The 115,343-nt window shown below is 40.9% G+C and carries 123 protein-coding genes, 1 other RNA gene and 1 riboswitch (2 of these 125 running past the window's edge); of the genes, 99 read left to right on the top strand and 25 right to left on the bottom strand.

Annotated elements, in window-relative coordinates:
* On the top strand, positions 1–773 hold the 3' portion of the coding sequence (locus tag A361_RS19590; protein ID WP_009332775.1) for a YpdA family putative bacillithiol disulfide reductase. 202 nt of this gene lie to the left of the window's left edge; the window shows 773 of its 975 coding nt (coding positions 203–975); the start codon falls outside the window, past its left edge; its stop codon occupies positions 771–773.
* A gap of 31 nt (positions 774–804) precedes the next feature.
* On the opposite strand, the gene A361_RS19585 is transcribed toward A361_RS19590, so the two are convergent.
* Complete coding sequence (locus A361_RS19585; RefSeq protein WP_019380375.1) at positions 805–1,773, bottom strand: asparaginase; 969 nt, start codon at positions 1,771–1,773, stop codon at positions 805–807.
* A 132-nt stretch (positions 1,774–1,905) separates the two neighbouring features.
* Here A361_RS19585 and prsW point away from each other — a divergent pair, with 132 nt between their 5' ends.
* The 9 genes from prsW to fni all read left to right on the top strand — a co-directional run bounded on the left by prsW (position 1,906) and on the right by fni (position 10,024).
* A complete protein-coding gene (prsW, locus tag A361_RS19580) occupies positions 1,906–2,595 on the top strand; it encodes a glutamic-type intramembrane protease PrsW (protein WP_009332773.1) in 690 nt (229 codons plus the stop codon).
* A 125-nt stretch (positions 2,596–2,720) separates the two neighbouring features.
* Entirely contained in the window at positions 2,721–3,560 is an 840-nt protein-coding gene (sleB, locus tag A361_RS19575; protein WP_009332772.1) for a spore cortex-lytic enzyme, read from the top strand.
* 14 nt (positions 3,561–3,574) lie between these two features.
* Entirely contained in the window at positions 3,575–4,924 is a 1,350-nt protein-coding gene (gene ypeB / locus A361_RS19570; protein ID WP_009332771.1) for a germination protein YpeB, read from the top strand.
* Between the two features lie 147 nt (positions 4,925–5,071).
* Positions 5,072–5,731, top strand: coding sequence for a flagellar brake protein (locus A361_RS19565; RefSeq protein ID WP_009332770.1), 660 nt, complete (start codon positions 5,072–5,074; stop codon positions 5,729–5,731).
* Positions 5,732–5,821: 90 nt separating this feature from the next.
* Complete coding sequence (locus tag A361_RS19560) at positions 5,822–6,004, top strand: YpfB family protein (RefSeq protein ID WP_009332769.1); 183 nt, start codon at positions 5,822–5,824, stop codon at positions 6,002–6,004.
* Positions 6,005–6,194: 190 nt separating this feature from the next.
* Positions 6,195–6,875, top strand: a complete 681-nt coding sequence (gene cmk / locus A361_RS19555; RefSeq protein WP_026041598.1) for a (d)CMP kinase — start codon at positions 6,195–6,197, stop codon at positions 6,873–6,875.
* The gene (locus tag A361_RS19550; RefSeq protein WP_009332767.1) at positions 6,872–7,453 is read left to right on the top strand and encodes a lysophospholipid acyltransferase family protein; all 582 of its coding nucleotides are present in this window, start codon (positions 6,872–6,874) and stop codon (positions 7,451–7,453) included. The genes cmk and A361_RS19550 overlap by 4 nt, the downstream gene beginning before the upstream one ends.
* Before the next feature lie 357 nt (positions 7,454–7,810).
* Complete coding sequence (rpsA, locus tag A361_RS19545) at positions 7,811–8,950, top strand: 30S ribosomal protein S1 (protein WP_009332766.1); 1,140 nt, start codon at positions 7,811–7,813, stop codon at positions 8,948–8,950.
* A gap of 12 nt (positions 8,951–8,962) precedes the next feature.
* Entirely contained in the window at positions 8,963–10,024 is a 1,062-nt protein-coding gene (gene fni, locus A361_RS19540; RefSeq protein ID WP_009332765.1) for a type 2 isopentenyl-diphosphate Delta-isomerase, read from the top strand.
* A 380-nt stretch (positions 10,025–10,404) separates the two neighbouring features.
* Here the strand turns inward: fni and A361_RS29150 are convergent, their stop codons facing one another.
* On the bottom strand, positions 10,405–10,548 hold the full coding sequence (locus A361_RS29150; protein WP_009332764.1) for a YpzI family protein: 144 nt from the start codon (positions 10,546–10,548) through the stop codon (positions 10,405–10,407).
* Positions 10,549–10,695: 147 nt separating this feature from the next.
* Between A361_RS29150 and A361_RS19530 the strand changes: the two genes are divergently transcribed.
* The 35 genes from A361_RS19530 (at position 10,696) to A361_RS31535 (ending at position 40,843) form a co-directional block, all read left to right on the top strand.
* Complete coding sequence (locus tag A361_RS19530; RefSeq protein ID WP_009332763.1) at positions 10,696–11,304, top strand: hypothetical protein; 609 nt, start codon at positions 10,696–10,698, stop codon at positions 11,302–11,304.
* Entirely contained in the window at positions 11,301–12,188 is an 888-nt protein-coding gene (locus A361_RS19525; RefSeq protein WP_009332762.1) for a YIEGIA family protein, read from the top strand. The genes A361_RS19530 and A361_RS19525 overlap by 4 nt, the downstream gene beginning before the upstream one ends.
* A 3-nt stretch (positions 12,189–12,191) precedes the next feature.
* Complete coding sequence (locus A361_RS19520) at positions 12,192–12,377, top strand: capping complex subunit for YIEGIA (protein WP_009332761.1); 186 nt, start codon at positions 12,192–12,194, stop codon at positions 12,375–12,377.
* 237 nt (positions 12,378–12,614) lie between these two features.
* The gene (der, locus tag A361_RS19515) at positions 12,615–13,925 is read left to right on the top strand and encodes a ribosome biogenesis GTPase Der (RefSeq protein ID WP_009332760.1); all 1,311 of its coding nucleotides are present in this window, start codon (positions 12,615–12,617) and stop codon (positions 13,923–13,925) included.
* A gap of 95 nt (positions 13,926–14,020) precedes the next feature.
* Positions 14,021–15,082, top strand: a complete 1,062-nt coding sequence (locus A361_RS19510) for an NAD(P)H-dependent glycerol-3-phosphate dehydrogenase (protein WP_026041599.1) — start codon at positions 14,021–14,023, stop codon at positions 15,080–15,082.
* A 243-nt stretch (positions 15,083–15,325) separates the two neighbouring features.
* The gene (locus tag A361_RS19505; RefSeq protein ID WP_019380380.1) at positions 15,326–15,529 is read left to right on the top strand and encodes a DUF2768 domain-containing protein; all 204 of its coding nucleotides are present in this window, start codon (positions 15,326–15,328) and stop codon (positions 15,527–15,529) included.
* A gap of 25 nt (positions 15,530–15,554) precedes the next feature.
* The gene (locus A361_RS19500) at positions 15,555–16,268 is read left to right on the top strand and encodes a hypothetical protein (RefSeq protein WP_019380381.1); all 714 of its coding nucleotides are present in this window, start codon (positions 15,555–15,557) and stop codon (positions 16,266–16,268) included.
* A gap of 349 nt (positions 16,269–16,617) precedes the next feature.
* Positions 16,618–18,096, top strand: coding sequence for a stage IV sporulation protein A (gene spoIVA / locus A361_RS19495; protein WP_019380383.1), 1,479 nt, complete (start codon positions 16,618–16,620; stop codon positions 18,094–18,096).
* Positions 18,097–18,533: 437 nt separating this feature from the next.
* The gene (hbs, locus tag A361_RS19490) at positions 18,534–18,806 is read left to right on the top strand and encodes a non-specific DNA-binding protein Hbs (RefSeq protein ID WP_009332755.1); all 273 of its coding nucleotides are present in this window, start codon (positions 18,534–18,536) and stop codon (positions 18,804–18,806) included.
* Positions 18,807–19,024: 218 nt separating this feature from the next.
* Complete coding sequence (folE, locus tag A361_RS19485; RefSeq protein ID WP_009332754.1) at positions 19,025–19,591, top strand: GTP cyclohydrolase I FolE; 567 nt, start codon at positions 19,025–19,027, stop codon at positions 19,589–19,591.
* A gap of 120 nt (positions 19,592–19,711) precedes the next feature.
* A complete protein-coding gene (mtrB, locus tag A361_RS19480; RefSeq protein WP_019380384.1) occupies positions 19,712–19,948 on the top strand; it encodes a trp RNA-binding attenuation protein MtrB in 237 nt (78 codons plus the stop codon).
* 280 nt (positions 19,949–20,228) lie between these two features.
* On the top strand, positions 20,229–21,038 hold the full coding sequence (locus tag A361_RS19475; RefSeq protein WP_019380385.1) for a heptaprenyl diphosphate synthase component 1: 810 nt from the start codon (positions 20,229–20,231) through the stop codon (positions 21,036–21,038).
* A gap of 3 nt (positions 21,039–21,041) precedes the next feature.
* Positions 21,042–21,743, top strand: coding sequence for a demethylmenaquinone methyltransferase (gene menG, locus A361_RS19470; protein WP_009332751.1), 702 nt, complete (start codon positions 21,042–21,044; stop codon positions 21,741–21,743).
* A gap of 83 nt (positions 21,744–21,826) precedes the next feature.
* Positions 21,827–22,789 (top strand): heptaprenyl diphosphate synthase component II, encoded by a 963-nt coding sequence (gene hepT, locus A361_RS19465; RefSeq protein ID WP_019380386.1) that lies wholly within the window; start codon positions 21,827–21,829, stop codon positions 22,787–22,789.
* A 167-nt stretch (positions 22,790–22,956) separates the two neighbouring features.
* Positions 22,957–23,403, top strand: coding sequence for a nucleoside-diphosphate kinase (gene ndk, locus A361_RS19460; RefSeq protein WP_019380387.1), 447 nt, complete (start codon positions 22,957–22,959; stop codon positions 23,401–23,403).
* Positions 23,404–23,524: 121 nt separating this feature from the next.
* Complete coding sequence (locus A361_RS19455; RefSeq protein ID WP_019380388.1) at positions 23,525–24,298, top strand: CheR family methyltransferase; 774 nt, start codon at positions 23,525–23,527, stop codon at positions 24,296–24,298.
* 208 nt (positions 24,299–24,506) lie between these two features.
* Positions 24,507–25,679 carry a chorismate synthase gene (gene aroC / locus A361_RS19450; RefSeq protein WP_009332747.1) on the top strand — a complete coding sequence of 391 codons (1,173 nt, stop codon included), beginning with the start codon at positions 24,507–24,509 and terminating at the stop codon, positions 25,677–25,679.
* Positions 25,679–26,755 carry a 3-dehydroquinate synthase gene (gene aroB, locus A361_RS19445; RefSeq protein WP_019380389.1) on the top strand — a complete coding sequence of 359 codons (1,077 nt, stop codon included), beginning with the start codon at positions 25,679–25,681 and terminating at the stop codon, positions 26,753–26,755. Before aroC ends, aroB begins: the two co-directional genes overlap by 1 nt.
* A gap of 64 nt (positions 26,756–26,819) precedes the next feature.
* On the top strand, positions 26,820–27,194 hold the full coding sequence (gene aroH / locus A361_RS19440) for a chorismate mutase (RefSeq protein ID WP_009332745.1): 375 nt from the start codon (positions 26,820–26,822) through the stop codon (positions 27,192–27,194).
* An 86-nt stretch (positions 27,195–27,280) separates the two neighbouring features.
* The gene (hisC, locus tag A361_RS19435) at positions 27,281–28,381 is read left to right on the top strand and encodes a histidinol-phosphate transaminase (protein ID WP_019380390.1); all 1,101 of its coding nucleotides are present in this window, start codon (positions 27,281–27,283) and stop codon (positions 28,379–28,381) included.
* A gap of 90 nt (positions 28,382–28,471) precedes the next feature.
* Positions 28,472–29,578, top strand: coding sequence for a prephenate dehydrogenase (locus A361_RS19430; protein ID WP_009332743.1), 1,107 nt, complete (start codon positions 28,472–28,474; stop codon positions 29,576–29,578).
* A 43-nt stretch (positions 29,579–29,621) separates the two neighbouring features.
* Positions 29,622–30,917, top strand: coding sequence for a 3-phosphoshikimate 1-carboxyvinyltransferase (gene aroA / locus A361_RS19425; protein ID WP_009332742.1), 1,296 nt, complete (start codon positions 29,622–29,624; stop codon positions 30,915–30,917).
* Positions 30,918–31,117: 200 nt separating this feature from the next.
* Positions 31,118–32,023 (top strand): hypothetical protein, encoded by a 906-nt coding sequence (locus A361_RS19420; protein ID WP_019380391.1) that lies wholly within the window; start codon positions 31,118–31,120, stop codon positions 32,021–32,023.
* Positions 32,024–32,042: 19 nt separating this feature from the next.
* Positions 32,043–33,305 carry a tetratricopeptide repeat protein gene (locus A361_RS19415; RefSeq protein WP_019380392.1) on the top strand — a complete coding sequence of 421 codons (1,263 nt, stop codon included), beginning with the start codon at positions 32,043–32,045 and terminating at the stop codon, positions 33,303–33,305.
* Between the two features lie 88 nt (positions 33,306–33,393).
* Entirely contained in the window at positions 33,394–33,939 is a 546-nt protein-coding gene (locus A361_RS19410; protein ID WP_009332739.1) for a ReoY family proteolytic degradation factor, read from the top strand.
* A 124-nt stretch (positions 33,940–34,063) separates the two neighbouring features.
* On the top strand, positions 34,064–34,528 hold the full coding sequence (locus A361_RS19405) for a YpiF family protein (RefSeq protein WP_019380393.1): 465 nt from the start codon (positions 34,064–34,066) through the stop codon (positions 34,526–34,528).
* Between the two features lie 149 nt (positions 34,529–34,677).
* Positions 34,678–35,184 (top strand): ubiquinol-cytochrome c reductase iron-sulfur subunit, encoded by a 507-nt coding sequence (locus A361_RS19400; protein ID WP_009332737.1) that lies wholly within the window; start codon positions 34,678–34,680, stop codon positions 35,182–35,184.
* 3 nt (positions 35,185–35,187) lie between these two features.
* Positions 35,188–35,862, top strand: coding sequence for a menaquinol-cytochrome c reductase cytochrome b subunit (gene qcrB / locus A361_RS19395; protein ID WP_009332736.1), 675 nt, complete (start codon positions 35,188–35,190; stop codon positions 35,860–35,862).
* Between the two features lie 43 nt (positions 35,863–35,905).
* Entirely contained in the window at positions 35,906–36,673 is a 768-nt protein-coding gene (locus A361_RS19390) for a menaquinol-cytochrome c reductase cytochrome b/c subunit (protein ID WP_009332735.1), read from the top strand.
* A gap of 123 nt (positions 36,674–36,796) precedes the next feature.
* Positions 36,797–37,393 (top strand): DUF1405 domain-containing protein, encoded by a 597-nt coding sequence (locus A361_RS19385; RefSeq protein WP_009332734.1) that lies wholly within the window; start codon positions 36,797–36,799, stop codon positions 37,391–37,393.
* Positions 37,394–37,541: 148 nt separating this feature from the next.
* Positions 37,542–38,318 (top strand): sporulation protein YpjB, encoded by a 777-nt coding sequence (ypjB, locus tag A361_RS19380; protein ID WP_009332733.1) that lies wholly within the window; start codon positions 37,542–37,544, stop codon positions 38,316–38,318.
* Positions 38,319–38,871: 553 nt separating this feature from the next.
* The gene (locus tag A361_RS19365) at positions 38,872–39,552 is read left to right on the top strand and encodes a zinc metallopeptidase (RefSeq protein ID WP_019380396.1); all 681 of its coding nucleotides are present in this window, start codon (positions 38,872–38,874) and stop codon (positions 39,550–39,552) included.
* Positions 39,553–39,676: 124 nt separating this feature from the next.
* Positions 39,677–39,880: a transposase gene (locus A361_RS31545; protein WP_369010369.1), complete on the top strand. Its 204-nt coding sequence runs from the start codon at positions 39,677–39,679 to the stop codon at positions 39,878–39,880.
* 67 nt (positions 39,881–39,947) lie between these two features.
* Positions 39,948–40,547, top strand: a complete 600-nt coding sequence (locus tag A361_RS31540) for an IS3 family transposase (protein WP_420480837.1) — start codon at positions 39,948–39,950, stop codon at positions 40,545–40,547.
* Complete coding sequence (locus A361_RS31535) at positions 40,526–40,843, top strand: IS3 family transposase (protein WP_167543169.1); 318 nt, start codon at positions 40,526–40,528, stop codon at positions 40,841–40,843. Before A361_RS31540 ends, A361_RS31535 begins: the two co-directional genes overlap by 22 nt.
* A gap of 99 nt (positions 40,844–40,942) precedes the next feature.
* Here the strand turns inward: A361_RS31535 and A361_RS19350 are convergent, their stop codons facing one another.
* A complete protein-coding gene (locus tag A361_RS19350; protein WP_019380451.1) occupies positions 40,943–41,815 on the bottom strand; it encodes a YitT family protein in 873 nt (290 codons plus the stop codon).
* 218 nt (positions 41,816–42,033) lie between these two features.
* Between A361_RS19350 and A361_RS19345 the strand changes: the two genes are divergently transcribed.
* From A361_RS19345 to A361_RS19250, 20 genes are all read left to right on the top strand, one after another.
* The gene (locus A361_RS19345) at positions 42,034–42,366 is read left to right on the top strand and encodes a nucleotide pyrophosphohydrolase (RefSeq protein ID WP_019380450.1); all 333 of its coding nucleotides are present in this window, start codon (positions 42,034–42,036) and stop codon (positions 42,364–42,366) included.
* Positions 42,367–42,380: 14 nt separating this feature from the next.
* A complete protein-coding gene (gene dapB, locus A361_RS19340; protein ID WP_009332726.1) occupies positions 42,381–43,184 on the top strand; it encodes a 4-hydroxy-tetrahydrodipicolinate reductase in 804 nt (267 codons plus the stop codon).
* Positions 43,185–43,198: 14 nt separating this feature from the next.
* Entirely contained in the window at positions 43,199–43,621 is a 423-nt protein-coding gene (mgsA, locus tag A361_RS19335) for a methylglyoxal synthase (protein WP_009332725.1), read from the top strand.
* Positions 43,608–44,324: a bacillithiol biosynthesis deacetylase BshB1 gene (bshB1, locus tag A361_RS19330; RefSeq protein WP_009332724.1), complete on the top strand. Its 717-nt coding sequence runs from the start codon at positions 43,608–43,610 to the stop codon at positions 44,322–44,324. Before mgsA ends, bshB1 begins: the two co-directional genes overlap by 14 nt.
* Positions 44,321–45,466 carry an N-acetyl-alpha-D-glucosaminyl L-malate synthase BshA gene (bshA, locus tag A361_RS19325; protein WP_019380449.1) on the top strand — a complete coding sequence of 382 codons (1,146 nt, stop codon included), beginning with the start codon at positions 44,321–44,323 and terminating at the stop codon, positions 45,464–45,466. Before bshB1 ends, bshA begins: the two co-directional genes overlap by 4 nt.
* Positions 45,463–46,671: a CCA tRNA nucleotidyltransferase gene (locus A361_RS19320; RefSeq protein ID WP_019380448.1), complete on the top strand. Its 1,209-nt coding sequence runs from the start codon at positions 45,463–45,465 to the stop codon at positions 46,669–46,671. The genes bshA and A361_RS19320 overlap by 4 nt, the downstream gene beginning before the upstream one ends.
* On the top strand, positions 46,644–47,627 hold the full coding sequence (locus tag A361_RS19315; RefSeq protein ID WP_019380447.1) for a biotin--[acetyl-CoA-carboxylase] ligase: 984 nt from the start codon (positions 46,644–46,646) through the stop codon (positions 47,625–47,627). The genes A361_RS19320 and A361_RS19315 overlap by 28 nt, the downstream gene beginning before the upstream one ends.
* 269 nt (positions 47,628–47,896) lie before the next feature.
* Entirely contained in the window at positions 47,897–48,733 is an 837-nt protein-coding gene (gene panB / locus A361_RS19310; RefSeq protein WP_019380446.1) for a 3-methyl-2-oxobutanoate hydroxymethyltransferase, read from the top strand.
* Positions 48,730–49,587 carry a pantoate--beta-alanine ligase gene (panC, locus tag A361_RS19305; protein WP_019380445.1) on the top strand — a complete coding sequence of 286 codons (858 nt, stop codon included), beginning with the start codon at positions 48,730–48,732 and terminating at the stop codon, positions 49,585–49,587. The genes panB and panC overlap by 4 nt, the downstream gene beginning before the upstream one ends.
* A 14-nt stretch (positions 49,588–49,601) precedes the next feature.
* Positions 49,602–49,985 carry an aspartate 1-decarboxylase gene (panD, locus tag A361_RS19300; RefSeq protein ID WP_009332718.1) on the top strand — a complete coding sequence of 128 codons (384 nt, stop codon included), beginning with the start codon at positions 49,602–49,604 and terminating at the stop codon, positions 49,983–49,985.
* Between the two features lie 173 nt (positions 49,986–50,158).
* On the top strand, positions 50,159–52,960 hold the full coding sequence (gene dinG, locus A361_RS19295) for an ATP-dependent DNA helicase DinG (protein WP_019380444.1): 2,802 nt from the start codon (positions 50,159–50,161) through the stop codon (positions 52,958–52,960).
* A gap of 154 nt (positions 52,961–53,114) precedes the next feature.
* Complete coding sequence (locus tag A361_RS19290; RefSeq protein ID WP_019380443.1) at positions 53,115–53,963, top strand: hypothetical protein; 849 nt, start codon at positions 53,115–53,117, stop codon at positions 53,961–53,963.
* Positions 53,964–54,270: 307 nt separating this feature from the next.
* Positions 54,271–54,441 carry a YpmA family protein gene (locus A361_RS29145; protein ID WP_009332715.1) on the top strand — a complete coding sequence of 57 codons (171 nt, stop codon included), beginning with the start codon at positions 54,271–54,273 and terminating at the stop codon, positions 54,439–54,441.
* 15 nt (positions 54,442–54,456) lie between these two features.
* Positions 54,457–54,930, top strand: coding sequence for a DUF5590 domain-containing protein (locus A361_RS19285; protein WP_019380442.1), 474 nt, complete (start codon positions 54,457–54,459; stop codon positions 54,928–54,930).
* 59 nt (positions 54,931–54,989) lie between these two features.
* Positions 54,990–56,174, top strand: a complete 1,185-nt coding sequence (locus A361_RS19280) for a pyridoxal phosphate-dependent aminotransferase (protein ID WP_026041604.1) — start codon at positions 54,990–54,992, stop codon at positions 56,172–56,174.
* Positions 56,175–56,420: 246 nt separating this feature from the next.
* Positions 56,421–57,713 (top strand): asparagine--tRNA ligase, encoded by a 1,293-nt coding sequence (gene asnS, locus A361_RS19275; protein WP_157888601.1) that lies wholly within the window; start codon positions 56,421–56,423, stop codon positions 57,711–57,713.
* A 180-nt stretch (positions 57,714–57,893) separates the two neighbouring features.
* Complete coding sequence (locus A361_RS19270; protein ID WP_019380439.1) at positions 57,894–58,604, top strand: DnaD domain-containing protein; 711 nt, start codon at positions 57,894–57,896, stop codon at positions 58,602–58,604.
* Positions 58,605–58,655: 51 nt separating this feature from the next.
* Positions 58,656–59,312 (top strand): endonuclease III, encoded by a 657-nt coding sequence (gene nth, locus A361_RS19265; protein ID WP_009332710.1) that lies wholly within the window; start codon positions 58,656–58,658, stop codon positions 59,310–59,312.
* On the top strand, positions 59,309–59,833 hold the full coding sequence (locus A361_RS19260) for a YpoC family protein (RefSeq protein WP_019380438.1): 525 nt from the start codon (positions 59,309–59,311) through the stop codon (positions 59,831–59,833). Before nth ends, A361_RS19260 begins: the two co-directional genes overlap by 4 nt.
* Positions 59,834–60,588: 755 nt before the next feature.
* A protein-coding gene (locus tag A361_RS19250; protein ID WP_099049166.1) for an IS3 family transposase occupies positions 60,589–61,751 on the top strand; the annotation gives its coding sequence in 2 pieces (ribosomal slippage) (positions 60,589–60,847 and positions 60,847–61,751; 1,164 coding nt in all).
* 65 nt (positions 61,752–61,816) lie between these two features.
* Here A361_RS19250 and A361_RS19245 read toward each other — a convergent pair.
* A complete protein-coding gene (locus A361_RS19245; RefSeq protein WP_019379771.1) occupies positions 61,817–64,528 on the bottom strand; it encodes a PBP1A family penicillin-binding protein in 2,712 nt (903 codons plus the stop codon).
* 42 nt (positions 64,529–64,570) lie between these two features.
* Positions 64,571–65,182 (bottom strand): Holliday junction resolvase RecU, encoded by a 612-nt coding sequence (recU, locus tag A361_RS19240; protein WP_009332707.1) that lies wholly within the window; start codon positions 65,180–65,182, stop codon positions 64,571–64,573.
* Between the two features lie 197 nt (positions 65,183–65,379).
* Here recU and A361_RS19235 point away from each other — a divergent pair, with 197 nt between their 5' ends.
* From A361_RS19235 to A361_RS19225, 3 genes are all read left to right on the top strand, one after another.
* A complete protein-coding gene (locus A361_RS19235; RefSeq protein WP_019379770.1) occupies positions 65,380–66,372 on the top strand; it encodes a DUF2515 domain-containing protein in 993 nt (330 codons plus the stop codon).
* A gap of 570 nt (positions 66,373–66,942) precedes the next feature.
* Positions 66,943–67,206 (top strand): hypothetical protein, encoded by a 264-nt coding sequence (locus A361_RS19230; protein ID WP_019379767.1) that lies wholly within the window; start codon positions 66,943–66,945, stop codon positions 67,204–67,206.
* A 333-nt stretch (positions 67,207–67,539) separates the two neighbouring features.
* Positions 67,540–67,917 (top strand): YppE family protein, encoded by a 378-nt coding sequence (locus A361_RS19225; RefSeq protein WP_019379766.1) that lies wholly within the window; start codon positions 67,540–67,542, stop codon positions 67,915–67,917.
* A 26-nt stretch (positions 67,918–67,943) separates the two neighbouring features.
* Here the strand turns inward: A361_RS19225 and A361_RS19220 are convergent, their stop codons facing one another.
* Together A361_RS19220 and A361_RS30300 are read right to left on the bottom strand one after the other, a co-directional pair.
* On the bottom strand, positions 67,944–68,159 hold the full coding sequence (locus A361_RS19220) for a YppF family protein (protein ID WP_009332703.1): 216 nt from the start codon (positions 68,157–68,159) through the stop codon (positions 67,944–67,946).
* 100 nt (positions 68,160–68,259) lie between these two features.
* Positions 68,260–68,481: a hypothetical protein gene (locus A361_RS30300; protein ID WP_019379765.1), complete on the bottom strand. Its 222-nt coding sequence runs from the start codon at positions 68,479–68,481 to the stop codon at positions 68,260–68,262.
* Positions 68,482–68,494: 13 nt separating this feature from the next.
* Between A361_RS30300 and A361_RS19210 the strand changes: the two genes are divergently transcribed.
* The 3 genes from A361_RS19210 to A361_RS19200 all read left to right on the top strand — a co-directional run bounded on the left by A361_RS19210 (position 68,495) and on the right by A361_RS19200 (position 72,556).
* Positions 68,495–69,052 (top strand): YppG family protein, encoded by a 558-nt coding sequence (locus A361_RS19210; protein WP_236887913.1) that lies wholly within the window; start codon positions 68,495–68,497, stop codon positions 69,050–69,052.
* Between the two features lie 239 nt (positions 69,053–69,291).
* Positions 69,292–70,155, top strand: a complete 864-nt coding sequence (locus A361_RS19205; RefSeq protein WP_009332701.1) for an ABC transporter permease subunit — start codon at positions 69,292–69,294, stop codon at positions 70,153–70,155.
* The gene (locus A361_RS19200; RefSeq protein WP_019379763.1) at positions 70,148–72,556 is read left to right on the top strand and encodes an ABC transporter permease subunit; all 2,409 of its coding nucleotides are present in this window, start codon (positions 70,148–70,150) and stop codon (positions 72,554–72,556) included. The genes A361_RS19205 and A361_RS19200 overlap by 8 nt, the downstream gene beginning before the upstream one ends.
* 99 nt (positions 72,557–72,655) lie before the next feature.
* Here A361_RS19200 and A361_RS19195 read toward each other — a convergent pair whose 3' ends face one another.
* The 4 genes from A361_RS19195 to A361_RS19180 form a co-directional block, all read right to left on the bottom strand.
* Positions 72,656–73,120 carry an Hsp20 family protein gene (locus A361_RS19195; protein WP_009332699.1) on the bottom strand — a complete coding sequence of 155 codons (465 nt, stop codon included), beginning with the start codon at positions 73,118–73,120 and terminating at the stop codon, positions 72,656–72,658.
* A 240-nt stretch (positions 73,121–73,360) separates the two neighbouring features.
* Positions 73,361–74,053 carry a Crp/Fnr family transcriptional regulator gene (locus A361_RS19190; RefSeq protein WP_009332698.1) on the bottom strand — a complete coding sequence of 231 codons (693 nt, stop codon included), beginning with the start codon at positions 74,051–74,053 and terminating at the stop codon, positions 73,361–73,363.
* A gap of 121 nt (positions 74,054–74,174) precedes the next feature.
* On the bottom strand, positions 74,175–75,032 hold the full coding sequence (locus A361_RS19185; RefSeq protein WP_226280631.1) for an ABC transporter permease subunit: 858 nt from the start codon (positions 75,030–75,032) through the stop codon (positions 74,175–74,177).
* 66 nt (positions 75,033–75,098) lie between these two features.
* Positions 75,099–75,992, bottom strand: a complete 894-nt coding sequence (locus A361_RS19180) for an ABC transporter permease (protein WP_019379762.1) — start codon at positions 75,990–75,992, stop codon at positions 75,099–75,101.
* A gap of 214 nt (positions 75,993–76,206) precedes the next feature.
* On the opposite strand from A361_RS19180, the gene A361_RS19175 reads away from it, so the two are divergent.
* The 9 genes from A361_RS19175 (at position 76,207) to A361_RS19140 (ending at position 86,114) form a co-directional block, all read left to right on the top strand.
* Positions 76,207–78,507 carry a DEAD/DEAH box helicase gene (locus tag A361_RS19175; RefSeq protein ID WP_019379761.1) on the top strand — a complete coding sequence of 767 codons (2,301 nt, stop codon included), beginning with the start codon at positions 76,207–76,209 and terminating at the stop codon, positions 78,505–78,507.
* Positions 78,497–79,756, top strand: coding sequence for a ribonuclease H-like domain-containing protein (locus A361_RS19170; RefSeq protein WP_019379760.1), 1,260 nt, complete (start codon positions 78,497–78,499; stop codon positions 79,754–79,756). The genes A361_RS19175 and A361_RS19170 overlap by 11 nt, the downstream gene beginning before the upstream one ends.
* A gap of 328 nt (positions 79,757–80,084) precedes the next feature.
* Positions 80,085–80,462: a CotD family spore coat protein gene (locus tag A361_RS19165; protein WP_009332693.1), complete on the top strand. Its 378-nt coding sequence runs from the start codon at positions 80,085–80,087 to the stop codon at positions 80,460–80,462.
* Between the two features lie 94 nt (positions 80,463–80,556).
* The gene (locus A361_RS19160) at positions 80,557–81,126 is read left to right on the top strand and encodes a DUF1273 domain-containing protein (RefSeq protein ID WP_009332692.1); all 570 of its coding nucleotides are present in this window, start codon (positions 80,557–80,559) and stop codon (positions 81,124–81,126) included.
* A gap of 80 nt (positions 81,127–81,206) precedes the next feature.
* Positions 81,207–81,506, top strand: a complete 300-nt coding sequence (gene gpsB / locus A361_RS19155) for a cell division regulator GpsB (RefSeq protein ID WP_009332691.1) — start codon at positions 81,207–81,209, stop codon at positions 81,504–81,506.
* A gap of 81 nt (positions 81,507–81,587) precedes the next feature.
* Positions 81,588–81,976: RNase P RNA component class B (rnpB, locus tag A361_RS19150), an RNA gene on the top strand.
* 448 nt (positions 81,977–82,424) lie between these two features.
* Positions 82,425–83,564 carry a THUMP domain-containing class I SAM-dependent RNA methyltransferase gene (locus A361_RS19145; protein ID WP_009332690.1) on the top strand — a complete coding sequence of 380 codons (1,140 nt, stop codon included), beginning with the start codon at positions 82,425–82,427 and terminating at the stop codon, positions 83,562–83,564.
* A gap of 233 nt (positions 83,565–83,797) precedes the next feature.
* Positions 83,798–83,965: a hypothetical protein gene (locus A361_RS30575; protein ID WP_009332689.1), complete on the top strand. Its 168-nt coding sequence runs from the start codon at positions 83,798–83,800 to the stop codon at positions 83,963–83,965.
* 220 nt (positions 83,966–84,185) lie between these two features.
* Positions 84,186–86,114 (top strand): ATP-dependent DNA helicase, encoded by a 1,929-nt coding sequence (locus A361_RS19140; protein WP_019379759.1) that lies wholly within the window; start codon positions 84,186–84,188, stop codon positions 86,112–86,114.
* A 36-nt stretch (positions 86,115–86,150) separates the two neighbouring features.
* On the opposite strand, the gene A361_RS19135 is transcribed toward A361_RS19140, so the two are convergent.
* From A361_RS19135 to A361_RS19115, 6 genes are read right to left on the bottom strand one after another with little or no spacing between them, the layout of a single operon-like run.
* A complete protein-coding gene (locus A361_RS19135) occupies positions 86,151–86,450 on the bottom strand; it encodes a metal-sulfur cluster assembly factor (protein WP_019379758.1) in 300 nt (99 codons plus the stop codon).
* 11 nt (positions 86,451–86,461) lie between these two features.
* Positions 86,462–87,703 carry a hypothetical protein gene (locus A361_RS19130; protein WP_019379757.1) on the bottom strand — a complete coding sequence of 414 codons (1,242 nt, stop codon included), beginning with the start codon at positions 87,701–87,703 and terminating at the stop codon, positions 86,462–86,464.
* A 13-nt stretch (positions 87,704–87,716) separates the two neighbouring features.
* Positions 87,717–87,923: a DUF2249 domain-containing protein gene (locus A361_RS19125; protein WP_009332685.1), complete on the bottom strand. Its 207-nt coding sequence runs from the start codon at positions 87,921–87,923 to the stop codon at positions 87,717–87,719.
* The gene (locus tag A361_RS31410; RefSeq protein WP_019379756.1) at positions 87,920–88,321 is read right to left on the bottom strand and encodes a DUF2249 domain-containing protein; all 402 of its coding nucleotides are present in this window, start codon (positions 88,319–88,321) and stop codon (positions 87,920–87,922) included. Before A361_RS31410 ends, A361_RS19125 begins: the two co-directional genes overlap by 4 nt.
* Before the next feature lie 46 nt (positions 88,322–88,367).
* A complete protein-coding gene (locus A361_RS30570) occupies positions 88,368–88,508 on the bottom strand; it encodes a hypothetical protein (RefSeq protein WP_019379755.1) in 141 nt (46 codons plus the stop codon).
* A 6-nt stretch (positions 88,509–88,514) separates the two neighbouring features.
* The gene (locus A361_RS19115; RefSeq protein WP_019379754.1) at positions 88,515–89,675 is read right to left on the bottom strand and encodes an MFS transporter; all 1,161 of its coding nucleotides are present in this window, start codon (positions 89,673–89,675) and stop codon (positions 88,515–88,517) included.
* Positions 89,676–89,981: 306 nt separating this feature from the next.
* Between A361_RS19115 and A361_RS19110 the strand changes: the two genes are divergently transcribed.
* Positions 89,982–91,493 carry a carboxypeptidase M32 gene (locus A361_RS19110; protein ID WP_009332682.1) on the top strand — a complete coding sequence of 504 codons (1,512 nt, stop codon included), beginning with the start codon at positions 89,982–89,984 and terminating at the stop codon, positions 91,491–91,493.
* A gap of 63 nt (positions 91,494–91,556) precedes the next feature.
* Positions 91,557–92,477, top strand: coding sequence for a DMT family transporter (locus A361_RS19105; RefSeq protein WP_009332681.1), 921 nt, complete (start codon positions 91,557–91,559; stop codon positions 92,475–92,477).
* 34 nt (positions 92,478–92,511) lie between these two features.
* Here A361_RS19105 and A361_RS19100 read toward each other — a convergent pair whose 3' ends face one another.
* From A361_RS19100 to A361_RS19090, 3 genes are read right to left on the bottom strand one after another with little or no spacing between them, the layout of a single operon-like run.
* Positions 92,512–94,167, bottom strand: a complete 1,656-nt coding sequence (locus A361_RS19100) for a b(o/a)3-type cytochrome-c oxidase subunit 1 (protein WP_019379753.1) — start codon at positions 94,165–94,167, stop codon at positions 92,512–92,514.
* On the bottom strand, positions 94,167–94,643 hold the full coding sequence (locus A361_RS19095; RefSeq protein ID WP_019379752.1) for a cytochrome c oxidase subunit II: 477 nt from the start codon (positions 94,641–94,643) through the stop codon (positions 94,167–94,169). The genes A361_RS19100 and A361_RS19095 overlap by 1 nt, the downstream gene beginning before the upstream one ends.
* A 21-nt stretch (positions 94,644–94,664) precedes the next feature.
* A complete protein-coding gene (locus tag A361_RS19090) occupies positions 94,665–94,814 on the bottom strand; it encodes a cytochrome c oxidase subunit 2A (protein ID WP_009332678.1) in 150 nt (49 codons plus the stop codon).
* A gap of 359 nt (positions 94,815–95,173) precedes the next feature.
* Positions 95,174–95,275, top strand: a riboswitch (purine riboswitch).
* A 154-nt stretch (positions 95,276–95,429) separates the two neighbouring features.
* On the opposite strand from A361_RS19090, the gene A361_RS19085 reads away from it, so the two are divergent.
* The 11 genes from A361_RS19085 to A361_RS19040 all read left to right on the top strand — a co-directional run bounded on the left by A361_RS19085 (position 95,430) and on the right by A361_RS19040 (position 107,034).
* Complete coding sequence (locus tag A361_RS19085) at positions 95,430–96,032, top strand: xanthine phosphoribosyltransferase (protein ID WP_019379751.1); 603 nt, start codon at positions 95,430–95,432, stop codon at positions 96,030–96,032.
* Positions 96,029–97,339, top strand: coding sequence for a nucleobase:cation symporter-2 family protein (locus A361_RS19080; RefSeq protein ID WP_009332676.1), 1,311 nt, complete (start codon positions 96,029–96,031; stop codon positions 97,337–97,339). Before A361_RS19085 ends, A361_RS19080 begins: the two co-directional genes overlap by 4 nt.
* A 106-nt stretch (positions 97,340–97,445) precedes the next feature.
* Positions 97,446–97,592: a hypothetical protein gene (locus tag A361_RS30565; RefSeq protein ID WP_019379750.1), complete on the top strand. Its 147-nt coding sequence runs from the start codon at positions 97,446–97,448 to the stop codon at positions 97,590–97,592.
* 237 nt (positions 97,593–97,829) lie between these two features.
* Positions 97,830–98,912, top strand: a complete 1,083-nt coding sequence (locus A361_RS19075) for a type III polyketide synthase (RefSeq protein ID WP_019379749.1) — start codon at positions 97,830–97,832, stop codon at positions 98,910–98,912.
* Positions 98,913–98,916: 4 nt separating this feature from the next.
* A complete protein-coding gene (locus A361_RS19070) occupies positions 98,917–99,480 on the top strand; it encodes an isoprenylcysteine carboxyl methyltransferase family protein (RefSeq protein ID WP_019379748.1) in 564 nt (187 codons plus the stop codon).
* Positions 99,481–99,876: 396 nt separating this feature from the next.
* On the top strand, positions 99,877–103,539 hold the full coding sequence (locus tag A361_RS19065) for a dynamin family protein (RefSeq protein WP_019379747.1): 3,663 nt from the start codon (positions 99,877–99,879) through the stop codon (positions 103,537–103,539).
* A gap of 28 nt (positions 103,540–103,567) precedes the next feature.
* Complete coding sequence (locus A361_RS19060) at positions 103,568–104,317, top strand: DNA polymerase beta superfamily protein (RefSeq protein WP_019379746.1); 750 nt, start codon at positions 103,568–103,570, stop codon at positions 104,315–104,317.
* A 28-nt stretch (positions 104,318–104,345) separates the two neighbouring features.
* Positions 104,346–104,537, top strand: a complete 192-nt coding sequence (locus A361_RS19055) for a hypothetical protein (protein WP_009332669.1) — start codon at positions 104,346–104,348, stop codon at positions 104,535–104,537.
* Positions 104,534–105,370 carry a sulfurtransferase gene (locus A361_RS19050; protein ID WP_019379745.1) on the top strand — a complete coding sequence of 279 codons (837 nt, stop codon included), beginning with the start codon at positions 104,534–104,536 and terminating at the stop codon, positions 105,368–105,370. The genes A361_RS19055 and A361_RS19050 overlap by 4 nt, the downstream gene beginning before the upstream one ends.
* A gap of 91 nt (positions 105,371–105,461) precedes the next feature.
* Entirely contained in the window at positions 105,462–106,064 is a 603-nt protein-coding gene (locus A361_RS19045; protein WP_019379744.1) for a hypothetical protein, read from the top strand.
* A 79-nt stretch (positions 106,065–106,143) separates the two neighbouring features.
* The gene (locus A361_RS19040; RefSeq protein ID WP_009332663.1) at positions 106,144–107,034 is read left to right on the top strand and encodes a 5'-3' exonuclease; all 891 of its coding nucleotides are present in this window, start codon (positions 106,144–106,146) and stop codon (positions 107,032–107,034) included.
* A gap of 766 nt (positions 107,035–107,800) precedes the next feature.
* Here the strand turns inward: A361_RS19040 and sspL are convergent.
* Positions 107,801–107,938 (bottom strand): small, acid-soluble spore protein L, encoded by a 138-nt coding sequence (gene sspL, locus A361_RS19030; RefSeq protein ID WP_009332662.1) that lies wholly within the window; start codon positions 107,936–107,938, stop codon positions 107,801–107,803.
* A 217-nt stretch (positions 107,939–108,155) separates the two neighbouring features.
* Between sspL and A361_RS19025 the strand changes: the two genes are divergently transcribed.
* Positions 108,156–108,620, top strand: a complete 465-nt coding sequence (locus tag A361_RS19025) for a divergent PAP2 family protein (protein WP_019379742.1) — start codon at positions 108,156–108,158, stop codon at positions 108,618–108,620.
* A gap of 109 nt (positions 108,621–108,729) precedes the next feature.
* Positions 108,730–108,993, top strand: coding sequence for a DUF6123 family protein (locus A361_RS19020; RefSeq protein ID WP_009332660.1), 264 nt, complete (start codon positions 108,730–108,732; stop codon positions 108,991–108,993).
* 38 nt (positions 108,994–109,031) lie between these two features.
* Here the strand turns inward: A361_RS19020 and A361_RS19015 are convergent, their stop codons facing one another.
* The 3 genes from A361_RS19015 to A361_RS19005 all read right to left on the bottom strand — a co-directional run bounded on the left by A361_RS19015 (position 109,032) and on the right by A361_RS19005 (position 111,285).
* Positions 109,032–109,949: a DMT family transporter gene (locus tag A361_RS19015; RefSeq protein ID WP_026041555.1), complete on the bottom strand. Its 918-nt coding sequence runs from the start codon at positions 109,947–109,949 to the stop codon at positions 109,032–109,034.
* Positions 109,950–109,953: 4 nt separating this feature from the next.
* A complete protein-coding gene (locus tag A361_RS19010) occupies positions 109,954–110,355 on the bottom strand; it encodes a reverse transcriptase-like protein (RefSeq protein ID WP_019379740.1) in 402 nt (133 codons plus the stop codon).
* Positions 110,356–110,607: 252 nt separating this feature from the next.
* Positions 110,608–111,285 (bottom strand): queuosine precursor transporter, encoded by a 678-nt coding sequence (locus A361_RS19005; RefSeq protein WP_009332657.1) that lies wholly within the window; start codon positions 111,283–111,285, stop codon positions 110,608–110,610.
* A gap of 186 nt (positions 111,286–111,471) precedes the next feature.
* Between A361_RS19005 and A361_RS19000 the strand changes: the two genes are divergently transcribed.
* The gene (locus A361_RS19000; protein ID WP_019379739.1) at positions 111,472–112,128 is read left to right on the top strand and encodes a ribonuclease H family protein; all 657 of its coding nucleotides are present in this window, start codon (positions 111,472–111,474) and stop codon (positions 112,126–112,128) included.
* Between the two features lie 26 nt (positions 112,129–112,154).
* Positions 112,155–112,331 carry a zinc-finger domain-containing protein gene (locus A361_RS29505; protein ID WP_009332655.1) on the top strand — a complete coding sequence of 59 codons (177 nt, stop codon included), beginning with the start codon at positions 112,155–112,157 and terminating at the stop codon, positions 112,329–112,331.
* A gap of 56 nt (positions 112,332–112,387) precedes the next feature.
* On the opposite strand, the gene cspD is transcribed toward A361_RS29505, so the two are convergent.
* On the bottom strand, positions 112,388–112,588 hold the full coding sequence (gene cspD / locus A361_RS18995; protein ID WP_009332654.1) for a cold-shock protein CspD: 201 nt from the start codon (positions 112,586–112,588) through the stop codon (positions 112,388–112,390).
* A gap of 317 nt (positions 112,589–112,905) precedes the next feature.
* Between cspD and A361_RS18990 the strand changes: the two genes are divergently transcribed.
* Positions 112,906–113,196, top strand: a complete 291-nt coding sequence (locus A361_RS18990; protein WP_009332653.1) for a hypothetical protein — start codon at positions 112,906–112,908, stop codon at positions 113,194–113,196.
* Between the two features lie 542 nt (positions 113,197–113,738).
* A protein-coding gene (pulA, locus tag A361_RS18980; RefSeq protein ID WP_335582799.1) for a type I pullulanase crosses the window boundary here: on the top strand, positions 113,739–115,343 show its 5' portion. 1,320 nt of this gene lie beyond the right edge of the window; 1,605 of the gene's 2,925 nt are visible here — the first part of the coding sequence; the start codon lies at positions 113,739–113,741; its stop codon lies beyond the right edge, outside the window.

Below are 115,343 nucleotides of genomic sequence, written 5' to 3'. Positions count from 1 at the left end.
ATAAGCCTAAGAGAAACCAGGCACTAACTTATTACCGGGAAGTTGTAAAAAGAAAAGGGATCAAGGTAAATGCCTTTGAAAAAGTTCTCAAAGTAATTAAAAATCCATCTGATGTATTTGAAGTACAAACAGATAAGGGCATTTATACCGCCAATTACGTAGTAATTGCTACAGGCTATTACGACCATCCAAATTACATGGGAGTTCCAGGGGAGGATCTGCCAAAGGTGTTTCACTATTTCAAAGAAGCCCATCCTTATTTTGATAAAGACGTAACGGTAATTGGCGGGAAAAACTCAAGCGTCGATGCTGCGATCGAACTGGTTAAAGCAGGAGCCAGAGTTACGGTGATCTATCGCGGAACAGAATATTCACCCAGCATAAAGCCATGGATTCTCCCTGAGTTTGAGTCCTTAGTCAGAAACGGCGTCATCAAAATGGAATTTAATGCACATGTGAAAGAAATCAGTGAAAATAAGCTGACCTACATGGCAGGTGGCCAGCATTTTGACATTGAGAACGACTTTGTATTTGCCATGACCGGCTACCATCCTGACCATGAATTTTTAAGGGGTATGGGAATTCAAATAAATGAAGAAACGGGCCGCCCTCAATTTAATCCTGAAACGATGGAAACGAATGTCCCTGGAATATTTATTGCGGGTGTAATAGCTGCCGGGAATAATGCCAACGAAATTTTTATTGAAAATGGCAGATTCCATGGCGGACAAATAGCAAAAGCTATAATTGAAAAAGGCAATAACAAAGGCTGATCACAAGTGATTAGCCTTTGTTATTGCCAATTTATATTTGGAAAATCTCTTCGATATTTTGCTGGGTTTCCAGTCCGATAAGCAGTTTAATTCTTGCTTTTTGCCCGTTTAGTCCATTTGAGAAAATAACACCCATGTCCTTTAGATGCTTTCCGCCTCCGTCATAGCCATACACATCTTGTGCAATTCCATTGAAACATCGGGAAACCAATACAATCGGAATGTTCTTTTCTGTAAGAGCCTTAATGCCTTCAATTGTGGCTGGAGGCAAATTGCCTTGTCCAAGTGCTTCAATCACAACTCCGTCAAAATCTAAATCACCTATCGCATAAAGCAAAGAAGAATCCATTCCGGCAAATGCTTTAATAAGTGTGACTTTTTTAACAATAGCATTTAAAGGATAATATTCTCTATTTGTGGGCGTGTTGTGGAATAATACACCTCTCTTTGTGACTATTCCGATTGGTCCATACTGCGGGCTTTGGAAAGTAGATACATTGCTTGTGTGTGTCTTTGTCACATTTTCCGCAGTATGAATTTCATCATTTAGAACAACCAGAACCCCTTTGTTTTTTGCTTCTTCACATGAAGCCACGCGAATGGAGGAAATTAGGTTGTAAAGTCCGTCAGAGCCGATTTCATTACTTGATCTCATTGCACCAGTAACAACGATGGGAAGAGATGTTTTAACAGTCAGATCCAAGAAATAGGCTGTCTCTTCTAATGTATCTGTTCCATGGGTAATGACTACGCCGCTAATTTTTTCTTTTGCCAGGTTTTTTTCAATGATTTCCTTCAATTTAAGCATTTCTCTAGGTGTTATATGCGGTGAAGGGAGATGAAAAGGCTCTTCAACCAGTAATTCTGCAAGGGAAAGCAGTTCCTTTGTTTTTTCAGTTAATGGATTATTATCTGTTGGCTTTACAGCACCAGTTGCTGCATCCTCACTCATTGAAATGGTGCCTCCAGTGTGTATAACAAGTATCTTTTTTTTCTCCATGTTAATCCCCCAATTCTAGCTTTGACTCAAAATATGATGTGAAATATTTTGTTTTCCAATATTTGAATAATCATTTTAATTCTTTCTATATCATGATACGATTAAGAAAACAGATTGAAAAGAGGGCAGCTCATGCTGGGAATATTATCCGCTGGCATCGCGCCGGGGTTGGCATTATTAAGCTATTTTTATTTAAAAGATCAATATGAGTCTGAACCCATATCAATGGTTTTTAAAACTTTTTTGTTTGGTGCTTTGCTCGTATTCCCTATCATGTTCATCCAGTATGTTTTAGAGACTGAAGGGGTGCTGCAGTCTAGTTTGATGGATGCATTTCTGTCATCAAGTCTGCTGGAAGAATTCTTTAAATGGTTTATATTATTTTATACTATTTATCAGCATATAACATTTGATGAACCATATGATGGAATTGTGTATGGTGCTTCTGTATCACTTGGCTTTGCCACTGCAGAAAATATCTTCTATCTCGTCGCACTCGGTGTGGAACACGCTCTTGGAAGGGCCTTGCTTCCGGTTTCCAGTCATGCTCTCTTTGGTGTTATCATGGGCTATTATATAGGAAAAGGAAAATTCTCGGCAACCTCGACAAAAAAATGGATAGCCTTTTCGCTCTTTATACCTTTTCTCCTTCACGGTATTTACGACTATATCCTGATCTCCTTAAAACATTGGATTTTTATCATGTTCCCATTTATGATCTTCCTTTGGTGGCTGGGCTTAAGAAAAGTCAAAAAAGCAAGGGCACATAGTCTAAACCACATGAATAATCAATTTGATTTACAGAAAACTCTCCATTCTTGATGGAGGGTTTTTTATTTTGCCGAAAATAAACCAAAAGTAAAAAGACTCAAGTTATTGAATAAAAAGCCAAGGACTACAAAAAATAGGGTCAATGAAAAAAGATTGACTTTTGGAGGTTAAAATCCATGAAAAAGAATTTTTTGGCAGGAAAGGTTTTACTCATAATCTCCCTTTGTATTCTAGGAATTCCTTTTAGCGGGAATATGGACAAAGCTAATGCCTTTTCGAACCAGGTTATCCAGCACGGAGCAGTGGGAAATGATGTAATCGAGCTTCAGTCCCGCCTGCAGTATTTAGGATTCTACAATGGGAAAATCGATGGAGTTTTTGGGTGGGGAACCTATTGGGCACTCAGGAATTTTCAATATGAATTCGGCCTTCCGATAGATGGGCTTGCTGGCCAGGAAACAAAAAATAAGCTCGTAAAAGCATCCAAGTATAATGAACAGTATGTGAAAGAACAAATTAATAAGGGCAATAAATTTACCCATTACGGCGGGGTGGACACTGAAAAGCAGACTAAGCCTCAGCAAGGTGGATCTTCCGGGGGAACGGCACAGCAGCAGGAAGCTCCTAAACAGCCGACTGCTGCAAATGTGCCTAACGGATTCTCAGATAATGATATCCAGTTAATGGCCAATGCGGTTTATGGAGAATCAAGAGGAGAGCCGTATACAGGCCAGGTGGCAGTTGCCGCAGTTATCTTAAACCGTGTAGAAAGTGCATCATTTCCGAACACTGTATCTGGCGTTATTTTTGAGCCGCGTGCTTTTACCGCCGTGGCCGATGGACAGATATGGTTAACGCCGAATGAAACTGCAAAAAAGGCCGTCCTTGATGCCATTAATGGATGGGATCCAACAGGCGAGGCACTGTATTACTTTAACCCGGATACAGCAACAAGCGGATGGATTTGGACACGGCCGCAAATCAAGCAGATTGGAAAACATATATTCTGTAAATAGAGGGGTGAATGATCATGCTTAGAGGAATTCTCATAGGCGTACTTGCACTGGGTGTTGCCGGTACAGCGTTTTGGGGTTATCAGGAACACCGGGAGAAAAATGCAATCCTAATTAATGCCGAAAATAATTATCAAAGGGCATTTCATGATTTAACTTACCAAATTGACCTATTGCATGACAAAATCGGAACAACCTTAGCAATGAATTCGAGAGCTTCACTATCACCTGAATTGGCAGAAGTGTGGAGATTGACTTCAGAAGCCCACTCAGATGTTGGCCAGCTGCCTCTCTCACTTCTTCCTTTCAATAAAACAGAAGAGTTTCTATCCAATATTGGAGATTTCAGTTATCGGACAGCAGTAAGGGATTTGGAGAAGGAACCTTTATCGGATAAAGAATATCAAGCGCTAAAGCAGCTCTATAAACAGTCGGCTGATGTTCAGCAGGATTTGCGCAAAGTTCAGCATATGGTGCTTGAAAAGAACTTACGGTGGATGGATGTAGAAATGGCGCTCGCTTCCAATGGGGAAGCTGCAGATAATACAATCATAGATGGATTTAAGACAGTGGAAAAAACGGTTGAAGGCTATGGAGAGACAGACTTTGGACCGGCATTTGTAAATATGCAGAGGAAGGATGAAAATTACAAATATCTTAAAGGTAAAGAAATAACAGAAGAAGAAGCTGCACGAATAGGTCAGCAATATGCAAAGTTGGGGAAAAATGTAAATATAAGAGTGACTGAAAACGGCAAAGGATCTGATTACGGGTTCTATAGTGTCAGTATTCAAAATAAGAAAACAAAAGAAGAAGCAAACATGGATATCACTAAGAAAGGCGGGTATCCTATCTGGTTCATACTGGATCGGGAAGTGGCGAAACAAAAAGTAAGCCTTAATGAAGCAAGCAATAATGCGATTAAATTTCTGAAAGAAAATGGCTTCAAGGACCTTGATTTATTCGAGAGTGCTCAGTATGACAATTTAGGCGTATTTACCTTCGTATCCAATCAGGATGGCGTAAGAATTTATCCGGACTCCATTCGTGTGAAAGTTGCGCTTGATAATGGCAGTATGGCAGCCTTTTCTGCTGAGGATTATTTAAAAGCTCATCACCAGAGAGAAATTCCTGAGCCTGCAATTACTGCAGAAGAGGCGAGAGCCAAGGTGAATCCACAGCTTAAAGTCATGGAAGACAGACGGGCAATCATCATTAATGATTTAAAACAGGAAGTTTCCTGTTATGAAATTCTAGGCACATTGGGTGAAGATACCTACAGAATCTATATAAACGCAGAAACAGGACAAGAAGAAAAAGTAGAAAAGCTAAAAAATGCTGAGCCAGTATTTGAAGATGTACTGTAGAGAAAGCCGTATAGGCTTTCTTTTTTTGCTTTAGGAAGCACTTGGGTCTTTTTGCCTAAGTTTTTTAAAAATGCTATTGCGGGAATCTTTTATACCGGTCATAATTAAATGACAAGTTTATCCTTTTAATAAGGGAAGTGTGTCAGTGTGATAAATATTGGAGAGACAGTGCTGCTCGAATTAACATACTCGGAAAAATCCGAGAAATATAAATGCAAGCTTGTTGAAAGAGAAGGAAATAATCTATATATTGATTATCCGATAGTACAGGAAACAAATAAAACTGCTTTCCTGCTCGATGGGACTCAGCTGAAGGCAACCTTTTTGGCTGAAGATGGGACGGTATATCTTTTCGAAAGCGAGGTTATGGGAAGAGTTAAGTTGAAGATCCCGATGATTGTTTTATCATATCCGGGGGACGAACATTTGGTAAAAATTCAGCGGCGTCAGTTTGTCCGGGTTGAAACACCCGTTGATGTTGCTATCCACCCGGAAAGTAATGAGTTTAGTCCTTTTGTATCCGTTACGGATGATATTAGTGCTGGCGGGGCTGCAATCATCGCACAAACAGGCAGCTCTTTAATAGCGAATATGCAAATACTCACTTATTTCGTATTAACTATGCAAAACGGCGACAATTATTATTTACGGCTTAAAAGTAAGGTAATCAGAGTTTCTGAACCTCAAAATGGAAAATCGCTTATTTCTGTTCAGTTTTTGGAGGTAAGCCCCCAGGATAGACAATTGCTCCTGCGATTTTGTTTCGATAGGCAACTGGCAATGAAGAAAAAAGGCCTGGAAATATAAATAAAGGAATATTTTTTATATTCATCTCTCATAATAGATGGTGAAGTCTATTGGCTTATTCTTATTTTACCAGTTGGAGAGATGGCATTGATGAAAACGGTGGAGAGGATTATTCTAAAGTTAATTATTGTGCAATTTGTTTTCTTGCTGTTCACTCAATTTTTCTTTCATCATATGGATGCTTTTCCGGAATTAAAGCAGCTGACTCAGTATGAGGGTGTTACAGATCAGAATTTCACTGAGCTGCTTGAAACGTTCAGGGAAAATTATTAGCAGGCAGGCGCCTGCTTATTTTTTGTCCCGGCAGTCGGGAAAATCGATCATTTATAAGCCTTTCAGGGGCTATTTTTTAATATTTGCAAGACTTAAAAAACAGCTTAATTATGCACTGATGCAGACTTATTATGTTAAAATAAAGCTGAATGAACCTGGGAAAGAAGCGGCCAGGGGTACAGGAGGAACTATGAGCAAACGTATATCAATTGCAATTGACGGCCCAGCTGCTGCAGGGAAAAGTACAGTAGCAAAGATTGTGGCAGAAAAATTATCTTACATATATATTGATACTGGTGCCATGTATCGCGCCTTGACTTATAAAGCTATTCAGAAGAATGCAAGTCTTGAAGATGAAGCTTCTCTTATGGAGATTCTAAACAATACAGTTATTGAACTGCAGCCAGGCGAAAAAGGGCAATTAATTTATCTGGACGGGCTGGATGTGACAAATGAAATCAGGACTTCTGAAGTGACAAATTCTGTTTCTATAGTCTCCATGCATAAGCTAGTTAGAGAAGAAATGGTATTGCGCCAGCAAAGCTTTGCTTTAAATGGAGGAGTTGTAATGGATGGCCGGGATATCGGAACCCATGTCCTGCCCCATGCAGAAGTAAAGATTTTTCTTTTAGCCTCTGTCGATGAAAGAGCTGTAAGGCGACATAACGAAAATATCCAGAAGGGATATCCATCTGATCTTGAAAAACTGAAGGAAGAAATTTCCTTAAGGGACAAGCTGGACTCTGAGCGCGAAGTAGCTCCCTTAAAGAAAGCAGATGATGCAAAGGAGATTGATACAACTTCTTTGTCAATTGGTCAGGTAGTCGATAAGATAATGGATCTGGCTATTGAAAGGATTGGTTCAAAGTGAATCTCTATTCTTTTGCTAAAGCAGCAGTCTATGGAGTTCTAAAACCCATATACAGATTTGAAGTAATTGGGAAGGAGAACTTTCCTGCTGAAGGGGGCGTCCTTTTATGCTCCAATCATATAGATAATCTCGATCCTCCGGTGGTCGGCATTAATGCTCCAAGGCCAGTTTATTTTATGGCCAAGGAAGAGCTTTTTAATGTACCGGTTCTAGGGAAAATTCTTCCCGATCTCAACGCATTTCCTGTCAAGAGAGGAATGAGTGACAGAGAGGCATTGAGAAAAGGGCTTGGAATATTAAAAGAAGGAAAGGTTTTAGGGCTGTTTCCAGAGGGTACTAGAAGTAAAACGGGGCAGCTGGGGAAAGGACTGGCAGGTGCAGGTTTTTTTGCTCTCAGGTCAGAAGCGAATGTCGTTCCCTGCGCCATTATTGGCCCCTATAAAGCTTTTTCAAGATTAAAAGTTGTATATGGTAAACCAATTGATATGAAAGAGCTAAGGGAAAGAAAGGCCTCGGCAGAGGAAACCACTGAATTGATTATGTCAGAAATACGTAAATTAATAGAAGATTATTCATAGACCTTCTTGCTTGACAAAAAACTTCTTTTGTAAGAAGTTAGTAAAAAGGCATTTTTTAAAAAGGCGAAAATATTCGAAAAATAAGGCTGTCCTTTACTTTGAACTTCAAGAATTGTCTAGCGCAAGCAGCCTAACCCTTCGAGGTCACAAGTCTTGTTCTTGTCGGGGGTGGGCAAGGCGTTTACGCTTTTCTTATGAGGGCAGAAAGAGACATTCAACAACAGTTGAAAAATAGCCTGCAAAATAAATAGCCATTCGAGTATTTCTGCTGCTGACACAGGGTTCTTGCCTGGATGGCAGGCAGTTGAATACAGATTAAAAATTTGAAAGCAGCCATTGGATTAAGGAGGAATACATATGTCAGAGGAAATGAATCAAGTAGAAGTTAAAAATTTTGAGGTGGGTGACAAGGTAAAAGGCCAAGTTACCAAAGTGGAAGAAAAGCAAGTCATTGTTGACCTTGCTGACAGCAAATTGGATGGGATTATCCCAATCAGCGAGCTTTCAAGCCTTCATATTGAAAAAGCAAGCGATGCGGTTTCAGAAGGAGATGAGCTCGAGCTTGAAGTTTTAAAAGTGGAGGAAGAAGCCCTTATTCTTTCTAAACGAAAAGTGGATGCCGGGAAATCCTGGGAAACCCTTGAAAAGAAATTCAATGATGGTGAAGTTTTTGAAGCAGAAATAAAAGATGTTGTTAAAGGCGGCTTAGTAGTAGACTTGGGTGTGCGCGGATTTGTTCCTGCTTCCCTGGTTGAAGCTCACTTTGTTGAGGACTTTACTGATTATAAAGGCAAAACGATGACATTTAAAATTGTAGAGCTTGATAAAGATAAAAATCGCCTGATTCTTTCTCACCGCGCTGTAATAGAGGAAGAAAAAGGAAAACAGAAACACCAAGTGCTTGAATCCCTTCAGGCAGGTCAGGTTTTAGATGGAACAGTTCAAAGAATTACTGACTTTGGAGCATTTGTTGATATTGGCGGGATCGATGGTCTTGTTCATATTTCCCAGCTTTCTTATGAGCATGTAGAGAAGCCTTCAGATGTTGTGGAAGAAGGCCAAAAAGTGAAAGTGAAAGTATTAAGTGTAGACCGGGATAATGAACGCATTTCACTTTCCATTAAGGAGACTTTGCCAGGGCCATGGGATAATATCAGTGAAAAGGCTCCTAAAGGAAGCACTCTTGAAGGAACAGTAAAAAGACTGGTGTCATATGGAGCATTTGTTGAAGTTTTCCCAGGAGTGGAAGGCCTTGTCCATATTTCTCAAATTGCGCATAAGCATATTGGAACTCCTCACGAAGTATTGAGCGAAGGACAGGAAATAAAAGTAAAGGTTCTTGATGTGAACGAACAGGACCAGCGCCTGTCATTGAGCATCAAAGATCTTCTTGAAAAAGAACAGGAAGAAGTGACTGACTATGAACTTCCTGAAGAAAATAAAGGCTTCTCTCTTGGTGATATGATAGGCGACCAGCTAAAGAATTTAAAAAAGTAATGGTGATAAATTTTGTCTAGATCAAAACGTAAATGGGATCATATCCAGCATGCTTTGGCAACGGGCCAAAACAGCAATACCGGTTTAGAGGATATTGCATTTATTCATCAAAGTCTTCCTGATGCGTTTCTTGATCAGGCTGATTTAGGCACTTCAATTGGCGAACTTTCATTAAGTTCGCCAATTTTTATAAATGCCATGACAGGAGGCGGAGGAGAAAGAACGGTTCAAATTAACCGGGATCTCGCCCTGGCTGCCAGATCAACAGGCCTTGCTATGGCAGTAGGGTCTCAAATGTCTGCACTGAAGGATCCAAGTGAAGCAGAATCCTACAGGGTTGTCAGGAGAGAAAACCCCTATGGAATTATTATTGGCAACTTAGGCAGCGAAGCTACAATCGATCAGGCAAAAGCAGCGGTTGATATGATAGAAGCAGATGCTTTGCAAATTCACTTAAATGTAGTCCAGGAATTGACCATGCCTGAAGGTGACCGTGATTTTCGGGGGGCCCTAAAAAGAATTGAACATATCGTCTCCCATTCAGAAGTTCCAGTAGTTGTAAAAGAAGTGGGGTTTGGCATGAATAAAGAAACAGTATCAATGCTTGCATCAGCCGGTGTTACAGCAATCGATATCGGCGGATTTGGCGGAACGAATTTCTCCCGCATAGAAAATGCAAGAAGAGAAAGACTGTTAACGTTTTTTAATGAGTGGGGAATTCCGACAGCAGTTTCCATTGCAGAAGCTGTATCTTTGGAAAAAGATATTGCTGTCATAGCTTCTGGGGGGATCCAGTCAAGCCATGAAATAGCTAAGGCAATTGCTCTTGGTGCAGGAGCTGCAGGGATGGCGGGATACTTTTTGAAAGTGCTCATGAAAGAAGGACTTGAAGCACTCATTGAAGAGATTAACAATATGCATACCGAATTGAAAGTGCTCATGACGGCCTTGGGGGCAGCAAACATCGCCCAGCTTCAGCAGTCTCCAATTATCATAACTGGAGGGACCCATCATTGGCTGAATGAACGTGGCATTGATACAAAGGCATATTCCCAGCGGATCATCCCAAAGTAAAGCTCTCGTCAAATGACGAGAGCTATTTTTTGCTTTCAGAGGCGTGTATATTAGATTTTTGAACATCGATAACTGTCTGGGTCCACAAGGAACGCTTCGACAGCATGACCATAGCACGATTAAAAGCATTAGCTTTTATGAGGAGCGCCTCCACCCTCGAGGTCACAAGTTTGTCCGGTTTCGGCTCCGGACGAAAGCTAACCATTCCATTCCAGAAGGAAAGAACACCTTCCTGCAGGGCTAATCTTGTGCTTGGTGCCCCCAAGGAAAGGAGGGCTTTGTCAGCATAATCATCGCACGATCAAATGCGCCAGCTTTTGAGAGAATGTGGCGTTTTTAGTCTGTGTTCCTTTGTGAGCAAAGTGCTTGCACTTTTCTTTTTAACTGTATTTTGAATCATTCAAAGATCTGGCTTCTTCGGGGCTCTGCATCTTGGCAGCTCCAGCATAATGAAGTGCCTGGTCGCGATCGGATTCCACTTTTCCGCTATTTTTAAGTTTTTTTTCCTGTCTGTCTTTACCCATATTAAACACCTCCATGTTATTAAGATGAAATGAGTGCAAAAGAATTATGCAAAAAGATAGCTTTGATTCCAAAGGAATTATCCTTTTGAACTTGCAGGGTTATTTTACATATGAAAAAGCCATAATGGAAATGATAGGAGGTAGAGGATGGAAGGATTAATTTTCTATTGGATTTCCTGGATGGTTTGGATTATGGCGACTTTTTTTATGGATCGAAATAATAAATACAGGTTTCTATTATCTGCCTGGATTTTATTCTTCATTATGCTGTCACCCTGGACACTTAAAATCTTCAATGTTGAAACTGGTATTGGTGGCCTTTTTCTGCTTGTATCTTTATATATTTTTGCTGGGAGATTAAAAAAACTGAGTAAACTTTATTTCCTTTTTTGTGCTTTCATCCTGATGATGGCATATGTCACATTTCATCTGTTTGAACTGTTTGATCCGGTTTGGGTAATATTCTCACGAAATTGGATGCTGTCAGTCCTTCTTGTTTATTTGGCAGTTCTCCTGCAAAAAAACAGAATGCTCAGACTGCCGTTAATATTGCTCGGGAGCATCCAGGGAGAAGTTCTTTATGCGCTCATACTTAATCAATTTTCCTTTCCGTACACTATTGGATCATTGGCCTTTCTGGATATCATGGCAATCTCTGTTTCCATATCGGCCGTATGGATTGCAGTGCAATGGGCCGTCAAATATATTGAAGCCAACTTTAAACATTTCGAAAGGGAGAAACAAAAATTATCATGAGCGAATATACGTACCCGATACTTTTTGGTCTGGCAGCCGGAACTTTGACCCGTATTTATATGCTGAGGACGGATTACCGGCAATACCCTACATACTTACATGGAAAAATTATACACGTTGCATTGGGATTCATTGCTGCTGGCCTGGGAACGGTGGCCATCCCTTCAATTATGGAGGAAGAATTCACAGCCATTACCTTCCTGACCCTTGCTGCATCCCAGTTTAGGGAAGTCAGAAACATGGAGAGAAACACGCTTACTGAACTGGACAGCTACGAAATGGTTCCCAGAGGCAAAACGTATATAGAAGGCGTGGCGATCGCCTTCGAAAGCAGAAATTATCTTGTGATTTTTACATCTTTATTAAGTACGCTTGGCTATCTGCTATTTAATATATGGGGAGGGCTTGCGGCAGCCATTCTGGCCGTACTTATTTCAAAGAAATTAATGTCAGGGGGAAGGCTGAAGGAAATCGTTGAAGTTGAGTTTGTAGAGCCGCGATTTGATGGAGCGGGCTTGTATGTTGACAATATTTATATCATGAATATAGGTTTGCCTGAAAGACAAGAGGAAGTGCTGCGATATGGGATGGGATTTATTTTAAAACCTAAAAATTTCAATGCCCGCTCCACTATTGCGAATCTTGGGCAGAGACAGGCTATATTGCATGATGTTTCTACTGCTTTGGGTGTTTACCGGGATTCCGGAACTCCTGCGCTTGTTCCGCTTGCGAAAAGGGACCTTGATGATGGGCGTGTGGGGGTTTTTGTATTGCCGCAGGAAAAGAATATCAATAAAGCCATAAAAATCATCGAAGCGGTTCCGACACTCGAAAACGCGATTAGGATGCCTACTGAACGGCAAACGAATGGGAAAGGAAGTTAGCGTATGGTGCTTGAAAAATTCATACTGGCTGCAATTACAACAAATCCAGCCAAGATACCCTCAGGAACCGCCGTATTTCATTGTGAAGATAAAAAAGAAATGGAAATCATCGCAGCCAATCTCGAAGCTATTCTTGACGGTATTGCCCATGCTTTAACAGATGAACTATATGTAATTGTTAAGCATTAATCCAGCTTCCAAGTTTTTCATTGCTAGGAAGGTTTCTCTTTGTTAAAATATCTAAGTTAGACCCTTCTATCTTTGAGAAGGGTTTATTTTATAAATGTACAGCTGTTTGGATGGTTTTAACATCAATGTAGTGTTATTGTGGACAGCCATCTGTATGCTTACTCAAGGTAAAGGCATTTCTGGAACATAGATGGGATGTTTAAACAATTTAAATAAAGAATTGAAAGGGTGATGTTCATGGCAAAACCAGTGGTGGCTATTGTCGGGCGTCCTAACGTTGGGAAATCAACGATATTTAACAGAATTGTAGGAGAACGGATATCCATTGTCGAAGATATTCCGGGAGTGACAAGGGACAGGATTTATAGTTCGGCAGAATGGCTGACTCATGATTTTAATATTATTGACACAGGCGGAATTGATATTGGAGACGAGCCATTTTTAGAGCAAATTCGGCTTCAGGCAGAAATTGCGATTGATGAAGCGGATGTCATCATTTTTCTTGTAAACGGGCGAGAGGGTGTTACCTCTGCAGACGAGGAAGTTGCCAAAATTTTATATAAAGCCAAAAAGCCTGTAGTTCTTGGGGTAAATAAGATCGATAACCCTGAGATGCGGGATTTAGTCTATGACTTTTATGCACTTGGCTTTGGTGAACCATTTCCTATTTCAGGTTCTCATGGGCTTGGTCTTGGAGACTTGCTTGATGAAGCAGCCAAGCATTTCCCGAAACATGGCCAAACTGAATATGGAGAAGATGTCATTAAGTTTTCTTTAATTGGGCGCCCGAATGTCGGGAAATCCTCCCTTGTAAACGCAATGCTTGGTGAAGAACGGGTCATTGTCAGCAATATCGCAGGCACCACAAGAGATGCTATCGACTCGAAGGTGAAGGTTGACGGACAGGAATATGTCATCATCGATACTGCAGGAATGCGAAAAAAAGGGAAAGTCTATGAAACAACAGAAAAATACAGTGTACTGAGAGCTTTGCGGGCAATCGAACGTTCCGATGTTGTCCTAGTGGTCATCGATGGGGAAGAAGGAATCATCGAGCAGGACAAGCGCATTGCCGGTTATGCTCATGAAGCAGGCAGAGCTGTTGTTATTGTAGTCAATAAGTGGGATGCAGTTGAAAAAGATGAGAGAACAATGAAGGCATTTGAACAAAATATCCGTGAGCATTTTCAATTCCTTGATTATGCACCAATTGTTTTCCTTTCAGCTAAAACGAAAAAGCGTATTCATACTCTTATCCCGATGATTAATACAGCCAGTGAAAACCATGCTTTGCGTGTTGAAACAAGCGTCCTCAATGATGTCGTTATGGATGCTGTTGCGATGAATCCAACACCTACAGATAAAGGAAGACGCCTAAGAATTTATTATACAACACAGGTTGCTGTGAAGCCGCCGACATTTGTTGTGTTTGTTAATGATCCTGAACTTCTTCATTTTTCATATGAACGTTTCCTTGAAAACAGAATTAGAGACGCTTTTGGTTTTGAAGGCACACCTATTAAGATATTTGCAAGGGAAAGAAAATAATGCGATGATGCCAGCCGGAAAGCTTTAATGTTGTCTGGCAGGCAGAATCGGATGAATTTTTGATGCATCCAAATACATTGAAAGGCAGTGATCAAATGGAGCGGAAAAAAGAAAGTGTAGCTGTAGCAGGTGCTGGCAGCTGGGGTACTGCCCTGGCGATGGTGCTTGCGGATAATGGGCATGACGTCAGACTGTGGGGCCATAATCCTGATCAGATAGAAGAAATTAATAAGCACCATACTAATCAAAAATATTTATCAGGGATACATCTGCCTGCAGAAATAAGGGGATACACCTCGCTTGAAGAGGCTTTAACCGGAACAGACACTTTGATTTTGGCAGTACCGACAAAGGCAATTCGTGAAGTAGTCGGCAAGATCAAGGGAAGTAGAAAAGAGCCTCTAACCATTGTACACGTAAGTAAAGGCATTGAACCTGATTCACTTCTCCGGATTTCTGAAATGATTGAAGAAGAAATGCCTGGAAATCTTCTGGATAGTGTAGTGGTACTCTCTGGCCCAAGCCATGCAGAAGAAGTTAGTCTGCGGCATCCAACTACTGTTACGGTATCATCAAAAAATATGGTTGCTGCCGAAAAAATCCAGGATTTGTTTATCAATAACAATTTCAGAGTATATACAAACCCGGATATCATTGGAGTGGAAATTGGCGGGGCTTTGAAAAATATTATTGCGCTTGCAGCTGGAATTACAGATGGCTTAGGCTATGGAGACAATGCAAAGGCAGCCCTGATAACCAGAGGCCTTGCTGAAATTGCCCGTCTCGGTATGAAGATGGGGGCAAGCCCGCTTACTTTCTCCGGTTTAGCGGGAATCGGTGATTTGATCGTTACATGCACTTCTGTCCATTCACGCAATTGGCGAGCAGGCAACCTTCTTGGAAAGGGCCATAATCTGCAGGAAGTCCTTGATAATATGGGGATGGTCGTAGAGGGAGTCAGGACAACAAAGGCAGCACATCAGCTGGCTCAAAAATATGATGTAAAAATGCCGATTACTACTGTCCTGTATGATGTTCTTTTTAATAATGTAATTGCGAAGGATGCTGTTGATCTTCTGATGGCAAGAGGAAAAACACATGAGATGGAAGATCTTGCGAACGTTTTGGAAGATCAAAGCGGGAATAAAAAGGACTGAAATGTTTATTAATTGAAAAATATAGGCATTAGATGATGCGAGACAGCAGGTTCCTGCATACAATGCAACGAAGCAAACTAGTGTAATGAACAGGGTGCTGGGTTATTTAGTCAAATGGCTGAGGTAAAGAATTGCCCCTTCTTTGCCTCAGTTTTTTTGTGTTTAATTTTTTCGTAATGAAAAGTTTTTAGATTTATTCAATTAGTATGTTATAATACATTTCGGAAAAGGGAGTTGATTTGTATGTCGCCGGCTTTAATGAAAATGTGGATATCCCTTGCTTCTATGGGATTTATGTTTTTATCTATAATATTAATTTATCTTAGCCGCTACAAGCTGAAACCTGGAGTTTTTAAGATTATAACAGCCATTGTTGCCTACTTTTTAATGATAATAAGCGGGATTATTATAGTGATTGTCGTGTTCAGCGGTCCGACAAGCAGCTAGCACTTTTACATAAAGGGTTGATTAAATGAAAAAAGCTTTTAATATATTTTTGCTCTTGTTGAGCGGTGCTTTGATTCTGACGGGCTGTATGTATCCTGAAGAGAAATTATCACAAAATCAGATAGCCTATAAGGATCAGCTTCAGTCTGTCCAGTCGGCAGTGGACCAATATCGGGAAGCAAATGGAGGCCTTTTGCCGATCAAAACCAAGGATCAGACGACCCCTATATATCAAAAATATCCAATTGATTTTAAGAAAATTGCCCCCGAATATATGGCAGAGCCGCCTGGGAATGCCTTTGAATCCGGCGGAGTTTTTCAATATGTAATCGTTGATGCAGAAACAGATCCAAAAGTGAAGATTTTTGATTTAAGAATTGCTGAAACTATAAGGGATATTAACCTGAGGGTTAAGGCACATGGGTTCCCGCCATATAAAGAGCAGATAGCAGAAAATGTCTTTACGATGGATTTCAAAAAATTAGGGTTTAAGGAAGAACCTAAAGCCCTCAGTCCATACAGCGGCCAGAGCCTCCCGTATGTTGTTACCGGCAATGCAGAGGTATACGTGGATTATCGGGCTGATTTATATCAGGCATTGGAGAATAAGGAAAACAAGCCTAAACCTGGAGAAGATATTAGAGATCTTCTTGTAGAGGATTCTGATTTTGTTCCTGCCTATTCCCTGCCTTACACAATCGATCCCGCCACAAATGATCCAATCTTTTTGGTGAAATAGTCATAACCCTTCTCCTGCAAAATATATTGTAGGAGAAGGGTTATTTTTTTATATACTTTTATAGCCACTCTTCAACTATTGACTATAAGCATAAAGGTAAAGGAATAAAGAGTAAGGGGAGTTTGAAAATAAAAAAGGAAATTTGGAATGGTAAGCTGTCCATTTCAGACTGTCATTGGTTTGGAGATTTCCAGCTGGGCTGGCAGGTGCAATGCACATTCCTGATAGGGGGTAAAAATTTTAAAAAACTGTCATAACAATGTAGGACAACATCATACACATATAATGTCCAAACATAATAGATAGGATAATATTATCCCATTAACTCAAGATTTCAGGAGGGGATCACTTGGAAAAGGTTGATATTTTTAAAGATATTGCCGAAAGAACTGGCGGCGATATATATTTTGGAGTAGTTGGCGCAGTTCGCACCGGCAAATCTACATTTATAAAAAAGTTTATGGAACTAGTTGTTCTGCCAAATATGGAGAATGAAGCAGAACGTGCCCGCACACAGGATGAGCTTCCTCAAAGTGCTGCCGGCAAGACGATTATGACAACAGAACCGAAATTTGTCCCTAACCAGGCTGCTACAGTGCATGTTGCAGAAGGGCTGGATGTAAATATCAGGCTTGTGGACTGTGTGGGATATACAGTACCGGGGGCGAAGGGCTATGAAGACGAAAACGGCCCGAGAATGATCAATACACCTTGGTATGAAGAGCCGATTCCTTTTCATGAAGCTGCTGAAATAGGAACTAGAAAGGTAATTCAGGAGCATTCGACTATCGGAGTAGTGGTTACAACTGACGGAACAATTGGAGAGATCCCGCGTGCGAATTACCTGGAAGCCGAAGAAAGGGTTATTGAAGAGTTAAAGGAAGTTGGCAAGCCATTTATCATGATCATTAACAGTGTCCAGCCTCATCATCCGAATACGGATGCCCTGAGAAATGATCTCGCTGAAAAATACGATATCCCTGTCCTGGCCATGAGTGTTGAGGGCATGAGGGAATCAGATGTACTAAACGTTATGCGTGAAGCTCTTTATGAGTTCCCGGTACTGGAGGTCAATGTAAACCTTCCGAGCTGGGTAATGGTGCTGCATGAAGATCACTGGCTTCGTGAAAGCTATCAGGAAGCTGTTAAAGAAACGGTTAAGGATATAAAGAGGCTAAGAGATGTCGACCGAGTGGTCCATCAATTCAGCGACTTTGAATTCATTGACCGGGCAGGCCTCGCAGGTATTGAAATGGGGCAGGGAGTAGCCGAAATTGACTTATATGCGCCAGATGATCTTTATGATGAGGTACTTAAAGAGATAGTGGGTGTTGAAATCCGCGGAAAAGACCACTTGCTTGAGCTGATGCAGGAATTTGCTCATGCCAAAGCAGAGTATGATCAAATTTCCGATGCATTGAGAATGGTAAAGCAAACCGGCTACGGCATTGCTGCTCCTTCGCTGGCTGATATGAGCCTCGATGAACCGGAAATTACACGCCATGGTTCCCGCTTTGGTGTAAGGCTAAAAGCCGTTGCCCCATCCATTCATATGATTAAAGTGGATGTAGAATCTGAATTCTCACCTATCATCGGAACAGAAAAGCAAAGTGAAGAACTTGTCCGCTATCTGATGCAGGACTTTGAAGACGATCCGCTTTCAATTTGGAACTCCGACATCTTTGGACGCAGCCTAAGCTCCATCGTAAGAGAAGGAATTCAGGCCAAACTCTCCCTAATGCCTGAAAATGCAAGATACAAACTGAAAGAAACATTAGAAAGAATCATCAACGAAGGCTCTGGCGGATTAATAGCGATTATTCTTTAATGAAGGCTCCTTTTGGAGTCTTTTTTTACGTTTATTCTAATTTAAAGGAAATGTTTGAAAAATTCACTGCTTAATTTGCAATTGATTATCTAAAATAGTGTTTTAAAAAGCGCCGTAAGGGTAATAAAAACAGGTCAACTTATTACAAATATGTTGCAAAGAAGAAAAGATTCCCATTAAATCATGAAATATTCTTGATAACAGCATTTGATTGTGATAATCTTTTAACAGAATTACCGTTATGGCGGCCGAAACCCTTATATTTAAAGGGTTTATAATGATTTTTGGATTGAAAAATTTCAATTTATCATTTATTATAGGGCTTGTTATACAAAAAAAACGCCATAACGTATAGAATTCAGTAATTTTGTTTACAAATGTATGTAAGGAATCTTATTTTACTGGGTTTTATCCATATTTGGGAGGAGGTGAAAGGCATGAACAAAACAGAACTAATTAACGCAGTTGCTGAAGCTGGCGAACTTTCTAAAAAAGACGCGACTAAAGCAGTTGATGCTGTTTTCGATACAATCCTTGATGCTTTGAAAAATGGTGATAAGGTACAACTAATCGGTTTCGGAAACTTTGAAGTTCGCGAGCGTGCAGCCCGTAAAGGACGCAACCCGCAAACTGGCGAAGAAATCGAAATCGCTGCAAGCAAAGTTCCTGCTTTCAAACCAGGTAAAGCGCTTAAAGATGCAGTTAAATAATCTACATACAAGTGCTTAAAGCTTATGCTTGAGCTAAAAACCGCGAATAATCGCGGTTTTTTCTTTTTTATCCGATCTGAAATCACCCTGGCTACAGGGGAAAGAGCTGTATATTTAAATTAGAGAAAGACACGGAAGTTTCAGTTTTGCCTGAATGAAAGGGTTATGCTAATATGAACATATTATTACCACAGTGTTAATACATAGGAGGCATAATTATGGCAGAAGTGAATCGTGCCCAGATAGAGGATGCGGTGCGTTTAATATTAGAAGCTATCGGAGAAGACCCGAATCGTGAAGGACTTCTTGATACGCCTAAGCGAGTCGCAAAAATGTATGAAGAAGTTTTTATGGGGCTTAACCAGGATCCTAAAGAATACTTTGAAACAGTATTTGGCGAAGATCATGAAGAACTTGTTTTAGTTAAAGATATTCCATTCTACTCTATGTGTGAACATCATCTTGTACCTTTCTTTGGTGTTGCTCATGTAGCTTACATCCCAAGGGGCGGCAGAGTAACAGGTTTAAGCAAACTTGCCAGAGCAGTGGAGGCGGTTGCCAAGCGTCCTCAGCTTCAGGAACGCATTACATCTACTGTGGCAAATTCCATTCTGGAAAAGCTTGAGCCCCATGGTGTAATGGTCGTTGTGGAAGCGGAACATATGTGCATGACAATGCGCGGAGTTAAAAAGCCTGGTTCAAAAACGGTGACATCAGCAGTAAGAGGTGTGTTTGCAGAGGATGCAAGAGCACGGGCTGAAGTGCTTTCGCTTATTAAACAATAATAATGAGAACTCTGTAATGAAGGAGTTCAGGCTATAAAAAGGTCAAAGGCTGAAAGATAAAACTTTTAGCCTTTTTTTGTAAGTAATTATCATGAACATATGAAGCAAAGGATGGTTTAAATGGAAAAGAAAAGTCCACCAGCAAATGAATATATTGTGATAAAAGCCAAAGAAGACGGTGTTAATGTCATAGGGTTAACAAGAGGCTCTGATACAAGATTCCATCATTCAGAAAAACTTGATCAGGGAGAAGTAATGATTGCACAATTTACCGAGCATACATCCGCGATTAAGATCCGGGGGAATGCAAGAATAATGACAAGCTATGGGGAACTTGAAAGTGAAGCTAAGAAATAACCTTCCCTTTGAAAAGAAGGATAGGATATTTTCACAAGAGAATGTCCTGACATGTTCCTGTAATTTATGATATAATTGTTTCTGCTTGATTATTTCTCTTGAATACAAGATACCGGGTAAAAGGCTTTTTTTTGCCCGTTTTACTTTAATAGTAACCAATGAATTGGCTAAAATAGATAAGATGTGTAAGGCAATTTGTGCCCGTTCTCTTTGTCGCAGTATTTACATGGAGAAAGCGCGCGGCTGAAAAAGAAAACTAAGGGGAAACAAGGGTGATGGCATGCATGATGTGAAGATTAAATTAGCAGATATAAAAGAACAGATTGAGAAAAAAGTTAACCACCCTTATCTGCTCAGGTATATTGATTCTCCTGTTATTGATGAAGACAAGCTTCTGCTTCTGATCTCTTTCCTGAATGATGTGGAAATACCTGACACAAAAGCAGAAAAATATGCAGTTACTGCAATGCTTATCCAAATCGCCCTTGATACCCATGAACTTGTTAAGAACGATGAATCTGAAGACAAAGGTCTTAAGCATAGACAGCTCACTGTCCTTGCAGGTGTTTATTACAGCGGTTTATATTACAAGATTCTCGCAGCTTTTGATGATATTAAAATGATCAGGGCCTTCGCAGATGGGATTAAAGATGTAAATGAGCATAAAATTTCGCTATATCAGAAGTCTCCTGATGCAGTTGACAGCCTGATGAATTCAGTCAAAAAAGTTGAGGCGTCCCTATTTGAAAAACTGGCTGATGCATTCAGCAAGGCAGCTTGGAAAGAGGTAATATCCAATCTTTTATTCATCAAGCGATTGATTGCAGAGAAGCAGCAGTTCATTAAGGAAGGAACCTCAGTCGTTTTTGAAGCCCTGAAAAAGCTGACTTTCCCAAAAGTGAAAGACATGTCTGCTGAGCAGCGGAGATATCTGATTCTCATTTGTGATAGATATATTGATTTTTCAAGGAATATAGTTGATCAATCCCTGAGGAAATTCCCTCTTGCAAATGAATTATTAGAGCAGCGTATTCACTGCATTTTTAATAATAGTCAGTCTGTGGCTAAAACTTTTGTGGAAGAAGGATAAAATATGCAGCAATCAAAAGAAGAACGTGTTCATAGCGTATTTGAAAAGATTTATGGCAACTACGATAAAATGAATTCAGTTATCAGCTTTCAGCAGCATTTAAGATGGCGCAAAGATACAATGAAAAAGATGAATGTTCAAAAGGGTTCAAAGGCTCTTGATGTTTGCTGCGGTACTGCCGATTGGTCCATTGCGCTTGCTGAAGCCGTAGGTGAAAACGGTAAAGTTGTAGGTTTGGATTTCAGTAAAAATATGCTTAAAATCGGTGAGGAAAAAATTAAGGATCGGAAACTGAAGCAAGTCGAGCTTGTGCATGGAAATGCAATGGAACTTCCTTTTGCGGACAATTCCTTCGATTATGTTACAATCGGTTTCGGTCTTCGCAATGTTCCGGATTATCTGCAGGTATTAAAAGAAATGCACCGTGTTGCAAAGCCTGGCGGTATAGCAGTGTGTCTGGAGACTTCTCAGCCAACTCTGTTTGGATACAAGCAGGCTTATTATTTCTACTTCCGTTTTATCATGCCTATGTTTGGCAAGCTTTTTGCCAAAAGTTTTAATGAATATTCCTGGCTGCAGGAATCAGCCAGAGACTTTCCTGGGATGAAAGAACTTGCAGGAATGTTCGAAGAAGCAGGCTTTAAGAACGTCACATTCAAGCCTTATAGCGGCGGTGTGGCTGCAGTACACATTGGAACGAAATAAAAAATAATAACTTGTTCTGTATGTTTCTCATTGAACGATAGAGAATAGATCAGACGGGATCGATAAGCTGGGTGAGTAAGCAAATGAAATTGAAAATGATGTATTCATTTTTAAATTCAGATTTAACTGTTATAGAGAACGAGCTTGAGGAGACGATTAAAGCTGAGTCTCCTCTATTGCATCAGGCTTCCCTGCATCTGCTGCAGGCCGGGGGGAAAAGAATCCGGCCAGTTTTTGTTTTGCTTGCTGCAAAGTTCGGAGAATATGATATTGATAAAATTAAAAACGTAGCGGTATCACTGGAGCTTATCCATATGGCGTCGCTTGTCCATGATGATGTTATTGATGATGCAGAACTGCGCCGGGGGCAGCCTACCATTAAAGCAAAGTGGGATAATAAGATTGCCATGTATACCGGTGATTATATTTTCGCACGCGCTTTGGAATTAATAACCAATATACAAAATCCGCATGCTCACAAAATTCTCTCCCATACCCTTGTGGAACTTTGCATAGGAGAAATTGAGCAAATTAAAGATAAGTATAACTATGATCAGAATATAAGGACATATTTCCGGAGAATTAAAAGGAAAACAGCCATGCTTATTGCGGTGAGCTGTCAGCTTGGCGGCATTGCAGCTAATGTGGAGGAAGATATACATAAAAAGCTCTTTAAATTCGGCTATTTTGTGGGAATGTCCTATCAAATCATTGACGATGTCCTGGATTTTGTCGGTACAGAAAAAGAACTTGGCAAGCCGGCGGGAGGAGATCTCCACCAGGGTAACATTACGCTCCCTGCTTTATTTGCAATGGAGGACAGCATCATCTGCGATCAAATCAGCAGAGTCCACGAAGGAACTGAACGAAGTGATATTGAGAAGATAATTGCTTTGGTCAAAGACTCCGGTGCAATTGAAAAGTCTCTGCAAATTAGTGATAAATATCTGCAGAAAGCCTTGGGGGTTCTCGAAGAGCTGCCTCCTTCCAGGTCAAAGAAAGCTTTGCGGGATATTGCAAAATTTATAGGCAAAAGAAAATTTTAATCCGCCAATTAATTGCCAGCACTTTTACAGGTGCCGGCAATTTTGTTTAGGAGGAAATTATTAAGTAAAAGCGCTTTCAGATTTCTGTTGCTAAATTTTCAAAACAATGTTAATATTTTCGTGGATTAACATAAATCACTATACATAAAGTTTTAGGAGTGGAATCAATGGAAAGAACATTTTTAATGGTTAAACCAGACGGAGTACAGCGCAATCTAATCGGGGAAATCGTTTCCCGTTTCGAAAAAAAAGGCTTTCAGCTTGTTGGCGGCAAGCTAATGAGCATCAGCAGGGAACTTGCTGAAGAGCATTATGGAGAGCATAAAGAGCGTCCATTTTTCGGAGAACTTGTTGACTTTATTACATCCGGACCAGTATTCGCAATGGTTTGGGAAGGTGAAAATGTTATCGCTACAGCTCGTCAGATGATGGGTTCAACAAATCCTAAAGATGCTGCTCCTGGAACAATCAGAGGAGATTTCGGCATTACAGTTGGGAAAAATGTAATCCATGGATCAGATTCACCTGCAAGTGCAGAACGTGAGATCGGCCTTTTCTTCAAAGAGGAAGAAAAAGTGGAATACAAAAAACTAATGAATGAATGGATTAACTAATATTCAAAAAAAGTACTTGTCCCTGACAAGTGCTTTTTTTGTAACCGAATTCATTTTTACGGCTGGGCGGGCATAGATAGAAGTCAAAAAGCTCACCAATTATTATAAGAGGGGAAAAGGAATGGCTAACGATTATCAGGATTTTATTCTAAATATTAAAAGAAAAACAGGAATCGATCTATCTCTGTACAAAGAAGCACAAATGAAAAGAAGGCTCATTTCATTGTATGAGAAAAAAGGCTTTAATTCATTTGGAGATTTTTTTAATGGCATAGTCAAGGATAGAGAACTCCTGAATGATTTTTTGGACAGGATGACGATAAATGTTTCCGAATTTTACCGTAATGCGCAGAGATGGGAGGTGCTCGAAAAAAAAATCCTGCCGGGGTTATTAGAGCAGAATAGGAATTTGAAAATCTGGAGCGCAGCATGCTCCACTGGTGAAGAGCCTTATACAATTGCCATGATTTTATCAAAAATGCTGCCGCTATCCCAAATAAAGATTACTGCAACAGATATTGATGAAAATGCCCTGGCGAGGGCCCGGATGGGTGTATACCCTGAGCGTTCGCTTAATGAGGTTCCTGAAACCATGAGACAGAAATTCTTTGGGCGTGAAGGAAGTTTCTTTAAAATATCCGAGGATATAAAAAAGACGGTAATTTTTAAAAAACAAAATCTTCTTGCAGACGATTTTGGCGGGCCGTTCGATTTAATTGTATGCAGGAACGTTCTTATTTATTTTACAGAGGAAGCAAAGGATCAGCTTTATCATAAATTCAGCAGCGCATTAAGAAAAGATGGCATATTCTTTGTTGGGAGTACTGAACAGATTTTTAACTCAGGCCGCTATCACTTGGAATCTGCTGAAACCTTTTTTTATAGAAAAGAATAAAAAAAGTAACCGCATAGGGGATGATTTTCTGACATCCTCTTTCTTTTGTTTTTCTCCGTTTTGTAGTAAATATCTATTCGTGTTAAAATGGCTCCATTCATAAGAAGAAATAAAATATTATAGGAATTTTCAATTTTATCTATTCTTATATTTATCATTATGTTATATTGATACATAATCCTTTAATGAGTTGAAGGGGGAAAGAGTTTTGAGATATCTTACATCTGGTGAATCTCACGGACCACAGCTGACCACTATAATTGAAGGGCTGCCTGCAGGAATGCCGCTGATTGATTCAGATATAAATGAAGAACTTGCCAGACGCCAGAAAGGCTATGGCAGAGGCAGAAGGATGCAAATTGAAAAGGATACTGTTCAAATAACAGCGGGGATCAGGCATGGATATACATTAGGATCGCCGGTGGCACTTGTGGTTGAGAATAATGATTGGAAGCATTGGACAAAGATTATGGGCCAGGACCCTCTAAGTCCTGAGGATGAGGGTGAAGTGAAGAGAAAAATATCGCGTCCCCGTCCAGGCCATGCTGACTTAAATGGAGCACTAAAATATGGGCACAGGGATATGAGGAATGTGCTGGAGCGATCTTCAGCCAGAGAAACGACAGTGAGGGTGGCAGCCGGTGCAGCTGCCAAAAAACTGCTCTCTGAATTGGGGATTGAAGTTGCAGCCCATGTTATTGAAATTGGCGGGGTTGTTTCAAGCAAAAGAGATTATTCTTCACTAAAAGAGTTAAAGGAAATCACAGAAGAATCGCCTGTTCGCTGTCTGGATCAGAATGCCGGCCAAAAAATGATGGATGCCATTGATTCCGCGAAAGAAAATGGGGATTCCATTGGCGGAGTAGTAGAGGTTATTGTTGAAGGCATGCCTCCGGGTGTCGGAAGTTATGTACACTATGACCGCAAGCTCGATTCAAAGCTTGCAGGGGCAATGGTGAGCATTAATGCGTTTAAAGGTGTTGAGTTTGGCATTGGCTTTGAGGCTGCAAGGAAGCCTGGAAGTGAAGTTCATGATGAGATCACATGGGATCCTGAAAAAGGCTATTATCGGAAAACGAACCGGCTTGGCGGCTTAGAAGGGGGCATGACAACGGGTATGCCTATTGTTGTCAGAGGAGTGATGAAACCAATTCCTACCCTCTATAAGCCTCTTCAAAGTGTCGATATTGAAACAAAGGAACCCTTCTCAGCAAGCATAGAGCGTTCTGACAGCTGTGCAGTACCTGCAGCTGCAGTCGTTGCAGAAAATGTAATTGCCTGGGAATTGGCTTCAGCTATTGTGGATCAATTTTATTCTGACCGTTTCGAAGCATTAAAAGCTTCGGTTGAGCAGCAAAGAAAATTTGCGAGGGAGTTTTAATGAATAGTATTTCAATCAAAACCCCCGGGAGGACCTATCCAGTTTATATAGGGTCAGGAGCAATTGAGGGATTGGGATCATATATTAAAGATACTTTTCCGGCTCTAACCAATTTAATGATAATTACAGATGAAACGGTCCGGGCCATACATCTGCCTGTGCTGGAAACAGCACTTAGGGGTATAGATGCAAAAGTCTGCACAGTGCCAAGCGGGGAGAGAGCAAAGACATTTGAAGTTTACTATCAATGCTTGTCATTTGCTTTGGAACATAAGCTTGACCGAAAATCTCTTATTCTGGCGTTTGGCGGGGGAGCTGTCGGAGATTTGGGAGGTTTCGTGGCTGCCACATTTATGAGGGGGATACCCTTCATTCAGATTCCTACTACCATTTTGGCGCATGATAGCGCCGTTGGAGGGAAAGTGGCCATCAACCATCCTTCAGGAAAAAATATGGTGGGATCCTTTTATCAGCCTCAAGCTGTATTTTATGATTTGAATTTTCTTGATTCCCTTCCTCCAAAAGAGGTGCGCTCAGGGTTTGCAGAAGTAATAAAGCATAGCTTGATACATGATATGAACTTTTATTTGAGTCTTAAAGACAACATCCGCTCGCTTGAAGGGCTTCCTTCTGATGAATTAAGCGGAATGCTTACAAAGGGGATAGAAATCAAAGGCATGATCGTTGCTGAGGACGAAAAGGAAGCTGGTGTTCGCGCATTCTTGAATTTCGGCCATACCTTGGGTCATGCAATTGAAGCAGAAAAAGGCTATGGAGAATGGACACATGGAGAATCTGTTGCAGTAGGAATGCTATTCGCACTCCAATTAAGCAATAAAATGCTTGATCTGCGTTTTGATGTTAACGAATTCCGGTGCTGGCTTGATCAGCTTGGCTACCAAACGGATCTCCCGGAAGATTTATCGCATTCAAAACTGCTGGAACGGATGAAGCAGGATAAAAAATCAGAAGGCCAGAATGTCCGCTTTGTTCTTTTGAAAGAAGTGGGCAGTCCCGTTATACACCAGGTTTCTGATGATTTTATTCTGCAGGAGCTCGCAATATTTTTAAAATAAACAAGGAAGACTTTATTACTAAGAGATAAAAAGGCTGGTGAATCAGCTTTGGGAGGTGCTGCAAGTGATTCGAGGGGTGAGGGGAGCCGTCACCGTAGATAAGAATAGTGAATCTGAGATATTAGAGGCAACTGAGATGCTGATCAGACAAATGATTCAGGAGAATAAGATTAATTCTGAGGATGTTGCTTCTGTTTTCATATCCGTTACGGAAGAATTAACAGCAGCCTTTCCCGCAAAGGCAATGCGTTCAATAGAGGGCTGGACCTATGTTCCTGTCATGTGCATGAGGGAAATACCTGTTGAAGGATCACTTCGTAATTGTATTAGGGTAATGATGCATGTGAATATAGATGTCCCTCAGGAGAATATCTGCCATATATATTTGCGTGAAGCCATCCAGCTCCGGCCAGATCTAAAGACCACAGACTCTCCTTAATGGAGAGTTTTGTGATAATATAGGAGCAGATCAAATAACGCTTTAATACGATAATAAGTAAAAGTGATAAAAAGAGGTGGATTTGAATGAAATGGAAGGAACAGCTGTTGGATTTAACTCCTTACCAGCCGGGAAAATCAATTGATCAAGTAAAAAAGGAATACGGTCTGGATAAAATAGTTAAGCTTGCTTCAAATGAAAATCCGTTTGGATGCTCTGAAAAAGTTCTTTTTACTATGAATCAGTCGACATCATTTTTTGCGCTGTATCCCGATGGCTATGCTTCTGAACTGCGGACTGCTCTGGCTGGACACTTAAGCATACAGGAAGATCAGCTGATTTTTGGAAACGGATCGGATGAAATAATTCAAATGATTTCCAGAGCTTTATTAAGCCCGGAAACAAATACTGTAATGGCTGCGCCAACATTCCCTCAATATAGGCATAATGCTGTAGTAGAAGGGGCCGAGATCAGGGAAATTCCATTAGTTGATGGGGGACATGATCTTGATGGAATGCTGGCTGCAATTGATGAAAATACAGCTGTAGTATGGGTTTGCAGTCCAAACAATCCGACAGGAAACTATGTTAATGAATCTTCATTGCTTTCCTTTCTGCAAAAGGTGCCTCGTGATGTATTGATAGTCCTTGATGAAGCTTATTATGAATATGTTATTGCTGAGGATTACTACAATGCATTGGATTTGATCCGGAAATTCGAAAATTTGATTGTCCTTCGTACATTTTCGAAAATTTATGGCTTAGCAAGCCTTCGGGTAGGCTATGGAATTGCAGATCCTCAAACTATCAAAGCTCTTGAGCCGGTTAGGGAGCCGTTCAATGTAAACAAGTTTGCTCAGGCTGCAGCAGCTGCAGCCATAGGGGATCAGAACTTTATCGAAGAGTGCAGACAGAAAAATCGGGAAGGGCTGGAACAATTCTATGCTTTCTGTGAAGCACATGGACTGGAATACTACCCTTCACAGGGAAATTTCATTTTAATCAACTTTAATGCAGATTCAAATGAAGTGTTTCAATTTTTGCTTGAAAAAGGGTATATCGTCCGCTCCGGCAAAGCACTTGGCTTCCAGGGATATGTCCGTGTCACAGTAGGTTCCAAGGAACAGAATGATGGTGTGCTTGCCGCCATGGATCAATACCTTGCAAAGCAGGCTGCAGCATTGTAGGCAATATGGGTTCTTAGTATTAATACTTTTTGATATCCATTCAGAGGCATATAGATGCCTCTGAATTATTTTTAATAAGGCGGTGAGAGGATGAGAGGGAAAATCTTTATTATCGGCCTTGGTTTGATCGGCGGCTCTTTGGCATTATCGATAAAAAGAAGCCATAGTGAAAGCATGATCATCGGCTTTGATGTAAATAAAGAGCAGGGACGCCTTGCTGAAATGCTTGGGGTCGCAGATGGAATTTCTTCTACAATTGAGGATGGAGCAAGGGACGCCGATTTAATTTTAATAGCTGCACCTGTGCAGGAGACACAAAAAATTATACATATATTAAAAGAGTGTGAATTAAAAAACACGGTCATCATCTCGGATGCAGGCAGCACTAAAAAGGAAATTGTCAGCTGCGCTAAGGTACTGAAGGAAAAAGGAATTACGTTTATCGGAGGCCACCCAATGGCTGGCTCTCATAAGAGCGGTGTTACTGCAGCAAAAGCATTGCTTTTTGAAAATGCCTTTTATCTGCTCACTCCTGAAGAGCACGTTTCCACGGCAGAGGTTGAAAGGTTAAAAGAATGGCTCACAGGGACGAAAGCAAAATTTCTAACCTTATCGCCTGAAGAACATGATTATATAACTGGTATTGTGAGCCATTTTCCGCACATGGTGGCTGCTTCTCTAGTGCATCAGGCAGAAAAAACAAGCCGTTCACAAAAGCTGATTCCAAGACTGGCTGCCGGCGGATTCAGGGATATTACCAGGATTGCCTCCAGCAGCCCTGCAATGTGGAGAGATATCCTGCTTCAGAATAAAGAAGTGCTTCTTAAGTTAATGGAGGATTGGCAGGAGGAAATGGAGAATGTTAAATCAATCCTCAGGCAAGAAAACAGTGAGGGCATTTTTGAGTATTTCCTCCGTGCAAAATTGTTCAGGGATGAACTGCCGCAAAAAGAAAAAGGCGCAATTCCGGCATTTTATGATCTCTTCGTCGATGTGCCGGACTACCCAGGTGTCATTTCAGAAATAACTGGATATTTAGCTAAGGAAGAAATCAGCATTACGAATATCAGAATTCTGGAAACAAGAGAAGAAATTTATGGAGTTTTGGTTATCAGCTTTCAAACTGAAGAGGACCGGGAACGGGCCATTAATTGCTTAGAACAATATACAAGCTATGAAACAACCATCGGTCTATAGTTCAGCAGGGAAGACCTTTATAAACCAGCAAAGGGTGATTAATATGATTCCGGCAAATTTAAGGACAAATCTTAAGGGATTAAGCGGAGAAATTGCGGTACCAGGTGATAAATCCATATCTCATCGATCTGTGATGTTTGGATCAATTGCAAAGGGAAAGACTGTTGTAACCAATTTCCTGCTTGGTGAGGACTGCTTAAGTACGATAGCCTGCTTTAGAAAGCTGGGTGTATCTATTGAACAGGAAGGCAATAAAGTCACAATTATGGGGAAGGGGATGGATGGATTACATGAACCCGAAGCTATTCTGGATGTTGGCAATTCCGGTACAACCATTCGCCTTATGATGGGAATCCTGGCTGGCCGTCCATTCCATTCAGTCCTTGTCGGGGATGAATCAATTGCAAAAAGGCCAATGACAAGAGTTACCGCACCGCTTAGTTTATTTGGGGCGAAGATTTATGGCAGGAAGAATGGTGAATTTACCCCTTTATCAGTAATTGGCGGACCGTTGGCCGGGGCAGCATACGAGCTTCCTGTAGCGAGCGCACAGGTAAAATCCTCGCTGCTCTTTGCCGGCCTGCAGGCCAGTGGGGAAACAGTCATTATTGAACCTATGAAGACGCGTGATCATACCGAAAGAATGATTAAGCAATTTGGCGGGGAAGTTGCAGCAGATGGGCATACCATTCGGATTAAAGGCGGTCAAACGCTAACAGGGACGGAAATCCATGTTCCAGGCGATATATCTTCTGCTGCCTTCTTCCTGGCTGCAGGAGCCATTGTGCCTAACAGTGAGATTAAACTGAAAAACGTCGGGCTCAATCCTACAAGAACCGGCATCATTGAGGTATTGCAGCAGATGGGTGCAAATATTAGCATTGAGCCATATGAAAATGGCTTAGCCGAGCCCGCAGGAGATATTACCATTAGAACATCCACTCTTAAAGGAACCGTTATCGAAGGGGCGCTCATTCCCCGGCTTATCGATGAAATTCCTATTATAGCCCTGCTCGCAACACAGGCAGAGGGAGAAACAGTTATCAAGGATGCAGAAGAACTTAAAGTCAAGGAAACGAATCGCATTGATACGGTTGTCAAGGAACTGTCAAAGCTTGGAGCCGATATTACTGCTACGGAAGATGGAATGGTGATCAAAGGGAGGTCATCCCTTTCTGGAGGTACTGTTTCAAGCCATGGGGACCATCGAATCGGCATGATGCTTGCAGTTGCCGCTGCCATTTCAAAGGGGGAAGTTCAGCTTCAACAGAAAGAAGCTATTTCTGTATCCTATCCGTCGTTTTTTGAGCATTTTGAAAGCCTGATTTCGGAGACGTAAGAAAAGCTGTAAGCGCCTTGCACGCCCCGGCACATCGAGGAGGCAGGCTGCTTGCGCTGATAGATATCAAACTTCGGAATTTTGGACATTCTTGTCATTTAAAAAAGAGCTGATTTCCTGCAGCTCTTTTTCTATTGAATCAGTCATATTTGCGAGAAAAATTCATAGCTTGTCATAAGACCGTTTTAGAGGGTGGTTTTATGACTTATATTATTGAGAATGCAAATATTTTAAAGGAAGACAAGCTGATAAAAACATCACTGCTGATCAAGAATAATGAGATTTCACTGATGCAGGCAGAAATGAAAAGGTTTCAGTTTGCCAGAATGGATGCCGCTGCATTTATTATGGCTGCAGGATTTGTGGTTCTGGATACATCTATACCGCTGGAAAAGCCTTTTATTGAACTCAAAGAGTATTATATAAGGGAGTTCCTATTAAAAGGCTGTACAGCCTTCCTAACAGCCGCACCTGTAAAGCATGAATATTCCATGAAGAGTGACCTGAAATGCTTTAAGGCAAGTTTGTTAAGCAGTCCAATCGATTATATTATTGGTGTTAAGATTCCTGTCCGTCTCCTCACACCTTCATTTATTAGAAGATGCAAGAGGGAAAGGGTTCCTGTTGTTTTTGTTGAAATACAGGATGCAAAGGAGCTTGAAGCTGTACCATGGGGGTGGCTGCGGGAAGCCATGTTTCCTTATAATTGCCCGCTTTCCCCAATCTTTGCAAGCAGGAATGAAAAGGAGAAAAGCAGAATTAATACATTATGGAAAAAAATGATGCAGGAGCAGAAAATCCCTTCCATGCCAAATGAGCTGAATGAACACGAACCGCTATCCCGGTCAGTCCTTTCCAAAGCAGGAATTTACCCGTTAAAAGGAAATATCCATCAGGGTGGTGAAATCAGCTATAATTTATATGAAAAACCTGCAGAAGGTCTTACCGTTGAAGAATCACAGCTGTTTCATTATCATAGAGATAAACTTGCTGTTTCTGTACTGAGGGGGAAAGTGATACGAGCCGGGCAAGAAGTGGTTTTCCGTTCAGGGTCAGGCGAGCATGTTAATATCAGTACGCCAGCTTACTTTAAAATAGCCGATTAGCATTCGAAAGGAATTTAGTATGGATAAAGTAAATAAAATCATTACTCTTTTAGAAAACGGTCATCACGAAGAAGCATTGGAGAGCTATCAGCTAATACTGCTGGATGGTTCACATGAAGAAAGGTTCCTGCTGGCAGAAGAACTGTTCCAGTATGGGTTCCTTGAAGAATCAAAAGCATTATATGAACGTCTTCTGGAAGCATATCCGGAAGAAGGGGAACTGCTCGTTCTGTTAGCTGAAACACATATTGATCTGGGAAATGAAGAGGAAGCCATCCTCGTCCTTGAAAGAATAAATGAGCATGATCCAAGCTTTCCGCAGTCGCTTCTTCTATTAGCAGACCTTTATCAAATGGATGGTCTATTCGAAGTCAGCGAACAAAAGCTGCTGAAAGCAAAAGAAATATTACCTGAAGAAGTAATTGTAGATTTTGCTTTGGGAGAACTTTATGCAGAGCAGGGAAGATTCCTGGAAGCAAAGTGGATTTACGAAAATGTTCTCGGTAAAGAGGAAGTCATTGCGGGGATAAATGTAAATCAGAGAATGGCGGATATTCTCAGCGCAGGAGGAGCATTTGAAGAAGCCCTTCCATATTACGAAAAAGCGCTTGCTGATAAACTGGAGATTAATACCCTATTCAGCTATGCTTTTACAGCGCTGCAAGCGGGCTTTAACCGTACAGCAATTGAAAAGTTGACAGAACTGAAGGATCTGGACCCCGAGTATCATTCACTGTATTTATATCTTGCCCAGGCATATGAGAGGGAGGAAGAGGCTGGAAAAGGCCTTGAAGCGGTAAAGGAAGGCATTAAATTGGACGAATTTAATAAAGAACTATTTTTCTATGGCGGTAAGCTTGCCCTGAAAAATGGCAATGAAAAAGAAGCTGAAGATATGTTCAGACAGGCTCTTGCACTGGATCCCGAATATGTCCAGGCAGCCATTTATTTAAATAGACTGCTTCTGCAGCACGAAAGATATGAAGATGTAATCGAGATCACTGATATTTTGAACGAGCTTGAAGAGCCGCAGCTTATATGGGATTCAGCTGTTGCCTTTCAGCATACTGAAGAATATTCAGAGGCATTAAACAAATACCAGCTTGCATATACTTTCTTTAAACAGCAGCCTGATTTTCTTTCAGATTACGGATATTTTTTAGCAGAGGAAGGAAAAAGGGAAGAGGCTGCCGAAATTTTTAATACATTAATCAAACTGGAGCCAGGCAATGAAGAGTACCTCGATGTTCTGGAAAGACTTACTGATGATTTTCTTGATTAAATAAGGAAGCTGTTTTTTTAGCGTAGGGTGCCCTTATTGTAATTTCAGTTAGGCCAAATTTGTCTGTAAGCAGAGGAGGGAATCAAAAATGGCGACCCCTGTATCTGTCAACGAGAAGAAAGATTTTATCCGCTGGTTTTTAAACCATTATCAGCTCAAAAGAAGAGAATGCGTATGGATTCTCAATTATTTGATGAGCCATGACCAGCTTATGGAGAAGGTGCATTTTGTGGAACAGGCACAGTATTGTCCAAGAGGCCTGATCATGTCCGCCCACTGTGTGGATGAAGTTCCTTTCCGTTTTTATAAAGAGAATGTAATGACTACAGATGCGGAGAAGTCCTTCCATGATATCCGCTTAAACAGGGATGAAGAGATTTACATTCAGCTTAATTTCCATGCTTCCAACAAGGCCCATCAGTATGCAGCTGTCATGGAGGAAAATCCCTTTATGCCTAAAACACTTCAGATTAATGAAAAGGACCGGCTGATCGCGGAAAGGTTCCTGACAGAAAGCCTGGAGAAGTTCAGAAGAGAAAAACTTCTTGAGCTGATTGATGAAGCACTGGATAAGCAGGATAAAAAAGCTTTTAACATTTTGACTCAGCAGCTGAATAAATTAGAAACAACCTAAGCCTTGCTTTTATAAAAGCAGGGCTCTTATTTTTGTCTGCGCCCTATAGCGTAATCTGATTTGAAGCACTCTAAGCATTAATGATATATTAAGGGAGGCAAATATATGTAATGGAGTGAATGATATGAAATGGGTATCACAGGATATCGAAATGTTCCTTAAAGAAAAGCAATATGTAGACACTGCAGTTCTGCCGCTCCTTCCAGTATCATTTGGTGATGATATTAAACAGTCTGTAGCCATGACAGAATTTATATCGCTTCTAAGTGTCCAGCTTGAACGGCAATTCAGAGGACGTCTGATCATGCTTCCTGGCTATGCCTATCTGAAATCAGCAGGGGAAGAAAGCCTGCTCAGCGGCTTGAGTGAATGGGAAGCAGAATTGAAGGCACAGGGATTTAAGCACATATTCCTTCTAACTTCAGATAGCATGTGGAAATCCCTTGAAGACCGCTTGGAAGGAGGTTTGATTTGGCTGCCATCCCTGCCTCTTGAGCATATGGATGAAAACTATCGAAATTCCATTCTGGATGACCAGGTGAAGCAGCTGTTGAATTTATTCGTGCAAAAGTGGCAAAATGGTGAATAGTGTGAATGTTAAGCCGCCCTATTTACATGTTTCGCCAAAGGATTATATTGACCTTACATAAAGATTGATATATCATTGTTATGTCCTAGTTTTATATTGTGTTGAATTTTGTCCGTTGGACTTAACTTCATAATAGAGGGGGGAAAAGTATGAGCAAAAATCGAGTTTCTAGACGTCAATTCCTAAACTATACACTTACTGGTGTAGGCGGTTTCATGGCAGCTGGCATGCTGATGCCGATGGTCCGTTTTGCGGTCGATCCTGTATTGCAGGCAGCTGGTGAGAGTGATTTTATCCCAACAAAGCAAAAAGTGGCTGAAATTACTGAAACGCCAACAAGGGTTGATTACACATTTGAACAGCAGGATGCTTGGTACACATCCGAAGTTACCGGCACTGCTTGGGTTTATAAGGATGAAAAAGGTGAAATTGTAGCATTGTCTCCAGTATGTAAGCATTTAGGGTGCGTAGTCGACTGGAATACTGACAAATCAAACCCTGATCATTTCTACTGCCCTTGCCATGGCGGCCTTTATACAAAGGATGGGACAAACGTTCCAGGTACACCGCCGGTTGCAGCGCTGGATGTATTTCCTTACACAGAAAAAGACGGCTTTTTGTATTTAGGCAAGGCTGAACCGCGAAAGGAGGCGTAATAATTGTTAAACAAAATTTATGATTGGGTAGATGAACGTTTAGATATTACGCCGATCTGGCGGGATATTGCTGACCACGAAGTTCCAGAGCATGTAAACCCTGCACATCATTTCTCTGCATTCGTTTACTGTTTTGGCGGTCTGACGTTTTTTGTAACTGTAATTCAGATTTTATCCGGTATGTTCCTGACAATGTATTATGTTCCGGATATTAAAAATGCATGGGAATCCGTGTATTATCTTCAGAACCATGTTGCATTTGGACAGATTGTCCGCGGAATGCACCACTGGGGAGCAAGTTTGGTAATCGTAATGATGTTCCTACATACGTTACGTGTTTTCTTCCAGGGAGCTTATAAGAAGCCCCGTGAATTAAACTGGATTGTCGGAGTGCTCATTTTCTTCATTATGCTTGCACTTGGACTGACAGGTTACTTATTGCCTTGGGATATGAAAGCCCTTTTCGCTACAAAAGTAACAATCCAGATCGTAGAATCAACTCCGCTGATTGGAGAATATCTGAAAATACTTATTGCCGGACATTCTGATATTGTCGGCGCTCAGACGATCACCCGATTCTTTGCCATCCATGTATTCTTCTTACCGGCTGCACTATTCGGGTTAATGGCTGCCCACTTTATTATGATTCGTAAACAGGGTATTTCAGGACCGTTGTAAGAAATAATTTTTTGATCATTGCAAAAGGAGGGGAAATCGCCCAATGCATCGTGGTAAAGGTATGAAATTCGTAGGTGACTCTCGTGTTCCTGCAGAACGCAAACCGAATATCCCGAAAGACTATTCGGAATATCCAGGAAAAACAGAAGCATTCTGGCCAAACTTCCTGTTAAAGGAATGGATGGTAGGGGCTGTATTCCTTATCGGTTTCCTATGCTTGACAATTGCGCATGAGCCGCCATTAGAAAAAATTGCTGATCCTAGTGATACAGCTTATATCCCGCTGCCAGACTGGTACTTCCTGTTCTTGTACCAGCTTCTGAAATACAGCTATGCTTCAGGACCTTATAATGCAATCGGTGCTTTCATTATACCGGGTCTTGCATTTGGAGCTTTGCTGCTTGCGCCATTCATTGACCGCGGACCTGAACGCCGCCCATCCAAGCGTCCTTTAGCAACTGGCTTCATGCTATTGGCTCTTGCCGGCATCACTTTCCTGACTTGGGAGTCTGTTGCACACCATGACTGGGAAGCTGCTGCACAGCAAGGTAAGATTGTAGCTGAAGTAGAATTTGATAAAGAGGACGAAGGCTACAAGATTTTTGAAGCGAACGGCTGTATTTCCTGCCATGGAGGAGATCTTCAGGGTGGAGCAGGTTCACCCGCACTTGTTGATACTGGATTAACACCTGAAGAAGTTGCTGACATTGCTAAAAACGGTAAAGGCGCCATGCCTCCGGGAATGTTCAAAGGCACTGATGAAGAACTTCAAAAGCTTGCTGAGTTTATTTCTGGCCTTGAAAGCAAATAATTTGTAAAGAAGCTGGCACTGCCAGCTTCTTTTTTATGCACAAAAATTGTTCGGTTTTTTTTACAGGCATTTGGTGTGGTAAAATAATGAAATAATCGTGTACATAGAGAAGGAGAACAAAATATGAAATGGATCTATCCTTTATTAGGCAGCAGAGCTATGCTGATACTGCTACTGGTCATTAACACGGCAGGCACAATTTATGGGTATGTATGGTATAAGTGGCAGCTTGTCGATACACCGCCGATTTTTTTGCCTTTCGTACCGGACAGTCCTACAGCGAGCCTGTTTTTTATGTTTGTGCTTATCGCCTTTCTATTGGGCAAAAATTGGCCGCTGTTTGAAGCGCTAGCTATTGTAACCCTTATTAAATACGGAATATGGGCTGTGGTTATGAATTTGCTCGTTTTTCAGGTGACAGGTGAATTGGATCCTGTAGCGCTCATGCTGATCTTCTCGCATGGTGCAATGGCAGTCCAGGGTGTTTTGTATGCACCATTCTACCGTTTTAAACTATGGCATCTAGTTTTAACAGCAATTTGGACTCTTCATAATGATGTAATTGATTATGTCTTTTTCATGCTGCCGCGCTACCCTATTTTAAATCTTTACACACCGCAAATTGGCTACTTTACATTTTGGCTCAGTATTTTTTCCTTAGGAACCGCTTATTACTTCGTCTTAAGAAAGAATCGGTTTAGTCTGGATATAGTGAAATAGTGCTCCGATTGTCCTAATCCAAACCATTGAGTGATTTGGTTCCTCGTTTGTTTGAAAGAAATATCCTGGCTGGCTGAATTAATTTCTGGTCTAACCTTGTCCCTCTTTTCATATTTATCTAATAGTAATTTGAGGGGGGACAAGTTTAATGAGGCGAAAAGTAATCGCATTCTTATTCATTATTATGTTATTGCCTGGAATGGTGTCTGCGGATAAGACAACACAAATAGATAAATTAGATCAATTATCTAATGAAGCCTTACAGATGGTTAAGCTTCATAGGTATGAGGATGCCAAGAAGCTTTTGGAGTATTTTTCCGAGCAATTTGTTGCTGTGAATGGCAAGGAAAGGCCATTTACAATGGACGAACTCCGGATTATTACAGTCTCTCATGATGATGCTGTACAAGCTGCTGTCAATACATCAATGAGCCATGAAGAACGGCTGAATCATGCAACAAAGTTCCGCCTGGTTATGGATGCAATCTCCTCAAAGTATCAGCCTTTGTGGACCGAAATGGAGAAGCCGATTATGACTGTATTTGGAGAAGTTAAGGAAGCGGCATACAGAGGCAATAACGAGAACTTTCATTCACATTTGAATTCCTTTTTGTCTTTATATGAGGTTATTTATCCCAGTTTAAAAATTGATGTTGATGCCGAAAAGGTACAAAAACTGAACGCACGCATTAATTTTATCGATCATTATCGGCCGCAGGTGCTTTCTCAGCAGGCAAGTCAGCAGGAGCTGGCGGCATTGGAAAATGATCTGCAGACAATCTTTGATGAAATGACAGAAGATGAAACGGACCCATCCCTTTGGTGGGTAATCATTTCAACCGGGAGTATTATCATCATTACATTATCTTACGTAGGCTGGAGAAAATATAAGGGAGACAGGGCAAGACAAAAAAACAGATCGTGATAAGAAAAGAGGAAGCGCCTTGCCCACAAAGGAACGCAGACTAAGAACGCCACGTCTTCCTAAAAGCTTCGCTTTCGGTCGTGCGATGTTTTTGCTGACGAAGCCTACATTGTCCTGTGTGCCTCAAGCACAAGACGAGCCTCATGAAAAGGTGTTCTTTGCCTTTTTGGGGGGAGTCCCCGAAATGTGGAGTCCCTAGGAGCCGCAACTAGACAAACCGAAAAGTGGAGGCGACTGCCCAGGGACGACAGGCATAAGATGGTTCCTGTAAGAAGGTGTTTTTCCTTCTGGAAGGAAACGGCTTATGACCCCGAGTCCCTAGGAGCCGTAACTAGACAAGCTTGTGACCTCCAGGTGGTAGGTGCTGTAGCTAGACAGTCCTCGAAGTTCAAAAATTTCTACACCCTTATTTTTGAACAAAAAGAATAATTGAGCGTCTTTTCCGTTTTGCAATAAAGGAAAATGGGAAAAAGATAATTAGAACTACTCATATGCTGGAGAGAAAAGCCAGCGGTTAAAATTCAACATGATCAGCTTGATGGGGGGTAACAAAATGGGAGGATATCTCATTTATTTTGCAATAATTATTCTTGTTCCGCTCTGGGCACAAATGAAAGTTAAGGGAGCTTACAGCAAATATTCAAAAATTCCTTCATCCACACAAATGAGAGGTGCTGAAGTAGCCAGAAGAATCCTGGATGAAAATGGCCTATATAACGTTGGCGTGGAAGAGACCAGGGGACATTTAACGGATCATTATGATCCGCGTTCTAAAACTGTCAGGCTATCAGCAACAAATTATCACGGCCATTCAGTGGCAGCAGCTGCCATTGCGGCCCATGAGGTTGGCCATGCAATTCAGGATAATCAGGATTACGCTTTTCTGCGTTTTCGCCATGCGCTTGTGCCTGTTGCAAATCTTGGTTCAAACTTCTCCTGGATTCTGATCATGATCGGTTTTTTTGCAGGATTGAGCGGAATGGTGCTGCTGGGAATTATCTTTATGGCAGCTGCAGTGGTATTCCAGGTTATCACTCTTCCTGTGGAGTTCAATGCTTCTAATCGTGCAATGGATCAGGTAGTGTCCCTCGGAATTATCAGAAACGATGAAGAACGGGAAACAAAAAAAGTTTTGAATGCAGCTGCATTGACATATGTGGCGGCAGCAGCTGTTGCTGTGCTGGAATTGCTGCGTTTAATCCTTATTTACACAGGTATGACAAGATCCGAGTAAGAAAAGCTGCTAGATAGTTATCTTAAAAAAGCCGGCTAGTGTTAATGTCCCCTTTAAGTAGACATTCAAAAAAACCTTCATGTTACCATGGAGGAAAGAATGCTACTTGGAGGGGATTTTTTCTATGGCAAAGAAAGGACAAACTTTTAATAGCTATTCGGAGGAGTTTAAACATAATGCCGTCATGAGATACGTGAATGGGTCTAAGAGCTATAAAGTGTTGTCAGAAGAATTGGGAATTCGTCACTGCAGCCAGCTTAAAGTGTGGGTTAAGAAATGGAAAGATGGAGTACCATTTGATGAGCGTAAGGAGTCTCTAACCCTTTAAAAGGCAGGCCTAGGACTAAATTTAAATCGGTTGAAGAGGAAAGAGATTATTTAAAAGCACAGGTTGAATTTCTAAAAAAGAAGTATCCAAATCTGGTAAAGGAGGAGGAAACATACCCAGAAGAATAAAATATGAACTGGTTGATGAGTTAAGGGGGACCTATCCGGTCTCCTGGCTGCTGGAGATTGCCTATATCAAACCGGCTAGCTATTACAAATGGAAAAAAACGAATGTTAAACGGGAAGAGAAGGCTAAGGATGAACAAGTCATCCGTGAGCACATTTTGGGGATCCATTTCATGCATCCTGAATTTGGCCGGCCTCGTATTACAGATGAATTAAATGAAAACGGGTATTTAATTAACCACAAGAAGGTCTGCAGGCTGATGATGGAAATGGACATACAATCAGTCATCCGAAAGAAGAGAAAATGGCACGGTCGTAGTCCTTCTATCCTCTTCCCTAATCGCCTTAAAAGGAATTTCAGGGCTGCAGGACCTAATCAAAAGATGGATATAACATATGTGTCTGTTGGAGAAGAATTTTATTATGTATCGGTCATACAGGATCTCTTTAATAACGAAATAGTAAGTTGGGAGCTATCTAAGAGAAATGATCTGGAACTTGTGTTAAATACAGTAGAAAAATGGACAAGAAAAAAGACGTAGCTGAAGCCGTTCTCCATTCAGATCAAGGTTTCCAGTATACGTCAAAGCTATACAGCAGCCGATTAGAGGATTATGGCATCAAGGGCAGCCACTCTCGAAAAGGAAACTGCCTGGACAATGCCAGTGTAGAATCGTTCTTCTCACACCTCAAAACCGAGAAGCTGTATATAAATAAGTGTAAGTCAGAAGAAGAACTAGAACAAGCTCTTGAGAATTACCTCTACCATTACAAACGAAGACAAAAGAAACTAAAGATACGCGCGCCGATTGAATATCGACACGCGCTCACTGCTTAGCTTTTTATGTTGTCTACTTGACAGGGGCAAGACCACTAGCTGGCTTTTTCTTTTTGCTGAAAAAAGAGATGCCATTATGGCATCTCCTGGATCTATTCTTTAGCGTTCAACCGGCTTTTTATTTTCATCCAGAGTAAAGCCTTCCCCCAGTACGTCATGGACAGCTGTAACCGATACAAATGCATGCGGATCAACAGCTGTGATGACATTTTTCAAACGAACAATTTCATTGCGGCCAACTACACAATAGAGCACTTCCCGTTCTATCTTAGTGAAGGAGCCGTGGCCTTTTAACACGGTGACACCCCGGTCCATTTCTTTCATGATTTTATCGGCAATCGCTTCATTTTGTTCTGAAATGATCATCGCTCCCCTTGCTGCATAGGCGCCTTCTTGCATAAAATCAATTACTTTGGCACCGATAAAAACAGCAACAAGAGTATACATGGCCTCCCTGTAATCCAAGTATGTAATTAAAGAAAGTGCTATAACAAAAAAGTCAAAAATGAACATCGTTTTTCCCATGCTTACCCCTGCGTACTTATGGGTAAGCCTCGCGATTATATCCACTCCGCCTGTTGTGCCCCCATACCTGAAAATGGTCCCAAGTCCAATCCCGATGAAGACTCCGGCGAATAGAGAAGCAAGAGTTAAATCCTCTTTTAGAGGCATTTCGATCTGGTACCGCTGAAAAATCCACAAGAAAATGGACACAGCGACCGTTCCGATAATCGTGTAAACAAAAACATTCCTGCCAAGAAGTTTCCACCCTATAAAGAAAAGGGGTATATTCAGCAGCAAGTTTGTATAAGAAGGATCCCACTTGAACAGGAAATATAAGAGCAGTGTTATCCCGGTGAATCCGCCTTCAGCCAAATTATTCTGCATATTAAAATGAACAAGGCCCCACGAAAAAATGGCCGCACCAAGCAAAATGAAAAAAATATTCTTAAATTTTACTCCAAAATGCATATTATCCCTCCACTGCCTGAATATCACAATACCAAAGCGTATCTAATTATATAAGATACAGAATATAAGAGCAATGACCTTTCCGGGACAAGATGGCAGAGGGGAATCAAATAAGCTCGATGATAAAAAATATTTGTAAAATAGCCGATCTTTAGCTTAACATGAAAAGTGGTAATCTCCGTATATAGATACACCTATAAAAAGCAGAGGTGAAATAAATGCAACCAGCAAAATCAATGAAAGATATGCAAACAGAAGTAGACACATACATAAGCCAATTTAAAGAAGGTTATTTCAGTCCATTGGCCATGCTTGCAAGAATGACTGAAGAACTTGGGGAACTATCCAGGGAAGTAAACCATTACTATGGTGAAAAACCCAAAAAATCCACCGAGGAAGAAAAAGCGATCGAAGAAGAGCTTGGAGATATGCTTTTTGTTCTAATATGCTTTGCTAATTCCTTAAATATTGACTTGGAAGAAGCGCACGATCGTGTCATGAAAAAATTCAGCACACGTGATAAAGACAGATGGACAAGAATTGAAGAATAGAAGGAGAGAAAACAATGGATAAAGTTAAAATTGTTATAGCGGGACCGCGGGGACGAATGGGAAGTGAAGCCGTCCAGCTTGTTAATCGAACAGAAAATTATGAAATAGCTGCAGTGATCGACCATAAAAATGGAGGAGGCTTTCTTGGCGATTTTGAAGGGTTTTCACAGTTTGGCCAGGTTCCGGTTTACACAGATCTTGCCTTATGCTTTCAGGAACTAAAACCAGATGTGCTTATTGATTTGACCACTCCGGAAGTAGGAATGTTCCACACGAAAACAGCACTGGAGTATGGTGTTAGACCAGTTGTTGGGACAACAGGCTTTTCGAAGGAAAATTTGAAAGAGCTTGAAGAACTTTGCCAGGAAAAAGGAATCGGCTGCATTATTGCCCCAAACTTTGCACTTGGTGCTGTATTAATGATGAAATTCTCACAATTAGCAGGAAGATATTTTAACGATGTGGAAATTATAGAGCTCCACCATGACCAGAAATTGGATGCTCCATCTGGAACTGCAGTGAAAACAGCAGAAATGATTGCTGATGTAAGAGAGAACAAAGAGCAGGGCCATTCACAGGAGAAGGAAACGATTCCTGGTGCAAGAGGCGCAAACTTTGATGGCATGCATATACACTCTGTACGGCTTCCTGGCCTGATTGCTCATCAGCAGGTTATGTTCGGTTCGGAGGGACAAACATTGACCATCCGCCATGACTCCTATAACAGGGCTTCCTTTATGTCTGGAGTAAAACTTGCTGTCGATACAGTTTTAAAAATTGATACTCTCGTCTACGGCCTCGAAAATATTATTGATTAGAAAGGGGTGCCACCATGAATATTGCCTTAATTGCCCATGATAAGAAAAAGGATGATATTGTAAGATTTGCAATCGCCTATAAATCAATTCTTGCTGAACATACCCTTTACGCTACTGGAACAACCGGTTCACGCATCATGAAGGAAACTGGCCTTTCCATTCATCGTTTTCAGTCTGGGCCACTTGGCGGGGACCAGGAAATTGGTGCTTTAATTGCTAACAATAAAATGGATGTAGTATTTTTCTTTAGAGATCCTCTGACTGTTCAGCCTCATGAGCCGGATGTTTCAGCTTTGGTGCGCCTCTGTGATGTATATGCCGTCCCATTGGCGACTAATATGGGCACTGCTGAAATTATTATTAAAGGACTGGAACGCAATGATTTATCATGGAGGAATATTGTAAGTGAAAAAGGTGACATGAATGAACCTGGATAATCTTGATATTCTGGCATTTGGTGCGCATGCTGATGATGTTGAAATTGGCATGGGCGGCACAATTGCCAAATTTGCCTCAATCGGAAAAAAAATTGGAATATGCGACTTGACCCGGGCCGAGCTTTCTTCTAATGGGACGGTTGAAATCCGTAAAGAGGAATCACTGAAAGCAGCTGATATTCTGGGGGTTAGTGTGCGGGAAACACTTAATCTGCCTGACAGGGGTTTATATTATAATCAGGAATACATAAAAAAGATTGCGGAAATGATCCGTAAATACAAGCCTGTTCTTGTGTTTGCACCTTACATGGAGGACAGGCATCCTGACCATGGCCATTGTGCCCGGCTGGTGGAAGAAGCCGTCTTTTCGGCCGGAATAAGAAAATACGAAACAGGGGGGGATTTTGCTCCGCATAAGGTGAAAAGCCTTCACTTTTACATGATAAATGGTTTCCATAAGCCTGACTTCCTAATTGATATCTCATCTTTTATGGATAAAAAAGCTGAAGGGCTGGAGTCTTATCAAAGTCAATTTGTAAAAAAACCTGGTTCATTTGATACTCCGCTTGTCAACGGTTATATTGAGACTGTTGCAGCGAGGGAAGGCCTATTTGGAAAACAGGCAGGGGTGGAATATGCAGAGGGCTTTAAAGTCAATAAGCCCTTAATGATTAATATGGATATATTCGGTGGAGAATTATGAGAAAAAAATTAAAAATAGGTATCACCTGCTATCCCACGGTGGGAGGATCAGGTGTTGTTGCAACAGAACTGGGTAAAATGCTGGCTGAAAAAGGCCATGAAATACATTTTATTTCATCAAGCCTCCCTTTTAGACTGAAAAGGATGTACCCAAATATTTTTTATCACCAGGTAGATGTAAATCAATACTCCGTGTTCCAATATGCTCCTTACGATATCGCGCTTGCAAGTAAAATGGCAGAAGTGATAAAACGTGAAGGACTTGACCTTCTTCATGTGCATTATGCAATCCCGCATGCAGTTTGTGCGATTCTGGCTAAGCAGATGAGCGGCACGGATATTAAGATTGTTACCACCCTTCATGGAACGGATATTACAGTTCTCGGGTATGATCCATCCCTGACAGATGCGATCCGTTTCGGAATCGAAAAGTCTGATGGCGTTACAGCTGTATCCAATGCGCTCATTTCGCAAACTTATGACCTGATAAAACCTGATAAATCTATAAGAGCAGTTTATAACTTTATAGATGAAAGAATATACAAGAAAACCGACTCTGCTTATCTTAAAGAAGAATATGGCATAAAACCGGATGAGAAGGTTGTCATCCATGTTTCCAATTTTCGCGGTGTAAAGCGGGTACCTGATGTTGTTAAGGCTTTTGCAAAAATCACGGAAGAAGTTCCTTCCAAGCTGCTATTAGTAGGAGACGGACCGGAAATGACCGTTATATGCAGGCTGGTGAATGATCTGCAGCTTAAAGATAAGGTCTTGTTTTTGGGAAAACAGGATAATCTGGAGGAGCTATACAGCATCAGTGATTTAATGCTCTTATTATCCGAAAAGGAAAGCTTTGGACTTGTTGCTCTCGAGGCAATGGCATGCGGAGTGCCGTGCATCGGCACTAATACTGGGGGAATTCCAGAAGTAATCAGCGACGGTGAGACAGGTTATATTTGTACTCTGGGGGATATAACTGATATCTCAAAAAAAGCAATTAAACTGCTTAATGATGTGCCCCTGCTTGAAAGGTTTGCTTCCCAATCCATTTCACTCGCTAAAGGAAGGTTCAGTGCCAGTCAGATTGTCATTCAATATGAAGAGTTTTATTATGAACTTTTGGAAAAAGGTGACCTTCGATGAATGAAGCTTTTTTAAGGGCAGTTCCTGTCCTCGAGAATATAGAAGCGGCAGGTTATGAGGCCTATTTTGTAGGAGGCTCAGTACGGGATTTTATCCTTGGCAAGGAAATTGCGGACGTCGATATTGCCACTTCCGCTGCCCCTGAGGAAGTCAAAACCATATTCCCAAGAACACTTGATGTGGGCATCGAGCATGGCACTGTGGTTGTACTGCATAATGGCATACCCTATGAAATTACAACTTTCAGGTCAGAGGCTGAATATCTGGATTTTAGGAGGCCTTCAAAGGTTCAATTTATCAGGTCTCTAAAAGAGGATTTGAAAAGAAGAGATTTTACAATGAACGCCATTGCTATGGATAAGAAAGGGCATCTTATTGATCCATTTAACGGCAGGGGAGCAATAGAAGAGAAAAGAATCTGCACCGTTGGACAGCCTGCTGAGAGATTTACTGAAGATGCACTTCGAATGATGAGAGCAGTCCGCTTTTATAGTCAGCTTGCATTCGAAATTGAAAAAAACACTTATGATGCTTTGGCATCTTTGGCTCATTTACTTGAAAACATTGCAGTTGAAAGAAAGCTGGCAGAATTCGAAAAACTATTAGCAGGAACCAGCCGGATGAAAGCTCTTATGATAATTGGGAAAACAGGACTATCTAAGTATCTGCCAAATATGTCTGGCTTCCAAAAGGAATTAATGCAGGCAGAAGATTATAATGCAGCTGAACTGACAGTGGATGAAATGTGGGCCTTTCTTGCATGCATCTTTAACTTGGACGAGTCGCAGGCTGAAGCCTTTTTCAAAAGCTGGAAACTGCCTGTAAAGAAAATAAAAAAGATATTGGCAATTAATAAATGGATTCGGTATAGAGCCAAAAATAAGTGGGATGCCTATTCCCTTTACCAGGCAGGATGCGTTTCACTAAACGCCGAGCGGGTCCTCAACGTAATCGTGCATGAGGACTCAAACAGGGGAACCGATATCCTGGTGAGTCAATATAATTGCCTGCCGATTAAAGAGAGAAGCGATCTTCAGCTTACCGGAGATAACCTGATGGATTGGTTTGGCAAACCTCCTGGACCCTGGATTAAAGCAATTCTTGAAAAAACGGAGGAAGCTGTCTTGCGCGGCGAATTGAATAATAGCAATGAATCCATAAGGGAGTGGCTCATAAATTGCAATCAGAAATTAGGAAAAAATTGATTGATGCTTTTACGAAGAGCAAGGAGGAATACCTTTCAGGCCAGTATTTAGCCGACCTGATTGGCTGCTCAAGAACGGCTGTATGGAAGCATATTGAAGAGCTGAGGAAAGAAGGCTTTGAACTGGAAGCGGTCAGAAGAAAGGGATATCGGATTACGAAAACACCTGAAAAGGTTACTCCTGATGAAATCAGGCTGGGTCTGCAGACTGAAACACTTGGCCGTCAAATTCATCATGAAGAAAGTGTTGACTCAACACAGAAGATTGCTCATCGCCTTGCTTACGAAGGTGCGCAGGAAGGAACGGTCGTCATCGCGGAGGAACAGCTTTCAGGCAGGGGAAGAATGGACAGGAGATGGCATTCCCCGAAATCAACAGGCGTATGGATGAGTGTTATCCTGAGGCCGAATATTCCACCTCCGAAAGCACCGCAGCTGACGCTCATTACAGCGGTGGCTGTTGTACAGGCGATTGAAGAGCTGACAGATTTAACACCGCAAATTAAATGGCCGAATGATATATTAATGAACGGGAAGAAAGTTACAGGAATCCTGACGGAACTGCAGGCGGATGCAGACCGCATTATTTCAATAATCATCGGCATCGGAATCAATGTTAACCAGGAGCTTGATGATTATCCAGATGAACTTAAAGACATTGCCACTTCTATATCCATTGAAAAAGGCGAAAAGCTTTCAAGAGCGGAGCTGATTAGAGTATTACTGGCAAAACTGGAAAACCTTTATAAACTGTATTTAGATAAAGGCTTCTATCCGATTAAGCTTTTATGGGAAAGTTATGCTGTCAGCATTGGTAAGAACCTTACTGCAAGAACTATTACCGGCAGTATATATGGCAAGGCTCTTGGAATTACAGAAGATGGAGTCCTGATGATCGAAGACAGCAGCGGAAAGGTCCATCATGTCTATTCTGCGGACATTGAGCTGGATGTTTAATTGTTTGCCTAAAATTTTTATAGCCAATTCTTTTGCCTTTTTGATATACTTTTTATGGGCAGTATCCTTAAAAGAACTGCACCTTTTTTGAGCGAATCATAAAATAAATAGATATCTGCCTAGATCCAAAAAAATGGACCGGGACAGAGGGATGAACTGATATATGAGCTATTGCAAAATCCTTCTGCCTACAGAAGGATTTTTTAATGTTCTGTTTTTTAACTCATTTGGAAGTTTTATTGCCTCTTCCTGCATAAGGAGGACGAATGATGAAGCAAACAACTGATTTTCTAAAAATGAAGGAACATGAAGAGAAAATTGTAATGCTGACAGCTTATGATTTCCCTGCTGCCAAACAGGCCGAAGGGGCCAATGTGGACATGATTCTTGTGGGGGACTCGCTTGGGATGGTAGTGCTGGGCTATGATTCAACTGTTCCAGTTACAATGGAGGATATGATTCATCATGGAAAGGCTGTCAAACGTGGAGCAAAAAATACATTTATTGTGATTGATATGCCGTTTATGAGCTATCACTTGTCCGCAAAAGATACACTTATAAATGGAGCAAGGCTCATTCAGGAAACAGGGGCACATGCTGTTAAGCTTGAAGGCGGTGATGAAGTCGCACAACAAATCGGAGCGTTAACAAAAGCAGGCATTCCTGTTGTTGCCCACCTGGGCCTGACACCACAATCTGTGGGGGTCCTTGGGGGATATAAAGTTCAGGGGAAAAACGCTGAAGCAGCCAGAAAGCTGATTGATGATGCCAGAGAATGTGAGAGGGCTGGAGCTTTCGCTCTTGTCCTTGAGTGTGTTCCAAAACAGCTGGCAAAGCAGATTACTGATGAATTGACGATTCCTGTCATTGGGATCGGGGCCGGCAAGGATACAGACGGACAGGTTCTTGTTTACCATGATGTATTGGGATACGGTGTAGAGCGTGTTCCAAAGTTTGTGAAACAGTATGAAAACCTGAACCCAATTATCGCCGATAGTCTTGCAGCTTATTCCGCAGAAGTGAAGAACGGATCATTTCCTGATGATTCCCATTCCTTCAAGATGAAAGAGGAAGAGCTGCTGAGCTTGTACGGAGGAAAAGCATGAGAACGATTACTGATATAAGAGAAATGCAAAGTATTGCTTTACAGCTTAAGAGGGAAGGAAAGACAATTGGATTCGTCCCGACAATGGGTTATTTACACGAAGGTCATCTCTCCTTATTAAGTGCCGCCAGAGAAGAAAATGATGTGACAGTGGTAAGCATCTTTGTCAATCCGCTTCAATTCGGCCCTAAAGAAGATTTAGCGACATATCCCAGGGATTTCGAGCGTGACAGCAGCCTTGCAGAGAAAGAGGGGAATGACTACATCTTCTTTCCTTCAGCAGAGGAAATGTATCCTGAGACTCCGTCTGTAACAGCTAAAGTACAGGATCGTACGGATGTTTTATGCGGAAAATCCAGGCCGGGACATTTCGATGGTGTTGCAACGGTCCTTATAAAGCTCTTTAACATTGTACAGCCTGATAAAGTATATTTTGGGATGAAGGATGCTCAGCAGGTGGCCGTTGTTGATGGGCTAGTACGAGATTTCAATATTCCAGTGGAAATTGTCCCTGTTCAGACGGTCAGAGAAGAAGATGGATTGGCTAAGAGCTCAAGAAACGTACATCTTCTTCCGGCAGAACGAGATCAAGCAGCAGCTCTCCATCAAAGTCTTAAGATGGCGGAGTCCGCTATAGATGAAGGGGAACAAGATCCCCGGAAGATTCTAGCCTGCATGAAGGAATTCATCACAAAAAATACAAGCGGGGAAATAGATTATATTGAAATCCTATCCTATCCCCACCTTAAACAGCTTTCCCGCCTGGAAGGTAAAATCATCATCGCAATGGCCGTTAAATTCTCAAAGGCCCGTTTAATAGATAACGCTATAATATCAGTAAAAAAACAAAGCTAAGGGAGGAAGACAGCATGTTTCGCACCATGATGAATGGCAAGATCCATCGTGCAACAGTAACAGAAGCCAATCTTAATTATGTTGGCAGCATCACTATCGATACAGACATTATTGAAGCAGTAGGCATGGCTCCCAATGAGAAAGTTCAAATTGTTAATAATAACAATGGAGCACGATTTGAAACCTATATTATACCCGGTGAAAGAGGGAGCGGCGTAATCTGTGTTAATGGTGCAGCTGCACGCCTTGTACAGGAAGGGGATATTGTCATTATCATTTCATATGCTCTCGTTCCTGATGAAAAGGTGCCTTATCATGAACCAAAGGTAGCGATAATGGACAGCAGCAATCGGATCGCTGACATGATACATGCAGAGCCGGAAAGTACAGTTTTTTAAATAGAGTTTTATAAAGTGCTGAACTCCTATGGAGATTCAGCTCTTTTTTATAAACAGCCTGAATAACTGCATAGTTCAAGTGGAAGAAAAATAATAAGGGGAAAAGCTATTTGCCTTTTTCTTTTTCCGTTTTTATGATACCGTTTGAATGACTGAATATTGAGGTGTTAGCCATGGGTAATAAATATGTTGTAGTGGATTTGGAAACAACCGGGAACGCCCCGAAAAAAGGCGATAAAATGATACAATTTGCTGCTGTGGTGATTGAAAACGGAAAAATCACAGAGGAATACTCCTCCCTTGTAAACCCGGAGCAATCCATCCCCCCGTTTATAGAAGAACTGACAGGATTGTCAGATGAAATGGTCGAGAATGCCCCGCTCTTTTCGGAAATTGCCCCTAAAGTCTTGACTTTGCTTGAGGGTGCTTATTTTGTGGCTCATAATGTTTTATTTGATTTATCTTTTTTACAGGAAGAATTAATTGAGGCAGGATATAACGGATTTTACGGTCCTGTTCTTGATACAGTTGAGATGGCCCGTATTCTTTTTCCGACTGCAGATAGCTTTAAATTATCTGATCTTGCACTCCGGGAAGGCCTTAATCATGAACGTCCCCATCAGGCAGACAGTGATGCGTATGTGACCGCTGAGCTCCTGTTAATATTATTGAATAAGCTTAAAAACCTTCCCCATAACACCATAGACCTGCTGCATAAGCTGTCTGGAGGCTTAAAGAGTGATCTTGATATATTATTGGACGAGTTCATTGCGGTTAATGAAAGTAGGATTGGTTATTTAGATGATGGTATTGAAGTTCACAGAGGGATTGCACTGAAAAAAGAAATGAAACCACGGGAACTAGCAGGCTCCGAATTTCAGGGCTTTCCTTTCAGTGAAGAGGAAAAGCAGGAAATGTTCATTAAAGCCTTCCCTTCTTTTGAAAAAAGAGATGGCCAGTTTATCATGATGGATTCGGTTTATGGAGCGTTCAAAAATAAACGGCATGCATTGATTGAGGCAGGCACTGGTGTTGGGAAGTCCTTGGCATATCTTGTTCCATCAGCTGTTTATGCAAAGGAAAGCGGAAGAACTGTTATTATCAGTACATATACAACACAGCTTCAGGAGCAGCTGCTGAGGAAGGATGTTCCACTGCTTCAAAAAATGCTGCCATTCCCGCTTAAAGCTGTATTGCTGAAGGGAAGAAGCCATTATATCAGCCTTGCGAAGTTCGCTCAAACGTTAAGAGATGATGAAGATAATTATGATACAACCCTTAGCAAAATGCAGATTCTTGTCTGGCTGCTGGAGACTGACACAGGTGATATTGATGAATTAAACCTGTCAAGCGGCGGGATGATTTACTGGAGCAGGATAAAGAATGATGAAACAGCTTTTTTACAGGATAAGTCGTGGATTTCCAGAGATTTTTATCTAAGGGCAAGAAAGGATGCCCAAAAGGCAGATATCATTATTACGAATCACTCACTGCTTTTAACGGATCTAACAGCAGATAATGTTATTTTGCCTGAATTCAGCCATGTGGTGATCGATGAGGGACATCATTTTGTTAAGGCTTCTGGGAAACATTTTGGCAATAAGCTTGATTATCTATCAGTTCGGCTGATGCTTGGTCAAATTGGATTATTTGAACAGAAGCAGCTGTATTATAAGCTTGAAAAGCTGGTGGAAGAGAAAGCAGCGGCACCTGATGATGTCATGCATTCTTTTGAAATCAACCAAACAATAGCTGACATTATTCATGAAATGGATGAGTTGTTTAGAGTTATAGCGATTTATGCTAAAAAATATACAAAAGCAAAAAAAAGCGTAAATCGAATTACGGTCCGATTTAATAGAAATGCTGATAACAAGGAAACGAATGTCGTATTAGCGAGTGCCGAACGTTTTAAATTTATGCTTAAGGAATTGATCCAGGGCATAGACAGCCGTGTAGGAGCAGTTACAAATATTAAATCAGCTCTTTCTCTTGAGGAGAAGGCATTAATGGAGGAAGTGGCTTCCATTCTGGATGATTTAAGGGGAATGTATGAGGATTTAAACCATATCTTTCACTTGCCGTCCCGGGAATTTGTTGTTTGGATTGAAATGGATACTCGCTCTGCACAAAATGCTACAACTGTTTATGCACAGCCTGTATCAGTTTCTGAATATCTTAATGAACAATTCTTCAGCCAAAAGGAAAGTACGGTCATTACATCTGCCACTTTATCTGTGAAAAATTCTTTCAGTTTTATTCTAAAGGAACTAGGGCTTGAGGAACAGCAATGCACTCTAAAGCAAATTCAATCTCCTTTTGATTATCAAAGGCAGGTTAAGCTAGTGATTTCTGATGATTTGCCTGAAGTGAATGCAGTACCGCTCGAGGAGTATGTGGCATCAATTACCGAGCATATAATTTCAATTGCGGAAGCAGCGAAAGGAAGAATGCTGATTCTTTTCACTTCGCATGAGATGTTAAGAAGAACCTATGAGCTTATAAAGGAATCAGGGTTCCTGGAGGATTATGTTCTCATTGCCCAGGGTGTTACAAGCGGAAGCAGATCAAGACTTACGAGGAATTTTCAGCGATTTGATAAAGCCATTCTTTTAGGGACAAGCAGCTTTTGGGAAGGTGTGGATATCCCTGGTGAGGATCTTTCCTGTCTTGTAATTGTCAGGCTGCCATTTTCACCTCCAGATGAACCGATGGCACAGGCGAAAAATGAGCAAATTGCAAAGGAAGGAAAAAATCCGTTTTCCGAATACTCATTGCCCGAAGCAGTTATCCGCTTTAAGCAAGGTGTCGGGAGATTAATTAGAACAAGTTCGGATAGAGGAGTCATCGTGATATTTGACCGAAGAATTATCACCGCAAGGTATGGAAAGGCATTTCTGGATTCCATTCCGCCTATTCCTGTCCAGAAAAGTAATATTGATGAAATTGTCGAATTAATTTATACTTGGCTGTAAAAAATTCCGCGATTTTCACCGGAATCCTACTAGGAGAACAAGGCATCTGGTTTTTATCAGGATAAATTTAGATGATTAACGCATTATAATTTTGTGGGTTCTTTATTTATAAATCCTCAGTATGCTTTTGTTCATATGTAGGAGGAATGGAAAGATGAACGTGCTGTTCGCCTTTATGCTACTGTTCACGAATTGGTATTACATACCTAAGGATTCACCAGCAGTTCCTGTTAAAGTGGAAAGCATTGATCTAAAACTAAAAAGTGATGAGCTGGCTTTTACGTTTTTTTCCTTGTCTGATGGCGAGGCTTCCTTGCTTCATCATGGAAATGACGAAAAAGTCCTTATTAACACCGGCGGGCCAGGAACAGAGGAAGAATTAAAGAAGCTTCTTGAATTATATGGCGTAAATAGGATTTCAGCTATTATCCTGACAGATGAGGAATTATATAACGTGGCCAGCCTTAAATGGCTGATAGAAGATTTTGGGGTTAAAGAAATTATTGCCTATGATTCTGCAGTTTCTGAGTTGAGGGCTGAGAACGGAATCAGTGACCTTAGTCTGCATGCCTGGAATCAGAATTTTAAGCAGCAGCTATTTCCGGGGTTGCTTGCAGAAGTTCTTTACGCAGGTAATGAATCGGGGGAAGGAATGGATATTTCCTTTACATTTGCAAGGCATCGTGTATTATTTATGAACTCGACTAGTCCAAAATCTAAAGATTTTCTCATGAAAAAAGAGTTATCCAATGTTAATATTGTAAAACTTCCTGCGTTTGGCAGGAACGATTCCATATCAGAAGAGATGATCAAACATTTGGATCCGCAGATCGCCATTCTTTTTTATAAACCATCCATAAAACATGATTCGGATCTGTTCGGGCTGTTAAACGATGCCTGGGTTGATGTATATTATACAAGAAAGCACGGAACCGTCACCATCAAATTTACAGACATTAATTATGAATTATTCACGATTTTCCAGGGCGAGGAGTTCAAATAAACATATACCTTCACCAAAATATCAAAGGGAAATATTTTGTGAAGGTAATGACTTTTAGGGGGAATTTTATCACTTTCAACAGGCCAAATAATTAGCAATCAAAATTTAATGGCCAAATGAAAAAAGCTGCGCTTGCGGCGCAGCTTGACGTGGTGGACCAGAAGAAAATTTGTAGTTGTTTTAATACCAGTTAATCAATTCTGCTGTTATACTGTTACTGAGATTTATTTCTTTGTAAAATTAGTTTAACCTTAACGGCTGGGTATATAAGTTACAAATATTGTAGAGGCTGAGGAGGAATTCCAGAATGGAAAGCAAAATTGAGGTTTTATCTACCGTGAAGATCCAGCAAAGCCCGGATCTGTATAAAATTGTTGATGCACTGAACAGAACTTTAAAAGAAAAAGATTTGATGTTCGGTTTGGCGCTTGATCAGGAAGACCAAAATAAAGCGATTTTTACGATTTATCGTACATAAAAGAGTGATTGAGACATGAAGAGAGCAATATGGGGTATCATTATTCTGCTTGTCATATGCATTGGAGCAGGCTCTTTAATTTATTTCAACAGCATGAAGCCGGTTAGAGCGGCAGAATCAAAGGCTGTAGAGCTTGCGAAAAAGGAAACAGATCTTGCTGAAACTGAAGATTTCAATTTATATCATGGCACTGAGACCTACTATGTAATCGAGGGTAAAGATCATGATGGGACAAGTATATATGTGTGGGTTCCAGAAAAAAAAGGGAAAATCGTTACACTGAAAGAATCTGAAGGAATTTCCAGAAATGAGGCCATTAACAGACTTAAGCAGGAGAAAAATGCTGCTGAAATCATGTCTGTGCGGCTTGGAATGGAGAAAAATATTCCATTATGGGAAATTCATTACCGTTCCGGCAGTGATTTAATAAATTATTATTATATAGATTTTAAAACAGGAGAATGGCTAAAAAAAATTGAAAATCTATAGCCTGAGGCATTACAGCGCCTTAGTGCAGGAGAAAATCGGGAGGAAGCAAGCAAATGGAGATTCAACTGGCACAAAGAGTAAAAGCGTTGACACCATCAACAACTCTGGCAATCACAGCAAAAGCAAAAGAGCTAAAAGCCCAGGGACATGATGTTATTGGATTGGGAGCAGGCGAGCCGGATTTTAATACGCCGCAGCATATTATCGATGCAGCAGTGAAATCAATGAATGAGGGACATACAAAATATACGGCTTCAGCAGGTCTTCCAGCATTAAAGAAAGAAATCGCAAACAAGTTTAAAAAAGACCAGGGACTTGAGTATGACGCTTCAGAAATCATCGTTACCAATGGTGCAAAGCATGGCTTATATACACTTTTCCAGGTTTTGCTTAATGAAGGGGATGAAGTCATTATCCCGACTCCATATTGGGTCAGCTATCCTGAACAGGTTAAACTAGCAGGAGGTATTCCTGTTTATGCAGAGGGAAGAGAAGAGAATGATTTTAAGATCACACCGGAACAGCTGGCTAAAAGCATAACTGACAAAACCAAGGCAGTGATTATTAACTCACCAAGCAACCCGACCGGCATGCTTTATTCAGCGGAGGAATTAAAGGAGCTTGGCGAGGTTTGTTTAAAGCATAATGTCCTTATCATTTCTGATGAAATCTATGAAAAACTGGTATATGGCGGCCACCAGCATACTTCGATTGCTGAAATTTCACCTGAACTTAAAGAACAAACCATTATCATTAATGGGGTATCCAAGTCTCATTCCATGACAGGGTGGAGAATTGGATATGCAGCAGGTAATAAGAATATTATTAAGGCCATGACCAACCTTGCCAGCCACAGCACATCCAACCCGACAACAACAGCACAATATGGTTCAATCGCTGCATATGCCGGATCACAGGATACACTGGAAGAAATGAGAGAAGCATTCGAACATCGATTAAATGTTATCTATGATAAATTAATCAGCATACCAGGCTTTACTTGTGTAAAACCACAAGGAGCATTTTACCTGTTTCCCAATGTGAAAAAGGCAGCAGAATTGACCGGTTTTGAGAGTGTCGATGAATTTGTTAAGGCTCTTCTTGAGGAAGCGATGGTTGCAGTAATTCCAGGTTCTGGTTTTGGCTCTCCGGATAATATCCGTTTATCATATGCAACTTCTCTTGAATTATTAGAAAAAGCTGTGGAACGGATGCATGGATTTGTAGAAAAGAACATGAAGTAAAGAAAAGCGGAAGCGCCTTGCCCACCCCGTACACTTCAAGGCTTACGTTAGAAATCGACGTTCAAAATTTTGGACTTTCTAATTTTTGTGAAACAGGAGCGCTGGATTATATCCGGCCTCCTTCTGTATTTTTCGTAAGAACACTTAAAATATTACTAATATTGCTTGTCAATGTGCTTGAAGGTATAATATATAGCGTTACATAAGAAGTGATTGCTTAGATTTTTTTGGAGGGAACATAAATTGATAAAAACAACAATTTCTCAAGTTCATAAATATGTTGATCAGGAAGTTACGATTGGAGCTTGGATTGCCAACAAGCGCTCAAGCGGAAAGATTGCATTTTTACAGCTGCGCGATGGGACTGGTTTTATTCAAGGTGTTGTAGTGAAAGCGGAAGTGCCGGAAGAGATTTTCCAGGGTGCAAAATCAGTTACACAGGAATCTTCCGTTTATGTTACTGGCAAGATTCAAAAGGATGAGCGTTCACCTTTCGGATTTGAAATGCTGGTTACAGGCCTGGAAGTTATTCATCAGGCTGTGGACTATCCGATTACTCCTAAAGAACATGGAACTGAATTCCTAATGGACAATCGTCACTTATGGCTGCGCTCCCGCCGACAGCATGCAGTCATGAAAATCAGAAATGAAATTATCCGGGCAACTTATGAGTTTTTCAACGAGCAAGGTTTTTCAAAGGTTGACCCTCCAATTTTGACGGGAAGCGCCCCAGAAGGTACATCGGAACTTTTTGCGACAAAGTATTTTGATGAAGATGCTTATTTATCACAAAGCGGCCAGCTTTATATGGAGGCAGCTGCTATGGCTCTTGGAAAAGTATTTTCATTCGGGCCGACCTTCCGTGCTGAAAAATCCAAAACTCGCCGTCATTTAATCGAATTTTGGATGATTGAACCTGAAATGGCTTTCTGTGAGTTTGATGATAACCTGAAAGTACAGGAAGAATATGTAGCTCATATTGTACAATCTGTTCTTAAGAACTGTTCAATTGAACTCAAAACACTAGGCCGTGATACGGAGAAACTTGAAAAAATTACGGCACCATTCCCGCGCATCACGTATGATGAAGCAATTAAGTTTCTTCAGGAAAAAGGTTTTGATGATATCCAGTGGGGAGACGACTTTGGTGCACCGCATGAGACAGCAATTGCAGAAAGCTATGATAAGCCAGTCTTTATCACACACTATCCAACTTCACTGAAACCATTCTATATGCAGCCTGATCCATCAAGAGAAGATGTTGTATTATGTGCCGACTTGATTGCACCTGAAGGGTATGGAGAAATCATCGGCGGCTCTGAGCGTATTCACGACTATGACCTTCTAAAGCAGCGCCTTGATGAACATAAGTTAGATAGGGATGCTTACAAATGGTACCTGGAGCTTCGTCAATATGGGTCCGTACCGCATTCGGGATTTGGTCTTGGACTTGAAAGAACAGTTGCGTGGATAAGCGGCGTCGAGCATGTACGTGAAACAATTCCTTTTCCTCGTTTATTAAACCGCCTATATCCATAATTTTTTAAAAAACTGATAGATAAAGCAGAAATCCGCCTTCCGCGGATTTTTTGCTTCTTCAGATTCCCGCAACATCTTCCAGAAGAAAGCAGTCAAGCTGAATCTTCATGGAAAAGTTACCGGTTTTTCATCTCACTTTGGCCACTGTGTTCATGATATACTGAGAAGGAGGTGTCCCGAATGTCTAAAAATAGTTTATTAAAATGGCTTCAGGAAGGAAATATTTCAATACCTGGAGTCCTGCTTTCTCAATATAAAGAAATGAATTTGAATGAGCATGAACTCGTCTTAATTCTTCATGTAATTTCCTATATTGAACATGGGAATGAATTTCCCACCCCTGTAGAATTATCTTCGCGCATGACCATTTCTGTGGCTGAATGTACGGATATGCTAAGGAAACTAATCCAAAAAGGATTTTTTGATATCAAAGATAGCTACTCTGCTGATGGCATCAGATATGAAAAATACCATCTAGATCCGCTTTGGGAGAAGCTCATTGATCAGTTTCTGCTCAGCGGCAAGAAAGAGGAAGCTGTTAAGATACAGCAGGAGGAAACAGATCTTTATACTTGCTTTGAAAGGGAATTCGGCAGGCCGCTTTCACCTTTTGAATGTGAAACACTTGCGCTCTGGATGGATGATGATCATCATGATCCCCATATTATAAAAGCTGCATTAAGAGAATCTGTCCTGTCCGGCAAACTGAATTTCAGATATATAGACAGGATTCTTTTTGAGTGGAAAAAGAATGGCATAAAAACGATTGAACAGGCTAAAAGCTATGGAAAAAAATTCAGGCAGAACCAGGCACAGCTAAGGACAAAGAGGGAAGACACTCCGTCACAGACGACGAAATCTGTTCCCTTTTATAATTGGCTTGAACAGTAAGCAGGCTAAAGCTGCACCCAAAATATTGAAGATAGTAAGTTGGTGATTTCTTTGTTAAATAAAACACAAATAAGATACTGCCTTGATGCAATGGGGGAAATGTTCCCGGAGGCACATTGTGAATTAAATCATTCCAATCCATTTGAATTAGTCATAGCTGTAGCACTATCTGCACAATGTACTGATGCACTGGTAAACAAAGTGACAAAAAACCTGTTCCAAAAGTATAAAACACCCCAGGATTACCTCAATGTTTCCATAGAGGAACTGCAGGAAGATATCCGCTCAATTGGTCTTTATCGCAACAAAGCTAAAAATATCCAAAAGCTGTGCAGATTGCTTCTGGATGAATATGAGGGTGTAGTGCCGCGTGACAGAGATGAGCTGACAAAGCTTCCTGGAGTAGGCCGCAAAACTGCCAATGTCGTTGTCTCAGTGGCTTATGGAGTGCCTGCTATTGCAGTCGATACTCATGTTGAACGAGTAAGCAAAAGGCTTGGCTTCTGCCGCTGGAAGGACTCTGTACTGGAAGTTGAAAAGACATTAATGAAGAAAGTGCCGATGGATGAATGGTCAATTACTCATCATCGTATGATCTTTTTTGGAAGATATCACTGTAAGGCACAGAATCCTCAATGTGAGATTTGCCCTCTGCTAGATTTATGCCGGGAAGGCAAGAAACGTATGAAGGTGAAGCAAGCAAAATGACCGGGGAGATAGTCATTCCTGTTACAGAACAATTATGCCATTCCCTGTTTTACAAAATGAATGATTCATTGGCTGTAAAAGAAGGATCCCTTTCCGCTTATCAGCCTCTACCGCCATTTCTATATGAAGCGGCTTTTTATAGGGGCATACCTGCTGTAAGGCCTTGGGAAACCAGCGAAAAATTTATTCCTGTCTTAATGAATGAGTGGGCAGGGCAGAAACATCTTCTGGGTATGCACTTTTCGAACCGGGACCAGAAGGCAGCATTAGATCCGATGAAAGTATCTTTGGGAGTATTTTTACAGCTATTGTATTGGGCAAACAGCAAGCCGGTAAACCTTCAGTCAGATCCTGGAGAATTGCCAATAAAGCCAGTGAACCTTAAGGAACGGCTGAATTTCATTTTTGCACGACCGGCTTTTTATCATTCTTATATACAGCTGTCTGAACTAATGTCTGAAATGGAAAAGCAATATATGAAGATGCTTGCATTGGAAAAATCGAAGAGAAAGCGCCTTTAAATGATAGGCGCTTTTTTCTATGGCTAGAGAAAACAATAGCCTGCGCGAACTACAAGTCCCGCGCATAAACCCCATTAAGGCCGCGCGCGAAAGGAGAGAAAGCGCGCACAAGAAATGCGAGCGTAAAAGACCGGAACCCGCGCACAAAAGGAGGGAAAGCGCACACAACGGAAGAAATGCGAGCGTAAAAGACCAGGACCCGCGCAAACCCAAAAGTCCCGCGCATAAATCCCATTAAGCCGCGCGCAAAAGGAGGGAAAGCGCGCACAAATGGAAGAAATGCGAGCGTAAAAGACCAGGACCCGCGCAAACCCAAAAGTATCGCGCACAACTCCAAAAAAGCCGCGCGTAAAAGGAGAGAAAGTGCGCACAAACCGGAGAAATGGGCGCACAAAAGACCGAGACTCGCGCGAATCCAAAGGTCTCAGCGCAAAAATCTCATTAAACAGCGCGGAAAGTGAGGAAACCGCGCACAAACGGAAGAAATGCACGCGCAAAAGACCGGGATCCGCGCGAACCCAACAGAATCGCGCACAACTTCAAAGAATCCGAGCGCCAAAGGAGGAAGCTGCCTACAATCACGAATTACCCGGACACAATTGTACCAATACCGTCCATTCCATAAAACCTCAGCAGGACAAAGATAAAAAAAGAGCTGACTCAACCCTGAGCTGTTATTATCCCCTTCAGGTAGACAGTAAAAAAAGAGAACATGATATGATGTTCTTACTAGTCTACTTGGAGGGGTTTTTTCTATGGCCAAAAAAGGACAAACCTTTAAAACCTATACAGAGGGGTTTAAGCGAGAAGTTGTTCGTTTGAAGTTGGAGGAGAAATGGTCTTATAAACAGCTTCGAGAACATTTTGGTATTAAAAGTGATGCCCAAATTGCAAATTGGGTTAAAAAAGTACGAAACGGAGAATCATTTGATGACCAGCGTGGGCATTGGAATAAGAAAAACTTTAATAATTTGGAAGAAGAGAATGCCTATCTGAAAGCGCAGGTGGAATACTTAAAAAAGCGCAATCCAAATCTACATGGGAAGGAATGGTCCTAAAAGCAGATCGATTTCAAATTATTGATAATTTAAGGGAAAAGTATCCCCTTGCGTGGCTACTGAAAATTGGGGAAGTTTCAAAAGCAGGATATTACAAGTGGCGCAATACAAATCCTATACGAAGAATCCGTCTTGAGGAGAATATTTTAGTAAAAGAGCATATCTTAGCCATCCACAAAATGCATCCTTACTACGGATATAAACGAATGACAAGGGCTCTTTCCCGGGAGGGAATTGTAGCTAATCATAAACGGGTCAGAAGATTAATGAGGGAATTAGGTATTCGTTCTGTCATTCGCAAGAAACGTCCATTCTATGGACGAAAAGGATCCGTTTTATTTCCCAATGTCTTAAATCGGGAGTTCTTTGCTGAAAAACCGTATGAAAAACTCGTCACAGATATTACTTACATCCGAGTTGGGGATGAGTTTGTCTATCTGTCAGCTGTTTTAGACTTATATAACAATGAAATTGTTTCATGGCAGTTATCTGAAAGGAACGATCTTAAGTTAGTCATAGATACTATAAAACAGCTAGAAGGCAAGCAGTTCGCAAAAAATGCTTTAATCCACTCAGATCAGGGGTTTCAATATACAACCAAAGCATACGAAAAACAAGTGAAGGAGGACCTCCAAGTTATAGGCAGCCATTCAAGAAGAGGAAACTGTCATGATAATGCTTGTATAGAGTGTTTCTTTTCTCATTTAAAGACGGAGAAAGTTTATTTAGTACGTCCCAAAACAATGGAAGAAGCTTACGTAGCAATTCAGGATTATATACATTTTTACAATCAAGACCGTTTTCAAAGTAAATTAAACGACCTTTCCCCGATAGAATATCGAGAAAAGGCCGCAGCTTAGTATACTCTTTTTTCAATGTCTACTTGACAGGGTTATGTGCAAGCCAGCTCTTCATTTCTATTTAGTTATGTGCCAGATCCATTTCCAGAACCGCTCGAGCCTGAAGTGCCGCTGCCATTGCCGTTTCCGCCGCTGCCAGTACCTCCAGTATCTCCAGTACCTCCTGTATCTCCAGCACCCGCTCCATTTCCTTCTCCGGTACCGGTGTCGCCATCTCCGGAACCTTCACCATTACCTTCACCGTTTCCGGCTCCTTCGCCATCTCCGGAACCATCACCGGAACCTTCACCTTCACCATTTCCAGAACCGTCGCCATCTTGGTTTCCGTCCTGGCCGTCTTCACCATTTTGTCCTTCTTGACCTTCCTGTTCCTCTTCGCCAGTTCCATCTTGTCCTTCACCTTCAGTTTCATCTTCTTCGATGACGCCTGGATCAGGGAGTTCTACTTTTACAGAGGCAGGATCACTTTGCTGATCACCTTTAAATGCTGTTACTTTAAAGGTATAAACAGCTCCTGGCTGAGGGTTGGCAATTTTTAAGCCTTTTTCAGAAGTGACGCTAAGCTGCTGATCTCCGCCTTCATTTACGGATACCGTCACTTCAAATTGAGTGCCTTCTGCGTCTTCTGGGTATTCCCATGATAATGCAATTTCATTTGTCTCCTGGTCAAAGTTCGCTGACAGACCAGAAGGGGAGTCGAGTTTATCAAACTTCTCAGACACTTGTGTCGGAGCATTGCCTTTTACAGCATATTCATAAATGATTTGGTCCTTAGGTGTAAATTGGCTTGCCCGTTTGGCAGGGTTGCTTCCTTTTTCAATGGCAACCTCCTCCACGGAGTTAGGGACCTTGAAGTCTTCTGTTTCTTTTCCTTCTGAAACATGTGCCATTAGACTGCTGAAAAGTCTTTGCGCAATTTTTTGCTCATCGCCTGCAGGGATATAGTTTTTTCTATCCTGATAGCCGGTCCATATAGCTGCTGTATAGTTCGTCGTATAACCTGCAAACCATGCATCAGGCACAGCACCACTAGGAATTCCCCATTCCTGTTCCTGTTCATCAGTGTAGTTTGTAGTTCCTGTTTTTCCTGCTACAGGCAATCCTTGAACATCTGCCTGTCGGCCAGTTCCATATGAAGATTTAACTACACTTTTCAGCATGTCACTAATCATAAATGCTGTATAATCTTTCATCACTACTTCAGACTCTGGTTTCAAGTCAAGCTTCGTGCCGTCACGCATTTCAATTTGCTTGATGGCATGAGGCTCAGTGTAAAAGCCATTATTCCCAAAAGCACTATATGCGCCGGCTACCTGCAGAGAGGAAACCTCATATGCGCCGATAGAATATGACTCATACATTTCTTCCATTGGGATGCCTAATCTATTGGTGAATTCTAAAGCCTTATCAGTTCCTACTTCCTGAAGGGTTTTCAGGGCCGGGATATTACGTGAACGGGCGAGGGCTTCACGCATGGACATAGGGCCCATATGTTTTCCGTCCCAGTTATTAATTTTTGTTCCGCCGGAATATGTGTGGGGTTCATCAACAATAGTCTGGTAGGTTCCCCATTTTAGATACTCGATTGCTGGGCCATAATCGACAATCGGTTTAAAAGTTGAACCAGCATGTCTTTTTTGATCTACAGCATAGTTAAACCCGCGTTTTACTTCCTGGTTGCGACCGCCGCCAATTGCTCTTATTTCCCCAGTTTTTGTATCCAGCAAAGTGATTCCTGCCTGGAATTCGTCATCTGGATACGCTACCGCTGCATCAGTGTTTAAGATGTTTTCTACGTGTTTCTGTGCATTTGGATCCAGGGTCGTATAAATTTTTAATCCATCAGAATATGGGTTAAGATCCGGGTATTTCTTTTCTACTTCATCCAAGACAACATCGATGAAAGAATCATATTTTGATTCGTTTGTTTCTCTTTTCTCTTCAGCCACAAGTGTAGATTCCACAGGAACTTTTTGGGCTGCTTCCATTTGTTCTTTTGTAATGAAACCATGCTGATTCATCAGTGAAAGGACAATATTTCTCCTTTTCTCTGCCTTGTCAGGATGATCAAAAGGATTATAATTGTTCGGGCTTTGCGGCATGCCGGCTAAGAGGGCCGCTTCATGCAGCTCCAGCTCATCTAGTTCTTTATCAAAAAAGATTTTCGATGCCGTTAAAACTCCATGCCCTTCTGACATGTAAATCTTGTTCACATACATCTCAAAGATTTCCTGTTTTGTATACTTGCGCTCAAGCTGGAATGCGAGCCAGGCTTCCTGGGCTTTCCTGCTTAGCGTTTTTTCATTATTTAAGAAGGAGTTCTTTACCACCTGCTGGGTAATCGTACTTGCCCCTTCAGAACCAAATCCGCGAGTTACGTTGGCTATTACTGCACCGCCTAATCGAATTAAGTCCATGCCATTATGTTTGTAAAAGCGAACATCCTCAGTTGCCAAAAACGCGTCTTCCACTAGTTTTGGTATGTCTTCATAAGCGACATAATCACGGTTTTCGGAGCCTACATCAGTAATGAATTCGCCCTCCATATCGTAAATCTGTGAAGAAATTGGATCCTTCAGCAATTTTTCATCAAGCTTTGGTGCGTCTTTCACCATAAAAGCAAAAGCGCCTGCTCCTATAAGCATTCCAGCAATCCCGAGGGCAATTAAAATTAGGAAAATACGTTTAAAAGTGCCTGTGCCTTTTTTTCTGCCCTTCTTTTTAGGCTTGGATTGCTGTTTGCGGCGCTCCTCTCTTGATTGATATTTTTCAGTCATATCTATGTTCATCCTTTCTTGACAATGGAACTGTAAAAAAACTTATTTAAGGGTATAAAGATAATCTATTATCTTAATATAGTCAATTCTGGGCTGAAATCCAAGCGGAATGTGGTGGCCATGCATTTCGATTTCCCCCTTGGTAATTGATTTTCTTCCCCCAGCCTTCATTCTCTCCCAGTATGAGAGCAAATAATGTGCCTCTAAAAGGAAAACTTCTTCGGTAGCAGAAAAGCGGAGAAGAACAAAACAAATCCCTTGCTGGGCTAATACCTTCTCCATGTGCTTCACCTGGTGTTCATGAAAATTCTTTAGAGGGAAGGAGGTCGTGTTCTGAGTTTCTTTTGCTTCAAAATCAATATATCTCCCTTTATACACACCATTATAATCTGTTGTTGATGCTTGTTTGAAATATGCTTCTTTAATAACGGCCGCACTTCTCTTTGGATAATCAACCTGGACGATTTGAACAGGCGTTGGTTTTTTATGAATAGTGGCTATTCCATGTTCCAGATAGAATTCATTCGTTTCGTTAATATCTTCCTCCAGTGTCATTCCACGATTGCTGTAGGTCCATTTCTTCTCTGGTGTTAATTTTTTGGCGCTATTGGGAGAAGGAGTATATCTCCTGCCATTAGGATAATGGAAATTCATGCATTCACCTCGTTTTAAACTACTCCCTATAATAACAAAAGTAAGCATGATTTGGTTGAATAAAAAGTTCTAAATAACAAAGTATATAGGAAACTCCATTTGAGCGTTACTTTCCAGTTTTATTCGTTTTACAGAGTCATTTGGAGTGTCTGCCTGCTGGCCAAATACAGACCATTCATTTTCTGAGGTGAAATGCGATGTTTCTTCCTGGGAAATTCTTGAATAGCCATGAGAAAAAGGAACAGGCAATAATGGATCATATTATGAAGATGACTGCAAAATATAACCTGGACAATATTTCAAGAACGGAAGCATATTTCAGATTTTATAAAAAGCATCCTGAGATACGCTGGGCGTTTCTTGCCTCCATGGTGTCTCGAAATGCCGGCTGGAATATGTGTGATCTTGAAGGAAACTGTTTTCCTAAATTGATAGGAAAGAAATTGCGGGACATGCTTTATATTACATATGAAAGGGCCAATTGGCTGATTTTTCAGGATGCATTTCCGCAATTGCTCCTCTATCATTATTCGACGAAAATAAATAGGCCAATGTTTCATTTATTAAAAATTTTTCGTGTATCGGCATTTATGGAACAGGAGTGGCTTTCTTTCTGGAAAAATAGAAATAAAAAGAGGTTAATGATTTCACTGATTATCAATGAACAAAATGTTATCCAAGAACCTGTAATGGAACATGAAATTTATAAGAATAAAGTTTTTCATACATTGCTTTTTTCCTTTCAGGACTATCTTCATTTTAGTTCTGTAATCTTCCCTACTTGTAAAGGGGAATTATACGGGGCAAGTGTCAATGGTTTCCGCTCGGTGTCGAAAAGAATTGATCTTGGAAAACGGCTGGCAGAAATCTTATTTGACACCAGCTATTATGGGGACGTGTATGAATTTGCTTCAGGCACAGTTCATACTGGTTCAAGACATGATTATGAGAAATACTTTGAGGGAAGACAACGGAGAACCACCCCTTTCTTACGCTGTACATACCCGATAATCACCCATCACATTCATCAATTTAATGATTGGTCCGAAAAAAAACGCATTAAAAGTAAATGGGCATCTGAATCTGTTGTCTTAAAGCACCCTGTCCATATTACCAAATGGTATTTGCATAAGCAGAAACAGCTTCATACTGCTGCAAAGCTGGGGAAATTATTTCGCTTGCTTTGTTAGCGGAATAGTGAAAAAAAGCAAGGAATCCCTTGCTTTTTACAATGTCTATGAAATTATAAAATATAACAATGTGGATAACTTTGATGAAAAAATATCTGCATCCAGCTCCAGCGCCTAGCCCCTCGGGTCATAAGCCAAATCACTCCAGAAATCTGCGTGATTCGTCTTATGCCTGTCGGGGCTGATCAAGGCGCTTCCGCCTTTGTTCTTTTAAGTTGAAGGGCGGTCAGGGCCTTCAAGTTTCTTATTGCCATAGCCTGTTTTTGTTTCTTCCAGCTTTTTCGGCTGTGCTTTATTTTGTTTTTCTTTTTCTTTTTTTGCCATTACATTACACCTCCGTTAATTAGTTTGTTCAATGACGCTGTTTTCATTCTTCCGGGGGCTGTCGAAACCATGTTGCTACCATGCAAATAAGAACTTTCTTTGACGAATCACTTCTAGTTTTGTCATGCATGGAGGAAACCTACAAACGAAATAGAATTATGTAGGCACACAGCAAAATTTTCACTGTATCCTTCGTCGTATTTATTGCAGGAAGCAAGGAGAAAAAGAAATCGGGAGGTTTTTTGTATGCAGGGAAAAATGGTAGAAAAAGATGAATTGCTGGCCATGCTTACAGAAATATATGATCAGCTGGAAGAGCTTGAAAATGTCCTGGAGTCTAATTTGTCTGGGCTTCGCCAGGATTGGTATTATGAACAGTCAGAAAAACTGGAGGTTTGCGAAAGCAGGCTGGAAGCGATTGAAGAGGGCATGACGGTAATCAGGTCTGAGGCAGACAATATAGAAGATACAAAAAGGTCAGCAGCAATGAAGCTTGAACTTGGCTTCTAAGTGGCATAGAATAGCAGTATCCTTCAGTAGCTAATGTTGACTAGCTACTTTTATTTTTTAATAAAGCGTATAAGATCTGAAGTTAGAAAACTGTCTAGCTCCAGGCGCCATCGGCTCTCGGGTCTAAGCCAATCCGTCCAAAAGGTTAAAGAGTCTTATGTATGAGGCCCACAGGACATGGAAGGCTTCGTCAGCATAAACATCGCACGACCGAAAGCGATAGCTTTTGGGAGGATGTGGGTCATGCAGACGTTGCCACCGGACGTGGCGTTTTAGTCTGCGTGCCTTTATTAAGCGGGCGCCTTCCGCTATTCTAATTGGAGTTGATGCTGAATGGTTCATGAAAATTCCCTGCTGCAAATGACAGAACAGCTGCTTGAATGTGTGGAAATCTCAGACAGCAGGTTTAAAAAGGTTAAGGAATCAGGTGAGAAGGGTGATTTTTATAATGAAGTCAAACCTTTTGCCGATGATGTTAAATCCATAAATGAAAGATGGAAAGAAGAAGCCCTGGAGTGGATTGGCATTCATAAACCCCGAAATCTTTATCCTCAGCAGATTGAATCTGCTGCTGAACATATTGAACTGGTCTCCATTCAGGCATTTTTCCCTGAAACAAGCAAAACCAGGTTCATTAATTATGTTAATTCGGCCGTGTATGTCCTAAAGCAATTGATAAAATTAGTAGGTGAAGAAAAAAAGGGAACCTGAAATAGGGTCCCTTTTTTAAATATTTCTTATGCATTTACTGAATCCTGGAGGGTGTTATCTTTGTAGCTTTCCGGAACGGCCGCTCCTTGAGCTTCAAGCTCACGAACGAGATTTCGATAATCTGTACTGGAAATTTCATTATGGATATAGGCCTTTTTAGCAAAATCCAATAATTCATTAACATTTTCAGGAGTATACTCCCGCAGCTGATGAAACTTCATTTTTAGTTCGTGAACATTCATGATATTGCCTCCTCAGAATATTGATTCGCGGAGAAATTTCTTCCCCGCAGCCCGGTAAATGAAAAAGGGGACAAGAAACTGTTTTGTTTTTTATATCCTATCATGAAAATTTATTTTTCATCGTTTTTAAAAAAATCAAACTTCCGACATGATTCTTCATAGTTAGACAAAAACGGAAACCGCTTCCATTTTTAATGTTAATTGATCCTTTCACATTCTGGGCAAAACTTTCATATATTATATTGGTGATAATTAGAAGGCTTTTGCCTGGAATTATTGCTAATATACTTATATTTTTTGAATGGGGAGGATGTTTGCCCATGTTTGGCCGAGTAATGAATAGAGCGAGCCATCTGCAGCCATACGGCCATTTAAATCAAAGTATATACATGGATCCATTTTATATGGGGCCGAATGGCCAATTTTATATGAGGCAGCAGCCAATGCAGAATTATAATAATTCTGCTGGACAGTATAACCCTTATTATTTGCCTTATAATATGGAGTATCATCAGCCGCCTCAGATGGCAGGATTGCAGCAGCAAAATTATTCACCAAATCCCTATCCGCAGCATAACTATGACCAAGGATACTACGCAAAGACCGGTTCGAAAAATGCTGGTGTTTTTCAAAACCCATTAGAATCTGAAGATTATTACGGAACTCAGGCAAGCAAGTCCGCTGCGCAGCAGATGCCGTATATGAATCCGTATCCTAAACAATCATTCATTCCTAAACAGCCATCTGGAGTGCAAAGCATTATGAATTCCTTTAAAGCCCAGGATGGTTCGCTTGATCTCAATAAAATGGTGGATACCGCAGGTCAGATGATGTCAGCTGTAACGCAAGTGTCATCGATGGTAAAAGGGATTGGCGGAATATTTAAAGCTTAACTGATCATGGCCGAATAGGCCTTTTTTTTATCTCTTATTTTAATGGCATGGAATTATATATAAAAATCAGACTTGAAAAAAAATTAAATATATTTGAAAATAAAATAGCTGGTCTATTTTTTGCGACTCCCATTGTATAGGAATTATTATCCAGAAGAATTTATCGCATGATTGACAAAGTTTTTTAGATAAAAGTGAAAAGATAGAAAAATGGCTCATGGTCATAAAGGGGGATTTGTATGGTTCGTGCTCTTCAGCAAATATTTATCATATTTATATTAATTTTGCTACTTGCGGCATTGCCAAAAATTATTTCTGTTGATCCATCAAACGGGAGTCTTGATTGGAGCTTTGAAAGTCTACCGCAGATTTATGGAGATTTTATTAAAGAAGTAAGCGGGGGCAGCCTGGGTACCTATCAGCTCGGCCGGCAAACTCGTCCTATAGCGGAGGATATTGCTGATAACTTTACTACCAGTCTGCTAATTGTATTGATTGCTGTGAATGCTTCCTTAGTTATAAGTCTTATTTTCGGGGTATTTATCAGCCGTTTCAAACTAACTAAGCTTTTTGGTGCATTCTTGAATATCCTTGCGTCCATACCCGACTTTATCATCATTGTAATGTCTATGATTCTCGCTGTTAAAATATATAAAATGACGGGGATCAGAGTGATCTCACTAAGGCCGGATGGAGGAGCCCTTAACACCTGGTTTCCAACAGTGCTCGCAAGCTTAGCTCCAACTCTATATCTATTTAAGCTTGTTTCGGTAAAATATTATCAAACAAGCGGGGAGGACTATATAAAGACTGCAGTTGCTAAAGGAATGAGCTTGAATTACATAAATTTTCAGCATGTATTTAAAAATTTGGAGCCATTTATTAAATCTGAGCTAATCAAAGTGATTTCCCTGGCGATTGGCAATCTCTTCATTATTGAACATATTATGAATGTCTCCGGCATAACTAAATTTATTTTTCAGAGCAATGAGGTCCAGCCGATCGCAATTGGCTTGTTTGCCATGCTTTTGATTTCTCTAATTGTCTATATTTCTAACAGGCTCATATTCTATCTGTTTAAACGGGGTTTTATCTATGAATAAGCTGCTAAAAATAAATTACTCCTTGATTATCGGAATTCTTATGGTTGCAGGCTTGCTTTTTTTCAGCATATTTGGACCTTATCTTGCACCGCATTCATTGACTGCAGCATTGGAAACACAATATACAAACGGGAAGGTTTTGGCCCCGCCATTAGAGCCCTTTGAATCACCCTCCTATCCGCTGGGGACAGACAAATGGGGCTACGACCTTTTGTCCATGATTTTATATGGATTAAGATACACTGTTTTTATTGCAGCTGCTGTTACGATGATTAAAATGGCTTTCGGAACAATCATCGGTTTGTATGCTGGCACATTGAAACGGACACCAGGCTGGCTGATTGCTTTTGAAAATGCCTGGAGCTATGTTCCGCTGTTTCTGATCCTGTATTTTTTCCTGGCGCCAATAAGCTTCAACAGCAGCCTTAAACAAAATGTATTAATAGTCTACTTTATAGTTATTGCGTCGGTCATCAGCATTCCTAGCATCGTGTCATCTGTAAGGCTTAAAACCGCTGAATTATATAAGTCCGTTTATATTGAAGCGGCCAAAGCACTGGGTGCTGGAAAACACCGTTTGATTTGGAAGCATCTATTTCCTCAGTTAAAGGAAACTTTCCTTGTTATGTTTATACTTGAAATTGTGTATGTGATTGCTCTTATGGGCCAGCTGGCGCTTTTAAATATTTTTGTCGGCGGAACCATTATGAGATTTGACCCCATCATATACCTATCAGCTACAAAAGAGCTCGCAGGGCTGGTTGGGCAGGCGAGGTTGAATATCTATGGAAACACTCATATATTAGTTGCGCCACTTGCAGTCCTTTTATATACAACAGTATCCTTCAGCCTTCTGGCAAATGGATTGAAGAATCGATTTCAGTCAAATTATCAGCGTACACCGTGGATTAGGACAGGGCATGAACCATTAATTCAGCCTTCCAGAAAACAATATGGCCAAAAAAAGAAGTTTTGGTCATTTTCTGCCCCAAAAGCAGCCTTTTCTTCACTAGTCATTGCTTTTGCTGGTGCTGGAATTTATGTAATGGCAGCAAAAGATGCCAATATTGGCGTTAAAAGCGGCAGCCACTCGGATTACAACATTGATCTGAAAATGAATGGCGAAGGTTATTTCACTGCCAATGCTAATATCCAAGTGAAAAACCAATCAAATAAAGAATGGGAAGACCTTGTATTTTATTTCATTCCAAACGTTTTTGCAGAGGGACATACATTTGATTCAGTCGAGGGAACATCTGAGGCAGATATCGGGAAGGTAACAGTGAACGGGCAAAAAGCGTCATTTATGCTAAAGGGTGATACGTTAACCATAAAGTTAAAACCTGAAATGAAAGATAAAAGAAGACATAATGTAAAGATCGAATATGGATTTACAGTCCCTGACAAAGGCAGCCGCTTTTCAAAAGTAGACACAAACTATTATCTTGCTCAATGGTACCCTATGGCTGCAGTTTATCAAAAAGGCAAATGGAATAAAGAGCCGTATATGGAAGGACTGGAAACATTTCATACAGGCTTCTCTGATTTCAACGTTTCCTATAAGCTTCCGAAAGGGTATTCTCTGGCTTCCACAGCAGACAAAGATCCTGCAGAAGGGAAGAATGAAGGGCATATTAAAGCCAAAAAGGTCAGGGATTTCTTCATTGCTGTCATGAAGGATATGGAAGTTCATGAAACGGAAGCGAAAGACGGCGTGAAGGTCAGATTGTTTTCAAGAAGCAATCATGACAAAGACCCTGTAGCTTCATTGACACTGGCCAAAAATGCATTAACATTCTATCAGGATCATATTGGAGACTACCCGCATGAGCAGCTTGACATCGTTTTAGATGATGGACAATTTATGGAATATCCCGGTATTGTAACCATTAACCCTTATATTGATGATAAGAGATTTTATGATATATCTATTGTTCATGAAATTGCGCATCAGTATTTTTATGGAGTAGTGGCCAATGACCCCTACAATAATGCGTGGATTGATGAAGGAATTACTGAATTTGCCACCTCTATGTATTTCTATGCAGGTCAAAACCAGGCTGAAAGACAGGCATTTGGCATTTCCCATTTTCGAATGGAGGCCATTGAAGAAGCTGGACTTGGAAGGCAATATTCAAATGTGCCGGTTAATGAGGTAAAGCATTCAGGCTATATCTATGGGCAGCCTTCTCTGGAGATTTTACAGATGATTCAGGAAAAATATACCCTAAAAGGAGAATCCCCTAAAGCCGTGGGGATGCAGTTCCTGTCAGATTATTATCAAAATTTCCGTTATAAAGAGGTCGATACAAAGGAGTTTATATCCTTCACAAAAGATTACTTCAGTGTTCCGACCGGTTATTTCAATAATTGGATTGATACATCTAAACTAGACAGCTAATTAGTTCATTTAAACAAAAACAAGCAGTCATTGAGCCTGCTTGTTTTTGTTTAACCAGGCCGCATTAGTGAATTAATTTTACCTGGCTTGCAGGCAGGATCAGCTTTCATCGATTACGATTCTTTTTCCCTGCTGCTTTGGCACCGTGATTTGCAGAAGGCCGTTTTGGTAAACTGCCTTTACTTTCTTTTCATTAACTGGCTGGGGAAGCGGAACGGTCCGGCTGGAACGCTGCATGCTTTGCTGTCTTCTAAAGATTTTATTTTTCTCATCCTCTTCTGTCACCATCTCAGAGGACTTGACAGAAATGGTTATATAATTGTCCAGGATGTCAATTTGTATTTGCTCTCTATTTATTCCTGGAAGTTCTGCACTAATGATATGTTCTTTTTCGGTTTCCGCAACATCGACATGAAAGGAAGAAGAATTTGGGAAGGGATTCTTAAAGAAATCATCCATGGTCTGCAGAAATCCTCTAACGGGTTTTTCATGAAAAAGCTGATTCATCGATTTCATTAAATCACCAAAAGGCTCATTTCGGTCTTTTTTCTTTGGATCCTCCATATACATCCATCCCCTCTCAAACAGGATTTTTCAACATATCCTATGCTGCCAATTGGGTGGATGTTCCTGTTGAGCAAATAAGGTTAAAAGAAAAGCGGAAGCGCCCTTTGGAACAAGTAAAACCGCTTGTTCCTGCGACTGCGAGAACCTCCAAGGAATCTTTCCTTTGGTGCTCACGGCCGAAACCTCGAGGGAGTAAACGCTTGAGCTGGAAAATAGAATAAACCGCATAGGCGGTTTTTAAAAGATTGTCTCTAAGAGCTGATCAGGGTTTATGATTAAATGTCCATCCTGATCTGTTTCAATTAACTTTTCTTTTTTCATTTTGGTTAAAGTCCTGCTGACCGTTTCCCTTGTAGTGCCAATCATATTGGCGAGGTCTTTATTGGTGAAGTCCCCTTTTAAAAGAAAGCTGCCGTTTTCAAGCGTTTTTCCATGCATTTTGGCTAGACGGACAAGTAATTTGATAATTTGTTCATAAGTATTGTTTAAAATTTGCGCTTCCAGCCGCTCCTGAAGATCAACAATCTTCTCGCCCAGAACTTTAAACACCTTAATGCATAGCACGGGATTTTCAATTAGTACCTTTTCAAATTGCGAAATTGGTACAACGACGAGTTGAGCATTTTCAAGCACCTCCGAAAAAGCCGGATATCCCCCTTTTCTGAAAAATCCTACGTGAGGAAACATCTCGCCTTTTGTTAAGATGGCAACAATCTGCTCTTTTCCATTAATATCACTTCTATAAATCTTAACTCTGCCGTTGTTAATAAAATAAACATTATCCAGCGGGTCATCCTGAAGAAAAACATGGCTTCCTTTTTTCCAATCCCGTGAAATTGATATCTCTACCACTTTATCGAGCTCTTCATTGTTCAGTTCTTTAAATAGAGAGAACTGGGAAAGAACTCCCTTAATTTCTTCTGCTCTCATAATCCACCTCTTGCGTCTGTCCTATAAAGCTTATTGTAACAAAAAACATTCTTAACGTTCATATAAAGAAAAGCTTATTTTAAAATCAGTTTCCTTAAAGAAGATAGTCCGGCTGGGACGTCTAAATATATCGGACCTTCTTGGTGAAAAATGATTTTAATCCCTGAGCGAATATATTAAACGTTAAGATGGCACAGGTCATTGCAAATGCTGGGAAGAAAGGAATCCAAATCGGGCCTCTTATATCCTCAAAGGCTTTCATCAGCATCATAGGCCAAGAAATCGAATTATTGACCAATTGCCAATCTCCTCCCATGGATTGAACTAAATCCTGGGAAATAAAAATGCCGACAAACCCTAATTGACCAAGTAAAAACATGACTTTTCCAAGGTCTGTAACCATATATACAAGAAGCTTGCTAAATAGAAAAGGCAGATAGTATGTTCTGAAAAGCCTGTATGGTGAAGCTCCAGCAGCAATCCCTCCATATATATATTCTTTGGAAGAAATCTGATCAAATTCCAGCTTTATCATTTCTGCGGCACGGGGCATTTCTGCCAGACCTATAATTAGGAGCAGGAATAGGGGCCGGTGTTCAGTTAACAAAAATGGCGGAAGCATGGCAAGAAGCATGACAATGATGATGGTCGGAATATATGACAGCAGTCCATTAAGCCATTTAAGGAAGAGGTGTGTACCCATCCATTTTTTGTGCGCAAGAAAGGAGAGCGGAATTGCCAGTGTATATCTCAGGCCAGTTATACAGGCGACCAGCAAAATGGTTTCTTTTGCGCCCAATATAATCAGGCTGAGTAAATCCCTTCCGCTTTTGTCAGTGCCGAATATGTATTCCTCTGATGGCGGATAAGGCGGTATAACGGGCTTTTTATCCTCATTAAGGATGTAAGTAATCTTTGTTAACTCGCGGTCTACAAAAGGAAGATAAGGTCCGGCAAACGTGATTGCCAATAGTAGCATCAGAAAAACAGTTCCTGTGCAAAATAGGGCATGTCTCTTAAACCATATTAAAACGCGCATACTCCATCACGCCCTTCCTTTTGGCATGAGCCAGAATTTTGCTATCTGTGAAAGGATAATAGTAATAAACATGATAAAGAGAAAAGGGAGCATCAGGGACAGTGCCTTAATTTCATCATTAGATGTTATGCTGAATAGAAGCTCCTTGCCTGCCCCATTATAGCCAGCCAGCTTTTCAATGATTGGCAGACTGGATAGGATATAGAGCATCACCAGCTGCGCCTGGTTCAAAATGGGGGACCAGCAATTCCATAGCATATGCAGGAGTGCTTTAAAGTCGCCAAGCCCTTTTGCATAGGTGGTGCGCACATACTCTTCGCCCATTTCATTTTCAAGTGCAGCCGAGGTAAAACGGGACATGTGAAGAAATGGAAACACGGATAAAGAAATGAGCGGCAGTAAAAAGCTATACCAATTTTCATGCCCATATAGCTTAAAGTAAGGAAGCCCTTGCTGCATCAACAGAATCAGAAGGTATTGAATGGCAATAAAAAGAAAAAAATCGGGTATGGAAGAAAACAGCCAGGAAAGAAAGTTCTGAAGCTTCCCGGAAAATTTTTTTCTCCTGTAAAATTGGAGTGCACCCATCAGTGTGCCAAGCAGCATGCTGACCATGAAGGCCGGCAAAATAATCTTAATGCTGCGCTTAACAAATATCGCTGATTCCTCACTGACTGGGCGTCCGCTCCTTGCATCACCCAAACCTTTTTCAGTTACTATATAAACAGTGAAATCTTGTATTCTCTCTTTATATAATTCAAAGCTAAAGGGGTAATCCGCTTCAACATGAAACGCCGAAAAAACAGCTATTTCTTGTTCCCGGGGAAGAAGAAGAATCAGGATAAATCCAATTAGAATTAACAAAAACACCGCTGCTGATTTTAAAATGCTGTAAAGCATGGCTTCACCTCTTAAAAAAATGAAAAATATACATAATATTGTCCTATATTTAGAACTTTCAGTCAATTTTTCCCATGAAGTCTAATTTAGGGAATTGAGGACGAAGGATTTTAGAGTTTAATAGAATATTTCCATAAAAAGTTAATGGGATTTAAGAGTTTGCTCTGTTAGAACGAACGTTTATTCGCTAGAATAGGGGTATGAGGTGAAATAGATGAAAGTGCGTAAAAATCTGCCTGAAATCATGAAAGAACTTATATCTGAACAGCAATATAAAGATAATATTGTCCATTGGCATACAATAGAAGAAAAAGAGGCTAAGACTGCCGGCCTTCCGGAAGACATACATCCGTCTTTAATAGAAGCATTGCAAAAGAGGGGCATTACAAGGCTTTATACACATCAAAAAACATCTTATCGGGCAGCCATGAATGGGGACAGTCTTGTGGCAGTTACTCCAACGGCCTCAGGCAAAACACTTTGCTACAACCTTCCAGTCCTGCAGACGATCGTCAATGATCCAGATGCAAGGGCGCTTTATATGTTTCCGACAAAAGCCTTGGCTCAGGACCAAAAAAGCGAAATCAATGAAATCATCCAGGAGTCCGGATTGGATATCAATTCCTATACATACGACGGGGATACACCAGCAAATATTCGGCAAAAGGTACGCAGGGCTGGGCATGTGGTTATAACAAACCCGGACATGCTTCATTCGGCGATATTGCCCCATCATACAAAATGGGTGTCTTTGTTTGAAAATTTGAAGTATGTGGTCATAGATGAACTTCATATTTACAGAGGGGTATTTGGCAGTCATGTAGCCAATGTCATACGCCGCCTTAGACGGATTTGCCGTTTTTATGGAAGTGACCCCATTTTTATCTGTACTTCTGCAACAATTGCAAATCCATTGGAACTCGCAGAAAAGCTTACAGAAAAGCCGATGAAACTTGTAGATAATAATGGAGCCCCGAGCGGGAAAAAACATTTTGTATTTTACAATCCTCCTATTGTCAATAAACCGCTGAATATTAGAAGAAGCGCTACTCTAGAAGCGAGAAAGCTCGCAGGTGAACTACTGAAAAATAAAATCCAGACCATTGTGTTTGCAAGAAGCAGAGTCAGAGTCGAGATTCTGCTGACATACCTCCAGGAGCTTGTAAAGCATAAGTTGGGACCTAAAGCCATTCGGGGTTATAGAGGCGGTTATCTGCCAACTCAGAGGCGGGAAATTGAAAAAGGACTTCGTTCAGGGGAGATTTATGGAGTTGTCAGCACAAATGCGCTTGAGCTCGGAGTGGACATCGGACAGCTGCAGGTTTGTATTATGACCGGATACCCCGGTACAATTGCCAGCTCATGGCAGCAGGCTGGCCGTGCAGGCAGAAGGCATGGTGAATCGCTTGTCATCATGGTGGCAAGCTCCAGTCCGCTTGACCAATATGTTATTCAAAACCCTGATTACTTTTTTAATAAAAGTCCTGAAACAGCCAGAATTAATCCAGATAATCTTATTATTCTGGTGGATCATATCAAGTGTGCAGCCTATGAGCTTCCTTTTAATGCCGGGGAACGTTTTGGCACCTTTGAAACTGAAGAGGTATTGGAATACCTGGCAGAAGAAAGGGTACTGCATCAAAATGGAGATAAATTTTATTGGATGAAAGACTCATTTCCTGCCCATAACATCAGCCTCCGTTCAGCATCACAGGAAAATGTCGTTATAATCGATCAATCGGATATCGCGAATGTGAAAGTTATTGGCGAAATGGACCGCTTTTCCGCTATGACCCTTCTGCATGAAGAAGCAATCTATCTCCACCAGGGGACCCAGTTTCAGGTGGAAATGCTTGATTGGGAAGAGAAAAAAGCATTTGTCCGCGAAGTGGATGTAGACTATTTTACAGATGCTAACCTGGCAGTTGAGCTAAAGGTGCTGGAACAGGATAAACTCAGATCATCCACCATTGGGGAAGTAGGGTTTGGGGATGTAAGTGTTGTGGCAATGGCTACGATCTTTAAGAAAATTAAGTTTGAAACACATGAAAATATCGGATCCGGTCCAATAACACTTCCGGAAGAAGAACTTCATACAAGCTCAACCTGGCTTTCGTTTAACAAGGAATCCTTAAATTATAAGCAAGACCGGCTTGAGCAGGGACTCATCGGAACAGCACATGCGCTTAAACATATTGTGCCTCTTTTTGTTATGTGCGATCCTCAGGATGTTCATGTTGTCCCACAGGTAAAAGCGGCCCATAATGAAAAGCCGACGATCTTTTTTTATGACAGGTATCCCGGCGGGGTAGGGCTAAGCGAGAAGATTTTTGGGGGAATAGAACATATCATGCACGAAACGATGGAAATGGTCAGCAGATGTTCATGTGAGCATGGGTGTCCTTCCTGCATTGGAACTGATACCTCTTCAGAAACCGCGAAAAAAGACGTACTCAGGATTCTCAGCTCTTTTAAAAATGGAGTTAATCGAGCAGGTGATAGACTTGTCCATTAAAAACAAACTGAACAGGCTAAAGGGCCATCTCGGTACAGAGAAGGATAAACAGCCATCACCCGTCAAGTTGTCAAAGAATAATATCGATGTGCCATTTAAAGAAGTATGGGAAGCCGAAAGTGTCTATCCATATTATTTTGAAGACTCCTATTGCCTTGTGAGGGAAAAGGAATATAGCCTTGATCAAATGCATGGAATCTATTCTTTTGGCCAGTTTACAGCGGCGGTGGAGGCCTGGAATTCTTCAGGCATCAGGCATCCGCTGTCTGCTGCCGGACATGGGCCGGAAAATCTTTTCTTCTTTGATACAGAGACAACAGGCTTAGGCGGAGGGACTGGAAACACTATTTTCCTGCTTGGCCAAGCCAGTCTGCACGGAGATAAAATAAAGCTGAAGCAGCATATCCTTCCTCATCCTGGAGCCGAGATTCCATTGTATAAAAGCTTTCTTGAAAGCATTGATTATTCAACAATGGTGACATACAACGGGAAGGCTTTCGACTGGCCGCAGGTAAAAACGAGGCATACCCTTCTGAAGGAGCATGTCCCCAAACTTCCTCCATTTGGCCATTTTGATTTGTATCATGCAGCAAGGAGAATGTGGAAGCACAAACTCGAGAGGATAAAACTTACTGCAGTGGAAAAAGATGTTTTGGGGATCGAAAGAAAGGATGATATTCCGGGTTTTCTGGCACCGATGATCTATTTTGATTTTGTGGAAAGAAAAAATCCTGAAGGAATGCTGGGAATAATTAAACATAATGAAATAGATATTTTGTCCCTGATCAGTCTTTATACACATCTTTCTTTCCAAATAATGCAGCTGGATGAAAAACAGACTCCCCGTGAGGTCTATGAAGTAGGAAGATGGCTTTCGACATTGGGTGAATCTTCACAGGCGAAGACAGCCTTTAATAGAATATCTGAAGGAGAGTCTTCTGAAGCTTTGGATGCCAGGTTTGCACTGGCTTTTGAGCATAAGAAACATAAAAATTGGGATGAGGCGGCAAAATTATGGAAGGATATTGCTGAAAAAGGCTTGATGAATAGGAAGGTAATATCATGCATTGAACTGGCCAAGATCTATGAGCATCGCTTAAAGGATATAGGCCAGGCAATTATATATGCGAAAAAAGCTTTTAACATGATGAAAGATATCTCAGGTGGCGAAACAGAAAAGCTGAAAATAAAACAGGAAGAATTGCATCGGCGGATTGTACGGCTTGAACGAAAGTTTAATCGAACTTAAATTTCCCTGTAACATAATTTTAATATACCAGACAAAAAAATCCACTATTTCCTAGTTGTATGTACTTCTTCTTACAGGTAAAATTATAACTTGTGTGGTACTTTTTTAGGAATTTTATATAGTGAGGCTGGTAAAATGTATAAAGCAATCTTATTTTTATTCTTCCTTGTGATTTTCACTACAGCAATCGTTTTCTCCAATTTAAAAGACAGTTTCTACAGCATGCTCTAAGGCTAGTACCTAAAAAATAGGTGTTTTCATTAGTACAAGATTACTCTTTCTCACATAGGTTGTTAATGTAAAAACAATTTGGAAAGGGGATCTTTACATGTTTTGCAGACCAAGACCTTCGCAGGTGATGCCTGCTGTTGTTCATCCGACAAAATGCTGTGTAACTCATTCGTTCCAGAACATTGTGGTTCCACACATTCATCCTACACATCATACTCATGTAAACCACATTAACTATGAGAATCAGCATTCTTTCCCGCATACTCAGTCAAATGTGAACCAGGTGACACAATCAAATGTTAATATGGGACCAAGACCAGGCGTGGCAGGTGCATATAGCCCAGGAATGGGTCCAGGTATGGGAATGGGCCCAGGTATGGGAATGGGTCCAGGATATGGCGGACCAGGAACTGGCGTAGCAGGAGCATCAACCGGAATGGGGCCAAAACAAGGGCCGAGTTTTTCCGGCAGATAATCAACAAGGGCTTTATGCCCTTGTTTTATTTATATAAATATCAAATGGAAACTTAAATGAGTCCCGGCCAGATTTCTTTAAGGAGTTTTTGCAATTGACAAAAGTAGCAGTTATTTCAGGGTATAAGCCTTTTGAAGTAGGGATTTTTAAAAATGATGACCCGGCAGTCGGCTATATAAAAACCGCCATAAGAAAAAGCCTGCTTTCACTGATTGATGATGGGCTCGAGTGGGTAATCATCAGCGGGCAGCTGGGTGCCGAGCTTTGGGCGGCTGAAGTTGTATCTGACCTGAAGCTGGAAGGTTACGAAGACCTGAAGCTTGCATTCATAACTCCTTTTTTGGAGCAGGAAGCATCCTGGAAGGATGCGAACAAAGAATGGTATGAATCCATACTGCTTCAGGCTGATTTTGTTGATTCAGTATCAAAAAAACCTTATGAAAGTCCTCAGCAATTCAGGGTGAAAAATCATTTTTTTGTCGGCAAAAGTGATGTGCTGCTTCTTTTTTATGATTTGGAAAAAGAGGGAAGCCCCAAATATTTGTATGAAACCGCAAAAAAATATCAGGAAGAAAATGAATATGAAATTAGACTAATCACCTTTTATGATTTACAATTGATTGTAGAAGAAGAACAATTCTCTCAGAGAGACATATTTGAATAATACACAGATAAATTGACAAATGTACATATCTCTGGAAAAATAGTATTAATTATGATTGGCGATATACTGAGGTGAGTATCATGCTATCCGATAAAATTAAATTAACTGCAAAAGATATTTTGGAAAAAGAGTTTAAGACAGCTATGAGAGGCTATAAGCCTGAAGATGTTGACAAGTTCTTAGATTTGGTCATAAAAGATTATGAAGCATTCCATCAGGAAATTGAAGATCTTCAGCAGGAAAATATGAGATTGAAAAAACAGGTTGACGATGCTTCACGCAGACCGGCAGCACAAACTGCAGGTACAACCAATTTTGATATTCTAAAAAGATTATCAAATCTGGAAAAACACGTTTTTGGCAGTAAATTGTATGATTGACAGGAATTAACAGTTTTTCCTGTTTAAAACCATTGCTATTCCATCGCAGATTACATATAATATTCTTTGTGATCATTAATAGCGTTCGGGTAATCGCTGCAATATGTTTTATATTGTAGAGGAAAGTCCATGCTCGCACAGGCTGAGATGCCTGTAGTGTTCGTGCCTAGCGAATTCATAAGCTAGGGCAGTCTGAGCTAGCTCTGGCTGACGGCAGGGAAAATGCCTAAGTCCTTCTGGATATGGCATGAATACCTTGAAAGTGCCACAGTGACGTAGCCTTTTCAGAAATGAAAAGGGTGGAACGAGGTAAACCCCGCGAGCGAGAAACCCAAATGATGGTAGGGGCACTTTCCCTGAGGAAATGAACAACGGGAAGGACAGGCAGATGCCTGTAGATAGATGATTACCACCTGAGTACGAGACATTTGTCGCTTGCAGTACTACGGTACAAAACATGGCTTACAGAACGTTATTAGTGAGACAGTATGAGTGTTATAAATTCAAGCTCTCCTTTTTGGGAGAGCTTTTTTACTTTTCTGCCTGCTGTTAAGAAGTTTAAGCTGTTTTCGTAAAGTTTGTTGCTATTTAATAACTTAGTTTAATGGTGTAAATTCGAAGTAGCTTATTCAATGTCCTGCGGGAGGAGGGGGAGCGGGAGACCCCGTAGTCGAAGCTGGGGAGGCTCCCGTTCCTCCCCGCGGAAAGCAACTTCCCGCAGTGGAAATCAACGGACTAATTCATTAGCAAAAACACAAAACTTTTAGAAAAAAGCAAGGCTGAAGTCCAAGATGACCAATCAGAGAACCTGAAAGGCTCATTGCGGGTAAGTAAATAAACAGATATACTTTATATGTTGATTGCTAAGCCGAGTTAGGGTATACATAATAGTAATAAGAATTAGGTTAGGGTGAAAATATGTCTAAATACGATTTAATCGCCACTACGGCCATGGGGCTTGAGGCACTCGCTGCCAAAGAAGTGCGCGATCTCGGATATGAATGTGAAGTTGAAAACGGCAGAATAACATATAAAGGCGATGAAGCTGCAATTGTCCGGTCGAATTTATGGCTGAGAACAGCAGACAGAATACGCATAAAAGTGGGAGAATTTAAAGCAACAAGTTTTGATGAGCTTTTTGAGAAAACAAAATCGCTGCCCTGGGAAAATTATATGCCTGAAAATGCCGAATTTCCTGTTTCAGGAAAGTCTGTGAAGTCCAAGCTTTTTTCAGTTTCCGATTGTCAGGCTATTGTCAAGAAAGCAATAGTGGAACGCATGAGAACAAAGTATAATAAGACAGGCTGGCTCGAAGAAAATGGGCCGTTATTTAAAATAGAAGTTGCTCTTCATAAAGATGTAGCGCTTTTGACCATCGATGCCAGCGGAAGTGGACTCCATAAACGGGGATATCGTACGGGGCAGGGGGAAGCACCCCTAAAGGAAACACTTGCAGCTGCACTGGTTATGCTGACTAATTGGAACCCGGATAAGCCATTTGCAGATCCCTTCTGCGGATCTGGCACTATTCCGATAGAAGCAGCGTTAATCGGCCAGAATATTGCACCAGGTTTTAATCGTGAATTCATTTCGGAAGGATGGTCATGGATTCCTGAAAAAGTCTGGGAGGATGGAAGAAACGAAGCTGAAGATCTGGCGAACTATGATCAGCCTCTCGATATTACAGGTGCTGACATTGATCACAGGATGGTGAAAATAGCAGAAGAAAATGCTTTTGAAGCCGGATTGGGAGATTTAATAAACTTCAAACAAATGCAAGTGCGCGATTTTACGACTGCTAAGGAATATGGTGTCATTGTCGGAAATCCTCCGTATGGGGAGAGACTTGGTGAGAAGGCAGCGGTACAGCGAATGTACGCTGAAATGGGGAGGGCCTTGGCCCCTCTTGATACGTGGTCGATTTATATCCTGACTTCAGACGAGGAATTTGAAAATCACTTTGGAAAAAAAGCGACTAAGAAACGCAAGCTCTTCAATGGTTTTATTCGCACAGACTATTATCAGTACTGGGGCAAAAGACCGCCAAGAAATAATTAGATGTAAAAACAAAAGCATAATTCCTCCTGAGGCTGTATAGAATATATCTATCTGATTCTTTTTTCAACATCAGAATCTATATTCTTTTTCGAGAGCTGTCTAGCTCCAGCGCCTACCCCCTCGAGTTCACAAGCCATTCCTCCCAAAAAGGCACAAAACGCCTTTCCGTGAGGCTCGTCTTGTGCATGTCGGGGGTGGGCAAGGCGCTTGCGCTTTTCTAAGGAGGGGTGGCAATGAAACATTCAAGCATTGATTTTAATAAAATTTCCCAGGCGCTTAATGGAACACTTGAAGCAATACAGGGTGACGGTGATCCATCAGCAGAAGCACTGGAGAGTCTAAGAAATGCACAGGACGAATTGCAGCAGGCATTGTCATTTTCTATGTCACGTGTCAACTAATCGTCAATACCTGAGCAGGGGCTGCCTAATAGCACCCCTGTTTTTTTATGTAAAAGATCAATATTCGTTTTTTTATAAATCTTGACAGTTGCAGTATTTGAGATAAAATTATATGATGTTCATTTGATTATTAACAATCTAAATATGAAATACTGATAGAACTGAAATCAAAGCGTCTGGATAAAAAGGCGCTTTAACTTTTTAATTACGGAGGGGTAGCATGTCTAACCGAATGCCTTTTGCCATATCCAAAAGCGAATCTTTTTACGAAAAGCTAAGCGAGTGGATCGGAGATGTTTTTTACGATATATTGCCTGAAGCAGGATTTGAAATTCGGGATGAACAAATATTTATGGCCTTTCAGCTTGAGAAGGCATTTAAAGACAAAAGTGTTATTTTTGCTGAGGCTGGTGTAGGGACTGGGAAAACGATTGTTTATCTTTTATATGCAATCAGCTATGCAAGGTACATAAACAAACCTGCTATTATCGCATGTGCGGATGAGACTTTAATTGAGCAGCTTGTGAAAAAGGAAGGAGATATTGCCAAGCTGGAGAAAGCATTAGGATTGAATATTGATGTCAGGCTGGCAAAATCACGTGATCAGTACCTATGCTTAAATAAGCTGGATAAGCTCGTAGCGAATGATGTTCATGATCATTATAACCGCATTTTTGATGATCTCCCGGATTTTGTTCAAACAGGATCTTCCATGCAAAAGTTTGAGAAATATGGTGACCGGAAAGATTATCCTGATTTGCCGGATGAGCATTGGAAGAATGTCTCGTGGGATTCAATCCAGGATTGTTTTACTTGTGAGAAGCGCCACCGCTGTGGTCAAACCCTCCATAGGGAATACTACCGGAGCGCAAAAGACTTGATTATTTGTTCGCATGATTTTTATATGGAACATATCTGGACAAAGGAATCAAGAAAACGTGAAGGGCAGCTGCCTTTGCTTCCTGAGAGCTCCTGTGTGGTTTTTGATGAAGGCCATTTGTTGGAATATGCATCCCAAAAGGCTCTGACGTATCGTTTTACTGAGCAGATACTGGAATCCATTTTAACAAGACTCATGGCTAATGATGTACGTGAAAAAACGTTAAATATAATTGAGGATGCCATTTACCAGAATGAGCATTTCTTTTTAACACTTGCCATGTCCGCTTCTGGTGACGCAGGCTCTGACAAGAAAACGATTGAAAAAACTGCCGATGTAATGAGAGAAGGCCGTAAACTCCAGAACTTAATCAATACACTTGAGGAAGAATTGGTGTTTGAAAGCGAAATGTACGTTATTAATGAATATGACTTAAAAATTGTCGAAGAATATCTTGAGCAAATCGCATACTCACTTTCACTGTTCCTAAAGGATTTAAAAGGAATTACCTGGTTTGAAGAAACAAATGGTGAAAGAACCCTGGTCATCATGCCAAGAATGGTGGAAGATATTATGCGGGAAGAAGTATTTTCCCAGAAGAAGCCGTTTGTATTTTCTTCAGCAACATTATCAGAGAATAAATCCTTTGATTATATGGCAAAGAGCCTTGGGGTAGATGAGTATTTATCATTTACCGTAGATTCCCCATTTGACTATGAAGAGAATATGGTTATTCGCATGCCGGAATTTGCAGAGGAATCTGCCACAGCGAAGATGGATTATATTCTTGAACAAATTATGCTGACAGAAGGCAGGGCTTTAGTTTTATTCAATAGCGCTTCTGAATTGGCAGAATTCAAAGCCTTTGCATCAGGAAAATTGAGTGTGCCAATCTTTTTTGAAGGGGATGCAGAAATAAGTACCCTCGTGTCAAATTTCCAAAATGATGAGTATTCAGTACTCTGTTCTGTCCATTTATGGGAAGGTCTTGATATACCGGGAAGATCCCTGGAAAATGTGCTTATTTTTGGCTTGCCATTTCCTCCTCATGATCCGGTCTTTACAGCCAAAAGGGAAGGTTCATCTGATCCTTTCAGAGAGGTTGATCTGCCATATATGATTCTGAGGTTAAGGCAGGGTATTGGGAGATTAATTAGAACACATGAAGACAAGGGCACAGTTCACATTCTAATGAATGAAAATGAAAACGAAGAAGTGCGTGAAACGATAAAAAAGGTTCTGCCTGCAGAGCCATCCATAAAGAGTTGAACAAAGGCAGTGCCCCAAGCGGGCACTGCCTTATTGTTAACCTCTCAAAAGCTGATTTGCTTCAGATGTCATACGGGCAGGGGTCCAGGCTGGTTCCCAGACAAGATTAACCTCAACAGCAGAAAATTGCTTCAGATCTTCAATGCAATATTTCACTCCGCTGACAATACTGTCATGAAGCGGGCATCCGGGTGTTGTCAGGGTCATGGTAATAACTGCCTTGCCATCATCGGGAAAATCAATATTATAAATAAGTCCCAAATCCACCACGTTTATATTTAACTCAGGATCCATAACTCTTTTTAGATTGCTGAGAACTAATTCTTCTGGATTCATGTTCATTCCTCCTATTTTTTTAAAACAGAAATAATTAAATAACAGAAAACAATGGATGCTCCAAGAGTTAAAATCTGGCCGGAAAGGAACAGGGCAAGGTGTTCATATGCAATGGAAACAGTCACACTGAGTATACCGAGAATAAAGGCGGAAAGAACCGGAATGGATGCCTTGTCATTCATCATATCCTTGAGCGAAGGCACACTGTGTTTGCCTATCTCTTTGCTATATCTCCAAGTCCACCATAAGAATGGAACAATTTTAAATAAATAACCCATAATGCTCAATGCTACCCAAAGCTGGAGGTATGCAAATGCCAGATATCCAATGGCACTTTCGAAGCTCCCGGTAAGCGAGCATATGAAAGCTCCCAGGTGGATGGCCAGTCCTGCAGGTATAGCGAGCAGAGCAAAGCGGAATGAATAATCAAGCTTTTTCTTTACTCTTCTCTGCAGGATTTGCAGCATGTGCCAGGTGAAGAATGCAAATCCGCCTGCCAGAATCATTAATGCAATGGTAAAAAGTGAGTTTTTCTCTGTGAAAAAAGACAGAACTGCCGCAGCCAGCCCTGATGCATAAACCGTAAAGACGTATTTGGCCGGCTTCATGCTGTAGCCATGAGACAAGGAAAACATGGGAACCATTTTATAGGAAAATCCAAAAATCAAGAGGGTAAACCAGCCCGCTGTTGCGAACAGTATGTGGCTTTTAAAGACTGCTTGATAATAATCAGAGATAAATCCAGTTTTCATGCTGAAGACCATAAGGATTCCCAGTAGAATTGCAGTTAACAGGCTAATTAGTGCAGTTCCCACGAAAAGAGTCAATACATTGGGCTTCGCCTGCTGCCTTAAAGTCATGAACATTTGCAGCAGAAACATTAAGATCCCCGTTAAAGTAATAAGCCCAGGCAGCAGTGCACTCTCCGGATTATGAAATAAACTATGGGCAAAATATAATATTCCAAAGGCAGTAACCGTAAATTGGATAAAGCCAAACCTTTCATTCCAAATTGGTGTCAGAAAAACCACTGGAACGAGCTGATACATGGCTCCCATTGCTGTCATCAGCGCCCATCCCAATATAAAAAGATGAGCGGCTGACCAAATTGCGGGTACACGAAATTGGCTGCTGATGATGGAATCCCCTTTAAAAAGAATAAGGGACATAGCTCCTATTAAACAGAGCAGGCTGAAAAGTATAAATAAAAATGGAAGTTTGATATTGGTCTCATTTTTTGTTTTGGCGAACATTGGGATCACCTGCTTATTTCTTAATTTCTATTAAAAAGCTTCCATCTTCCTGTTCGGCAGTTACATGGCTGCAGCCCATTTCGTCCAGCTGTTCATAAAGAAACATGGGCCGCCTGTCATTAATGATTAATAAGGTTTCTCCTTCTGGAAGGCTTTCAAGAGCTGCAAGTGTTCTCAGCATGGGCTGCGGCGGCTCCAGTCCCCGGTTATCCAGCTTCATTTTGACTCACCGCTCTTAGTAAAGATCACTTTCCAATGCTTCTTATCAATTTCTTCAGTTTTATATTCAAACCCTTTTGCCTTTAATACTCCAAAAAGAGGGATGGGCTTAAATGGTGCATGCAGAATAAAAACATCTTCGGCATCCAGTCCAGATACCGCGGACATGATTTTCTGAAATGGCTCCAATTTGTTTTTTATATCTTCTCTTACATCAAGTTCAACGACTTTGTTTTTCATTTTGACCTCTCCTTTAATTGGCTGATAGTTTAAAATAGCTGCCAATAACAGTGAATCAACTGCAGTGAGAATAGTTATTAATTGCTTTAAGTTTAACAGCGGCAGCTTTTCAAATAAGTGACATAAATCATATTTCGAAGAACATTTTTCAAAAGGCATTATAAAGTTATAAAAAAATCATTGGAACAAAAAAACCCGCAGATGCTTACTCTGCGGATTCTTCCTGTTCTTCAATACATTTAAAACAGATTGTTTCATTTTTTTCGTTATGAACTCCGTTGAAGAATCCATCAAGACAGAATAGGTCTTTGCCGCAAACAGAGCAGCTGCCAACTAATTCCTTCATTTTCGGTCACTCCTGGCTCTCTAATATTTGGGAACTTTGCTTTTTAAAGTATATGAACATCCCGCATACCGTTAACAGTAAAAGCGCTGCGGCGATCAAGAAACCTATATTGAAAGTTACTCCCATTAAACCTAATACGGTGGAGCCGGCTACAACGCCCAAAGAAAAAAAGGCATAGAAGAGGCCAAATGCCTTTCCTCTTGTTTTTTCAGTTGTATGGCTGGCTATAAGGGCATTAATGGAAGGGAATAAAAGAGCAAACCCGGTGCCGTAAAGGACCATGCATAAAAACATGAATGCAAGAGAATAAGCTGAACTTAGCAGAATGAGTGCAATTCCAATGATCAGCATCCCTGAAAGCATGCTATTGTGATGCTTAAATGTATCAAAAATTTTATTAATAGGCAGCAGAAAAATAAGAATTGCGGTTATTCCGAAAGTGCTTAATAAGATTCCGCTGTACATTGAATCAAATTGCAGAGCTTCTACCTGAAGGGGGAGAAGGTAAGCAAGTGCCCCTTGAGCAAACATGAGTGAAAAAGCTCCTAAATAGCTTGCTGCGAGCATAGGATTCTTTAATAATGAAAGCATTTTCTCAGAATGAGAGCTTTCTTCTTTAACCTTTTTCAGATTCCCTGATGGCAAAAACACAAAGGCCAGGACTGCACTGCTGATCATCGTTGCTGCTATAATTAAAAAGACCCAGTTTATGCTGTAATTGGAAGCAACCACAGCGCCAAAAGCAGGCCCGATAATGGCAGAACAGCCAACAGCAGCACCTGATACAGCCATTTTTTTTCCTTGTTTGTCTGATTTTCCGCGGTCTGCGATGACTGTAAAAGCTGCAGGTACCAGAAACCCGCCAAATAACCCATGAAAAAACCTTACTGTAATTAAATGCAAAGGTGTCTCAGCAAATGCATACAGGACTAAAATGGTGCCAGTTAAGGAAAGGCCAGAGACCAATACTTTTTTTGCTCCGTTTTTATCAATCCAATAGCCTGCTAATATATTGCCTATCATATTCGAGAAGGAATACATCCCAACAATTAATCCCACAAAGGCTGGTGAGGAGTCAAAGGTTTTGGCAAAAGGGCTCATAATAGGGAGCTGGGAAAAGGTATCAATAAATGCTGCGATAATGATAAAGTAAATCAAATATTTCATGCTATCTCACTTTCTCGCGTCCAACGGGCAGTAAGACCTTCACTTTAGGGCTAAAGAGGAATCAAAAGAGGATAAGTGGGGGTCAAACTGCCCATAAGGGCACGATAAGTTCAACTAACAATCAGCGGGGAAAAGCGCCCCGCTAATTGAAGTTTCACTTTATAGTTAGTTCACTTTCCACCATTATAACTCTTTGGCCGGCAGGTTAAAAAGAAAAACAGCAATGGGAAAGAGATTATGTTGACTGCCTTTTCAGAAAAATGTGATAAAATGATAATGTAATAGATATATATAGGGGGTAAAATTATGGCAGAATCATTAAAACAGACAGAACAGCAATTCCTTGATTATGTCAAAAAAATGACGGCATATAATGAAGCCATCGGGCTGATGTATTGGGATATGCGGACAGGGGCACCCAAGCAGGGTCTGGAACAGCGTTCCGAAGTGATTGGAATGATCTCTTCAGAAGTATTCAAAATGTCAACATCTGAGGAAATGGCTGCATACATAGCAAAACTTTCAGGTCAGGAAAATCTTACTGAAGTGACATTGAAAACTCTTGAAGAATGCAAAAAGGATTATGATCGGAATAAAAAAATTCCTGCGGAGGAATATACGGAGTATGTCATCCTGCAATCCAAAGCTGAAAGCATTTGGGAAGATGCAAAAGCAAGCTCAGATTTCGAGATGTTCCAGCCATATTTGGAAAAGCTTGTTGAAATGAATAAACGATTCATTTCTTATTGGGGATATGAAGGTAACAAATATAATACTCTGCTGGATATGTATGAACCTGGTGTTACCGTTGAAACACTTGATCAGGTTTTTGGGCAGCTTAGGGAGAAAATTGTCCCTCTGGTTCACCAAATTTCCGAATCACAGAATAAACCGGACACCAGCTTTTTATTTGAACACTTTGCCAAGGACAAACAGCGGGATTTCAGCCTTAAAGTTCTTGAACAAATGGGTTATAACTTTAAAGCAGGACGACTGGATGAGACTGTTCATCCTTTTGCGACCGGTTTAAACCCTGGTGATGTCCGGGTGACAACCAAATATGATGAAACAGATTTCCGAACTGCCGTATTTGGCACGATTCATGAAGGCGGGCATGCTCTGTATGAACAAAATATTTCTTCTGATCTTGTGGGCACCCCGCTATGCTCTGGAACATCCATGGGAATTCATGAATCACAGTCATTATTTTATGAAAACTTTGTTGGAAGACATTTTTCTTTCTGGAAAAGGAATTATGACCTTCTTAAAGAATATGCCAGCGGTCAATTTGATGATGTGCCAATAGATGCTTTTTATCGTGCCATTAATGAATCAAAGCCTTCTTTAATCCGTATTGAAGCAGACGAATTAACATATCCTCTTCATATCATCATCCGATATGAAATTGAAAAGGGCTTGTTCAATGATGAAATCGAAGTTAAAGACCTTCCTGCAATCTGGAATGAAAAATATGAACAATACTTGGGAGTAAAGCCTGAAAATGACGGAGCAGGCATTCTGCAGGATGTTCATTGGGCTGGAGGAAGCTTCGGTTATTTCCCTTCATACGCTTTAGGATATATGTACGCAGCACAGCTTAAAAACAGCATGTTAAAGGATTTGCCAAACTATGATGAATTACTTGAAGAGGGCAATTTGCTGCCAATCAAAGAGTGGTTTACCCAAAATGTGCACCAGTTCGGCAAAATGAAAAAACCGCTTGAAATCTTAAATGACGTAACTGGAGAAGGACTGAATGCCCAGCATTTAATTGATTATCTATATGATAAGTACGGTAAGGTCTATCAGTTGAAATAGGTGTTTATTATAATTTGAGAAGAGGGTGGCCTCAGCCATCCTCTTACTTCATGGAGAGAAATAATGAAGAAAATACTTCCATTCATTATGATTGCGTTAGGGGCAAGTCTATGGGGAATTATTGCTGTTTTTGTTAAAGGGCTCGGAGAATATGGATTTACGGCTATGGAAATTGTGGCCGCGAGAGTTTTTTTTGCAGCAATATTTCTTGTCCTAATAGGAATTATGCGTTTCCGGAACTGCTTTAAATTGCAATCTGCCTCTGACATCAGACTTTTTGCAGGAACCGGAATACTGAGCATCGTCTTTTTTAATTATTGTTATTTCACAGCAATGAACCAAATCAGCATATCAATGGCTGTCGTTCTGCTTTACACAGCTCCAGCATTTGTTACTGTATTATCTTACCTGTTTTTAAAGGAAGGAATAAATCTTGGAAAGATTGCAGCTGTGGCAGGCACAATTTTAGGCTGCATTCTAATTGCCGGAGTAACAGCAGGCAGCCGTGATATCACTTTGCTTGGAATTATGACGGGATTGGGTTCTGGGTTTGGCTATGCACTGTATACGATATTCGGAAAATTTGCATTAAGAAAATATCATCCGTATACAGTTACGCTTTATACATTCCTGATTGCATCGGTATTTCTAATCCCGGTAACCAGACTGTGGACAAAAGCTGAAATCTTTCTAAACACTGAAGTTTTGTTTCTTAGTATTGGTCTTGGATTTGTACCTACGGTTCTCGCCTATTTTGTATATACATGGGGACTGGAAAAAACGGATGGAAGCAAAGCAGCTGTTATTGCTACAGTTGAACCTGTCGTGGCCATGCTTCTAGGAGTCACACTTTACGGGGAAAGTCTCGGTGCAGTCCAGATTGCTGGTGCTTTGCTGATACTCAGTTCTGTAATTATTGTGAATTTGCCTGCAAGAAGGAAAAATGCAGGAAGGGCGGCTGACTCAAGCAAGCTTGAACACTAAAACACTCCGTCCATATCGGAACGGAGTGTTTTTTTTACCAAAGCTTATATCCTTTAGCCCCGGGAGGTGCATTTTGAATTAAATCTATAAAAGGAATGGTGTAGGCAAATAGAATAAGAACAACCGTAATTCCAAGCCAAAGCTTCCAATTTTCAAATACCATTGGAGCTTTTTCGGCTTCATCAGCAGCTTCTCCGACAGGGAATTCCTGCTCTCCCTTTGGTGCGAAAAAGGCAAGGTTGATGAAGATATAAAGCATTAAGATGATGCCTATAAATAGGATAGAACCGCCGATTGCCTGTGCAACCTGGTATGGAATCCATTCTGCTGCTTGTGCTGCTCCGCCATATTCAGAGTATGATGAACGGCGCGGCGCTCCCAGAAGACCGGCAGCATGCATGGCACCAGACATGAATGTCATTCCGATTGCCCAGATAACTGCTTGGATGATACCCAATTTATTCATCGCTTTTGTTAATGTTCTTCCTGTGAGATGTGGAATCAGCCAGTAAGAAACCCCAAAGAATGTAAGTACTACAGATGTTGCCACGGTTAAGTGAAAGTGGCCGGTTACCCAAATCGTGTTATGGACAACCTGGTTCATCTGGTGGGACGCATTAACGATACCGCCTGCTCCCGCAGGTATAAAGGCAACCATCCCGATGAAAGGAACAGTAAATCGGGCATCTCCCCAAGGCAGTTTTTTTACCCAGCCGAATAATCCTGTGGCCCCTTTGGAACGCCCAAAGCTTTCAAAAGTGGCAAAAAGAGAAAATGCAGTCATAAGAGATGGAATGACAACCAGGAATGTTAGGATAACCTGTAAGAATTTCCATGCTGGGTCAATTCCCGGCTCCATTAATTGATGGTGAAATCCGACAGGGATTGAAAACAGCAGGAATAATATGAATGACATGCGCGCCAATGAATCAGAAAAAATCTTTCCGCCGATGACTTTAGGAATGACAACGTACCAGGCCATGTAAGCTGGCAATAGCCAGAAGTAAACAAGCGGATGTCCGAAATACCAGAATAGAGTACGGCTGACTCCGATATTTACTGTTTCTACAAACCCCAATGACCAAGGAAGAAGCTGGAAAAGAACAGTAGACGCTACACCGATTGTTGCCACAATCCACATCATTGTGTTGACCAATGACATAAAGGTTAATAACGGACTCGGCTGCCCGGGATTTTTTCTTCTCCATTCTGCATACTTCATAATGATGGCTGCCCCGTCAATCCAGCTTCCCACTATAACAAGTGTTAAACCGATATAGTACAATGCATGTGCCTGAAGAGGAGCATAGAAAGTATAAAGAACAGTAGCTTCATTCAACAGGATCATGACAGCTGCAAGAACAGTTCCTGCTGTCATCAGCCAAAAACCGGCCCAGCCGGCAATTCGCTGTTTATTTGTAAGGGTTCCTGATGTTTTGCTTGTTGCTGCTAACTGGAAGCCCATTATAAAAAAGGTAGTAAGTACAAGTCCGAGTACAACACCGTGAACCGTGAGAATTTGGTAATACCCGATGCCTGCCGGAAGCTCGAATTTACCGGAGCGGACCAAAGTCTGCAATAAGCCAGCAAGGCCGCCTATTGCTAAAGCTGTAAATGCAACGAAAAAGTGAGCCATTGCCAATTTTCCGTCACGGCGGTCAACTTTAAATTTTGCTGAAGGATTAAACATTATTCCACCACCTTAATTTTAGACGACATCATGTGGTGACCAACACCGCAATATTCATTACATACAATTAAGTATTCTCCAGTTTTATCAAATGTTGTAATGTGTTCACTGATATAGCCGGGTTCTAGCATCATGTTGATATTTGATCCTGCAACTTCGAAACCGTGGACAACGTCTTTGGTTGTTGCGATAATTTTCACTTTAGCACCATATGGAACCTCCACTTCAGCTGGGCTATAGGAAAACGCAGATGCTACGTATACCAATTCGTAATCCCAATCTTTCCCTTCTACCCTTTTCAGTCCTGGCTCATTAAATGGAGCGGTAGTATCGACCTTTTCAGGGTCGATTGTTGCCAAACAGCTTGGGGGCTGATTGCCCAGGTAAAATGCGCTGACTCCCAAGACTGTTAGAAAAACAAGCAGCGATCCGATTCCAAAAGTGAGCCAGGCCTTTTCAAATTTATGCATATGCATGGCTTTTTCCCCTTTCTAACTCTAAAAGCGGCTGATAAATAATGAATAAACACCTGCCCATGTAATGATCAGGAAGAATCCTAATAAGAAAACGGAAGCTAGCGTTCCCTTTAAGGAAGAGCTATCCTCTATTTCAGTTTTTGTTTTTCGGCTGAGTTCTGTTTTCGCCATTGTCTTTCACTCCTTTCGAATATTTGGAAAAAGTAAATGATTACACTTTCATAATACAAAACATTTAGGAAGATTCTAGATGCTTTCAGTGAGTTCACAAATTGTTCATTCGTAACTTAAACACTATGATAATGGTGAAAAATTGATATTTAAGTGATTTATGTCACAAAAAACTCCTGTGAATTGTGAAAAAACTGTGAAGGTTTAATTGAGCTTCAGAAGGAAGGCAAATTTTTAAAAATAAACATACTGAAGAGGGCGAATTATCTGATTAGCGAACAATTTTCTGGTAATATATTGTTTAGTTCGTATTTAGTTAAATTTTTGATTGAAGTATTAGTAAATGATGTTATAATGTTAATAAATTAATAACATTCACTCATATAATCGCGAGGATATGGCTCGCAAGTTTCTACCGGGTTACCGTAAATGATCCGACTATGAGTGAGCAATGTAAAGGACGTTTAAAGTCATCCTTGTTTGACTGCAGCTTAGATCATTAGCCTGAAGGCCATTGCTTCACTCATTTTTATGTTGTGAATGCGATGGGCTTCAGGCTTTTTATATGGCTGGAATGAGTAATTGAAGGCTATCTATCATAGAGGAGGATGCAAAATGGATATGCTTATTGAAAAAATAAAGAGCGAAGGGATTGTTTTATCTCCGACAGTTTTAAAGGTGGATTCTTTTCTGAACCACCAAATAGATCCTCAGCTAATGCATGAAGTCGGCAAAGAATTTGCAGATAGATTCTCCAGAAGCGGGATTACAAAAATATTGACTATCGAATCTTCGGGGATTGCGCCAGCTGTAATGGCTGGGCTCCATCTGAATGCTCCAGTTGTATTCGCTAGAAAAAGAAAATCTCTCACTCTGGTAAATGACCTGATTACAGCCTCTGTCTATTCTTTTACTAAGGAAGAAACAAGTGAAATCTCTGTTTCAAAGAAATATCTATCAGAAAAAGATAATGTCCTTATAATCGATGATTTTCTGGCGAATGGACAGGCAGCACTAGGTCTTGCGGATATAGTAAAAAAAGCGGGATCAGGAATTGCAGGGATTGGAATCGTTATTGAAAAAGGCTTTCAAAATGGCGGACAGCTGCTGAGGGAAAAGGGATTCCGGGTCGAGTCCTTAGCTATTATTGACTCACTTGAAAACGGCATGATCAGCTTTGATAATACAGCAAAGAATATGGAGGAAATGATACGATGAATCAGAATCCGCTTAAAATTGCTTCATTGGGAATTCAGCATGTCCTTGCCATGTATGCAGGCGCGGTAATTGTACCATTGATTGTAGGAGGGGCACTTGGCTTAACAGGGGAACAGCTTACTTATCTTGTTTCCATTGATATTTTTATGTGCGGAATTGCAACACTCCTTCAAGTATGGCGCAGTAAATTTTTTGGGATTGGCCTTCCCGTAGTTCTGGGCTGCACATTTACGGCCGTTGGACCGATGATTGCGATCGGAGGGCAGTATGGAATACCTGCTATCTATGGTTCTATTCTGGTTTCTGGTATTTTCGTTGTAGCTGTTTCAAAGTATTTTGGAAAACTGGTTAAATTTTTTCCGCCTGTTGTAACAGGGTCTGTAGTTACCATTATAGGGATTACGTTAATTCCTGTAGCAATGAACAATATGGCTGGAGGTGAGGGAAGCCCTGACTTTGGCTCCCTGACAAATATAGCATTGGCTTTTGGCACTTTGCTGTTCATCATAGTACTTTTCCGATTCTTTAAAGGCTTTGTTCGAGCGATTGCCATTTTGCTGGGGCTGGCTGCTGGCACCATTACTGCGTTTTTTATGGGCATGGTAGATTTCTCCGCTGTTGGGGAAGCTTCCTGGTTTCATATGCCATCCCCTTTCTATTTCGGCATGCCGACATTTGAGGTGACAGCGATCCTCACAATGATACTCGTAGCAATGGTCAGTTTAGTTGAATCTACGGGCGTATACTTTGCCCTTGGTGATATCTGTGAAGAAAAATTGGAAGAGAAAGATCTGTCAAATGGCTATCGTGCCGAAGGACTTGCGATTATCCTTGGTGCTGTCTTTAATGCTTTTCCTTATACAACATATTCGCAAAACGTCGGACTTCTTCAGATGTCAGGCGTTAAAACAAAAAATGTCATATATACAGCAGGGGCTTTTCTTGTACTGCTTGGGCTAGTTCCGAAAATCGGCGCATTGACAACCATTATTCCTACTCCTGTTTTAGGAGGCGCAATGGTAGCTATGTTCGGTATGGTAGTCGCCTATGGAATAAAAATGCTCAGCAAGGTAGAGTTCTCCTCTCAGGAAAATTTATTAATCATTGCCTGCTCTGTCGGGATGGGATTGGGAGTAACAGCCGTTCCTGAACTATTCGCGCAAATGCCTTCCAGTGTGCGTATCCTGACTGATAACGGTATAGTGGCTGGCAGTGTGACAGCAATTCTTTTAAATATCGTATTCAATGTTGCTAAAGGAAAAAAAGCAGTTCAGCCTGCATCTTTTGCGGAGCAGAAGGCTTCATAATTCTTCTTTGCGGCAATCACAATAATTCTGGCAATCAATATAATATTCTATCGGTATTTTACATTTCCGAAGCGATTGTTTCTTGCACGAAAGAGAGTGGAATGTGATGGAGAAATTTTATTGTGATAACTGCCGGCTTTTATATAATGAAGAAGAGGTTTGTGCTGCTTGCGGTATCCTGGTTACGAAAAAAATATATATAGAAGTACAAAAGCATCACAAAAACAATAATGGATTGGATGCATCAGAATAACTATGCCATGGGCCAGCCATTTTTTATTGAATGCTTGGCTCTAGAGCTAATTGGAAAAGATTTAGTAATGATATTCATTTAGTTATTCCATTATAATAAAGATGCACAACAACTCCTTCAAAACACATTGCTTCCTCCTAATGGGGGGAGCTTTTTTTTGCTTGATTATCCAATTTTGTAACATAAATTGCTTTTATTTGGAAAAAGTAAAAGAAAGCAAGTGGAGGAGAGTCATGTATGCCAGCAATTGTATCAGTTGCAGAAGCAATACCTGAACATGTTCTGACACAGGATCAGGTAATGGATTTTGCCAGAGATTTATTTTCAGAGTCCTTTAAGGATATTGAACGCCTATTGAAAGCTTTCCGCAACGGCCAAATTGAAAAGCGCCACTTCGCAAAGGGACTCGAATGGTTTAAAACAGATAAATCATTTGAAGAGCGAAACAATGCTTATATTGAACAGGCTATTGAACTGGGAACAAAGGCTATAAAGTGCTGTCTGGAAAATGACATTTTCCTGAGCAAGAATCTCCAATGTGATGATATCGATGCCATCTTTACTATTTCAAGCTCAGGAATTGCCACACCGAGTATTGAAGCAAGAATCATGAATAAGCTTCCATTTTCTGAACATACGAAGCGAATACCGATATGGGGACTGGGTTGTGCGGGCGGCGCATCAGGCCTTTCAAGAGCCTATGAATACTGCCTGGCTTACCCTGAAGCAAAAGTATTGGTTTTAACTATAGAATTATGCAGTTTGACCTTTCAGCGCAATGACAGATCAAAGAGTAATCTTATCGGGACCTCTCTTTTTGCTGACGGCGCAGCATGTGCGCTGATAACGGGTGATGAAGTTCAAAGGGATTTTCAAAAGGTGTCATCCATTCCGAGAATCCTGGGAACCCAATCAACAACAATGCGCAATTCTCTGGATGTGATGGGCTGGGAAGTGAAGAATGCGGGCTTATATGTGGTTTTCTCAAAGGATATACCATCCATAATAGAGGGCTGGCTAAAGCAGAATGTAACGGAATTTCTAAGGGGAAAAGGCATGGAGATGAAAAAAATAATCCATTTTGTTGCCCATCCTGGGGGAAAAAAAGTTATTGATGCTTATCAGAAAGCATTGCAATTCGATCCTGATATGACAAAAGTTTCACTTGATGTATTAAAGGAGTTCGGGAATATGTCCTCAGCAACCATTCTTTACGTGCTGAAAAGGTTTATGGAGATCGGCAGAAAGGGAGATACCGGACTTGCAACTGCTCTCGGCCCGGGATTTAGCTCGGAATTACTGCTGCTGGAATGGGAGTGAATACATGCTGTTCAAACTATTTATTGCCGTCATCATTTTGCAGAGGGCAGCAGAGCTTGCTGTAGCCCGAAATAATGAAAAGTGGATGAAAGGCCGGGGCGCACTGGAATTTGGTCAGCGGCACTATCCCTGGATCGTTGCGGTTCACGTTTCTTTTTTCATTTGCTTTCTGATTGAAGTAACCATCTTTGAAAAAGACCTGTCCCCTTATTGGCCCATTCTTCTGATTCTTTTCTTTCTTACCCAGGCAGGAAGAGTATGGGCACTCTTCTCTTTAGGGAAATACTGGAATACCAAAATCATAGTCATGCCGGGGGCAAAGGTCGTCAGAAGGGGGCCATACCGTTTTATAAAGCATCCCAATTATGTAATTGTAGCTGCTGAATTTCTCGTAATACCTTTAATGTTCCAGGCTTATATCACTGCGGCTGTATTTACCCTGCTAAACATAATGGTACTTTCGGTCAGGATACCAGCCGAAGAAAAAGCACTGAAAGAATTGACAGGATACGAAGAAGCTTTTTTACGATTAAGACCTGGCATGAATAGAGATATTAAAAAAGTTTGACAATTTTAAAATCCCTATTGAAAATGATTATCGTTCGTGATAAACTTCTAATTGAATTTGAAAATTATTCTCAATATCATTCCAACAGGAAGGTGTTGCTACATATGACAATTCTATTTGTTGCAGGCACAATTGCTGCCTACTCACTTGTTATGAAACATGTATTAAATAACGTAGCTAGACCACATACAAGATAATAGTATTTTTTGAAACCAGGCGCGGGAGGCCTGGTTTTTGTTTTTTAACGCATGTGAAAATACAAGCAAATGAACATAGAATAAAAGCAGCTGCTGAGAAATATTAGAAAAATCAAAGAATAAACCATCCTATATAGGAAAATAAACGAAAATCATTTAAAATAGGAAGTAAATTAAAGTTACAAGGGGATTAATGGAAATGGCTGACACGATTTTGCAACCAGGATTACAGCAAACTGAATTAATGAACAGAATTACTGCGATATATACATTCGCCCAGAGAAATGGGGATAGCCAGACAGCTAAAAGAGCTAAAGATCTCTTAATTAAGCTAAGAGACCAGGAATTTGCCATCGCTTTTTGCGGACATTTTTCTGCTGGAAAATCGAGCATGATTAACAAGCTTGCAGGCGAGGACCTCCTTCCGTCCTCGCCGATTCCAACCAGTGCTAACCTGGTAAAAGTCAAATCAGGTGAGGAAGATTATGCAAAAGTTATTTTTAAGGAAGGAAAGCCAAGGCTTTATCCTGCTCCGTATGATTACGGACAGGTAAAATCCTATTGCAAGGACGGCGATTCAATTCATTCCATTGAAATAAGCCATTCCGCCACCAGTTTGCCCAAGAAGGCAGTAATTATGGATACACCTGGAATCGATTCTACAGATGATGCGCATAGAATTGCTACTGAATCTGCTCTTCATTTGGCTGACCTTATTTTTTATGTTATGGATTATAACCATGTCCAGTCGGAATTAAATTTTCTTTTTACAAAAGAACTGACGGCTGCAGGAAAAGAAGTTTATCTTGTTATCAATCAAATTGATAAACATCGGGATGAAGAGCTCAGCTTTGAACAATTTAAAGAAAGCGTAAAGGAATCATTTGCATCCTGGGGAGTAAAGCCTGCGCGGATTTTTTACACCACGTTAAAAGATGAAAATCACCAGGCAAACGATTTTAAGGCACTTCAGAACTTTATTAACAGCAGCATTGATAACCGTGAAGAGCTTTTGCCCCAATCCGTTTTTAATTCTTTAAAGAAATTAACAGAGGACCATCTGGCATTTTTAGGAGACACCCATGCAGCTGAAAAAGATAAATGGGAAGAAAAACTGGCTGAATTAGATCAGGATGAACGGGATCAGCTCGGAAACAGGCTGCATGAGTTAGAGAATCAGTTGAATAAGCTAAAGTCTTCTATGCATGAAGCAGATATTGAGTTAACCGGAAAGATAGATGAGATTTTAAAAAACGCTTATTTAATGCCTTTCCAGACGAGGGAACTGGCTGAATCTTACCTTGAGTCGTGCCAGCCTTCGTTTAAAATTGGCCTATTTTTCAGCAAACAGAAAACGGAGCAGGAAAGGTCAGTGCGGCTTGACCGCTTCTATCAGGATTTTTCCGAAAAGGTTAAGTCTCAGCTGGAGTGGCATATAAAAGAGCTGTTTTTACAGCAGTTCAAGCAGCATAATATCCATGATTCAGAAATTCTAGCACAAGTTCAGAGCTTCAAGCTTTCCTTTGAACCAGCAGTTTTAGCCGAAACAGTAAAGTCCGGGGCCATGGTTTCAGGAGATTATGTTCTTCAGTATACGAACGACACCGCAGAGGCTGTAAAGAGAATTGCCAAAAAGAACGCAGCTTTCCTGAAAAATGCACTACTGGAAGCGCTTGAAGAAAATATCAGCCAGGATCAGACTGTACTGGTCAATGAAATTCGCAAGCTTACTGTCTATGCGGAATCTCTTAGTGCAATTAAAGCTCTCAATGAAAAAGTTATTAAGGCATCTGCCGAGATGAAAGTCTATTTGACAGGTGACTTTGCTCAAGTTGAGTTTCAAGAGCAAGCCAAAATCCTTGCAGCAGAAGATGTCGATGAATCTGAAGTTGTTTTCCTGCATGAAGATAAAGCTGAGAAGGAAAAGGTGCCAAAGAAATCCGGAAAATCTGCTGAGGAAGAGCAGACAGGGGAAGCCGTTCCTGCGGTTTCCGTTCAGCCTGTTATTGAAAAGCTTCAATTCACCGCTAATGCAGTAAAGGATATCCCAGGTTTCAGAAAGCTTGCTGCTGATTTGGCAGATAAAGCATCAAGGCTTGAGAGCAAAGAATTCACAGTTGCCCTTTTTGGTGCATTCAGTGCAGGAAAGTCCTCCTTTGCCAATGCTTTAATCGGGAAAAAACTGCTACCGGTTTCACCAAATCCGACGACAGCTGCAATCAACAAAATTAAGCCTGTTACTGCTGAAAATGTCCATGGAACTGTTCTTGTAAAAGTAAAGGATTCACAGACTCTCTTAAATGATATCAATCATTCATTGAAGGTCTTTGATTATTCTGCAGGAAACTTTGGCGATGCTGCTGCAGCGATTAAAAAGATCACTGGGGAAAACCAGGATTTCGATGCGAATGAAAAGACACACTTTGCATTTCTTAATGCCTTTATGAGAGGTTTTAATTTCTTCACAGATCAGCTTGGGAAAATCATAAAAGCTGATTTGGAAGAGTTTCGGGATTATGTTGCCAATGAGGAAAAATCATGCTTCGTTGAGACAATAGAGGTTTACTTTGATTGTGAACTGACAAGGCAGGGAATTACCCTGGTTGACACACCTGGGGCAGATTCGATTAATGCGAGGCATACCGGGGTCGCATTTGAATATATAAAAAACTCGGATGCAATCCTTTTTGTAACTTATTATAATCATGCCTTTTCGAAAGCCGATAGAGAATTTCTTATTCAGCTTGGAAGGGTCAAAGACACCTTCTCACTTGATAAAATGTTCTTTATCGTCAATGCCATTGACCTTGCCAATAATGAAGAAGAAAAGGATTCGGTACTTGAGTACGTTGAAGAACAGCTAGTGCAATACGGAATCCGCCGGCCGCATCTGTCTGGCATTTCAAGCCTTCAAGCTCTGGCAGAGAAGCTGGATAACAGCAAAGAGGGAGTTTCCAATATCAGTTCATTTGAAAAAAGCTTTTACTCCTTTATAAATCAAGACCTGCTGAATATTTCCATCTCATCAGCAGAAACAGAGTGGAGGCGCCTATTAGCCCAGCTGAGGTCTTACATTTCCTCCTCACAGGAAAATAAAGAAGTCAGGTTTGAAAAGCTGAAACAGCTTGAGGAAGAGCACCAGACGGTTACTGAGATTATCCGTGGACAAAAATCCGAACTGCTTTCCCAAAGGCTTGAACAGGAAACGGATGAGCTAGTCTTTTACATCAAGCAAAGAGTATTTCTGCGTTTCTTTGATTTTGTTAAGGAGGCTTTCAACCCTTCGGTCCTGAAGGATGATGGCCGGAACTTAAAGAAAATGCTTAAAATCGCTCTTGATGAATTCCTTGCAAGCTTTGGGTTTGATTTTGCCCAGGAAATTCGTGCAACAACATTAAGGCTTGAATCCTATATATCCAAGCTGATCGGCCAGCAGCAGGAGACTATTTCGAAAAAAGCCGCCAATGTGAACAGTGATTTGTCTTTTAGCTCATATGAGCCATTAAAAATGGAGAGTATTGAATTTGATTCTGCATTTTCCAATGAAGACCCGAACCAATTTAAAAAGGCTCTATCCTACTTTAAAAACCCAAAAACGTTTTTTGAAAAGAATGAACGCAAGCAGTTGGCGGATGAACTGGAGAAGAACCTGCAGGAACCTGCAGATCGTTACCTGCAAGCTGAAAGCACCAGACTAAAATTCCATTACAGCAGCCTGCTGACGGTCGAATTTGAGCGGCTGCTCAATTCGCTGATTGAACAGAACAATGAATATTATGAAGGTATTACGGCTGCTTTAAAAGATGATTTCCCGATTGAAGAGCTGAAAGAAATTGAGAGGAACATTGCACAGTACGAATAATAGGTATTGAAAGGTTGCTGCTTTTCTTATGGAAAAATGGCTTTCTGCTGCTGAAGAAAAATATAATATAGACATCCTGTTTGCATGTGAAGCAGGAAGCAGGGCCTGGGGGACAGATGATGCGGAATCAGATTATGATATCCGCTTCATCTTTAAACATAAGGACCTGAAAGCATATCTTTCCCTTGAACGTGCCAAAGAGGTTATTGATTCAGATAACCCTTATGATGCGCACGGCTGGGATATTTTTAAAGCATTTGACCTTATGCAAAAATCCAATCCAAGTATATTCGAATGGGCATACTCACCCATCATCTACAAGGATAGGGATGGCTTTTCAAATAGGCTGAGGAGTATCGCGGAAAAAGAGTTCTCACGGTATAAGTTATTCCAGCATTACACCCAGCTATTTTCCCGCAATCTTGGGGAAGCGGCTAAAAAAGAGGGCTTTACAATTAAGAAACAGAAGCTGCTAATCCAGGCGATAAGAGCCTGCCTCATTTCAAGGCAGCTGCTACAGCAAAGCAAAATAAACGGAGATTTTTTGTATACAGGTCTCTTTTGCTTAAAGGAAGAGGATGAGATTACCCGCTTTTATCAGACCCTGGTTAATGCAAAACAACGCGGGGATCTTATTCAGGAGCATCTAGCTAATCAAATAGCTGATACACTCGAGTCAGAAAGGGAATTCCTCTATACAGCCGGTGAATCAATGCCTATAGGAAAAGGCAAAGTATCCGGACTGAATAAATGGCTTTGGGAACTGCTGAAAGTTTAAAATCATTCTGAGAAGTAAAGGGAGAGCTATGGAGAAAAATTTATTTCATGCATGTGCAACCTGCGTAAACTTCCATCCTGAAAAGCGTAAAGAAGGAATGGTTTATTTTTGCAGCAGACTGGGCTATGAAACGAAACCTGACTATCAATTTAACTGCTGGACACCAAAGGAACATATAAAACGCCTGATGGAAAAGAGAAAAGGGGAGAACCTTAAATGAAGTATCAAGTAGAAAAGGAATGGGTAGTAACTAAACTGGATGATCCTAATATCCGAATTGCCGACTGCCGCTTTAAACTTGGGTCACCTGAAGAAGGGCGCAGCTTATATAATCTCAGCCATATTCCCAATGCCGTGTATTTTGATTTAGAGAAGGATCTGTCGGGCCCTGTTAGAGAACATGGGGGCAGGCACCCGCTTCCAAATCCCTCTCAATTTAAAGAAGTCCTGGAGAAGGCTGGTATCAGCAGGGATACCACAGTAATTGCCTATGATGGAGGAGAAGGGGCTTTTGCCGCAAGGTTCTGGTGGCTCCTCAGGTATTTGGGACATGATAAAGTTTATGTATTGAACGGCGGATATAAAGAATGGGCTGAAAGCGACTATCCTTTGAATAATAAGATTCAAAGCTTCGGGCCAGCTGACTTTAAAATCGATCTGCGGCCTGACATACTTGCCTCATACGAAGAAGTTAAAGAATATACCGGTAATCAGGATACTGCTGTAATTATTGACTCGAGAGAGGAAAAGAGATACCTGGGACTGGAGGAGCCAATTGATAAAAAAGCCGGCCATATCCCTGGAGCAATCAATAGAGTTTGGCTTGAAGCGTATAAAAATGGCAGGTTTAAAGAAGCAGAGGAACAGGAAAAACGGTTTGCAGACATCGATAAGAATAAACCTGTAGTTGTTTACTGCGGATCTGGGGTAACAGCAGCACCTAATTTTCTGGCATTAAAGGAAGCTGGCTTCCGTAATGTTAAATTATATGCTGGAAGCTTCAGCGATTGGATCTCTTATGACGGAAATAAAATAGAAACTGTCGAAAAATAGAGGAATCCCTTTTTAAAAAAGGGATTTTTTTACTGTTAAAATTATTATATAATTTAAAAGGTTTAATAGATTTTGAAAATGGAGTGGTTAAATGAATACTTCGGGCTACACGATAACAAAAAAACAAAGAACTGAAACAAAACAAATATTGGTAACGACTGCAATTATTCTAATATTGTCAGCAATTTTTATTCCTATATTTTTACTTTCACCATTTCAGGCACAATTTTTCAGACCTGAAGGGACCTGGGTTTTCGAAGCGCCTAAAGCCGCTTATGTTACATTTAGCACAGCTTTGGCATCGATGGGGATTTTTATCCTAGCGGGGGTTTGGCTGCACAGTGCTGAAAAATTTGGCAGGATTGCGAAATTTATTACAGGAGCCGGTTTTTTGTTTTCACTGGCTACAGTTATCCTCAGTTTTGATTATTACCACTATATTGATAAGAATGGTGTCCATTTTAATACATTATTCAGTTTGAAGGAGAAGCACTATAATTGGCCGGAAATCAAACATGCCAGGCAAACGGTCATAAACAAAATGGGTGTTATGTCTGATGATGAATTAATCTTTACCTTTAAAGATGGAACTACATATGCGTATCCATTAAATAATAATGTCCGAAATGCGCGAATCGCTACTTACTATGAACTGGAAGAACATGGAGTTGAACTAATAAGGGAAACAGAATAGGGCTGTAAAACTTTTCAAGAGAAACGGAGAGTTTCCCATGATATAATAGTTGTTATGATTATAATCGGGAGGCGGAAAAATGAACGAGAAAAAACCTTCACTGCTGCTGGTTGATGGAATGGCTCTGCTGTTCAGGGCATATTTTGCAACAGCGATGTCCGGTCAATTTATGATAAATTCAAAAGGAATACCTACAAATGGAGTTTACGGATTTGTTAAACACTTTTTAACGGCTGTTTCTTCCTTTAGCCCGACTCATGTGGCCGTTTGCTGGGATATGGGAAGCAAAACCTTCCGTACGGAAATGTTTGATGCCTATAAAGCAAACCGTCCTGAAGCTCCAATTGAACTTGTGCCTCAATTCGATCTGGTAAAAGAAGTCGTGGAAGCTTTTGATGTTCCAAATATAGGCCTTGAAGGATATGAAGCTGATGACTGCATTGGCACCATTGCAAGAAAAGCAAGCCAGGAAGCGGAAGTACTGATCCTTACTGGCGACCAGGATATCCTTCAGCTTCTGGATGATAATATTTCTGTCATTTTGCTGCAAAAAGGCTACGGCAATTATCTGGTGCATACGACAGAAACCTTTTATGAAGAAAAGGGAATAACACCGAAGCAGATGATTGATTTGAAAGCCTTCATGGGAGATACAAGTGATAATTATCCCGGAGTAAAAGGGATTGGCGAAAAAACAGCTCTGAAGCTGCTGCAGCAATTTGAGCATATTGAAGGTGTATTAGAAAACCTGGAACAGCTCACAAAAGGACAGCGTGCCAAGATCGAACAGGATCTTGAAATGCTGCACTTGAGCAGACAGCTCGCCGAAATAAAATGCGATGTACCTGTTGAATGCCCTCTAGACCTGGCGCAATTCACAATGAACCGGGAAAAGGTCATAGAGAAATTCACTGAAATTGAATTCCGCGGTCTTCATAGATTTCTTGATTTTAAAAAGGAATATGCATAATAGAGACCCCAGGCTCCTGCCTGGGGTTTTAAATTTTTTTCATGATTGCGCATCTCCAAGTAAAAGAGAAAACTGAGCGCATAAATGCAAGAAACCCGCACACAAAAGGAAAACCAGCGCGCACAAACGAGAGAGACCCGCGCACACAAGGGTCAATGGCCATAACCGAAGAAAAGCCGCGCCCATCCTCGTCAAACCCGCGCACAAAAGGAAAGTCTGCGCGCACAAACGAGAGAGACCCGCGCACACAAGGGTCAAGCGCGCGTAACCGAAGAAAAGCCGCGCCCATCCTTGTCAAACCCGCGCACAAAAGGAAAGTCTGCGCGCACAAACGAGAGAGCCCGAACACACAAGGGTCAAGGGCGCATAACCGAAGAAAAGCCGCGCCCATCCTCGTCAAACCCGCGCACAAAAGGAAAGCCAGCGCGCACAAACGAGAGAGCCCCGCGCACACAAGGGTCAAGGGCGCATAACCGAAGAAAAGCCGCGCCCATCCTCGCCAAACCCGCGCACAAAAGGAAAGTCTGCGCGCACAACGAGAGTGACCCGTGCAGAAAAGGAAAGCCTGCGTCGCACAAACGAGAGAGACCCGCGCACACAAGGGTCAAGCGCGCGTAAACGAAGAAACCCCGCGCACAAAAATGACAGTAACCGCTCACACAAGGATCATGCACATATAACCGAAGTAAAATGTGTACATCTCCATCAGACCCCAAATGCAGCTTTACTCTAACAAACATTTATGCCGCCAAAGGCGGCATCCAATTTATTTAGTATTCTTCTTTTTCGCTGCATTCTCCAGTTTGCTTTTAGGTTCCTCTGAAAATTCAGCATCCTGCCCGTATCCTTGAGGGTTTACACCAGGTGCTTTTATTCCTCTGTTTGTATGTCCATTTTTGCTCATGTGATTCACCTCCCCAGTCAGCAACTTCTCCATTGATAACCTTATTATTGTTAAAGTCTTCGGGTTTTAATCATGTCCATCGAGGGTACAATTTAGCAACTGATGCGGTGAGTTCTTCTTCTGTTTTGGGTTTAATTATTCCATAATTACAGGCCTATTTAGCATTTGAAGGAGGAATAATAAAAGTCTGCATACTTCACAATAAAGAAGAGGTGAATTGTTAAACAAGGGAGTTTATATCGCTCTTTTAAGTATAGGGCTGGCACAGGGCCTAAAAATCCCCATCCATTATGTGAAAAAGGGAGAACTTCGTCCTGATTTGTTTTTCCAGACAGGGGGCATGCCGAGTTCTCATTCGGCTGGTGTTTCTTCTTTAACCACTTTTATAGCTTTAAAGCGCGGAGTTCCGACGGTCGACTTTGCTTTATCACTGGTTTATGGCCTGATTGTTATGTATGATGCCCAGGGAATCAGGCGCCAAACCGGTGAGCTTACCTTAAAGGTAAATAGTCTTGGTGAGCTGGTTGATAAAATTCACAAAGATGAGACAGTTAAGTTTGAAGAGGAAGGTCCAAAGAAGCTGAAGGAAATGCTCGGCCACCAGCCTGCTGAAGTATTGGGCGGAGCTCTCCTCGGTGTATTAACCGGAACACTTGGCTACCTTCTAACTAAGAAGAAATAATTGAGCTTACAACTCCCCTGCTTCATGCAGAAAAAAGGTAGATAATTGTCGAAAAATCAGGTAAGATTTAGGAGAACGCAGGAGGGAGCAGGGGAAGAGGGTAAGTGAAATGAAGACAGTTGAAGAGTATTTGCACTTTTTGCAAAGTAAAGGATTTCAATTTCGGGAAGACGCGATTGGCTTCATTTACTTTGGCAAAAATTATACCAATGCTTCTGATGAGCTTGCCAATGCAGCAATAGAACTTACATTAAAAGCTCAGAAATCATTTGACGGCAGTTTTTACGTATCATTGCTTGAAACATTGGTTTCAAAGAATATTACCAGCAGGCGTGAAGCAATAAAATTTGTAAAAGAAAAATCAATCATTTAAAAGGCGTGTTTTTTGAGGACACGCCCTTTTTCTATTTATTAAGCAGTTTTTCTCCTAAAGATGGATAATGTTTTCTTAGCAGGAATTTCTGCAAAGACCATACCTGCAAAAATTAGCAGACAGCCAGTCAGGGCACTAAAGGAAAGTCTCTCATTCGCCCACATAAATCCTGCAGCAGCAGCAAACACAGGTTCCATGGCGAATATGAGGGCCACTCTTGTTGGGGTTGTGAATTTTTGAAAAGCCGTCTGTGCAAAAAATGCGAGCGCGGTCGCAAACAATGAAGTTACAATTAGAGCAGTCACCACATTGGTCTTAAATAATACTCCAGTTTCAAATGCCTGCTGCCAATTTTCTGTAAAAAACGCAAAAATGCCTGATAGCAAGGCCACGGTACCTACTTGAATAACCGTTAATAGCAGGGCCGGGTATTTGCTGCTATATTTTCCTGTGAATATAATATGAAGGGCAAAACCAACTGCACAGATTAATACATATGCATCACCGATATTTAGCGAGACTCTATCAGTCATTGTAAGCAAATACAATCCCGCTGTTGCAATTGATACACCTATAATAGCATTGAACCCTGGCTTAATTTTTAAAAGCATAAAAGAAAAGACTGGGACCATTACTACACTTAACCCCGTAATAAAGCCAGCTTTTGAGGAAGTTGTATAAAGCAGTCCGATTGTCTGGAAAGCATAGCCTATAAATAAAAACAAGCCCATAATAATTCCAGAAATCAAAAGCTTTTTGTTTATTTTCTTTAACTGTTCTCTTTCAAAAATAACTAGCCAGCCTCCCAGCAAGAAAGCGGCCATGAAAAAGCGTACACCATTAAAAGAAAATGGCTCAAGAAAAGCAATGGCGTTTTGTACAAGCACAAAGGTAGTTCCCCACACAAAGGCTACGAGCAATAGGCTTACATCTGCAAATATAACCGATCTATTCATTATCTCATTGACCTTTCGTTCTATTTTTGCGAATGGCTGCTCTGGCTAATTCATCCGCTCCTTTGTTTTCGGAGCTGGGCACCCATTTCATAAAAAACAAATCAAATTGCCTTGTAAGCTCCAAAGCATTTTCAAGCAAGGGAGCAAATTTTTTATTTTTAACGAATTCCTTTTCAACGGCCCGGTTAACGAGCTGTGAATCCGTTCGAAAGGATACTGTTTTGTATCCCTTTTCTATACATATTTCCAGAGCATGAATAAATGCACGGTATTCGGCTTCGTGATTTTCCATATTCCCTAAAGGAATGGAATAGCGTTCAACTTGGCCATTATTTTTAATGAAAATGCCTGCCCCGCTGGGACCCGGGTTTCCGGCACTTGCTCCATCGATATACACTTCAATCAATTAAACTGCCTCCTGATTTTAACAGCATAATAGGGTAAACTAAGTGTAGTTTATCATAAAAATAAGCGATAAAGTGAAACTTCAATAAGTGGGGGGCTTTATCTCCCACTGATTGTTAGTTGAACCAATCGGGCCTTTACGGGCAGTTGGATCCCCCAGTTATCCTCCATTGATACCGCTGAGTCTTTAATTGGGGGAGCCTACTGCCCGTCAGACCGCGATAAAGCAGAAAAGGATACCAAAAATGGCATCCTAATCTTTTACTGGAAAACGTTTAGCAATATAGCCAAACGGGGTATCAAGTATAGCTACTATAAATTTCAGCAAATAAGTGGTGATGAATATTTGAATCCATTCCTCCATTGGAAATACGCCGAGGAAAGCAATGCTTGTAAAAACAAGGGTATCCAATAGCTGGCTGATCATTGTGCTGCCATTATTCCTGATCCAAAATTGGCCATCCTTTGGAAATTTCTTTTTTAAATAGGTAAAAATATAAACATCCGTAAATTGACTGACTAAATAGGCAGCGAGGCTTCCGGCAGCAATCCGCGGCAGAATCGAAAAAAGAGTGCTGAGGGGCTCCTGTGCAAAATCTGTTTCATGCGGTTTAAATAATAAAACCATCTGCATGATGAGAGTCATGGACAGAAGAGTAAAGAAACCAAGCCATACAGCTTTTTTTGCTTCTTCCTTTCCGTACTTTTCATTTAGGATATCCGTAACGAGAAAAGCGGTACCGTACATAGCGTTTCCTAAAGTAGCCGTCAGGCCGAACATTTCAATGGTTTTTACGACTTGAAGATTGGCCATGACAGTAGAGAAGCCAATCCACACGAATAAACCAGTCTTTCCGAACACGCGGTACATAGTCAATACTAATGTGAAATTAATAATTGCAAAGAGAAGTCCAAACCATTCGTTAAACATCATATTCCTCCTAGTTTTGTTAATGCGGGAGTTTACGAACCGCAGGAGATATAAAATTGTCATTGACCATTATACCTTGAAATATACTCAGTTAGTAATAAACTGAGTAAAGTATAATAAGTTCAACTATTGCAAACAGTTCTAATAATGATGACCAGCTAATAAAGTACAGAAAGGCTGACCTTAATGAAATATAAATTGGAATGGAAATATAAACTTAAAGGTAATGAGGATATATTATTTACTTCAGACTGGATTGACGGTGAATCGGCCTTGCAGGCTGGAGAAGATATTGAAAAATCAGGGAAGGGCAAAGAAATAATTTACTATGATGAAGCTGGCACTTCATGGAGCACAAAGGAAATGAGAAAACTTCTAATGGAAGTGGAAGAGGATCCCCACGATATTACCGTATTTTTTGATGGGGGATTTAATAAAGAAACCTGTCAGGCTGGGCTCGGTGCAGTAATATATTTTAAACAGGGCAAAAAAAAGTACCGTGTGCGGGCAAATGAGCTATTTGATGAGATGGATAATAATAATGAAGCAGAATATGCGGCCATTTATTACACTCTCAACCTGCTCGAAGAAATGGGCGTTCATCATATGACTTGTGAATTCAAAGGTGATTCACAGGTAGTGTTGAAACAGCTTGAAGGTGAATGGCCATGTTATGAAGAAAATTTAAACCGCTGGCTTGACCGAATTGAAGAAAAGATTAAAAAGCTTGGTATTCTGCCAAGATATAGACCCATTCCGCGCAATGAAAATAAAGAAGCAGATAAATTGGCCGGTCAGGCACTGCAGGGGAAGTTTATTAACAGCAAAATGCAGATCATATAATCCGATATAAGGAAGGCGTGAATCGTTTGAGCAGGAAGGAAATTATTAATGAAGTGGAGGAGCTGATAATCAGTTACTGCAAAGACTGCTTCCTTCATAAGCATCATAAAGAGGAAAGAGGGCGCAGATATGCCCATCGATTTTGCATTACAGAGTGCACTGTAGGTGAGAAAATTAAATCAATAGGCAGCAAGCTTTCATAAATCAGGAAAAAAATAAAAGGCTGGCAGGTGCCAGCCTTTTTATCGTTATATTTGAATTATAGTTTTACAACGTTTGCAGCTTGAGGTCCGCGGTTTCCTTCAACGATTTCAAAAGAAACTTCCTGGCCTTCTTCTAAAGATTTGAAACCTTCACCTTGGATAGCAGTGAAGTGAACGAATACATCGTCTCCGCCTTCAACTTCGATGAAACCGAAACCTTTTTCATTGTTGAACCATTTTACTTTACCGTTTTGCATGTTTACTTTTCCTCCTAAGCCTGTCAAGACACATCTTGTGCCTTAGATGAATATTACCACCTAACAAAACATAGAGCAGATATTTTTATCTAATAACGGAAATATATTCTGTTAAATGATGATTATAATATACATGAATGGGCACTTTCCGTCAAGGAATTAAAACGCTTTTTTACAAAAAACAATAAAATATTTAAAATATTTCAACTTTTGTTTATTTGAGAGTGAAATGCAATGTTCACTAGTCAATTGATAACATAAATTAGAGATTTTCTCATATTAATTATTAATTATCTTGTTGGCAAAGGGTGAGGAAAATGTATCGGTTTTCCATTGAGAATCAAGATTGGATCTTGAGGTTTTCACCCAACATCCAAATAGAAGCAGAAGAGAAGCAGGCCATCATTAGCTCGATCCTGCAGCTTGGCAAGGATCTCCCTCTATACTCACATGGAGAGTCATTTCTTATTATGAATGACCAATTAGGCATCATTGTATTTAATGTTGAGAAAATTCCATCCATGATTTTGACGGTCGCAAACATTGTTACAGAAAATAAATGGTACATCCAAAAAAACCTGACAATAAAGCGCTATCTTAAAGAATGATCGGCAAAAGCCATTTTTTTGATAGAAAAAAATTTTGATCGTCAATAACTTTCCAGCTCCACAAGGAATGCAACGACAGCTTTATCATCGCACGACTAAAAGTGTTAGCTTTTAGGAGGAGCGCCTGCCCCTCGAGGTCACAAGGCTGTCTAGTTGCGGCTCCTAGTGACGAAAGACTAGCCAATCCCTTCCAAGGAAAGTACACTTCTTGCAGGGCTCGTCTTATGCTTGTCGTCCCTGTGCAGTCGCCTCTACATGTAGGGCAGCCTTCGAAAAAAGGGAAAGAACTCCTTTCCGAGAGGCTAGTCGTGTGCTTGATGCCCACAGGTTAAGGAAGGCTTCGACGGTATACACACCGCACGACCAAAATTGGCAGCTTTTGAGAGATATGGCGTTCTTACTGCAAGGCGCTTGCGCTTTTCTTATTGCAAGCAAATTTATTAGGTAATAAATCACAGGGTCTTCCGCCTTATGCAAACGCTTTCCTGCATGGATTAATATATAATTGCAGGAAACTTTAAACAATTTGCAAAGGAGGACTTATGTTGAGAGGGTATAAACAGTTTATTTTTCTGGCCGCTGCTATAATATTGGCGGCATCCAATCTTTTATCCCCATTTATGCAAACGATTGCATCAGCTGAAAAATCGACACAAGGGCTCGATCAGACTACTGCAGTCACTATCCATTATCAGCCTGCAGAGGGCAATACGAAAGATTGGAATTTATGGGTATGGCCTAAAGATGGTGAAGGTCAGGCTTTTGAATTCACTGGTGAAGATGAATTTGGACTCACTGCAGAGATTGTACTCCCTGGAATCCATGATGAAGTTGGGTTTATTGTCCGTACTGACAGCTGGGAGAAGGATGGGGGAGACCGATTCATCAATGTACAGAGCGGCAATGATGAAGTATGGGTAAAAGCAGGCGATGAACATACATATACATCACCGCCTGATGGTGAGTACAGAGACTTTCCGGCATTTGGAAGGGTGAAGGTAAAACTCCACTACTTTCGATATGACGGTAATTATGAAGGCTGGAATTTATGGACTTGGCCAGAAGGCAAAGATGGCAAAAGAGTTGATTTTGCAGCAGAAGATGATTTTGGGAAAGTTGCTGAATTTGAGCTTGAAAATCCGGAAGGTATGACAAAGGCCGGATTTATAGTCAGGAAGAGCATAGAAGGAAATGACTGGGCAGGCAAGGAATTTAGTGATCGCTTTATTACAAAGTTCGATGAAAATGGGAATGCAGAAATATGGATTGTTCAGGGAACAGAAAGAATTTATTACAATCCAGCCTATATTGAAAAAGATCCAAAAATAGTGAATGCTTCTATGGATACTTTTAATCAGATTACGCTTGAAACTAATTTTCCTTTCCAGTGGAGGGATTGGGAATCCATCATTGAAATTGACAATGCTGATATTAAAGATGTTGTTCCTTTTGACGGGGACGAGGAAAAGGATTTTACAAATAAAGTAAGAGTGATAACAGAAGATAAACTAGATTTCAGGCAATCATATAAAATTTCTGCAGTTTCATTCGGAGAGGCAGAGGTGAAGATTGGGGATATTGTCAGATCAAAGGAATTTGATGATGCTTTCTATTATGATGGGAAGCTGGGAAACCAGTATGCGAAAAATCAAACCTCCTTCAGGCTTTGGGCCCCTACAGCAAGTGAAGCATCGATAGTGCTTTATGACAGCTGGCATGATCAGACTGCTGAAGAACTGCCTCTTAATAGAGGTGAAAAAGGAACCTGGACAACTGTTCTAAAAGGTAATCAAAATGGGCTGATTTACAATTATAAAGTTAAAATCGGAGGGGAATGGACAGAAGCGACTGATCCCTATGTCCGGGCTGTAACAGTGAATGGCGACAGGGGCGTTGTGATGGATCTGGATTCAACCGACCCTAAAAAGTGGAATAAACAGAAGCCGAAGTTAAAGAATCCAGAGGACTCCATCATTTATGAAGTTCATATACGGGACCTTTCGATTCATGAGGACAGCGGCATTAAGCATAAGGGGAAGTTCCTTGGAGCTGCTGAGAAAAGCACTTTAAATTCAAAAGGAGAAAAAACAGGTTTACATCATATAAAAGATCTTGGAGTCACACATGTTCAGTTCCTTCCGATTTAT

Source organism: Cytobacillus oceanisediminis 2691 (assembly GCF_000294775.2).
GTDB lineage: Bacteria > Bacillota > Bacilli > Bacillales > Cytobacillaceae > Cytobacillus > Cytobacillus pseudoceanisediminis.
This window is presented reverse-complemented; position numbering and strand designations above follow the sequence as displayed.

What these genes read in the sequence shown, in the direction of transcription:
- A361_RS19235 (WP_019379770.1), top strand. Translation starts at nt 65,380, where the DNA reads ATGTTTCTTCCTGGGAAATTCTTGAATAGCCATGAGAAAAAGGAACAG.
- A361_RS19080 (WP_009332676.1), top strand. Translation starts at nt 96,029, where the DNA reads ATGAATCAGAATCCGCTTAAAATTGCTTCATTGGGAATTCAGCATGTC.
- A361_RS30570 (WP_019379755.1), bottom strand. Translation starts at nt 88,508, where the DNA reads ATGAAGGAATTAGTTGGCAGCTGCTCTGTTTGCGGCAAAGACCTATTC.
- A361_RS19520 (WP_009332761.1), top strand. Translation starts at nt 12,192, where the DNA reads ATGGTGCTTGAAAAATTCATACTGGCTGCAATTACAACAAATCCAGCC.
- dapB (WP_009332726.1), top strand. Translation starts at nt 42,381, where the DNA reads ATGGATAAAGTTAAAATTGTTATAGCGGGACCGCGGGGACGAATGGGA.
- A361_RS19510 (WP_026041599.1), top strand. Translation starts at nt 14,021, where the DNA reads ATGGAGCGGAAAAAAGAAAGTGTAGCTGTAGCAGGTGCTGGCAGCTGG.
- A361_RS19525 (WP_009332762.1), top strand. Translation starts at nt 11,301, where the DNA reads ATGAGCGAATATACGTACCCGATACTTTTTGGTCTGGCAGCCGGAACT.
- hbs (WP_009332755.1), top strand. Translation starts at nt 18,534, where the DNA reads ATGAACAAAACAGAACTAATTAACGCAGTTGCTGAAGCTGGCGAACTT.
- A361_RS19400 (WP_009332737.1), top strand. Translation starts at nt 34,678, where the DNA reads ATGAGCAAAAATCGAGTTTCTAGACGTCAATTCCTAAACTATACACTT.
- A361_RS19410 (WP_009332739.1), top strand. Translation starts at nt 33,394, where the DNA reads ATGGCGACCCCTGTATCTGTCAACGAGAAGAAAGATTTTATCCGCTGG.
- hepT (WP_019380386.1), top strand. Translation starts at nt 21,827, where the DNA reads ATGAAATTGAAAATGATGTATTCATTTTTAAATTCAGATTTAACTGTT.
- A361_RS19125 (WP_009332685.1), bottom strand. Translation starts at nt 87,923, where the DNA reads ATGAAGCTGGATAACCGGGGACTGGAGCCGCCGCAGCCCATGCTGAGA.
- mtrB (WP_019380384.1), top strand. Translation starts at nt 19,712, where the DNA reads ATGGAAAAGAAAAGTCCACCAGCAAATGAATATATTGTGATAAAAGCC.
- A361_RS19050 (WP_019379745.1), top strand. Translation starts at nt 104,534, where the DNA reads ATGAAGTATCAAGTAGAAAAGGAATGGGTAGTAACTAAACTGGATGAT.
- A361_RS19040 (WP_009332663.1), top strand. Translation starts at nt 106,144, where the DNA reads ATGAACGAGAAAAAACCTTCACTGCTGCTGGTTGATGGAATGGCTCTG.
- A361_RS19585 (WP_019380375.1), bottom strand. Translation starts at nt 1,773, where the DNA reads ATGGAGAAAAAAAAGATACTTGTTATACACACTGGAGGCACCATTTCA.
- A361_RS19185 (WP_226280631.1), bottom strand. Translation starts at nt 75,032, where the DNA reads ATGCTACTATTGGCAATCACGTTTGCCGGACCTTATCTTCCTTTTGTA.
- A361_RS19070 (WP_019379748.1), top strand. Translation starts at nt 98,917, where the DNA reads ATGCTGTTCAAACTATTTATTGCCGTCATCATTTTGCAGAGGGCAGCA.
- A361_RS19210 (WP_236887913.1), top strand. Translation starts at nt 68,495, where the DNA reads ATGAATAGAGCGAGCCATCTGCAGCCATACGGCCATTTAAATCAAAGT.
- A361_RS19390 (WP_009332735.1), top strand. Translation starts at nt 35,906, where the DNA reads ATGCATCGTGGTAAAGGTATGAAATTCGTAGGTGACTCTCGTGTTCCT.
- A361_RS19145 (WP_009332690.1), top strand. Translation starts at nt 82,425, where the DNA reads ATGTCTAAATACGATTTAATCGCCACTACGGCCATGGGGCTTGAGGCA.
- sspL (WP_009332662.1), bottom strand. Translation starts at nt 107,938, where the DNA reads ATGAGCAAAAATGGACATACAAACAGAGGAATAAAAGCACCTGGTGTA.
- A361_RS19135 (WP_019379758.1), bottom strand. Translation starts at nt 86,450, where the DNA reads ATGAATCCAGAAGAATTAGTTCTCAGCAATCTAAAAAGAGTTATGGAT.
- A361_RS19045 (WP_019379744.1), top strand. Translation starts at nt 105,462, where the DNA reads ATGAATACTTCGGGCTACACGATAACAAAAAAACAAAGAACTGAAACA.
- prsW (WP_009332773.1), top strand. Translation starts at nt 1,906, where the DNA reads ATGCTGGGAATATTATCCGCTGGCATCGCGCCGGGGTTGGCATTATTA.
- sleB (WP_009332772.1), top strand. Translation starts at nt 2,721, where the DNA reads ATGAAAAAGAATTTTTTGGCAGGAAAGGTTTTACTCATAATCTCCCTT.
- gpsB (WP_009332691.1), top strand. Translation starts at nt 81,207, where the DNA reads ATGCTATCCGATAAAATTAAATTAACTGCAAAAGATATTTTGGAAAAA.
- A361_RS19230 (WP_019379767.1), top strand. Translation starts at nt 66,943, where the DNA reads ATGCAGGGAAAAATGGTAGAAAAAGATGAATTGCTGGCCATGCTTACA.
- A361_RS30575 (WP_009332689.1), top strand. Translation starts at nt 83,798, where the DNA reads ATGAAACATTCAAGCATTGATTTTAATAAAATTTCCCAGGCGCTTAAT.
- A361_RS19100 (WP_019379753.1), bottom strand. Translation starts at nt 94,167, where the DNA reads ATGTTTAATCCTTCAGCAAAATTTAAAGTTGACCGCCGTGACGGAAAA.
- A361_RS19090 (WP_009332678.1), bottom strand. Translation starts at nt 94,814, where the DNA reads ATGGCGAAAACAGAACTCAGCCGAAAAACAAAAACTGAAATAGAGGAT.
- A361_RS31545 (WP_369010369.1), top strand. Translation starts at nt 39,677, where the DNA reads ATGGCAAAGAAAGGACAAACTTTTAATAGCTATTCGGAGGAGTTTAAA.
- A361_RS19095 (WP_019379752.1), bottom strand. Translation starts at nt 94,643, where the DNA reads ATGCATATGCATAAATTTGAAAAGGCCTGGCTCACTTTTGGAATCGGA.
- A361_RS30300 (WP_019379765.1), bottom strand. Translation starts at nt 68,481, where the DNA reads ATGGGCAAACATCCTCCCCATTCAAAAAATATAAGTATATTAGCAATA.
- A361_RS19200 (WP_019379763.1), top strand. Translation starts at nt 70,148, where the DNA reads ATGAATAAGCTGCTAAAAATAAATTACTCCTTGATTATCGGAATTCTT.
- A361_RS29150 (WP_009332764.1), bottom strand. Translation starts at nt 10,548, where the DNA reads ATGGGTAAAGACAGACAGGAAAAAAAACTTAAAAATAGCGGAAAAGTG.
- A361_RS19270 (WP_019380439.1), top strand. Translation starts at nt 57,894, where the DNA reads ATGTCTAAAAATAGTTTATTAAAATGGCTTCAGGAAGGAAATATTTCA.
- A361_RS19365 (WP_019380396.1), top strand. Translation starts at nt 38,872, where the DNA reads ATGGGAGGATATCTCATTTATTTTGCAATAATTATTCTTGTTCCGCTC.
- aroA (WP_009332742.1), top strand. Translation starts at nt 29,622, where the DNA reads ATGATTCCGGCAAATTTAAGGACAAATCTTAAGGGATTAAGCGGAGAA.
- A361_RS19475 (WP_019380385.1), top strand. Translation starts at nt 20,229, where the DNA reads ATGCATGATGTGAAGATTAAATTAGCAGATATAAAAGAACAGATTGAG.
- A361_RS19285 (WP_019380442.1), top strand. Translation starts at nt 54,457, where the DNA reads ATGAAGAGAGCAATATGGGGTATCATTATTCTGCTTGTCATATGCATT.
- bshB1 (WP_009332724.1), top strand. Translation starts at nt 43,608, where the DNA reads ATGAACCTGGATAATCTTGATATTCTGGCATTTGGTGCGCATGCTGAT.
- A361_RS19220 (WP_009332703.1), bottom strand. Translation starts at nt 68,159, where the DNA reads ATGAATGTTCACGAACTAAAAATGAAGTTTCATCAGCTGCGGGAGTAT.
- mgsA (WP_009332725.1), top strand. Translation starts at nt 43,199, where the DNA reads ATGAATATTGCCTTAATTGCCCATGATAAGAAAAAGGATGATATTGTA.
- A361_RS19190 (WP_009332698.1), bottom strand. Translation starts at nt 74,053, where the DNA reads ATGAGAGCAGAAGAAATTAAGGGAGTTCTTTCCCAGTTCTCTCTATTT.
- A361_RS19505 (WP_019380380.1), top strand. Translation starts at nt 15,326, where the DNA reads ATGTCGCCGGCTTTAATGAAAATGTGGATATCCCTTGCTTCTATGGGA.
- rpsA (WP_009332766.1), top strand. Translation starts at nt 7,811, where the DNA reads ATGTCAGAGGAAATGAATCAAGTAGAAGTTAAAAATTTTGAGGTGGGT.
- menG (WP_009332751.1), top strand. Translation starts at nt 21,042, where the DNA reads ATGCAGCAATCAAAAGAAGAACGTGTTCATAGCGTATTTGAAAAGATT.
- dinG (WP_019380444.1), top strand. Translation starts at nt 50,159, where the DNA reads ATGGGTAATAAATATGTTGTAGTGGATTTGGAAACAACCGGGAACGCC.
- A361_RS19130 (WP_019379757.1), bottom strand. Translation starts at nt 87,703, where the DNA reads ATGTTCGCCAAAACAAAAAATGAGACCAATATCAAACTTCCATTTTTA.
- A361_RS31410 (WP_019379756.1), bottom strand. Translation starts at nt 88,321, where the DNA reads ATGCCTTTTGAAAAATGTTCTTCGAAATATGATTTATGTCACTTATTT.
- A361_RS19180 (WP_019379762.1), bottom strand. Translation starts at nt 75,992, where the DNA reads ATGCTTTACAGCATTTTAAAATCAGCAGCGGTGTTTTTGTTAATTCTA.
- A361_RS29145 (WP_009332715.1), top strand. Translation starts at nt 54,271, where the DNA reads ATGGAAAGCAAAATTGAGGTTTTATCTACCGTGAAGATCCAGCAAAGC.
- A361_RS19195 (WP_009332699.1), bottom strand. Translation starts at nt 73,120, where the DNA reads ATGGAGGATCCAAAGAAAAAAGACCGAAATGAGCCTTTTGGTGATTTA.
- A361_RS19290 (WP_019380443.1), top strand. Translation starts at nt 53,115, where the DNA reads ATGAACGTGCTGTTCGCCTTTATGCTACTGTTCACGAATTGGTATTAC.
- A361_RS19320 (WP_019380448.1), top strand. Translation starts at nt 45,463, where the DNA reads ATGAATGAAGCTTTTTTAAGGGCAGTTCCTGTCCTCGAGAATATAGAA.
- A361_RS19385 (WP_009332734.1), top strand. Translation starts at nt 36,797, where the DNA reads ATGAAATGGATCTATCCTTTATTAGGCAGCAGAGCTATGCTGATACTG.
- A361_RS19430 (WP_009332743.1), top strand. Translation starts at nt 28,472, where the DNA reads ATGAGAGGGAAAATCTTTATTATCGGCCTTGGTTTGATCGGCGGCTCT.
- ypjB (WP_009332733.1), top strand. Translation starts at nt 37,542, where the DNA reads ATGAGGCGAAAAGTAATCGCATTCTTATTCATTATTATGTTATTGCCT.
- panC (WP_019380445.1), top strand. Translation starts at nt 48,730, where the DNA reads ATGAGAACGATTACTGATATAAGAGAAATGCAAAGTATTGCTTTACAG.
- A361_RS19175 (WP_019379761.1), top strand. Translation starts at nt 76,207, where the DNA reads ATGAAAGTGCGTAAAAATCTGCCTGAAATCATGAAAGAACTTATATCT.
- A361_RS19405 (WP_019380393.1), top strand. Translation starts at nt 34,064, where the DNA reads ATGAAATGGGTATCACAGGATATCGAAATGTTCCTTAAAGAAAAGCAA.
- A361_RS19020 (WP_009332660.1), top strand. Translation starts at nt 108,730, where the DNA reads ATGAAGACAGTTGAAGAGTATTTGCACTTTTTGCAAAGTAAAGGATTT.
- panB (WP_019380446.1), top strand. Translation starts at nt 47,897, where the DNA reads ATGAAGCAAACAACTGATTTTCTAAAAATGAAGGAACATGAAGAGAAA.
- bshA (WP_019380449.1), top strand. Translation starts at nt 44,321, where the DNA reads ATGAGAAAAAAATTAAAAATAGGTATCACCTGCTATCCCACGGTGGGA.
- A361_RS19345 (WP_019380450.1), top strand. Translation starts at nt 42,034, where the DNA reads ATGCAACCAGCAAAATCAATGAAAGATATGCAAACAGAAGTAGACACA.
- A361_RS19415 (WP_019380392.1), top strand. Translation starts at nt 32,043, where the DNA reads ATGGATAAAGTAAATAAAATCATTACTCTTTTAGAAAACGGTCATCAC.
- cmk (WP_026041598.1), top strand. Translation starts at nt 6,195, where the DNA reads ATGAGCAAACGTATATCAATTGCAATTGACGGCCCAGCTGCTGCAGGG.
- aroB (WP_019380389.1), top strand. Translation starts at nt 25,679, where the DNA reads ATGAATAGTATTTCAATCAAAACCCCCGGGAGGACCTATCCAGTTTAT.
- A361_RS19455 (WP_019380388.1), top strand. Translation starts at nt 23,525, where the DNA reads ATGGCTAACGATTATCAGGATTTTATTCTAAATATTAAAAGAAAAACA.
- panD (WP_009332718.1), top strand. Translation starts at nt 49,602, where the DNA reads ATGTTTCGCACCATGATGAATGGCAAGATCCATCGTGCAACAGTAACA.
- A361_RS19015 (WP_026041555.1), bottom strand. Translation starts at nt 109,949, where the DNA reads ATGAATAGATCGGTTATATTTGCAGATGTAAGCCTATTGCTCGTAGCC.
- A361_RS19165 (WP_009332693.1), top strand. Translation starts at nt 80,085, where the DNA reads ATGTTTTGCAGACCAAGACCTTCGCAGGTGATGCCTGCTGTTGTTCAT.
- A361_RS19115 (WP_019379754.1), bottom strand. Translation starts at nt 89,675, where the DNA reads ATGAAATATTTGATTTACTTTATCATTATCGCAGCATTTATTGATACC.
- A361_RS19560 (WP_009332769.1), top strand. Translation starts at nt 5,822, where the DNA reads ATGAAAACGGTGGAGAGGATTATTCTAAAGTTAATTATTGTGCAATTT.
- hisC (WP_019380390.1), top strand. Translation starts at nt 27,281, where the DNA reads ATGAAATGGAAGGAACAGCTGTTGGATTTAACTCCTTACCAGCCGGGA.
- der (WP_009332760.1), top strand. Translation starts at nt 12,615, where the DNA reads ATGGCAAAACCAGTGGTGGCTATTGTCGGGCGTCCTAACGTTGGGAAA.
- A361_RS19420 (WP_019380391.1), top strand. Translation starts at nt 31,118, where the DNA reads ATGACTTATATTATTGAGAATGCAAATATTTTAAAGGAAGACAAGCTG.
- A361_RS19110 (WP_009332682.1), top strand. Translation starts at nt 89,982, where the DNA reads ATGGCAGAATCATTAAAACAGACAGAACAGCAATTCCTTGATTATGTC.
- A361_RS30565 (WP_019379750.1), top strand. Translation starts at nt 97,446, where the DNA reads ATGGAGAAATTTTATTGTGATAACTGCCGGCTTTTATATAATGAAGAA.
- ypeB (WP_009332771.1), top strand. Translation starts at nt 3,575, where the DNA reads ATGCTTAGAGGAATTCTCATAGGCGTACTTGCACTGGGTGTTGCCGGT.
- A361_RS19065 (WP_019379747.1), top strand. Translation starts at nt 99,877, where the DNA reads ATGGCTGACACGATTTTGCAACCAGGATTACAGCAAACTGAATTAATG.
- A361_RS19005 (WP_009332657.1), bottom strand. Translation starts at nt 111,285, where the DNA reads ATGTTTAACGAATGGTTTGGACTTCTCTTTGCAATTATTAATTTCACA.
- cspD (WP_009332654.1), bottom strand. Translation starts at nt 112,588, where the DNA reads ATGCAAAACGGTAAAGTAAAATGGTTCAACAATGAAAAAGGTTTCGGT.
- A361_RS19000 (WP_019379739.1), top strand. Translation starts at nt 111,472, where the DNA reads ATGAAATATAAATTGGAATGGAAATATAAACTTAAAGGTAATGAGGAT.
- A361_RS19260 (WP_019380438.1), top strand. Translation starts at nt 59,309, where the DNA reads ATGACCGGGGAGATAGTCATTCCTGTTACAGAACAATTATGCCATTCC.
- A361_RS19350 (WP_019380451.1), bottom strand. Translation starts at nt 41,815, where the DNA reads ATGCATTTTGGAGTAAAATTTAAGAATATTTTTTTCATTTTGCTTGGT.
- A361_RS19075 (WP_019379749.1), top strand. Translation starts at nt 97,830, where the DNA reads ATGCCAGCAATTGTATCAGTTGCAGAAGCAATACCTGAACATGTTCTG.
- folE (WP_009332754.1), top strand. Translation starts at nt 19,025, where the DNA reads ATGGCAGAAGTGAATCGTGCCCAGATAGAGGATGCGGTGCGTTTAATA.
- recU (WP_009332707.1), bottom strand. Translation starts at nt 65,182, where the DNA reads ATGAATTTCCATTATCCTAATGGCAGGAGATATACTCCTTCTCCCAAT.
- A361_RS19105 (WP_009332681.1), top strand. Translation starts at nt 91,557, where the DNA reads ATGAAGAAAATACTTCCATTCATTATGATTGCGTTAGGGGCAAGTCTA.
- A361_RS19205 (WP_009332701.1), top strand. Translation starts at nt 69,292, where the DNA reads ATGGTTCGTGCTCTTCAGCAAATATTTATCATATTTATATTAATTTTG.
- A361_RS19055 (WP_009332669.1), top strand. Translation starts at nt 104,346, where the DNA reads ATGGAGAAAAATTTATTTCATGCATGTGCAACCTGCGTAAACTTCCAT.
- A361_RS19530 (WP_009332763.1), top strand. Translation starts at nt 10,696, where the DNA reads ATGGAAGGATTAATTTTCTATTGGATTTCCTGGATGGTTTGGATTATG.
- A361_RS19245 (WP_019379771.1), bottom strand. Translation starts at nt 64,528, where the DNA reads ATGACTGAAAAATATCAATCAAGAGAGGAGCGCCGCAAACAGCAATCC.
- A361_RS19085 (WP_019379751.1), top strand. Translation starts at nt 95,430, where the DNA reads ATGGATATGCTTATTGAAAAAATAAAGAGCGAAGGGATTGTTTTATCT.
- A361_RS19060 (WP_019379746.1), top strand. Translation starts at nt 103,568, where the DNA reads ATGGAAAAATGGCTTTCTGCTGCTGAAGAAAAATATAATATAGACATC.
- ndk (WP_019380387.1), top strand. Translation starts at nt 22,957, where the DNA reads ATGGAAAGAACATTTTTAATGGTTAAACCAGACGGAGTACAGCGCAAT.
- A361_RS19225 (WP_019379766.1), top strand. Translation starts at nt 67,540, where the DNA reads ATGGTTCATGAAAATTCCCTGCTGCAAATGACAGAACAGCTGCTTGAA.
- A361_RS31535 (WP_167543169.1), top strand. Translation starts at nt 40,526, where the DNA reads ATGGACAAGAAAAAAGACGTAGCTGAAGCCGTTCTCCATTCAGATCAA.
- A361_RS19140 (WP_019379759.1), top strand. Translation starts at nt 84,186, where the DNA reads ATGTCTAACCGAATGCCTTTTGCCATATCCAAAAGCGAATCTTTTTAC.
- A361_RS19500 (WP_019380381.1), top strand. Translation starts at nt 15,555, where the DNA reads ATGAAAAAAGCTTTTAATATATTTTTGCTCTTGTTGAGCGGTGCTTTG.
- A361_RS18990 (WP_009332653.1), top strand. Translation starts at nt 112,906, where the DNA reads ATGTATCGGTTTTCCATTGAGAATCAAGATTGGATCTTGAGGTTTTCA.